The sequence below is a fragment of the Solibacillus sp. FSL R5-0449 genome (assembly GCF_037975215.1).
In the GTDB taxonomy this organism is placed as follows: domain Bacteria; phylum Bacillota; class Bacilli; order Bacillales_A; family Planococcaceae; genus Solibacillus.
The window spans coordinates 929,044-1,044,386 of record NZ_CP150239.1 but is presented as its reverse complement, the minus strand read 5'-3'; the positions used below and the strand labels follow the sequence as shown (position 1 = coordinate 1,044,386).

Annotated in this window: 113 protein-coding genes and 2 pseudogenes (2 of these 115 only partly in view); 3 read left to right on the top strand and 112 right to left on the bottom strand. The window is 40.4% G+C overall.

Annotated features, from left to right (window positions below):
* The 53 genes from truB to flgB all read right to left on the bottom strand — a co-directional run.
* Window positions 1–16 carry the 5' end (the start) of a tRNA pseudouridine(55) synthase TruB gene (gene truB / locus MKY27_RS04975; RefSeq protein ID WP_339198223.1) on the bottom strand. It extends 896 nt beyond the left edge of the window, so only the first 16 of its 912 coding nucleotides appear in the window; the start codon lies at window positions 14–16; its stop codon lies off the left edge, out of view.
* A gap of 403 nt (window positions 17–419) precedes the next feature.
* A complete protein-coding gene (gene rbfA, locus MKY27_RS04970) occupies window positions 420–764 on the bottom strand; it encodes a 30S ribosome-binding factor RbfA (RefSeq protein WP_339175597.1) in 345 nt (114 codons plus the stop codon).
* A 59-nt stretch (window positions 765–823) separates the two neighbouring features.
* Window positions 824–1,102, bottom strand: a complete 279-nt coding sequence (locus tag MKY27_RS04965) for a DUF503 domain-containing protein (RefSeq protein WP_079525294.1) — start codon at window positions 1,100–1,102, stop codon at window positions 824–826.
* Window positions 1,102–3,471, bottom strand: a complete 2,370-nt coding sequence (gene infB, locus MKY27_RS04960; protein ID WP_339198220.1) for a translation initiation factor IF-2 — start codon at window positions 3,469–3,471, stop codon at window positions 1,102–1,104. Before infB ends, MKY27_RS04965 begins: the two co-directional genes overlap by 1 nt.
* Before the next feature lie 14 nt (window positions 3,472–3,485).
* Window positions 3,486–3,794, bottom strand: coding sequence for a YlxQ family RNA-binding protein (locus MKY27_RS04955; protein WP_251689276.1), 309 nt, complete (start codon window positions 3,792–3,794; stop codon window positions 3,486–3,488).
* Complete coding sequence (locus MKY27_RS04950) at window positions 3,791–4,069, bottom strand: YlxR family protein (protein WP_339175595.1); 279 nt, start codon at window positions 4,067–4,069, stop codon at window positions 3,791–3,793. Before MKY27_RS04950 ends, MKY27_RS04955 begins: the two co-directional genes overlap by 4 nt.
* 39 nt (window positions 4,070–4,108) lie before the next feature.
* On the bottom strand, window positions 4,109–5,236 hold the full coding sequence (nusA, locus tag MKY27_RS04945) for a transcription termination factor NusA (RefSeq protein ID WP_339198217.1): 1,128 nt from the start codon (window positions 5,234–5,236) through the stop codon (window positions 4,109–4,111).
* Between the two features lie 14 nt (window positions 5,237–5,250).
* Window positions 5,251–5,736, bottom strand: coding sequence for a ribosome maturation factor RimP (gene rimP / locus MKY27_RS04940; protein WP_079525284.1), 486 nt, complete (start codon window positions 5,734–5,736; stop codon window positions 5,251–5,253).
* Window positions 5,737–6,199: 463 nt separating this feature from the next.
* Window positions 6,200–10,582, bottom strand: coding sequence for a PolC-type DNA polymerase III (locus MKY27_RS04935; protein ID WP_339198215.1), 4,383 nt, complete (start codon window positions 10,580–10,582; stop codon window positions 6,200–6,202).
* Between the two features lie 109 nt (window positions 10,583–10,691).
* Window positions 10,692–12,398 (bottom strand): proline--tRNA ligase, encoded by a 1,707-nt coding sequence (locus MKY27_RS04930; RefSeq protein ID WP_339175592.1) that lies wholly within the window; start codon window positions 12,396–12,398, stop codon window positions 10,692–10,694.
* A 209-nt stretch (window positions 12,399–12,607) separates the two neighbouring features.
* Entirely contained in the window at window positions 12,608–13,864 is a 1,257-nt protein-coding gene (gene rseP / locus MKY27_RS04925; protein WP_339175590.1) for an RIP metalloprotease RseP, read from the bottom strand.
* A 140-nt stretch (window positions 13,865–14,004) separates the two neighbouring features.
* The gene (gene dxr, locus MKY27_RS04920; protein ID WP_339175589.1) at window positions 14,005–15,150 is read right to left on the bottom strand and encodes a 1-deoxy-D-xylulose-5-phosphate reductoisomerase; all 1,146 of its coding nucleotides are present in this window, start codon (window positions 15,148–15,150) and stop codon (window positions 14,005–14,007) included.
* Window positions 15,151–15,172: 22 nt separating this feature from the next.
* A complete protein-coding gene (locus MKY27_RS04915; RefSeq protein WP_339198213.1) occupies window positions 15,173–15,970 on the bottom strand; it encodes a phosphatidate cytidylyltransferase in 798 nt (265 codons plus the stop codon).
* A complete protein-coding gene (locus MKY27_RS04910; protein ID WP_339198211.1) occupies window positions 15,967–16,761 on the bottom strand; it encodes an isoprenyl transferase in 795 nt (264 codons plus the stop codon). Before MKY27_RS04910 ends, MKY27_RS04915 begins: the two co-directional genes overlap by 4 nt.
* Before the next feature lie 571 nt (window positions 16,762–17,332).
* A complete protein-coding gene (gene frr / locus MKY27_RS04905; RefSeq protein WP_339175585.1) occupies window positions 17,333–17,890 on the bottom strand; it encodes a ribosome recycling factor in 558 nt (185 codons plus the stop codon).
* Window positions 17,890–18,615 carry a UMP kinase gene (gene pyrH / locus MKY27_RS04900; protein ID WP_339175584.1) on the bottom strand — a complete coding sequence of 242 codons (726 nt, stop codon included), beginning with the start codon at window positions 18,613–18,615 and terminating at the stop codon, window positions 17,890–17,892. The genes frr and pyrH overlap by 1 nt, the downstream gene beginning before the upstream one ends.
* Window positions 18,616–18,776: 161 nt before the next feature.
* Entirely contained in the window at window positions 18,777–19,661 is an 885-nt protein-coding gene (gene tsf / locus MKY27_RS04895) for a translation elongation factor Ts (RefSeq protein WP_339198209.1), read from the bottom strand.
* A 159-nt stretch (window positions 19,662–19,820) separates the two neighbouring features.
* The gene (rpsB, locus tag MKY27_RS04890; RefSeq protein ID WP_079525262.1) at window positions 19,821–20,543 is read right to left on the bottom strand and encodes a 30S ribosomal protein S2; all 723 of its coding nucleotides are present in this window, start codon (window positions 20,541–20,543) and stop codon (window positions 19,821–19,823) included.
* A 159-nt stretch (window positions 20,544–20,702) separates the two neighbouring features.
* Complete coding sequence (locus MKY27_RS04885) at window positions 20,703–21,254, bottom strand: hypothetical protein (protein WP_339175580.1); 552 nt, start codon at window positions 21,252–21,254, stop codon at window positions 20,703–20,705.
* 11 nt (window positions 21,255–21,265) lie between these two features.
* Window positions 21,266–21,577, bottom strand: a complete 312-nt coding sequence (locus tag MKY27_RS04880) for an RNA polymerase subunit sigma (protein WP_339198207.1) — start codon at window positions 21,575–21,577, stop codon at window positions 21,266–21,268.
* A gap of 12 nt (window positions 21,578–21,589) precedes the next feature.
* The gene (locus tag MKY27_RS04875; protein WP_339198205.1) at window positions 21,590–22,360 is read right to left on the bottom strand and encodes a FliA/WhiG family RNA polymerase sigma factor; all 771 of its coding nucleotides are present in this window, start codon (window positions 22,358–22,360) and stop codon (window positions 21,590–21,592) included.
* A 143-nt stretch (window positions 22,361–22,503) separates the two neighbouring features.
* Window positions 22,504–22,872 carry a multidrug transporter gene (locus MKY27_RS04870; protein ID WP_339198202.1) on the bottom strand — a complete coding sequence of 123 codons (369 nt, stop codon included), beginning with the start codon at window positions 22,870–22,872 and terminating at the stop codon, window positions 22,504–22,506.
* A complete protein-coding gene (locus tag MKY27_RS04865) occupies window positions 22,872–23,375 on the bottom strand; it encodes a chemotaxis protein CheD (protein WP_339175577.1) in 504 nt (167 codons plus the stop codon). Before MKY27_RS04865 ends, MKY27_RS04870 begins: the two co-directional genes overlap by 1 nt.
* Window positions 23,362–24,012 (bottom strand): chemotaxis protein CheC, encoded by a 651-nt coding sequence (locus MKY27_RS04860; protein ID WP_339198200.1) that lies wholly within the window; start codon window positions 24,010–24,012, stop codon window positions 23,362–23,364. Before MKY27_RS04860 ends, MKY27_RS04865 begins: the two co-directional genes overlap by 14 nt.
* A 64-nt stretch (window positions 24,013–24,076) precedes the next feature.
* Complete coding sequence (locus MKY27_RS04855; RefSeq protein ID WP_339198197.1) at window positions 24,077–24,523, bottom strand: chemotaxis protein CheW; 447 nt, start codon at window positions 24,521–24,523, stop codon at window positions 24,077–24,079.
* A 20-nt stretch (window positions 24,524–24,543) separates the two neighbouring features.
* Window positions 24,544–26,640 carry a chemotaxis protein CheA gene (locus tag MKY27_RS04850; protein WP_339198194.1) on the bottom strand — a complete coding sequence of 699 codons (2,097 nt, stop codon included), beginning with the start codon at window positions 26,638–26,640 and terminating at the stop codon, window positions 24,544–24,546.
* Window positions 26,641–26,657: 17 nt separating this feature from the next.
* Complete coding sequence (locus MKY27_RS04845) at window positions 26,658–27,797, bottom strand: chemotaxis response regulator protein-glutamate methylesterase (protein ID WP_339198191.1); 1,140 nt, start codon at window positions 27,795–27,797, stop codon at window positions 26,658–26,660.
* A complete protein-coding gene (locus tag MKY27_RS04840; protein ID WP_339198188.1) occupies window positions 27,798–28,676 on the bottom strand; it encodes a MinD/ParA family protein in 879 nt (292 codons plus the stop codon). It lies immediately after the preceding gene.
* Window positions 28,660–29,850, bottom strand: coding sequence for a flagellar biosynthesis protein FlhF (gene flhF / locus MKY27_RS04835; RefSeq protein WP_339198185.1), 1,191 nt, complete (start codon window positions 29,848–29,850; stop codon window positions 28,660–28,662). Before flhF ends, MKY27_RS04840 begins: the two co-directional genes overlap by 17 nt.
* Complete coding sequence (gene flhA, locus MKY27_RS04830) at window positions 29,847–31,880, bottom strand: flagellar biosynthesis protein FlhA (protein WP_339198182.1); 2,034 nt, start codon at window positions 31,878–31,880, stop codon at window positions 29,847–29,849. The genes flhF and flhA overlap by 4 nt, the downstream gene beginning before the upstream one ends.
* A gap of 23 nt (window positions 31,881–31,903) precedes the next feature.
* On the bottom strand, window positions 31,904–32,998 hold the full coding sequence (flhB, locus tag MKY27_RS04825; RefSeq protein ID WP_339198179.1) for a flagellar biosynthesis protein FlhB: 1,095 nt from the start codon (window positions 32,996–32,998) through the stop codon (window positions 31,904–31,906).
* A 1-nt stretch (window position 32,999) separates the two neighbouring features.
* Window positions 33,000–33,776, bottom strand: coding sequence for a flagellar biosynthetic protein FliR (gene fliR, locus MKY27_RS04820; RefSeq protein ID WP_339198177.1), 777 nt, complete (start codon window positions 33,774–33,776; stop codon window positions 33,000–33,002).
* Between the two features lie 4 nt (window positions 33,777–33,780).
* Window positions 33,781–34,050 (bottom strand): flagellar biosynthesis protein FliQ, encoded by a 270-nt coding sequence (gene fliQ / locus MKY27_RS04815; RefSeq protein WP_008403270.1) that lies wholly within the window; start codon window positions 34,048–34,050, stop codon window positions 33,781–33,783.
* A gap of 13 nt (window positions 34,051–34,063) precedes the next feature.
* On the bottom strand, window positions 34,064–34,729 hold the full coding sequence (gene fliP / locus MKY27_RS04810; protein WP_339198174.1) for a flagellar type III secretion system pore protein FliP: 666 nt from the start codon (window positions 34,727–34,729) through the stop codon (window positions 34,064–34,066).
* A complete protein-coding gene (locus MKY27_RS04805; protein ID WP_339198171.1) occupies window positions 34,726–35,409 on the bottom strand; it encodes a flagellar biosynthetic protein FliO in 684 nt (227 codons plus the stop codon). Before MKY27_RS04805 ends, fliP begins: the two co-directional genes overlap by 4 nt.
* Window positions 35,410–35,413: 4 nt before the next feature.
* Complete coding sequence (locus tag MKY27_RS04800) at window positions 35,414–35,776, bottom strand: response regulator (RefSeq protein ID WP_339198168.1); 363 nt, start codon at window positions 35,774–35,776, stop codon at window positions 35,414–35,416.
* 22 nt (window positions 35,777–35,798) lie between these two features.
* Entirely contained in the window at window positions 35,799–37,010 is a 1,212-nt protein-coding gene (fliY, locus tag MKY27_RS04795) for a flagellar motor switch phosphatase FliY (RefSeq protein WP_339198166.1), read from the bottom strand.
* The gene (gene fliM / locus MKY27_RS04790; protein WP_339198163.1) at window positions 37,003–37,998 is read right to left on the bottom strand and encodes a flagellar motor switch protein FliM; all 996 of its coding nucleotides are present in this window, start codon (window positions 37,996–37,998) and stop codon (window positions 37,003–37,005) included. The genes fliY and fliM overlap by 8 nt, the downstream gene beginning before the upstream one ends.
* 45 nt (window positions 37,999–38,043) lie before the next feature.
* Window positions 38,044–38,469 (bottom strand): flagellar basal body-associated protein FliL, encoded by a 426-nt coding sequence (gene fliL / locus MKY27_RS04785; protein ID WP_339175556.1) that lies wholly within the window; start codon window positions 38,467–38,469, stop codon window positions 38,044–38,046.
* Window positions 38,459–38,680, bottom strand: coding sequence for a flagellar FlbD family protein (locus tag MKY27_RS04780; protein ID WP_339198160.1), 222 nt, complete (start codon window positions 38,678–38,680; stop codon window positions 38,459–38,461). Before MKY27_RS04780 ends, fliL begins: the two co-directional genes overlap by 11 nt.
* 83 nt (window positions 38,681–38,763) lie before the next feature.
* Complete coding sequence (locus MKY27_RS04775; protein ID WP_339198158.1) at window positions 38,764–39,744, bottom strand: flagellar hook-basal body complex protein; 981 nt, start codon at window positions 39,742–39,744, stop codon at window positions 38,764–38,766.
* A 97-nt stretch (window positions 39,745–39,841) separates the two neighbouring features.
* The gene (locus MKY27_RS04770) at window positions 39,842–40,216 is read right to left on the bottom strand and encodes a TIGR02530 family flagellar biosynthesis protein (RefSeq protein ID WP_339198156.1); all 375 of its coding nucleotides are present in this window, start codon (window positions 40,214–40,216) and stop codon (window positions 39,842–39,844) included.
* 12 nt (window positions 40,217–40,228) lie between these two features.
* Window positions 40,229–40,924 (bottom strand): flagellar hook assembly protein FlgD, encoded by a 696-nt coding sequence (gene flgD, locus MKY27_RS04765; protein WP_339198155.1) that lies wholly within the window; start codon window positions 40,922–40,924, stop codon window positions 40,229–40,231.
* Window positions 40,925–42,169, bottom strand: coding sequence for a flagellar hook-length control protein FliK (locus MKY27_RS04760; RefSeq protein ID WP_339198153.1), 1,245 nt, complete (start codon window positions 42,167–42,169; stop codon window positions 40,925–40,927).
* 26 nt (window positions 42,170–42,195) lie between these two features.
* The gene (locus MKY27_RS04755; RefSeq protein WP_339198151.1) at window positions 42,196–42,810 is read right to left on the bottom strand and encodes a hypothetical protein; all 615 of its coding nucleotides are present in this window, start codon (window positions 42,808–42,810) and stop codon (window positions 42,196–42,198) included.
* Between the two features lie 4 nt (window positions 42,811–42,814).
* A complete protein-coding gene (gene fliJ, locus MKY27_RS04750; RefSeq protein WP_339198149.1) occupies window positions 42,815–43,261 on the bottom strand; it encodes a flagellar export protein FliJ in 447 nt (148 codons plus the stop codon).
* Window positions 43,262–43,263: 2 nt separating this feature from the next.
* Complete coding sequence (fliI, locus tag MKY27_RS04745) at window positions 43,264–44,589, bottom strand: flagellar protein export ATPase FliI (RefSeq protein ID WP_339198146.1); 1,326 nt, start codon at window positions 44,587–44,589, stop codon at window positions 43,264–43,266.
* Window positions 44,590–44,594: 5 nt separating this feature from the next.
* Complete coding sequence (gene fliH / locus MKY27_RS04740; RefSeq protein WP_339198143.1) at window positions 44,595–45,392, bottom strand: flagellar assembly protein FliH; 798 nt, start codon at window positions 45,390–45,392, stop codon at window positions 44,595–44,597.
* Window positions 45,385–46,398 carry a flagellar motor switch protein FliG gene (fliG, locus tag MKY27_RS04735; protein WP_339198140.1) on the bottom strand — a complete coding sequence of 338 codons (1,014 nt, stop codon included), beginning with the start codon at window positions 46,396–46,398 and terminating at the stop codon, window positions 45,385–45,387. Before fliG ends, fliH begins: the two co-directional genes overlap by 8 nt.
* A 14-nt stretch (window positions 46,399–46,412) precedes the next feature.
* Complete coding sequence (gene fliF / locus MKY27_RS04730) at window positions 46,413–48,008, bottom strand: flagellar basal-body MS-ring/collar protein FliF (protein ID WP_339198138.1); 1,596 nt, start codon at window positions 48,006–48,008, stop codon at window positions 46,413–46,415.
* A gap of 57 nt (window positions 48,009–48,065) precedes the next feature.
* Window positions 48,066–48,374 (bottom strand): flagellar hook-basal body complex protein FliE, encoded by a 309-nt coding sequence (fliE, locus tag MKY27_RS04725; RefSeq protein WP_339198136.1) that lies wholly within the window; start codon window positions 48,372–48,374, stop codon window positions 48,066–48,068.
* 7 nt (window positions 48,375–48,381) lie between these two features.
* Window positions 48,382–48,846 carry a flagellar basal body rod protein FlgC gene (gene flgC / locus MKY27_RS04720; protein WP_339198134.1) on the bottom strand — a complete coding sequence of 155 codons (465 nt, stop codon included), beginning with the start codon at window positions 48,844–48,846 and terminating at the stop codon, window positions 48,382–48,384.
* A 2-nt stretch (window positions 48,847–48,848) separates the two neighbouring features.
* Window positions 48,849–49,241: a flagellar basal body rod protein FlgB gene (gene flgB, locus MKY27_RS04715; RefSeq protein WP_339198131.1), complete on the bottom strand. Its 393-nt coding sequence runs from the start codon at window positions 49,239–49,241 to the stop codon at window positions 48,849–48,851.
* 839 nt (window positions 49,242–50,080) lie between these two features.
* Here flgB and MKY27_RS04710 point away from each other — a divergent pair.
* Window positions 50,081–51,662: pseudogene (locus MKY27_RS04710) on the top strand (IS1182 family transposase).
* A gap of 114 nt (window positions 51,663–51,776) precedes the next feature.
* On the opposite strand, the gene codY reads toward MKY27_RS04710, so the two are convergent.
* The 36 genes from codY to MKY27_RS04530 all read right to left on the bottom strand — a co-directional run bounded on the left by codY (window position 51,777) and on the right by MKY27_RS04530 (window position 89,690).
* Window positions 51,777–52,556, bottom strand: coding sequence for a GTP-sensing pleiotropic transcriptional regulator CodY (gene codY, locus MKY27_RS04705; RefSeq protein WP_339175541.1), 780 nt, complete (start codon window positions 52,554–52,556; stop codon window positions 51,777–51,779).
* 83 nt (window positions 52,557–52,639) lie between these two features.
* Window positions 52,640–54,031: an ATP-dependent protease ATPase subunit HslU gene (gene hslU, locus MKY27_RS04700; protein WP_339198127.1), complete on the bottom strand. Its 1,392-nt coding sequence runs from the start codon at window positions 54,029–54,031 to the stop codon at window positions 52,640–52,642.
* Window positions 54,031–54,573: an ATP-dependent protease subunit HslV gene (hslV, locus tag MKY27_RS04695; RefSeq protein WP_339175539.1), complete on the bottom strand. Its 543-nt coding sequence runs from the start codon at window positions 54,571–54,573 to the stop codon at window positions 54,031–54,033. Before hslV ends, hslU begins: the two co-directional genes overlap by 1 nt.
* A gap of 18 nt (window positions 54,574–54,591) precedes the next feature.
* Complete coding sequence (gene xerC, locus MKY27_RS04690) at window positions 54,592–55,491, bottom strand: tyrosine recombinase XerC (RefSeq protein ID WP_339198124.1); 900 nt, start codon at window positions 55,489–55,491, stop codon at window positions 54,592–54,594.
* 267 nt (window positions 55,492–55,758) lie between these two features.
* Window positions 55,759–57,072, bottom strand: a complete 1,314-nt coding sequence (trmFO, locus tag MKY27_RS04685; protein WP_339198121.1) for an FADH(2)-oxidizing methylenetetrahydrofolate--tRNA-(uracil(54)-C(5))-methyltransferase TrmFO — start codon at window positions 57,070–57,072, stop codon at window positions 55,759–55,761.
* 18 nt (window positions 57,073–57,090) lie between these two features.
* Window positions 57,091–59,175 carry a type I DNA topoisomerase gene (gene topA, locus MKY27_RS04680; RefSeq protein WP_339198119.1) on the bottom strand — a complete coding sequence of 695 codons (2,085 nt, stop codon included), beginning with the start codon at window positions 59,173–59,175 and terminating at the stop codon, window positions 57,091–57,093.
* A 125-nt stretch (window positions 59,176–59,300) separates the two neighbouring features.
* Window positions 59,301–60,194: a DNA-processing protein DprA gene (gene dprA, locus MKY27_RS04675; protein ID WP_339198116.1), complete on the bottom strand. Its 894-nt coding sequence runs from the start codon at window positions 60,192–60,194 to the stop codon at window positions 59,301–59,303.
* Window positions 60,195–60,366: 172 nt separating this feature from the next.
* Window positions 60,367–61,269 (bottom strand): succinate--CoA ligase subunit alpha, encoded by a 903-nt coding sequence (sucD, locus tag MKY27_RS04670; protein WP_079525181.1) that lies wholly within the window; start codon window positions 61,267–61,269, stop codon window positions 60,367–60,369.
* Window positions 61,266–62,447: an ADP-forming succinate--CoA ligase subunit beta gene (sucC, locus tag MKY27_RS04665; protein WP_339175534.1), complete on the bottom strand. Its 1,182-nt coding sequence runs from the start codon at window positions 62,445–62,447 to the stop codon at window positions 61,266–61,268. The genes sucD and sucC overlap by 4 nt, the downstream gene beginning before the upstream one ends.
* A 167-nt stretch (window positions 62,448–62,614) precedes the next feature.
* The gene (locus MKY27_RS04660) at window positions 62,615–62,917 is read right to left on the bottom strand and encodes an EscU/YscU/HrcU family type III secretion system export apparatus switch protein (protein WP_339175533.1); all 303 of its coding nucleotides are present in this window, start codon (window positions 62,915–62,917) and stop codon (window positions 62,615–62,617) included.
* On the bottom strand, window positions 62,914–64,815 hold the full coding sequence (locus MKY27_RS04655; RefSeq protein ID WP_339198113.1) for a hypothetical protein: 1,902 nt from the start codon (window positions 64,813–64,815) through the stop codon (window positions 62,914–62,916). Before MKY27_RS04655 ends, MKY27_RS04660 begins: the two co-directional genes overlap by 4 nt.
* Before the next feature lie 4 nt (window positions 64,816–64,819).
* A complete protein-coding gene (locus MKY27_RS04650) occupies window positions 64,820–65,593 on the bottom strand; it encodes a ribonuclease HII (RefSeq protein WP_339198111.1) in 774 nt (257 codons plus the stop codon).
* Window positions 65,594–66,015: 422 nt separating this feature from the next.
* Window positions 66,016–66,969, bottom strand: coding sequence for a ribosome biogenesis GTPase YlqF (gene ylqF, locus MKY27_RS04645; RefSeq protein WP_339175530.1), 954 nt, complete (start codon window positions 66,967–66,969; stop codon window positions 66,016–66,018).
* Between the two features lie 101 nt (window positions 66,970–67,070).
* Window positions 67,071–67,634, bottom strand: a complete 564-nt coding sequence (lepB, locus tag MKY27_RS04640) for a signal peptidase I (protein WP_339175529.1) — start codon at window positions 67,632–67,634, stop codon at window positions 67,071–67,073.
* Window positions 67,635–67,814: 180 nt separating this feature from the next.
* The gene (rplS, locus tag MKY27_RS04635; RefSeq protein ID WP_008403308.1) at window positions 67,815–68,159 is read right to left on the bottom strand and encodes a 50S ribosomal protein L19; all 345 of its coding nucleotides are present in this window, start codon (window positions 68,157–68,159) and stop codon (window positions 67,815–67,817) included.
* Between the two features lie 131 nt (window positions 68,160–68,290).
* Window positions 68,291–69,019, bottom strand: a complete 729-nt coding sequence (gene trmD, locus MKY27_RS04630; protein WP_339175528.1) for a tRNA (guanosine(37)-N1)-methyltransferase TrmD — start codon at window positions 69,017–69,019, stop codon at window positions 68,291–68,293.
* Window positions 69,016–69,537, bottom strand: coding sequence for a ribosome maturation factor RimM (gene rimM / locus MKY27_RS04625; RefSeq protein WP_339175527.1), 522 nt, complete (start codon window positions 69,535–69,537; stop codon window positions 69,016–69,018). The genes trmD and rimM overlap by 4 nt, the downstream gene beginning before the upstream one ends.
* Before the next feature lie 128 nt (window positions 69,538–69,665).
* On the bottom strand, window positions 69,666–69,899 hold the full coding sequence (locus tag MKY27_RS04620; protein WP_008403311.1) for a KH domain-containing protein: 234 nt from the start codon (window positions 69,897–69,899) through the stop codon (window positions 69,666–69,668).
* 27 nt (window positions 69,900–69,926) lie between these two features.
* Window positions 69,927–70,199: a 30S ribosomal protein S16 gene (gene rpsP, locus MKY27_RS04615; RefSeq protein WP_008403312.1), complete on the bottom strand. Its 273-nt coding sequence runs from the start codon at window positions 70,197–70,199 to the stop codon at window positions 69,927–69,929.
* 92 nt (window positions 70,200–70,291) lie between these two features.
* Window positions 70,292–71,650 carry a signal recognition particle protein gene (gene ffh / locus MKY27_RS04610; protein WP_339175525.1) on the bottom strand — a complete coding sequence of 453 codons (1,359 nt, stop codon included), beginning with the start codon at window positions 71,648–71,650 and terminating at the stop codon, window positions 70,292–70,294.
* Window positions 71,651–71,662: 12 nt separating this feature from the next.
* Window positions 71,663–71,998, bottom strand: coding sequence for a putative DNA-binding protein (locus tag MKY27_RS04605; RefSeq protein ID WP_339175524.1), 336 nt, complete (start codon window positions 71,996–71,998; stop codon window positions 71,663–71,665).
* 154 nt (window positions 71,999–72,152) lie between these two features.
* Window positions 72,153–73,415, bottom strand: coding sequence for a signal recognition particle-docking protein FtsY (gene ftsY / locus MKY27_RS04600; RefSeq protein ID WP_339198110.1), 1,263 nt, complete (start codon window positions 73,413–73,415; stop codon window positions 72,153–72,155).
* Window positions 73,412–76,993: a chromosome segregation protein SMC gene (gene smc / locus MKY27_RS04595; RefSeq protein WP_339198107.1), complete on the bottom strand. Its 3,582-nt coding sequence runs from the start codon at window positions 76,991–76,993 to the stop codon at window positions 73,412–73,414. The genes ftsY and smc overlap by 4 nt, the downstream gene beginning before the upstream one ends.
* Window position 76,994: 1 nt before the next feature.
* Window positions 76,995–77,756 carry a ribonuclease III gene (rnc, locus tag MKY27_RS04590; RefSeq protein ID WP_339198104.1) on the bottom strand — a complete coding sequence of 254 codons (762 nt, stop codon included), beginning with the start codon at window positions 77,754–77,756 and terminating at the stop codon, window positions 76,995–76,997.
* A gap of 204 nt (window positions 77,757–77,960) precedes the next feature.
* On the bottom strand, window positions 77,961–78,197 hold the full coding sequence (acpP, locus tag MKY27_RS04585; RefSeq protein WP_008403327.1) for an acyl carrier protein: 237 nt from the start codon (window positions 78,195–78,197) through the stop codon (window positions 77,961–77,963).
* Window positions 78,198–78,307: 110 nt separating this feature from the next.
* Window positions 78,308–79,054: a 3-oxoacyl-[acyl-carrier-protein] reductase gene (gene fabG, locus MKY27_RS04580; RefSeq protein ID WP_339198101.1), complete on the bottom strand. Its 747-nt coding sequence runs from the start codon at window positions 79,052–79,054 to the stop codon at window positions 78,308–78,310.
* Window positions 79,045–79,998 carry an ACP S-malonyltransferase gene (gene fabD / locus MKY27_RS04575; protein WP_339198099.1) on the bottom strand — a complete coding sequence of 318 codons (954 nt, stop codon included), beginning with the start codon at window positions 79,996–79,998 and terminating at the stop codon, window positions 79,045–79,047. The genes fabG and fabD overlap by 10 nt, the downstream gene beginning before the upstream one ends.
* A 25-nt stretch (window positions 79,999–80,023) precedes the next feature.
* The gene (plsX, locus tag MKY27_RS04570) at window positions 80,024–81,019 is read right to left on the bottom strand and encodes a phosphate acyltransferase PlsX (RefSeq protein WP_339175519.1); all 996 of its coding nucleotides are present in this window, start codon (window positions 81,017–81,019) and stop codon (window positions 80,024–80,026) included.
* Entirely contained in the window at window positions 81,016–81,588 is a 573-nt protein-coding gene (gene fapR, locus MKY27_RS04565; RefSeq protein WP_339175517.1) for a transcription factor FapR, read from the bottom strand. The genes plsX and fapR overlap by 4 nt, the downstream gene beginning before the upstream one ends.
* A gap of 116 nt (window positions 81,589–81,704) precedes the next feature.
* On the bottom strand, window positions 81,705–82,124 hold the full coding sequence (locus MKY27_RS04560) for a VOC family protein (RefSeq protein ID WP_339198097.1): 420 nt from the start codon (window positions 82,122–82,124) through the stop codon (window positions 81,705–81,707).
* Between the two features lie 68 nt (window positions 82,125–82,192).
* Window positions 82,193–84,232, bottom strand: a complete 2,040-nt coding sequence (gene recG, locus MKY27_RS04555; RefSeq protein WP_339198094.1) for an ATP-dependent DNA helicase RecG — start codon at window positions 84,230–84,232, stop codon at window positions 82,193–82,195.
* Between the two features lie 403 nt (window positions 84,233–84,635).
* Window positions 84,636–85,556, bottom strand: coding sequence for an L-serine ammonia-lyase, iron-sulfur-dependent, subunit alpha (sdaAA, locus tag MKY27_RS04550; protein WP_251689411.1), 921 nt, complete (start codon window positions 85,554–85,556; stop codon window positions 84,636–84,638).
* A gap of 12 nt (window positions 85,557–85,568) precedes the next feature.
* Window positions 85,569–86,231, bottom strand: a complete 663-nt coding sequence (gene sdaAB / locus MKY27_RS04545) for an L-serine ammonia-lyase, iron-sulfur-dependent subunit beta (RefSeq protein ID WP_339175514.1) — start codon at window positions 86,229–86,231, stop codon at window positions 85,569–85,571.
* Window positions 86,232–86,543: 312 nt separating this feature from the next.
* Window positions 86,544–88,190, bottom strand: a complete 1,647-nt coding sequence (locus MKY27_RS04540; protein ID WP_339199634.1) for a DAK2 domain-containing protein — start codon at window positions 88,188–88,190, stop codon at window positions 86,544–86,546.
* 18 nt (window positions 88,191–88,208) lie between these two features.
* Window positions 88,209–88,571 (bottom strand): Asp23/Gls24 family envelope stress response protein, encoded by a 363-nt coding sequence (locus tag MKY27_RS04535; protein WP_008403339.1) that lies wholly within the window; start codon window positions 88,569–88,571, stop codon window positions 88,209–88,211.
* 246 nt (window positions 88,572–88,817) lie between these two features.
* Window positions 88,818–89,690 carry a diacylglycerol kinase family protein gene (locus MKY27_RS04530; protein ID WP_339198091.1) on the bottom strand — a complete coding sequence of 291 codons (873 nt, stop codon included), beginning with the start codon at window positions 89,688–89,690 and terminating at the stop codon, window positions 88,818–88,820.
* 216 nt (window positions 89,691–89,906) lie between these two features.
* Here MKY27_RS04530 and rpmB point away from each other — a divergent pair, with 216 nt between their 5' ends.
* Complete coding sequence (rpmB, locus tag MKY27_RS04525) at window positions 89,907–90,095, top strand: 50S ribosomal protein L28 (protein ID WP_004227417.1); 189 nt, start codon at window positions 89,907–89,909, stop codon at window positions 90,093–90,095.
* Between the two features lie 350 nt (window positions 90,096–90,445).
* On the opposite strand, the gene MKY27_RS04520 is transcribed toward rpmB, so the two are convergent.
* The 14 genes and pseudogenes from MKY27_RS04520 to MKY27_RS04455 all read right to left on the bottom strand — a co-directional run bounded on the left by MKY27_RS04520 (window position 90,446) and on the right by MKY27_RS04455 (window position 104,130).
* Window positions 90,446–91,075: a thiamine diphosphokinase gene (locus MKY27_RS04520; protein WP_339198088.1), complete on the bottom strand. Its 630-nt coding sequence runs from the start codon at window positions 91,073–91,075 to the stop codon at window positions 90,446–90,448.
* Window positions 91,072–91,737: a ribulose-phosphate 3-epimerase gene (gene rpe / locus MKY27_RS04515; protein WP_339198085.1), complete on the bottom strand. Its 666-nt coding sequence runs from the start codon at window positions 91,735–91,737 to the stop codon at window positions 91,072–91,074. Before rpe ends, MKY27_RS04520 begins: the two co-directional genes overlap by 4 nt.
* A gap of 2 nt (window positions 91,738–91,739) precedes the next feature.
* Window positions 91,740–92,621, bottom strand: coding sequence for a ribosome small subunit-dependent GTPase A (gene rsgA, locus MKY27_RS04510; RefSeq protein WP_339198082.1), 882 nt, complete (start codon window positions 92,619–92,621; stop codon window positions 91,740–91,742).
* Between the two features lie 11 nt (window positions 92,622–92,632).
* Entirely contained in the window at window positions 92,633–94,606 is a 1,974-nt protein-coding gene (gene pknB / locus MKY27_RS04505) for a Stk1 family PASTA domain-containing Ser/Thr kinase (RefSeq protein WP_339198080.1), read from the bottom strand.
* A 2-nt stretch (window positions 94,607–94,608) separates the two neighbouring features.
* Entirely contained in the window at window positions 94,609–95,355 is a 747-nt protein-coding gene (locus MKY27_RS04500; protein ID WP_339175504.1) for a Stp1/IreP family PP2C-type Ser/Thr phosphatase, read from the bottom strand.
* A gap of 10 nt (window positions 95,356–95,365) precedes the next feature.
* Entirely contained in the window at window positions 95,366–96,514 is a 1,149-nt protein-coding gene (gene rlmN / locus MKY27_RS04495; RefSeq protein ID WP_339175503.1) for a 23S rRNA (adenine(2503)-C(2))-methyltransferase RlmN, read from the bottom strand.
* 3 nt (window positions 96,515–96,517) lie between these two features.
* The gene (gene rsmB, locus MKY27_RS04490; RefSeq protein WP_339198077.1) at window positions 96,518–97,879 is read right to left on the bottom strand and encodes a 16S rRNA (cytosine(967)-C(5))-methyltransferase RsmB; all 1,362 of its coding nucleotides are present in this window, start codon (window positions 97,877–97,879) and stop codon (window positions 96,518–96,520) included.
* Window positions 97,876–98,817 carry a methionyl-tRNA formyltransferase gene (fmt, locus tag MKY27_RS04485; RefSeq protein ID WP_339175501.1) on the bottom strand — a complete coding sequence of 314 codons (942 nt, stop codon included), beginning with the start codon at window positions 98,815–98,817 and terminating at the stop codon, window positions 97,876–97,878. The genes rsmB and fmt overlap by 4 nt, the downstream gene beginning before the upstream one ends.
* Before the next feature lie 3 nt (window positions 98,818–98,820).
* Window positions 98,821–99,312, bottom strand: a complete 492-nt coding sequence (gene def / locus MKY27_RS04480; protein ID WP_339175500.1) for a peptide deformylase — start codon at window positions 99,310–99,312, stop codon at window positions 98,821–98,823.
* Window positions 99,313–99,335: 23 nt separating this feature from the next.
* A complete protein-coding gene (gene priA, locus MKY27_RS04475) occupies window positions 99,336–101,744 on the bottom strand; it encodes a primosomal protein N' (RefSeq protein ID WP_339198074.1) in 2,409 nt (802 codons plus the stop codon).
* Between the two features lie 26 nt (window positions 101,745–101,770).
* Window positions 101,771–102,304 (bottom strand): annotated as a pseudogene (gene coaBC, locus MKY27_RS04470) (bifunctional phosphopantothenoylcysteine decarboxylase/phosphopantothenate--cysteine ligase CoaBC); the annotation flags it as partial.
* An 87-nt stretch (window positions 102,305–102,391) separates the two neighbouring features.
* Entirely contained in the window at window positions 102,392–102,616 is a 225-nt protein-coding gene (gene rpoZ / locus MKY27_RS04465) for a DNA-directed RNA polymerase subunit omega (RefSeq protein WP_079525096.1), read from the bottom strand.
* A gap of 4 nt (window positions 102,617–102,620) precedes the next feature.
* Entirely contained in the window at window positions 102,621–103,238 is a 618-nt protein-coding gene (gene gmk, locus MKY27_RS04460; protein ID WP_339175496.1) for a guanylate kinase, read from the bottom strand.
* A gap of 16 nt (window positions 103,239–103,254) precedes the next feature.
* Complete coding sequence (locus tag MKY27_RS04455) at window positions 103,255–104,130, bottom strand: YicC/YloC family endoribonuclease (RefSeq protein ID WP_339198071.1); 876 nt, start codon at window positions 104,128–104,130, stop codon at window positions 103,255–103,257.
* Between the two features lie 289 nt (window positions 104,131–104,419).
* Here MKY27_RS04455 and MKY27_RS04450 point away from each other — a divergent pair, with 289 nt between their 5' ends.
* Complete coding sequence (locus MKY27_RS04450) at window positions 104,420–106,102, top strand: NFACT RNA binding domain-containing protein (protein ID WP_339198068.1); 1,683 nt, start codon at window positions 104,420–104,422, stop codon at window positions 106,100–106,102.
* A gap of 51 nt (window positions 106,103–106,153) precedes the next feature.
* Here MKY27_RS04450 and opp4A read toward each other — a convergent pair whose 3' ends face one another.
* From opp4A to MKY27_RS04405, 9 genes are all read right to left on the bottom strand, one after another.
* Entirely contained in the window at window positions 106,154–107,983 is a 1,830-nt protein-coding gene (opp4A, locus tag MKY27_RS04445; RefSeq protein ID WP_339175492.1) for an oligopeptide ABC transporter substrate-binding protein, read from the bottom strand.
* Window positions 107,984–108,000: 17 nt separating this feature from the next.
* Window positions 108,001–108,915, bottom strand: coding sequence for an ABC transporter permease (locus tag MKY27_RS04440; protein ID WP_339198065.1), 915 nt, complete (start codon window positions 108,913–108,915; stop codon window positions 108,001–108,003).
* Window positions 108,916–108,951: 36 nt separating this feature from the next.
* A complete protein-coding gene (gene opp4B, locus MKY27_RS04435; protein WP_339175490.1) occupies window positions 108,952–109,914 on the bottom strand; it encodes an oligopeptide ABC transporter permease in 963 nt (320 codons plus the stop codon).
* A 1-nt stretch (window position 109,915) separates the two neighbouring features.
* Window positions 109,916–110,863, bottom strand: coding sequence for an ATP-binding cassette domain-containing protein (locus MKY27_RS04430; protein WP_339175489.1), 948 nt, complete (start codon window positions 110,861–110,863; stop codon window positions 109,916–109,918).
* Window positions 110,860–111,870, bottom strand: coding sequence for an ABC transporter ATP-binding protein (locus tag MKY27_RS04425; protein WP_339175488.1), 1,011 nt, complete (start codon window positions 111,868–111,870; stop codon window positions 110,860–110,862). The genes MKY27_RS04430 and MKY27_RS04425 overlap by 4 nt, the downstream gene beginning before the upstream one ends.
* Before the next feature lie 576 nt (window positions 111,871–112,446).
* Window positions 112,447–113,079, bottom strand: coding sequence for an orotate phosphoribosyltransferase (gene pyrE, locus MKY27_RS04420; protein ID WP_339198062.1), 633 nt, complete (start codon window positions 113,077–113,079; stop codon window positions 112,447–112,449).
* 1 nt (window position 113,080) lies between these two features.
* Window positions 113,081–113,788 (bottom strand): orotidine-5'-phosphate decarboxylase, encoded by a 708-nt coding sequence (gene pyrF / locus MKY27_RS04415; RefSeq protein ID WP_339198059.1) that lies wholly within the window; start codon window positions 113,786–113,788, stop codon window positions 113,081–113,083.
* Window position 113,789: 1 nt separating this feature from the next.
* Window positions 113,790–114,701, bottom strand: coding sequence for a dihydroorotate dehydrogenase (locus MKY27_RS04410; protein WP_339198056.1), 912 nt, complete (start codon window positions 114,699–114,701; stop codon window positions 113,790–113,792).
* On the bottom strand, window positions 114,698–115,343 hold the 3' portion of the coding sequence (locus MKY27_RS04405) for a dihydroorotate dehydrogenase electron transfer subunit (protein WP_339175481.1). The gene runs 128 nt beyond the window's last position; 646 of the gene's 774 nt are visible here — the last part of the coding sequence; its start codon lies off the right edge, out of view; the stop codon is at window positions 114,698–114,700. The genes MKY27_RS04410 and MKY27_RS04405 overlap by 4 nt, the downstream gene beginning before the upstream one ends.

Sequence of the window (115,343 nt, the reverse complement as noted above, 5' to 3'; positions counted from 1 at the left end):
GCAAAATACCGTTCATTGTTTTGCTCCTTTGTTTGAAATAGGGATTTCGATATTTAATAGATTCTTTGATATAAGCTTTAGCTATAGTTGGTACTTTTCATACAATCCGTTCTGCTTCGCTACGGGAGGCCAACAGGACGTTGGTCACGAATGCGTTGTTACACGACGTAACGGTTTTAGCATTCGTTCTAATATTCCGCGGGCACGGCTCGAGCCTGTAGTCTCTCCCTCGTGCTTTTCCCGCAGGAAGCCTGCTTGTAGCGAAAGGCGTTAGCCGTCAGCTACACTCGCCCCCCTTCGCTTCGCGTCACTCTAGCTTAGCATAAAGTATTTTTCTTAACGAAACTTAAGTATTCTACAATTCGGTTTATAAGCAAAAAAGTCTGCCTGCATAGTTATGCAGTGCAGACTTCTTAGTTTTATTTATCTTCGTGTAGGCCACGTAGTAATGCATCGATTTTGTTTCCGTATTCGATTGCTGTATCGAATTCGAATGCAAGTTCAGGCGTACGTCGTAAGCGGATACGTGAACCGACTTCCGAACGGATGAAACCGGATGCTTTTTCTAACGCTTGCAATGTTTCCGCGCGTTCGCGTTCATTGCCTAACGATGTAATATAAACAGTTGCTTGCTGTAAGTCTCCTGTTACCGCTACATCAGTAACCGTAACGAAGCCTACACGCGGATCTTTGATTTTTCGCGCAATGATTTCAGTAATTTCTTTCTTCATTTGCTCAGCAACTCGATTAGAACGTAGAGACATAAATGTCACCTCATTTAAATTGCGTAATTAATAGTACAGTTTGCCACAAAATGTGGACGTTATAAATATTCACGGTAAAAATCCAGCTGTTCCCATTGCGGATTTGACTGCAGATAATGGACAGCGCGCATTAACTCGCGTTCAGCTGCTTCTTTGGAAGAAGCAACTGCGACAAGCGCAAGCTTTGTACGCTGCCATACATCCTGATGGTCAATTTCTGCAACCGAAACATTGAATTTTTGTTTCGTACGCGTCACCATCCGTTGAAGGACGGCACGCTTTTCTTTTAATGAGTGGGCAGTCTGAATCATGAATTCAACTTCTGCGTATACAATCATTATTTACGAACGATTTCTTCCATTACGAAGGCTTCGATAATGTCGCCTTCTTTAATGTCGTTGTAGTTTTTGATCGTAATACCACACTCATACCCTTTTGCAACTTCTTTTGCATCATCTTTGAAGCGTTTTAGTGAATCAAGTTCACCTTCGAACACAACAACGTTTTCACGGATTACACGTACGCCGGCATCGCGAACGATTTTACCTTCGATAACGTATGAACCTGCGATCGTACCCACTTTAGATACTTTAATTGTTTGACGAACTTCCGCTTGACCAACGATTTTCTCTTCGAACTCTGGATCAAGCATCCCTTTCATCGCGTGTTCGATTTCTTCGATTACTTTGTAGATGATACGGTGTAGACGAATATCTACGCCTTCTTCATCTGCAGCACGTTTTGCATTTGTATCTGGACGAACGTTGAATCCGATAACGATTGCATTTGATGCAGCAGCAAGAGAGATATCCGATTCTGTAATTGCACCCGCACCAGTGTGGATGATTTTAACGTTAACGCCTTCAACATCAATTTTCATTAATGAAGAAGCCATTGCTTCCACAGTACCTTGTACGTCTGCTTTTACGATTAAGTTTAATTCTTTCATTTCGCCTTGGCTCATTTGTTCGAATAAGTTATCAAGTGTTACACGTTGTTTTTCAGAACGTGAAGCTTGGATAGCTGTCATTGAACGAGATTCACCAACTTGACGAGCTGTTTTTTCGTCTTCGAATACTACGAAACGGTCACCCGCTTGTGGTACTTCGTTTAAGCCTGTAATCTCAACCGGCATAGAAGGACCAGCTGTTTTAATACGACGGCCAAGATCGTTAACCATTGCACGTACACGACCATATGCATGACCGACTACGATCGGATCACCAACACGTAATGTACCATCTTGAACTAAAAGTGTTGCAACTGCACCACGGCCTTTATCAAGCTGTGCTTCAATTACTGTACCGATCGCTGAACGAGTCGGGTTCGCTTTTAATTCGCCTACTTCAGAAACTAATAAAATCATTTCTAGAAGCTGGTCAATACCTTCACCTTTTAGCGCTGAAATTGGTACGAAGATTGTATCTCCACCCCATGCTTCAGGAACTAATCCGTGCTCAGTTAATTCTTGTTGTACACGGTCCGGGTTGGCAGTTGGTTTATCCATTTTGTTGATTGCTACGATAATTGGTACTTCTGCAGCTTTTGCGTGGTTGATTGCTTCAACTGTTTGAGGCATTACACCGTCATCTGCTGCTACTACGATAATTGCGATATCTGTAATTGATGCACCACGCGCACGCATTGTTGTGAATGCCGCGTGACCAGGAGTATCAAGGAATGAAATTTTCTTTCCGTTTACTTCTACTTGGTATGCACCGATATGCTGAGTAATACCGCCTGCTTCACCCGCTGTAACTTTCGTTTTACGGATTGAGTCAAGCAATGAAGTTTTACCGTGGTCAACGTGTCCCATGATTGTTACAACCGGTGGGCGCTCTTCTAATGCGTTTTCGTCAACTTCCACGATAGTGTCATCGAAGTACGTATCTAAATCTGTTTTGTCGATACGGATTTCTTCTTCTACTTCTACCCCGTAGTCTGCACAGATTAACTCAATTGCATCCTTATCAAGCTCTTGGTTAATTGTTGCCATTACGCCAAGCATGAATAATTTTTTAATAATTTCCGATGGCTCACGGTGTAATTTTTTTGCAAGTTCTGCAACGGATAAACTTTCATAGAAAGTAATTTTTTCCGGTAATTCTTTTTGCACCATTGGTTGTGGTGCCGGGCGGTGCGTACGACGTTTGCCACCATTGATACCTGGTTTTCTACGTTGTTGATAGCCGCCTTTGTTTTGAGTGTTGCCACCCTTGTTCGGCGTATTTCCGCCTCTGTTTGGCGTGTTACCGCCTTTATTATTACTAGTGTTTTGAGTTGTGCCGCTTTTGCGGTTATTATTGTTATTTTGTGTCATATTTCGATTTTGGTTACCTTTTTCATTTCTTATTTTTTCGCCTTGTTGCGATTTTGGTTGCCCTTGGGCGTTTGAAGCTTTGTTCGGTTGTTGGTTATTAGAAGCAGATTGTGGACGATCCTGCTTTTGACCTTGCTGCACTTTCTTCTGCCCTTGTTCACCGCGTTTTGGTGTAACATTTACAGCTTTGGCAGGTGTCTTTGCAGGAGAATCTTTCGTTGGTTCCACTGCTTGCTTAAAGACAGAATTTAGTTTTGAGACTGCCTGCTCGTCAATTACCGCCATGTGATTTTTCACTGGCAGATTGTGTTTTGCAAGCACCTCAATAACTTCCTTACTTGTTTTATTTACCTTTTTCGCATATTCATGAACTCTTACTTTGCTCATCTGCTCACCCCCGATTAATTTTCGTTGAGTAGACTAGACATTTTTTTAGCAAATCCGCTATCTGTAATAGCAATCGCTACACGGGCTTCCTTCCCGGTAGCATGTCCTAGATCATAACGATCTCCGAAAACATAATACTCAACTTTATAAAACGTACATTTATCCTGAATCTTTTTACTCGTATTTGCCGAAGCGTCCGAGGCTAAAAAGACAAGCTTTGCATTGCCGTTACGAATTTCTTTTACGACAAGCTCTTCACCGGATATTGTTTTTCGTGCACGTGCCGCTAAACCTAATAGCTGTAGCAATGCCGGGTTTGTCATAAAATCGACTCCCGGCGGATTAGCGTTAGCAACTCTTCATACACCTCATCCGGCACTTTTGCATCAAGCTGGCGATCTAAAATATTCTTTTTACGCGCCATTTCAACAGCATCTTCCGTTTTAGAAACATATGCTCCACGACCGGATTTTTTTCCTGTAACATCAACAGTTACTTCGCCCTCTTTTGAGCGGACGACGCGAATCATTGATTTTTTCGGAAGCATCTCGCCTGTTGCAACACATTTGCGTAAAGGAATTTTTTTATTAACTGCCATATTGCTTACCCTCCTTGCAAAATCATTCCAGATGATGGCTTACTCTTCGTCATCACCATATAAATCAAATTGTACTTCTTCTGCCTCTTCACGTGGAACGAATGTGCTCGTTTCAGAAGGATAGATTCCTAATTCGCGTGCATCTGTTTCACTCTTAATGTCGATTTTCCAGCCCGTTAATTTTGCTGCTAAACGAGCATTTTGTCCGCGCTTACCAATCGCTAGTGATAATTGGTAATCCGGTACGACAACTGTTGTTGATTTTTCTTCTTCATTTACTTGAACGTCCAGAACTTTTGAAGGGCTTAATGCATTTGCAACGAATACAACCGGATCTTCTGACCATTCTACGATATCAATTTTCTCACCGTTTAATTCGTTTACAATTGTTTGCACACGTGCACCTTTAGCTCCAACACATGAACCTACAGGATCTACTTCTTCATTATGTGCATATACAGAGATTTTTGAACGGTCTCCCGCTTCACGCGCAATTGATTTGATCTCAACTGTGCCATCATAAATTTCCGGAACTTCCATCTCAAATAGACGGCGCAATAATCCAGGATGTGTACGAGATACGATTACTTGTGGACCACGTGTTGTGCGCTCAACTTTTGTAATGTAAACACGGATGCGTGATGTTGGCTTATAAACTTCACCTTGAATTTGTTCGTTCACAGGTAATGCCGCTTCCACTTTACCGATTGACACATAAATATTACGTGCATCTTGACGCTCGATGACTCCTGTTACGATGTCATCTTCACGGTCTACATACTCTTCATAGATTAAACCGCGCTCTGCTTCACGAACACGTTGCGTTACAACTTGCTTAGCAGTCTGTGCCGCGATACGTCCGAAGTTACGTGGTGTTACTTCTTCTTCTACGACGTCACCAATTTCATAAGCTGCATTAATGAATTTCGCATCTTCCAATGCGATTTCCAGACGATCGTCTTCTACTTCTTCTACTACGTCTTTACGAGAATAAACAACCATTGAACCTGTTTCTAGGTTAAGGTCCACGCGAACATTTTGCGCTTGGTTGAAGTTACGTTTGTACGCCGTTACTAAAGCCGCCTCAATCGCCTCAATTAATACATCTCTTGAAATACCTTTCTGCTCTTCAAGGGCAGTTAGGGCATCTAGTAATTCACTACTCATTTTTGTTTTCACTCCTAAATTTGCTTATCTGAAAAATCGATAGCAAGACGCGCTTGCGCAATTTTTTCTTTTTCAATTTGTACTGTAACTTTACGTGTTTTAATACGGAATTCGATTTCTAAAAATTCATCTGTATATGCGCGTAAATAACCATAGAATTCTTTTAAATCCTTAACTGGTTCATAAGTTTTTACATAAATATATTTGCCGATTGCCTTTTCAAAGTCCTGTTGTTTCTTTAACGGACGTTCCGCTCCTGGTGAAGAAACTTCTAAGTAATAGTTTTGCTCGATTGGATCATTTTCATCCAATTTCTCGCTTAAACGTTCACTCACTTGGGCACATTGTAAAATATCAATGCCGCCTTCCGGTGTGTCAACATAAATACGAAGGAACCAGTCGCGTCCTTCTTTCACGAACTCGATATCAACTAATTCCAAATCAAGCTCTTCCACGATCGGTGTCACTAGCTCTTCAATGATCGACGTAACTTTGCTCATCGTATCCTCCCTAACGTCTTTGTTTGTTTTAAATCTTCTTAGTATTGGTTAAACAAAAGACGAGTTTTCATTGAAAAATATGGAGACATTTACATCTACATGCAATTGCGTCCAGATTTCTTTTGAGGCCCACAGACGTGGGTCAGCCAGTCATTGCCGTAACATACGACGTTTTAGACAGACTTTATTTTTTCATTTTAAATTTGTGATATTCGCCAAAGGTTCAACTCCATTGAACAAATGATCTGAACACTTGCTCTTCGAAATTAAATAGTTGTGTAAACAACAGAAAAGAGCGGGAAACCCCACTCTTTTGCTGGTGAACTATCAACAAATTATTACATTCAGCATAGCACAAAGGCTATCCTAATGCAAATTTTGCCTGTTAACACATAGAATTAACAACAATTAAGAGAATATGCACCCGTAATTACAAATTCCTCTCTTTTAGCCAATCCAAACATTAGAATAATGACAGCTGGTTGGCATCCGGCATTCCTTCCAGACAGCCAAGCTCATCCATATACTCGATTAATGTCTTCGATACACGGCCGCGCTGCTGCAGATCTTCCTTCGATAAAAACTCGCCGTTTTTACGAGCTTCAACAATTTGTTTCGCTACGTTCGTACCAAGGCCTGGAATGGCATCAAATGGCGGAATCAACGAGTTTCCTTCGATGATGAATTCACTTGCCTGTGAACGGTATAAATCAACCTTTTTGAAGCTCATCCCGCGTTCACACATTTCAAGTGCCAGTTCCATAACCGTCAGTAAACTTTTCTCTTTCGGCGCTGCATCGAGCCCCTTCATGTTGATCTCATCGATTTTTTTGCGGATCATGACAGAACCTTGTGTCATTGCGATCAGATCAAAGTCCGATGCACGCACAGTGAAGTATGCTGCATAGTAAAGAATCGGATGATGTACCTTGAACCATGCGATACGCACAGCCATTAATACATAGGCAGCGGCATGGGCTTTCGGGAACATGTACTTAATTTTTTTACAAGAATCGATATACCATTCCGGCACTTTCTTCGCACGCATCTCCGCTTCCATCTCATCTGTTAACCCTTTACCTTTACGGACAGACTCCATAATTTTAAAGGCGAACGACGGGTCCAAATCCTGATAAATTAAATAAACCATAATATCGTCACGACAGCCGATTACTTCTTTTAATACACAAGTGCCGTCTTTAATCAGTTCCTGTGCATTTCCAAGCCATACGTCTGTACCATGTGACAGTCCTGAAATCTGAACAAGTTCACTGAATGTCGAGGGTTTCGTTTCTTCAAGCATTTGACGTACGAATTTTGTCCCGAACTCCGGAATTCCGAGCGTTCCTGTTTTCGTACCAATTTGCTTTTCCGTTACACCGAGCGATTCCGGCGTACTGAAAATCTTCATAACAATCGGGTCGTCTGTCGGGATTGTTTTCGGATCGATTCCGGATAAATCCTGCAGCATACGAATTACAGTCGGATCATCGTGTCCAAGAATATCGAGCTTTAAAATATTATCGTGAATCGAGTGGAAGTCGAAATGGGTTGTTTTCCATTCCGAATCCTGGGCATCCGCCGGGAACTGTACTGGCGAGAAGTCGTATATATCCATATAATCCGGTACTACGATAATGCCCCCCGGGTGTTGTCCGGTCGTACGTTTTACCCCTGTACATCCTTGCACAAGTCGGTCCACTTCCGCATTTCGGTAAGTGATGCCATTGTCGCTTCCGTATCCTTTTACATAACCGTATGCTGTCTTTTCAGCGACCGTACCGATCGTTCCTGCACGGAATACATAATCCTCACCGAACAGCACCTTCGTATAGTTATGCGCCTGAGGCTGATATTCACCGGAGAAGTTCAAATCGATATCAGGTACCTTATCGCCTTTGAACCCTAGGAACGTTTCGAACGGGATATCCTGGCCGTCTTTTTTATACGGCGCACCACATTCCGGACATTGTTTGTTCGGTAAGTCATAGCCTGAGGCAACCGAACCATCCGCGATAAACTCGGAATGCTTGCACTTAGGACAAACATAATGCGGCGGCAGCGGATTTACTTCTGTAATTTCCATAAATGTTGCAACGAGGGATGACCCTACGGAACCACGGGAACCTACCAAGTAACCATCAGCAAGCGATTTTTTTACAAGCTTGGCAGAGATCAGATAAATTACCCCGAACCCGTGCCCTAAAATAGACTTTAGTTCTTTATCAATACGGGCCTGGACAATTTCCGGTAAATTTTCGCCGTAAATGCTATGGGCCATTTCATAAGTCAGATTCGTTACTTCATCATCCGAGCCTTCGATCTTTGGCGTATATAAATCGTCCTTGATCGGTTTTACATCGCCAATCATATCTGCGACAAGCTGTGAATTGGTCACAACAATTTCCTTCGCCAAATCCGGACCTAAAAAGTCAAATTCCTTCAGCATTTCATCCGTTGTCCGGAAATGGACTTTCGGTAAAGGATTCCGGTTTAATGGATTTGCCCCGCCCATTGAGCCAACAAGAATTTGACGGAACTTCGCATCGGTTTCATGCAGATAGTGAACATTTCCTGTAGCTACAACCGGTAAGTTCAGCTTTTTGCCAAGCTTGACGATACGGCGGATAATGTCTTCCAATGCCCATTCATCATGGACCGTACCACCGTCTACTAATGGCGAATAGACCGGTTTCGGCATTACTTCCAAATAGTCATAGAATTTTGCGATACGCTCGGCTTCTTCCTGCGTTTTATTCATCATTGTTTCAAACAGCTCGCCATTCGAGCAACCTGAACCAACGATTAAACCTTGTCGTAGTTTCTGCAAATCGGAGCGTCGAATACGTGGTACACGGTAAAATGTTTCCGTATGCGAAATCGAAATTAACTTGAACAGATTTTTTAGTCCGGCGTCATCTACCGCCAAAATTGTACAGTGACTTGGGCGTGACTGTTTATATCCTTCTTCACCGCCGACATGGTCATTCATTTCAATCAGGTTTTTAATACCTAAATCGGCCGCCTGTTTCAATAGATGCAGGAATAGCTCACCCGTTGCTTCCGTATCATAGATGGCACGGTGATGCTGGGTTAGTTCGATATTGTATTTTTTCGTTAATGTTTTTAAGTTATGTGTTTTTTGCCCTGGGTTCACAAGTCGGGATAATTCGACCGTATCGATACCCGGGTGGCGAACTTCTATGCCGGCATTTTTATAGGCAACATATAGGAAGCCTAAGTCAAACGATGCATTATGCGCAACAACAACGCCATCGCCGATAAAGTCATGGAATTCGCGAATAACATCATTCAGCTCTGGTGCATTGACGAGCATATCATCGGTAATATGTGTCAGCTCGATAATCTTTGCTGTCAATTTACGATGCGGGTTTGAGAAACGTTCAAATGTATCAATAACTTGACCATTTTTTATTTTTACGGCCGCCAGCTCGATAATTGTGTCATACACATTTGAAAAGCCGGTTGTCTCTACGTCAAATACGACATACGTAGCATCTTCAAGATCCACATCAATCGGATCATAAACAATTGGCTTCCCATCATCAACCAAGTTTGCTTCCACGCCGTAAATGACTTTAATGCCATTTTTCTTACCGGCAGCATATGCTTCAGGGAATGCCTGAACAACAGCGTGGTCAGTTACCGCAATCGCAGGATGACCCCATTTGGCTGCTTGAGCGACAAGCTTATCGATAGATGTCATTGCATCCATTTGACTCATCGGTGTATGCAGGTGGAGCTCAACACGCTTTTCGCCTTCCGGAGCATGGTCTTTTTTAGGTTCACGCTTGATTTCATTGATGTCTTTTACCATCATGACTAAATCGCGGGCAAATGTATCAAGCTGAATGGATCCGCGTACACGTACCCACATTCCTTTGCTCATCTGCTTCATCTTCACGACATCCTCGTCCCCGTTTGAGAACATTTTGACCATTAGCGAATCGGTGTAGTCGGAAATTTTAAATTCAAGCAATGATCGTCCGCTTCGCAGTTCTTTAATGTCACATGCAAAAATAAACCCTTCCAGTACAATCGAACGTTCTTCTTCCAGTACTGTACGGATTTCGACTGGATCCGGATTTTTAATAAGTGAACCAATCTGGAACGGTGTATCTCCATTGGAAACAGCACCAGGATTGGCCGCCTTCTCTTTTTCACGCGACGCAAAATCGGCCATCGCCTGTTTGGACAGTCGCTCTTCCTCTTCTTGGCGTTGTTGATAAAATGCTTCTTGCTGGGCGATAAATTCATCATTTTCCTCTACAAGCTGGAATTCAAGCGGAATATGAGGGAAACCGAATGTTTTGTACGACTCGGCAATTTTATCTGTATACTTCGCTTTTAATGATAAATACTCGACTTCGAGCATCGATGTCACAATCAGCTTATGCCCTGTCCATTTCGGTGTCTGTTTCGATAAATTGGCACGCAGTAATGGCGACATTTCATCCAATTGCTCAACTACAACTTGCCAGTAATCTAAAATATGCTGCTCATTGACAACCGGATTATGTGATTCAATCGTCAGTAACACATTGGCTATAGGCGAGAATTTCTCGACCATCCGCATTCGCAGTAACTGATACACTTGGTACGGCAATATATTTTCTATTTTTATTTTAAAGTCCCAAATACGTTTCTTTTTATGAACCGTTACACGTTCGAGTGTTCCATTTTCAAAAAAGGACATATAGACATCGTCAGTCAATTCAAGCTGCTGTAACAATAGTAGGAATTTTTGTCTTCCTTCCTGTTTTGACAATTGTTTCACCCTTTCATCTTGCTGTTTCCATTGTAAGGCGAAGGGATCGATGGGCATAGAAAAATGCTCCGCTTTATTTAAAATAAGCGGTTCCTTCACTTCCAATGAAAAAGAAAAGAAAGTACAGTAAAAATTGTACTTTCCCGTTCTCTCTATCTTAATCTTACTAGTTTTGGCGGAAATATTCGTTTAAGCGATCGACTACTTCTTCTTTCGCCCATTCTGCAGATTCGCCTGTTGAACGGAATTTCACTTCCACAAGACCTTCTGAAGCTTTTTTACCTACTGTAATTCGAACCGGTAAACCGATTAAATCTGCATCCGCAAATTTTACGCCGGCACGTTCTGCACGGTCATCATATAACACTTCGTAGCGGTATGATTTCAGTACACCATAAAGCTCGTCCGCTAATTGAACTTGTGCTTCGTCTTTCGTATTAACTGGTACCAGTTGCAAATCATATGGTGCTAATTGTGCAGGCCATACAAATCCGTTTTCATCTTGGAAATGTTCTGCAACTGCAGCAAGTATACGAGAAACCCCGATACCGTAGCATCCCATAATATATGGTTGTGCTTTACCTTGCTCATCAAGGAATGTTGCATTTAGTTTTTCTGAATATGTTGTACCTAATTTGAAAATATGTCCAACTTCAATACCTTCAGCAAACTTAATGATCCCTTGACCGTCCGGTGATGGGTCACCTTGTTGGATGAAACGGATGTCTTCATAAGAGCTGATTGCGAAGTCGCGCTCCGGATTGACATTCAATAAATGGAATCCATCTTCGTTTGCACCTGCAACACCGTTACGGATTGATTTGATTGCGTTATCCGCAATAACCTTCACATTTACCGGTAATTTCACAGGACCAATTGAACCTGGTGCACAGCCTAGTAATTCTTTAATAGCTGCGTCTTCTGCCAATTCAACAGATGTAGCACCTAATGCATTTTTCAGTTTAATATCGTTAATTTCGTGGTCACCACGTGCTAAAACAACAACCAATTCACCATCAATATCAAAAACTAGTGATTTGATTACATTTGAAGGTTCCACATTTAAAAATGCCGATACTTCTTCAATTGTTTTTTGGTCTGGTGTTTCAATCTTTTCGATGTCTTTCATCGGTGTAGTCGGTGCTGTATATTCTACAACAACCTCTGCCATTTCGATATTTGCCGCATAATCCGATGTATCAGAATAAGCGATTGTATCTTCCCCGATTTCAGAAAGTACCATGAATTCATGTGTACCTTTACCGCCAATTGTCCCTGCATCGGCAATTACAGCACGGAAGTTCAGGCCAAGACGTGTGAAGATATTTGAATATGCTTGGTACATATCATCGTATGTTGCATCAAGTGATTCACGTGATGAGTGGAAAGAATACGCATCTTTCATAATGAATTCACGTCCGCGCAGCAAACCGAAGCGTGGGCGTTTTTCATCACGGAATTTACTTTGGATTTGGAAAAGTGTTAACGGTAATTTTTTGTATGATTTAATTTCATCACGCACTAAAGTTGTAATTACTTCTTCATGTGTAGCACCTAGAGCGAAGTCACGGTCATGACGGTCTCTTAAACGCATAAGCTCCGGACCGTATGCTTCCCAGCGACCTGATTCCTGCCATAGCTCTGCTGGTTGCAATGCAGGCATTAATAGCTCGATTGAATTGATCGCTTCCATTTCTTCACGAATAATTTGTTCAATTTTTGATAATACTTTGCGCGCTAATGGTAAGTATGAATATACTCCTGCTGCATTTTGACGGATAAATCCGGCACGCAATAGCATGCGATGCGATTTCACGTCTGCATCGGATGGGTTTTCCCTTAATGTAGGGATAAACGTTTTGGTCTGTTTCATAAATAGTGCCACCTTTTTTATTTAAATTGCTACTTCTATAATACTAATCAAATTTAGCTTTGAACGCTAGTATTATTCATACAAAACGCTCAAAGCTGCCATTTTAAAACGTATTTTGTTTAAAAGAGATTCTACCTCTGACATAGGGTTGATTTCCATTGAGGGTCAATCAACCTGCTCGCCACCTAGTTAAATCATCTTAATTGTTTTTAGAAGAAGAATCGCTGGATATCATTCCATGTCACGACGACCATTAAGATCATCAGGAGGAGGATTCCGACGAAGTGAACCATACCTTCTTTTTGACGGTCGATCGGTTTTCCTCTTACTGCTTCAACAGCGAAGAATAGTAAACGGCCACCATCAAGTGCTGGTAATGGTAATAAGTTCATAATTCCTAAGTTGACGCTCAGCATTGCCGCAAAGTATAGAATATTATATAAACCGAAAGTTACGACCGTTTCAGTTGTTTTATAAATTCCTACCGGTCCTGATAAAGCGTCAATTGAGAATTGGCCGGTAACCAGTTTGCCGACAAGTTTTCCGATTGTAATAATCATGTTATACGTTTCTTCCACACCATACACTACGGCTTGTAATGGATTTTTTTCAATGGAACGCATAACACCGATTTGGCCATACGGTTGGCCGCCTTCTTGTTCCACAGCTTTCGGTGTAAGTTCAATGATTTCATTGCCCGCTGGACGTTCAACTTCGAATGTCACAGTTTTGTTCGGGTTATTGAAAATTTGCGTGGATAATTGTTCCCAAGTTGAAATCGGCTGACCGTTTACTTTGACAACCTTATCCCCATCAACCAAACCGGCACTGCTCGCAACAGAGTCGTCCACAACTTCGGCAATAATCGGTTCATCGGATGGAATCCCTTGAATCAGCCCGATAATCAGGAAGATGAAAAACGCTAAAATAAAGTTGAATAATGGACCTGCAAAAATGGCCATCGCACGAGCACCAACGGATTTTGAATTGAATTGGCGATCAAGCGGTGCAATCATCTGGTCCGTACCATTTTCAACGATGCTTGCTGTACGTGATACATTGTAGCGGATGAACTGATCATCCTCATCATAACCTTCAATCCAAAGTTCGCGTTCTAAATCCGCACGCTCCACTTCTAAAAAGATGACGTTCTGGTAATGTGTTTTTTGGTTGAGTATGATTTTTTCTACAATATTTTCTTCGTTCGTTATTAAAGCTACGCGGTAACCAGGCTGCAATTCTACCGTATCGGTATCTTCTCCGGCCATTCTTACATAACCGCCAATCGGCAATAATCGTAGCGTATAGACTGTTTCACCTTTCGTCATCCCAAAAATCTTCGGTCCCATACCAATCGCAAATTCACGCACCATAATGCCCGCTTTCTTTGCAAATAAGAAGTGACCTAGCTCATGGAAAAATACGAGTGAGCCAAAAATTAAAATAAAGGCTATAACTGTTTGCATAATCTCCCACCTTCATTGGAACTGAGCCGAGTATTATTTCGCTCAATCTTTTCTAGCAATCAAGCTCTTGAAAAAGGCACCGCTTGTACAAAGAGGGGATGTCCACCTTTTCGTTTTTCACGTCCGTTTTTCATACTTTACTATTTTACCATGCTTGCGACTGTTTTTCTCGTTTCACTGTCTACATGTAAAATAGTTGCTAAATCTGGCAAAGCGATATTGTTATGACTATTCATAATACGCTCAATACATTCTTCAATTTGTAAAAAAGTAATTTTTTCCTGTAAAAACAATGCAACAGCTGCCTCATTCGCCGCGTTCATTGCCGTTAAAATTGTACCGCCCATTCGCCCTGCATCATATGCAAGTTTTAATGCGCGGAAACGGTCAAAATCCACTTCCTTAAAATGAAGCTGTCCAATTTGGGCCAAATTTAAACGTTGGCCGTTTGAAAGCGGTAAACGGTCCGGGTAGCTAAGCGCATATTGGATCGGTACACGCATATCCGGTGTTCCTAGCTGTGCGATGACACTTGTATCCTCATATTCCACCATCGAGTGAATAATGCTTTCACGGTGCAGCAATACATCGATATTGTCATAAGGCATATCAAACAGTACATGTGCCTCAATTACTTCAAGTCCTTTATTCATCATTGTTGCTGAATCAATTGTAATTTTCGCTCCCATTGACCAGTTCGGATGATTCAGTGCATCTTTAACGGTTACTCCTACCAGCTCATCCCTTGTTTTATCACGGAATGAACCACCCGATGCCGTTAAAATAATACGCTCGATACGTTTTTTATTTTCGCCGTTCATCGATTGGAAAATAGCGGAATGCTCACTGTCTACCGGTAAGATCGGGGCATTATATTTTTTTGCTTCCGCCATGACAAGATGGCCGGCTGTTACAAGTGTTTCTTTATTCGCAATGGCAATTGTTTTCCCCATACGGATTGCAGCGAGTGTCGATTCCAGTCCAACGCTGCCTAATACTGCATTGATAAGCACTGTCGAATCCGGATGTGTCGCAACTTCGACCAATCCTTTTTCGCCATATGTAAAGGAAACATGCGGGAACTCTTTTTGTAAAATGCCTGCCGCTTCCTCCGTTTGCATTGAAACTAATTCTGGTTGAAGTTTTTCTATAATTTCGCGGGACTTTTCAATATTTTGTCCGGCTGAAAATGCAACAAGCTTAAATTCGTTCGGATTTGCAAGTAAAATATCAAAAGTCTGCCATCCGATGGAACCTGTTGCACCTAATAAACTAATTTTTTTCACAATGATACGTCCCTTCTATGTCCTAGGAAAAGAAATGCAAAAAATGCAGTAATGGTACGACAAACAGTAAACTGTCAAAGCGGTCCAAAATACCGCCGTGTCCTGGAAGAATATTACCCGAATCTTTGACACCATAATGTCGTTTAATAGCCGATTCGACTAAATCGCCCATTTGACCAATAATCGATGCAATAATTGTTACAACGATTAATTGCAGCCAGCTTGATGCAAAAGGATACGTAAGCTGCATCGCAATCGCGAAAATAACTGCAATAACAATCCCGCCAATAAAACCTTCCACTGTTTTTTTCGGCGAAATTTCCGGCCATAATTTATTTTTCCCTAATTTACGTCCAACAAAATAGGCACCGGAATCTGTTGTCCATACGACTAATAGCACAAACACGACATATTCCAAACCGATAAAACGTGTTTCGATAAAATAATGGAAACCAAGGCCGACATATAATGCCCCTAGCACGATGAAACCAATTTCATCAAACGTCATTTTATTTTTTACAAGTACAATATAAATCAGCAGTAATATCGCGATTCCATATACGATCATTAATAATGAATCATATTGGAAAAATTCAACGATTTTCAGTGACCATTCATTTGGTACAACCAATACGAATAATGCAAGTGTACCAATAATACCTGGAACAGATGCAATTGAAATTCCTTTCATTTTCAGCAATTCATAGAAACCAATGGCTGCGATAATACTCATTAAAATCGCAAATGGCGTTCCTCCATAAATTACGAATGGAATAAATAAGGCTGCAGCAATTACTCCGGTAATGATGCGTTGTTTCAATTTGTTCCTTCTCCTTTCAGCCCCCCATAACGGCGGTTACGGTTTTGATACACAGAGATTGCCTCTTTTAAGCAAGCTTCGTCAAAATCCGGCCAATGCGTATCAGTGAACCAAAATTCCGTATAGGCAAGCTGCCATAGCATAAAGTTACTTATGCGCACTTCACCACTCGTGCGAATTAATAAATCGGGTTCAGGTAAATGAGCCGTCATTACATACTGGGAAATATGTTGTTCATTTAATTCGTCAATTGTAAGGTTTCCTGCTTCTACCTCTTTCAGAAGCTTTTGCATCGCCATTACAATTTCAGCACGCCCACCGTAATTCATCGCAAAGTTTAAGACTAACCCTGTATTCCCTGCAGTCGCCTCCATAGCCTTTTTTAAAGCAGATTGGGTATATTCCGGCAATGAATCCATCACACCGATCATTTCTACTTTAATATTTCGCTCCATCAGCTCTGGTAAAAAGGAATTTAAAAATTGCTCTGGTAAACGCATTAAAAATTCCACTTCTGATTTAGGACGCTTCCAGTTTTCCGTTGAAAACGCATAGAGCGTCAATACTTCTACTCCTAAATCACAAGCGCAACGTGTTATTTTTCGAACTGTTTTCATTCCTTCATGATGCCCTGCAACTCGAGGCATTGAACGTTTTTTTGCCCAACGTCCATTTCCGTCCATAATAATTGCAATATGGGTCGGGATATCCTCTCCCTTAACTAAGTCCACATTTTCACTACTGAATGATTGTTCTTTATTTGTATTTTTCCCAAAAAGTTTTTTAAACATAGTTAATACCCCCAACTGCACAGTTCGGACCGTTTCCCTTTTTATCATATCAAAAAAGGGATTACCTGTCCTTTTTATATAATGAACTTCTTTAGTATCTTAAAGAATAAATTGTTCTTCCTTTAACTTTCATATGTATTTTTTCTACAATTTATACTTTCAATTAGGGGAAATGGGTTAATGCGCTTTTTTGCTACAGCTATACTTCCCTAACAAACTTAAGATTTATCTATTATTGTAAAAAAACGTCCTCATTAGCAGGACGTTTTAATCCATGTAAAGTTCATACATCGCCAGAAAAAGATTTCGCGCTAATGTGATCCACCAGCGCGAAGAAAAATTATTAAATCTAGAATTATCTTATTAACATTCGGGTTAACATCCATTGCGGGTCAGACGCTTTCCGCGGGCAAGAATTAGAGTCAAATTTTTTTGTCTCTAATTCTTTGCGCCGAGGATGGCGGCAATTTATTGCGGCCACCGCAGAAGCAACACCTTAATGAATGAGAAGGCATAAACAACTCGCCTCCCCTTCATTCCAATCGACCCATTTCATAAAATATCCCTAAAATTAAACTGTTAAAATTTCTTTTTCTTTTTCTTTCACTAACTCTTCGATTTTAACGATTGAGTTGTCTGTTAGTTTTTGGATGTCATCGTTGAAGCCGCGTAATTCGTCTTCTGTGATTTCACCGTTCTTTTCTAATTTTTTCAGGTCGTCGTTTGCATCACGGCGCACGTTACGTACAGCAACTTTTGCGTCTTCCGCTTCTTTTTTCACCTGTTTTACTAATTCTTTACGACGCTCTTCAGTTAATGCCGGTACAGCTAAACGAATGACATTACCGTCATTTGTCGGTGTAATCCCGATATCTGAACGCATAATCGCTTTTTCGATTTCACCTAAGATTGATTTATCATAAGGCTGAATAACTAAAAGGCGTGCTTCCGGTACAGAAATACCTGCCATTTGGTTGATCGGTGTTGGAGAACCATAGTAGTCCACCATAATACGATCCAATAGTGAAGCATTTGCTACACCTGCACGAATTGAAGCTAATTCACGTGAGAAAGCATTAATTGATTTTGTCATTTTTTCTTTTGCCTGATTTAATACTTGTTGTGTCATTACGCATCTCTCCTAACAACTGTTCCAATATTTTCGCCTAATGCGGCACGTTTAATATTACCTGGTTCTGATAAGTTGAAAACGACCAGCTTGATATCATTATCCATACATAATGTCGAAGCTGTAGAATCCATTACTTGTAAACCTTGCTGAATAACGTCTAAATACGTAAGTGTGTCATACTTAACTGCTTCAGAATCTAATTTTGGATCTGCAGAATAAACGCCATCCACATTATTTTTCGCCATTAAAATTGCATCTGCATTAATTTCTGCGGCACGTAAAGCTGCTGTAGTATCTGTCGAGAAGTATGGGTTACCTGTTCCCGCAGCAAAGATTACAACACGCGCTTTTTCCAGATGGCGAACTGCTTTACGTCGAATATATGGCTCTGCAACTTGTGTCATAACGATTGATGATTGAACACGTGTAGGAACACCCAGATTTTCCAATGAATCCTGTAATGCAAGTGCATTCATCACTGTTCCCAACATCCCCATATAATCTGCATTGGCACGTTCCATACCCATTTCAGCGCCGATTTTACCGCGCCAAATGTTGCCTCCGCCGACAACTAATGCGACCTCTACACCTAAGTCGATAACTTCTTTAATTTCTGCAGCGATCGATTTAATAACATCCGGTGAGAAACCGAAGCCTAATTCTCCAGCTAATGCTTCCCCGCTAAGTTTAATAACTACTCGTTTGTACTCTGACACACCCATAGTAGACCTCCGTTACTCATTTATTTAAAAGGAAATACGACGTAATTTTTATGTATCGTACTTCACTTCATTCAAAAATAGATTTCTTTAAAAATAGGGAACACGCAAATGGTGCTCCCTACTGTTTGCTTAAATTAGTGTTAATTTAAGTTGTAATTTAATTAGTTACCTTTAACTTGGCTCATTACTTCTTCAGCGAAGTTATCTTCACGCTTTTCGATACCTTCACCAACTGCATAACGAGTGAAGCTTGTTACAGTAGCATTTAATGAGTTTACGAAGTCGCGTACTTTTTGATCTGAGTTTTTAACGAAAGCTTGGTCTAATAAACATACGTCTTCGAAGTATTTACCAAGACGGCCTTCTACCATTTTCGCTACGATGTTTTCTGGTTTACCTTCGTTTAACGCTTGCTCAGTTAATACTTTGCGCTCACGTTCTACTTCGTCAGCAGAAACTTCGTCACGAGAAATGTAAGTTGGGTTGATTGCAGCGATATGCATAGCGATATCTTTTGCAGCAGCAGCGTCAGTAGAACCTTCAAGAACTACTAATACACCAATACGTCCGCCCATGTGTAAGTAAGAACCGAATGCATCTGCATCAGTTTTTGTTTTGATTTCGAAACGACGTAATGAGATTTTTTCACCGATTGTAGCAGTAGCTGTAGAAATTTGGTCAGCGATTTTCACGCCGTCTTTTTCTAATTCTAAAGCAGCTTCTACTGATTCTGGTTTCGCAGTTAATAATTGCTCTGCTAAAGAAGAAACTAAAATTTGGAACTTGTCGTTTTTCGCAACGAAGTCTGTTTCAGCGTTTACTTCTAAAAGAATCGCTTCATTACCGTTTTCTAAAATGTAAGTTGTACCTTCAGCAGCGATACGGTCAGCTTTTTTGCCAGCAGCAGCTAAACCTTTTTCACGTAGGAAATCGATTGCAGCGTCGATGTCACCTTCTGTTGATACTAATGCTTTTTTACAGTCCATCATACCTGCGCCTGTTTTTTCGCGTAATTCTTTTACTAATTGTGCAGTAATGTTTGCCATATTGAGTTTCCTCCTAAATATAATGAAAAAATTTATTTACACTATTTCATACTTTAAGCGATAAACCGCTATTTTTCAACGATTCATACATCTTCAAATTCATTTCTCAAAAAAAGGTGATAAGGGGTTCATCCACTTATCACCTTTTCTAACAGTGAATTACTCAGCTGTAGCTTCTTCTACTGCAGGAGCTTCTTCTTCACCTTGTTTAGCTTCTAATAAAGCGTCAGCCATTTTAGCAGTTAATAATTTAACCGCGCGGATAGCATCGTCGTTTGCAGGGATTACGTAATCAATTTCATCTGGATCACAGTTAGTGTCTACGATACCAACTAGAGGGATGTTTAATTTGATTGCTTCTGCAACTGCGATACGCTCTTTACGAGGGTCTACAACGAACATTACGTCCGGAATAGCTTTCATATCACGGATACCGCCTAAGAATTTGACTAAGCGCTCGTGCTCTTTTTTAAGTTGGATTACTTCTTTTTTAGGAAGTACAGCGAAAGTGCCGTCTTCTTCCATTTTTTCGATATCTTTCATACGTTGTACACGTTTTTGAATAGTACCGAAGTTAGTTAAAGTACCACCTAACCAACGTTGGTTGATGTAGTAGTTACCTGAACGTTCAGCTTCTTCTTTGATCGCTTCTTGTGCTTGTTTTTTCGTACCTACGAATAAAACTTTACCACCGTCTTGACCAACTTGACGCATGAAATCGTATGCTTCTTCTAATTTTTTAACCGTTTTTTGTAAATCGATAATGTAAATACCGTTACGCTCTACGAAGATATATTTCTTCATTTTTGGGTTCCAACGGCGAGTTTGGTGACCGAAATGTACACCAGCTTCTAGTAATTGTTTCATTGAAATTACTGACATGAGTGTTTCCTCCTAATATGTTTGGTTTTTTTCCTCCGTATTTTTCATCTGCAACAAGCTACCCATAGACTTACGAGCACCACTTACTACATCAAAATACGTGTGTATTGTTAACACCATTTGTAAATATATCATAATAGACTTTCAAGTGCAACTACTTTACGCATGAAACTTTACGAGGAGTTCAATTTCTGTTTTCCCGCGTTCCATCATTTTTGCAATTTCTTCAATTGTTTTTCCATTGCGGTAATGATGGATGACTTCCTGCTCGAACGTCATTTTCTCTTCTTGAACATCATTTTCTTCAGAAAGCGGTTCCGCTATTACTGTTGGTTCATCGTTTTTCTCCTCAACATGCTGCTGTGTTTTCTGTTTTTGATAGGCACTAGCTGCTTGCTTGACCGGAACGAATTTGCGCGGTTCTATTTCCTGTTCTTTTACCGGCTGCTCTTTTAAAGCGAGTGAAGACTCCTCTTTACGGGATGTTGCCTTTTTCTGAGGGACATCCGTTTTTTTCAACTCGCTGATTAGCCGGTCGTTTTCTTCTTTCATTTCCATTAAATATACACTTATCGCATTGTCCATTTCATTAATCAGTTCATTTTGGCGCTTTTCCAAATTCTTAAATTTAGAAAGTTTACTATATAAAAGAACAATTGCAAAAATCGTAATCATTTGGATAAGAAACAACGTAATTATAACTGCGATCATGTTGACTGCTCCTAGCCACTATAATCAAAAAGATTCCCTTTAAACGGGTGCTGCACTTTCTGATCTAGCTGTTCCTTATTTTTCTTGTTGTCCTGCATTTGCTCTTCCTCGCTTTGGGAAGCAGTTTCCTGCTCGTCATCATTGACTGTGTTCAAATGTTCTGTTTCATTGACGGATAATAGTTTGCGTTCCAATTCCCTGTTCAGTGCTTCGTTTGCATGCATTTGCTGCAGGATCGTGTTTTGTTGACGCTGATCCGCCATTTTCCCTGCTTCAAATGTTTTCGGAATCGCAATCTGCAACTCCAGACCTTTCAAGCTCATAACGCCGCCTCCTTACGTATTGATCATTTCCGAAGACAATAATTTACGTAATTTAAACAATGCTTTTGAGTGGATTTGCGAAATTCTTGATGTCGACAGTTCCAGTATTTCACCGATTTCGGTTAATGTTAATTCTTCCGAGTAGAACAGACTGATAACAAGCTGTTCTTTTTCATTCAGCTTTTTAATATTTTCAGCCAAATCGCCCAATAGCTCTACATGAACTGTTTGCTGCTCAGGTGTTTTCGTATTGTCATCACGGATAACAAAGGACTTGCCTTCCGATTCTTCCTGGTCCAGCTGCTCATTGATGGACAGCACATTCGAGAAAAAATACTCCTGGAACGTTTGGTACACTTCTTCGACCGGCAAATTCATATGTGCTGCAACTTCTTCCGGTGTCGCATGGCGCATCAGCTTCTGCTCTAGTGATTCGATTTGCGATTCCAGCTTTTTTGCTTTTTCCCGCGCCGATCTTGGGAGCCAGTCCTCTTTACGTAAACCGTCGAGAATAGCACCGCGCACACGGAATGAGGCATACGTATCAAATTTCAAATCTCGGTTTATATCAAATTTATTCAACGCATCAAACAGCCCCATCATCCCAAGACTCATCAGGTCGTCTCTGGAAATATTCTTCGGAAGCCCTACAGCAATACGCTGTACATGATATGATACGAGTGGTTTAAACTTTTTTATTAATAAATCGCCAGCTTCGGGATCACGGTTCTTTGTCCAACGAACCCATAATGATTGTTCGTCTCTATGCCTTTGTTCTGTCAAACATACCCACCCCTTTATTTGAAAAGTAACATTATTTGTGTTCATTATATCAAAAAGCCTTTTAATATACATCTAATCCAGTATTTCGACACAGTATTTCCTTATATTTCACTAAATAAAAAAGAGTCGGATTTACGACTCTTTTACCGTGAAAGGGATTCATCGCTTTGAAGCATCGAACGAACGACTTGTGCAATTTCTTCCGTATTCTCCTCTTCAACTTCCATTGCCGTATGTCCATCTTGCGGATCGGTTTCTGTTTTTTCCGTCTCTTTCGCAACTACAGCCAGTTCCTCTTCTGTCGGTAACATAACAGGTACTTCGGGTGTATAAAATACATAGCCGATGAAATAGCGGATCAGAAACATTAAACTAAATGCAATGACAGCTGCGACAAAAGCTGCACCGATCGTCGGCAGCGGTATCGCATAAGGATTTTGAATTGCAGCGATAAAATATACAGCGAATGAAAGTAGTGCTGCCCAAAAATTATAATATATTGAACCAAACATTAAATTTCACTCACTCCTTTATTGACAGTACGAACTTGAAGCATGCTCGTTTCAGGGTTAAATTCGATTGTACGACCGCTGTTTCCGCCCGTGTCTTCAGCGACAAGCCGTATGCCCAGCTCTTTCAACTTCGCTTTTACAGCTTCCACATTTCTAGGTCCGATCCTCATGGAATCTTTATCTGACGTAAACTGGAACATTTGTGCGCCGCCCGCAATCTTTGCCTTTAACTTAAAGGGCTGCACTCCCTCTTGTTTTAAAAGATCGACTAAAGCGGCAATTCCCGTATCGGCAAATTTTGCGGCATTCATTGTGGCCGTTCGATTTAAGCTGGAATCCGGTAGCATGACATGGACCATACCGGCAACTTTTTTGGAGTCGTCGTAAATGACTGCACCGACACAGGAACCTAATCCAGACGTACGAATCGTTTTAGGAATTTTCACGATATCCATTTGTGCAATGCCTACTTTAATCACTTCGTTTGAATTAATAACTATCATATGTCGTAGGCACTCCTAATGCTTTGAAAATCGCTTCAAATGAATCGGGTTCAGGCAACAGGAAGAACTGTCCTTTTACCGCTTCATCATCAGACATCACTTCTTCATATATAGATGTGTTAATGACGATGACCGTATCACTTACTTGTGATAGTTCAATCAGTCCGATGCTAATAATCGCGCCAAACATATCAACACTTAGTCCCGGTACTGTCGGATAGATTTTAAGACCCGTAAAATCGGATAAGGCCGATAAATAAGAGCCGGATAAAATATTGCCCATTTCCTGCATCGCCGATAAGCCCATTTCCGAATACGGCGGTGTGTGAAAATCAAAAGATTCGTCATGGATGAGACTTCGAATAAATCGGTTTGCCTGCTCAATCGGCAAAATGAAAAACATGCTTCCTTGGGCATCCCCTTCTAACCGAAGATAAATACCGACGACAGCATTTTCCGAGCCGCCAGCGAGCTCCATCATTTCATTGAACGAGGCCATTTTCACGTCGGGTACACGCATATCGATTTTCTTTCCCAGTAAATTCGATAATGCCGTAGCCGCATGTGCAGCACCAATATTTCCGATTTCCTTTAAAACATCCAAATGCAGCAACGTAATTTTTTCACTAAAGTTCATTTTCAATCCCTACTTTAATAGATTCCAGGCAAGCGGGGCTCACCCGGAAAATTATTCATTGAAATTAATCGATCGGATTTAACACTTTATCTAAGTGAAGTAAAATTAACAGGCGGTTTTCCAATTTGGCAACACCTGCGATAAAATCTTCCTCTAATGAGCCGACCACTTCCGGTTGCTGTCCAATGGAAGATGCATCAATGTCCAACACATCATTTGCCGAGTCGACAATAAAACCGACTTCCATCGTTTCCAGTGTAATAATAATAATTCGGGTTGTTTCTTCGTTACCTGAAACCGGCAAGTCAAAACGTTCACGTAAATCAATGACAGGCGTTACGACACCCCGAAGATTGATGACTCCTTTTACATAACGTTCTGTTTTCGGTACACGTGTAATATGCATTAATTTTTCGATTCCCTTTACGTGCGAAACAGGAATGGCATATTCTTTATCTGCTAATTGAAAAACAATTACTTTCAAGTTTTTTTGCTCTGTTGCATTCGTCATTCTTCACACCTCTTATCCTTTTACTTCATCAGTGCGTTACAGTCTACAATTAACGCCACTTTTCCGTTTCCTAAAATCGTTGCACCCGAGATCGCAAAAATATTCGTTAAGTAGTTACCTAATGATTTCAGCACAATTTCCTGTTGGCCGATAAATGAATCGACTACTAAACCAGCTAATTTATCGCCTTTGCGGACGATTACGACTGAATGGAAGCCATCATTTTTTTGTTCGGCACGCGGTACTTCAAAAATTTCTTCCAGGAATACAAGCGGCACAACTTTACCACGGAAATCGATTACTTTTTGATTATGTGCGTTCAAAATATCTGAATGACGGATAATCGATGTTTCAATAATAGATGATAACGGAATGGCATAAATTTCTTGTTCAATTTCTACAAGCATGACTGAAATAATCGACAGTGTCAGCGGTAATTGAATAGAGAAGACCGAACCTACATTTTGAGTCGATTCAATCGAAATGTTGCCGCCTAATGATTCGATCGTTGTTTTCACAACATCCAGACCGACACCACGGCCCGACACATCCGAAATGACGTCGGCTGTTGAGAAACCGGATGCCATAATTAACTCGTTGATCTGCTTGTCTGTCATCGTCAATGATTGTTCATGTGTAACAATTCCTTTAGACAATGCTTTTGCCAATACTTTATCGCGGTTGATCCCTGCTCCGTCATCTTCAATTTCGATGAATACATAGTTCCCGCTATGATAAGCACGAAGTTCCACCGTTCCTTCTTCCGGTTTGCCTTTTGCACGGCGCACTTCCGGACTTTCAATTCCATGATCAACAGAGTTGCGGATCAAGTGAACTAACGGATCTCCAATTTCATCAATAACTGTGCGGTCAAGCTCTGTTTCTGCACCGACAATTTTAAGTTCGATTTTTTTATTCAAATCACGGGACAATTGGCGTACCATTTTCGGGAAACGGTTAAATACTGTATCTACCGGAACCATTCGCATCGTTAAAACGATATTTTGCAGATCTCCCATTGTACGGCTCATTCGTTCAACCGTTTCATTCAACTCCCCATGATTTACATCACCGGCGATCGATAAAAGGCGGCCGCGATCGATTGCAAGTTCTTCAAACAAGTTCATTAAAATATCAAGACGTTCGATATTTACACGAATCGTTTTACTCGATGCATGCCCTGATTTACTATTGTTATTTTTAGCAGAAGCTGCTTTTTTAGGCTGTTCTTCAGAGACAGCAGTTACAGTTTCCTGTATTGCAGGCTGTGGCTGTACTTCTTCAGCAGGTACTTCGATTGCGGCAGTTTTCGTAACAAATACATCACGTTCGATTTTGTTGACAACAACGCGATCAACTTCCGATACTTTCATCAGCATCTTTTGCAAGTCTTCCGCTGGCTCTTTCGAAATAAAGGCTACATGGAATACACTATCAAACTGTTCTTCTTCCAGTTTATCTACCGTCGGAGTAGATTTGATGACATCCCCGTTTTTCTCCAGTATTTCGAATACCATGAACACACGAGCTGCTTTCAATAAACAGTCTTCTCGCAAAGCTACTGTAATTTCGTATGCATTGAATTCTTGTTCAGATGATTGCAGAATGACCGTTTTTTCAAAATCATCATAGGACAATTTCAATTCGGGTGCTTCAGCCGGCTGTTCAGATTCATTTACTACCATTGCTGCTGCAACTTCCTGGCCAGGCATTGGTTCTGAAGCTGCCGTTGCCGGTTCGCCTGCTTCTATGCGCTTAAGCTTTTCCACTGTTGCCTGCACATCGTGTTTACCGTCGCCGCCATCTGCAATGTCGAATACCATTTCTTCTAAATGATCGACAGATTCGAAAACGACATCCAAAATTTCTGCGTTCACTTTAATTTTACTGTTACGGATCGCATCTAAAATATTTTCCATTTTATGTGTTAAGTCGGCTAAATCTTCAAAGCCCATGGTTGCTGCCATACCTTTTAAAGTATGTGCCGAACGGAAAATTTCTCCGACAATCGTTAAGTCTTCCGGATTTTTTTCCAGTTCCAATAAGTGTTCACTGCATGCTTGTAAATGCTCTTTACTTTCTTCAATGAACATTTCCAAATATTGATTTAATTCCATTTAGAGGGCACCCCTTTTTAAGGCATATATTTCATAATTGTTCGGGCAATATCATCAACATCCGCCACTTCATCTACAAGCTGCGTTTCCACGGCAGCTTTTGGCATTCCATATACGATACATGTTTCTGCTGACTCGGCAATAGCCGTGACATTCCCTGTTTTTTTGAGCGACACTAGACCTTTTGATCCGTCATAGCCCATTCCGGTCATAATGACGGCAATTTTATCGAAATCCGAATACTTGCTGACATCTTCAAACATGACATCTACAGACGGGCGATGGCCTGCTCTTGGCGGTTCCTGATCGTCGAGTACGACTGCAAATGACGATCCGATTTTTCTTAATTTAAGATGATAGCCACCCGGCGCAATATAGGCAGTCCCTTTTTGCAACAGGTCGCCTTGTTCTGCTTCTTTCACATGAATTTCACTCAATTGATCAAGTCTGGCTGCCAGCGATTTTGTAAAACCGGCAGGCATATGCTGCACGATTAAAATCGGTGCACCCACATTTGCGGGAATTTTAGTGATCACTTCCTGTAAAGCTCTTGGACCACCTGTAGAAGTCCCGATCAAAATGATTTTCTTCGAAGTTTTGCTCCACTCCGTCTTTTTAATCGGTACATCAATGTTGACGGGTGGCTTTGTCATATTTTTCAGTTTTGGTTCTTCATTGTTGAAAGGATGACGGGGCACTTGACTTGCAGCTGTCGATTTAAGCAATGGTTTTCTCAGTTTTGAAACCGTTACTTTAGATGCCTCTTCCACTTTTCGTACGAGCTCATCCTTAATTTTATGTAAATCCAATGAAATGGAGCCGCTTGGTTTTGCAACAAAATCTACTGCACCGTATTCCATTGCCATTAACGTATTTTCTGCTCCGCGCTTTGTCGTACTGGAAAGCATGATGACAGGCAATGGATACTTTTGCATAATCTCTTTTAACGCTTCCATCCCATTCATTTCCGGCATTTCAACATCCATCGTCACGACATCGGGCTTCAGCTGCTCGATCTTTTTAATGGCGTCTTTCCCATTACGGGCAGCCCCGATGACTTCAATATTCGGATGATCCGAAAAAAAATCGCTTATTAGCTTCCGCATAAAGGCGGAATCATCAACAACTAGCAGTTTAGTTTTCTGTAAGTTGCTCATTTACTCACGCCCTCTCGAAAAGATGTTTTTTAATTTTGCTATAAATTTTATAGATTCGTTCGTTGCATGCACTTCTTTCAATTCGGCCTGCGCTGTTAAAAATTGATCAACAATCTTTAACAACGTTTTAGAAACCGGGGCATCAGGATACACGAGTGTAAATAACGCTTGCTGACGTACTGCTTGACGCACAACAGAATCTTCCGGCAGTGAGCCTAAAATCGTTACTTCTTTCTCCAAAAAACGCTGCATCACTGTTTTTAGGCGTTGTGTCGTATCTTGCCCTTCCTCGACTGTATACGCCCGATTGCCTAAAAGATAAAATTTCTTCATCGGGTCTCTCATATGAATAAATTTCATCATAGAATAAGCATCCATAATAGACGTCGGTTCCGCGGTAGAAATAACAATAATTTCTTCAATAGATGTTAATAGATCTAAAGACCAATCAACAACACCCGCTCCCATATCGAATAAAACAAAATCGAATTCTTTCTGTAATGTTTCAAAAGCCGAGACAAGACGGGCAAAAACTTCAGGAGACCATTCCATTAAAGACGACATTCCGGACCCGCCGGAAATATAGCTTACTCCTTCATTCGTTTCGCACAGTACTTCTTCAAGCGGTACTTGGCCATCCAGGTAATCCTTTAAATTGTATTTTACAGAACTCCCTATGAGAATGTGTACATTCCCCATACCGATGTCCATATCTAAAACAACTACTTTTTTTCCTTTTTTTGATAATAGAGTTGCGAAGTTTGTCGTAAAGTTACTTTTACCTACACCGCCTTTTCCACTAACAACAGCAATTGACCGCCCTGACCTATGTTCGCTTCCAAGCATTTTCTGACGCAACTTTTCAGCTTGATCTTTCATCCGAGTTCACCTTGAAGAAAAGTTCTAGTAAATTATCACTATTTGGCTGTTCGATATCTTCTGGTACTTCTTGACCATTCGTATAATAAGCTAGTCCTTTATTATATTTAATCATTAAATTAAACATAGTGCCAATAGAATTTGTTTCATCAAGCTTCGTAAAGATAAATTTTTCAATATGCATGTTCGAAAATTGTTCAATAATTGATTCTAAGTCTTTTTGCTTAGATGTTAAAGATAAAACGAGGTAGGATTCTACTTGTTCACTAAATTGTATTAATGACTTTAAATCTTCTACATATTTCGCTTCTTTATAGTTTCTTCCGGCCGTATCTATAAAAATTAAATCCAAATGGTCAAACTTTTTAATCGCTTCTGCATAATCTGTTGCATTATAAACAACTTCCACAGGTGCCTGCAGTAACGCGGCATACGTCTTCAATTGTTCAATCGCGGCGATACGATATGTGTCCGTCGTAATAAAACCGATCTTCTTTTTCTTTTCAAGGACTGCACGTGCTGCCATTTTGGCAATCGTTGTCGTTTTCCCGACTCCTGTTGGTCCTAGCACATTAATGTATTTTTTCTCATATGAAATACCGCTGATCGGCAAGTCATACAATTCTTTTCTTAAATAGTCTTTGGCCACTTCCTGCATTTCGTTCCACGTGATTTGCTTGCCATGGCCGTTATAATACATAAAAAGCTCATCACTGATTTGTGTGATAAGCTCCTCTCCAAGTTCCTGCTCACGTAGAAAGTCGATAAATGGTAAGAGTTCATCAGGATATTGAGATTGTGTCGACATACGCTGCATCGCTTGCATCATTGATTTTAAATCGGCAATCTCTTTTGCCAGGCTTTCAGGCATGACGCCAGCATCGTCTTGCGGAACTTTTTTGTACGGTTCCATAGACGAAGCTGTTTCGGTAATCCCTTCCCCTTTCAATTGCGGTGCAAATGTTGGCATGTCTTCAAAAGACGGTAATGAAGGTTTCTTTTCCACCTGGTCATAACCTGCCACGACTTCATAGCTTTTATTTTTTACTAATCCGAAAAACTTTTTCGTCACGACGACCTTTGAATTCAGAATAACTGCATCTTCCCCTAAATCGGCGCGAATTAGTTTCATCGCCTCAGCAATGGAAGGTGCATTGTATTTTTTCATCTTCACTCTACATTCACCACCCCTACACTTTGAATTTCAACAGCTGCATCCAATTCGTTATACGAAAGAATCGGTACTTGCGGGAAATAACGTTCTGTTAATTGTCTAACATACAGGCGCACAGCTGGCGAACATAAAATAATTGGCGACTGCTCCGTATAGGAAACACGCTCCACTTCTTTTGCAATAGCTTCCAATACGAACTGCGACTGCTGTGGATCCATTGCCAAATAGTTACCGTGGTCTGTTTGCTGAATGCTGTCAGCCACGAGTTTTTCCACTTTCGCAGATACTGTAATAACTTTCAATGCTTGTTGGCCGTTAATGAATTGTGATGTTATTTGTCTAGCCAATGCCTGTCTCACATATTCCGTTAAAATATCAGGATCGCTAGTAAGCTTTGCATAATCTGCCAATGTTTCGAAAATAATCGGCAAATTCCGTATCGAAACATTTTCACGCAATAGTTTTGCCAATACTTTTTGGACTTCCCCTATCGATAATGGTGCCGGAATTAAATCGTCCACTAAAATCGCATGAGTTTCGCGTAAATGATCGATCAATTGCTTCGTCTCTTGACGTCCAAGCAGATCGTGGGCATTCGCACGGATAATTTCCGTTAAATGGGTAGAAACAACGCTTGGCGGATCGACTACTGTATAACCGAACATTTCGGCATCCTCTTTTACTGCTTCTGTAATCCATTTTGCAGGCAATCCAAATGACGGCTCGATTGTATCGATCCCATCGATTGAATTATCATCCCCCGGACTCATTGCCAAATAATGATCGAGCAGTAATTCGCCTCTTGCCATTTCATTTCCCTTTATTTTAATCCGGTACTCATTTGGCTGCAGCTGGATATTGTCACGGATACGGACAATCGGTATAACAATCCCAAGCTCGAGTGCAAGCTGACGGCGGATCATTACTACGCGGTCCAGTAAATCCCCGCCCTGCGCAGCATCCACTAACGGAATTAATCCATAGCCAAATTCGAACTCGATCGGATCGACATTTAATAGATTAATAACATTTTCCGGACTTTTCATCGTATCAGAAGCAACTTCCTCTTCGATTTCCATAATTTCTTCCGGTGTTTCTTCTTTTTTACGATCCATCAAGAAGGCACCAGCCGCTAATGCTATCGCAATCGGAATGGTAATCCAGTCCGGAATCGGTGTGAATAATCCAAGCAGAAGAATTGTACCTGCAGCGACATAAAGGAGTTTTGATTGAGCAAATAATTGTGCTGTAATATCTGAACCAAGATTTCCTTTAGAAGCGGCACGTGTTACAACAATCCCTGTTGCAGTGGAAATTAGTAATGCCGGGATTTGCGATACTAGTCCATCACCGACTGTCAGCATTGAATACTTCGATGCCGCTTCACCGAAACTCAGCTCCATCTGAACCATACCGATTATCATACCGAACAGTAAGTTAATGCCGACCATAATGATAGAGGCAATCGCATCCCCTTTAACGAATTTCGTCGCACCATCCATCGCTCCATAAAAGTCTGCTTCTCCGGATACTTTTTCACGACGTTCGCGCGCTTCCTTTTCCGAAATCATTCCGGCGTTTAAATCTGCATCGATACTCATTTGCTTACCAGGCATCGCATCCAAAGTAAAACGTGCAGCAACTTCCGCAACACGCTCCGAACCTTTTGTAATAACGATGAACTGGATAATAACTAATAATAGGAAAATAACTAAACCTACTAAAATATTACCGCCTGTTACGAAATTACCAAATGTCTCTACTACTTTACCTGCGTCACCTTCCGCTAAAATCGCACGTGTCGTAGATACAGACAATGCCAGACGGAATAACGTTAATAATAGAATGACAGTTGGGAATATCGAGAAATCGAGCGCTTCCTTCATATTCATTGAAGTTAATAACACGAGCAGCGCAAATGTAATATTTATAATAATTAAAAAACTGAGCAGCCAATGTGGAAGAGGGATAATGAGCATCGCTACAACCATGATCACTGCAGCTAAAACCCCTATGTCGCGTATTTGCATTGTTGTCCCTCCTGAAATCTATGTCAAATTTTGCGTTTAATCCGGTATACATATGCAAGAACTTCGGCAACTGCTTTGAAAAACTCTTCCGGTACAGCCTGTCCGATTTCAACCTGGTCATACATCGCACGGGCAAGCGGACGATTTTCTACCATAATGACATCATGTTCTTTTGCAATAAGTTTAATCTTCTGTGCAACAAAATCGGTGCCTTTTGCAACAACTTTTGGCGCATCCATCATATCTTCATCATATTTCAGCGCAATGGCGAAATGGGTCGGGTTTGTGATGACCACATCTGCAGCAGGTACATCCTGCATCATTCTGCGCATTGCCATTTCACGTTGACGCTGTTTAATTTTCGACTTGATCAGCGGGTCGCCCTCTGCATTTTTATGTTCATCTTTAAGATCCTGTTTTGACATCTTTAATTGCTTTTCATATTCATACCGTTCATAAATATAGTCAAACAATGCAATGAATATGAGCATAATCGATGCAGCAATTCCCATGATGGCCGACAAGTATGCTACGGTGGCCAAAATTTGCGCTGGACTATGTAAAGCAAGCGACAATACATCTTCTAAATAGACAATAATGACAACAGTTGTCACAGTCCCGATCAACGTAACTTTCAATAATGATTTAATTAAGTTGACGATTGCTCTAACAGAAATTATCTTTTTGATCCCTTTGATCGGATCCATTTTTTTTAAATCTATTTTTAATGTTTCTGTTGTAAAAAGTAAGCCAAACTGAAAAAAGTTAGCTCCAATACCTGCAATAATGGCAATGACCATAATCGGCAGAACGATAATAGCCATTTCTTTAATGGATTCAACATACATATCCATTACGGTTTCAGCGTTCAGCGTTTCAATTAACATATTGCGGTTAAGTGCTTGCAGTAAAAAACCTTTCATTCCTTCGTACATGAATGGCGCAAAGAAAAGTAAAAAGAAAAATGACAATAACAGTAATACGGCGGCAGTGACGTCCTGACTTTTTAATACTTGTCCTTTTTTTCGTGAATCCTGACGTTTTTTCGGTGTTGCTTTTTCCGTTTTTTCACCAGCAAAAAACTGTAGGTCAACGTTGATCAATAATTTTATGTCCATGTTAGCCACCACCTAAAATAACCATTAAGTCACGTAAAGAAATAATCATAAATTCAATTAGCTCCTTCATAACTCCTACTAATACAGCCATTGTCACCATCAATACAAGAAACCCTACTGCAATTTTGATTGGGAATCCGATTACAAATATATTCATTTGCGGCACCGTTTTCCCTGTAATTCCTAACGCTAACGTTACTAAAAATAATGTTGCAACTATTGGAGCTGACATTTGAAATGCAATGGCAAAAACAGAAACAAATATTTTTATAATAAACAATGCGGTCCCTTCTTCACCGAAATTCGGGAAAAACTGGTCCATCGGCATAAACTGATAACTATAAAAAATCCCATCTAAAATTAGATGATGACCGTTAATTGAAAGCAATACTAAAAGCATTAAAAAGTTTAAAAACTGACCCATTAACGGCGACTGTGCGCCTGTTTGCGGATCAATAATATTCGCCATCGCAAAACCCATCTGGAAATCGATAAATCCCCCGGCTATTTGAACAGCGGAAACGATAATCATTGCTGCCAATCCCAGCATAAGACCGATAATGGCTTCTTTTAAAACGAGCAGCAAGTAGAAAGCATTAATTTCAAACGGTTCAATATTAAACGTATAATACATCATCCATGCTAAAGCGACAGCCAAAATTATGCGCACTTGCTGTGGTATTGTACGATATGAAAATAAAGGGACGGAGACAAAAAATGCAGAAACACGTACTAAAATTAATAGCAGTATTGATAAGTTCGGTAGTAATTCCGTCATCTTCTCACCCAATATACCGAACTAGGTTATTTAAAATGTCATGAAAGTAGTCCGTCATTTTGCTGATCATGAACGGACCAAAAAAAATAATCGCCACTAATACCGCTACGATTTTAGGTACGAACGCCAATGTCTGTTCTTGAATGGAAGTTGTTGCCTGAAAAATACTGACTATTAAACCGCTGATAAGTGCGATTAATAGTAAAGGTCCCGAAACTATCAATATCGTGAATACTGCATTTTCTGCAATTGCAATGACCATTTCCTGTGTCACTTTATATCATCCCCTAAAAACTTTGAAGTAAAGATTTCATCACTAAATACCAACCATCGACGAGTACAAATAATAAGATTTTAAATGGCAGTGAAATCATTACTGGAGGCAACATCATCATCCCCATTGACATCAGTGTACTTGCGACTACCATATCAATAACTAAAAACGGAATGAATATCATAAAGCCCATTTGAAAAGCTGTTTTAATTTCACTTAACGCAAATGCGGGTACGAGCAGCGTCATCGGAATTTCCTCAATGGAATCCGGATACTCTGCCTGATTATATTCGATAAAAAGTTCTAAATCCTTTTGCCTTGTATGCTGAGACATAAATTGTTTGAACGGAATCGTCGCCCGTTCATATGCCTCTTCCAAATTAATTTCTTCATCGAAGAGTGGCTGTAATGCCTGCTCGTTTACTTGCTGTAATGTAGGAGCCATAATAAAGAATGTCAGAAACAGTGCCAACCCGATAATTACCTGGTTAGGGGGCATCTGGTTCGTGGCAAGGGCTGTCCTAGTAAATGACAGAACGATAACGATACGCGCAAATGACGTCATTAAGATTAATAGACTCGGCGCTAAAGATAGAACAGTTAACAGGAATAACAGTGTAACTGATGTGGATACATTTCCCGGATCACTTTCAGAAAACACGGAAAGAAGGTCGTTCATCGATCATCACGCTCCTGTTCCTTCCAACGATCAAGCTCTTCACTTCGTTGCTGCTTGATTTTGCCGATTTTTTCATTGAACAAATCATTGAATTTAGGACTTTCCGAAATATCCTGATTGCGTTTTTTTTGTGAAAATCTATTAATTAATTGAGCTATATATGGTGAAGTATTCACCATACTCTGTTTATTTTCAATTTGATTTAATAAATGGTCGATTTCTTCTTCGGATTCGATTTCCTTCAGAAGCTGAATGTTATCGCCGACACCAACTACATAAACTCGTTTACCAATTAGTAATAATTGTACAGACTTTTGCTGTCCTAAAGACAATCCACCGATATTTTTTATAACGGCGTTTTGTTGATAGTTAAAGTTACGCTTGTTTAAATACTTTAAAATGAACAATAATAGCCCTATGACGAAGACAAGTGCTATTAATACTTTCAGATATTCCCAAAATCCAACACTAACGGATGCCGAGTCAGTTTGTTCTGCGTCGACATCCGGAGTACTCTGATCTGAATTTTTCTCTTCTGAACATACTTCAGGGTTTTCATTACAGTTTTCGTATACGTTACTTACCATCGCAAAAGTTCCATTTGAGATTGGTGCAAATAATGCCGTCATCAATACAATTCCAACAGCGATCCAAAATCGAAATGATTTTTTTGCTTTCATCAGATCAACCTAAAGCTTTTTGAATCGCTTCGATTACGCGATCTGCTTGGAAAGGCTTTACGATAAAGTCTTTTGCACCTGCTTGAATCGCATCGATGACCATAGCTTGTTGGCCCATTGCTGAACACATAATCACTACCGCATTTGGATCCGTGCCTTTAATTTCTTTTAATGCTGCAATACCATCCATTTCAGGCATTGTAATATCCATTGTTACTAAATCCGGACGTAATTCATTGTACTTTTCAACCGCCTGAATTCCATCAGCAGCTTCTCCTACTACTTCAAAACCATTCTTTGTTAAAATGTCCTTGATCATCATGCGCATGAATGCTGCATCGTCAACAATTAAAATCCTTTTAGACATAATCTGATTCCTCCAATTAAAACTATCTTATATTGTTCAAGCGATCTGCCTGACTTAAAATATCTGTGATGCGAACACCGAAGTTCTCATCAATTACTACAACTTCGCCTTTAGCGATTAAACGACTGTTTACTAAAATATCCACAGGTTCACCTGCAAGCTTATCCAACTCAATAATCGAACCGCTTGATAGTTCAAGTATTTCTTTGACTGAACGGTTTGTACGTCCAAGCTCAACAGTTACTTGTAATGGAATGTCAAGCAACATATTTAAGTTGCGAGACTCAGCTTGTGTAATATTTGCCGATTCAAAGCTTGCGAATTGAGCTTGCTGTACATTTGCCGGTGGTGGTGTATAAGCAGGCTGTTGGTAAACCGGCTGCGGCTGCTCATATACAGATTGCTGTTGCGCTTGCTGCTGAACTGGTTGTTCAAATATTGAAGGCTGTCCTCCAGTCGGTTGTTGCATTGGCTGTTGTTGTGGCGGCTGAACTGGCGCCGGCTCAACTGTAGTTGTTGCAGCAGTAAGAGGTTCGTCAGTTTCTCCCATTAATGACTTTACTATTTTTTTACTAAACTTTAAAGGGAGTAATTGCATTAAATTTGAATCTATCAATTCTCCAATACGTAATCTAAACGAAATTTTCACTAATAATTCATCAACTGGTATATTATCTGTACCCTCATTTTGTGAAATATTTAGTAAGTCAATTGTCGGTGGTGAAATATCAACCTTTTGGTTAAACACCGTTGACATCGAAGTCGCAGCTGAACCCATCATTTGATTCATCGCTTCCTGCACAGCACTCAACTGGATTTCACTTAGTTCAGGTCTTGGATTTACACCATCGCCGCCCAGCATCAGATCTGCAATAATTGCAGCATCCGATTGTTTGATAACAAGAAGATTCATTCCTGAAAGTCCAGTTGTATACTCTACTTGAACGGCAACATATGGATGCGGGAATTCCTGTTCCAGACGATTACGATTTATCATTGTAATACTAGGTGTTGTAATATCTACTTTTTGACCTAGTAATGAAGATAATGCAGTTGCCGAACTGCCGAACGAGATATTACCTACCTCACCTAATGCATCAATTTCTATTGGAGTTAAGTGATCCTCAACTTTAATTTCTTCTTCCGGATTTACTGTATTTGCAGAAAAATCCTCCAGCGTTTCGCCCCTTAATAGAGCCTCAATTTCTTCTTGGGAGAGCATTTCATCACTCATCTTCGTCTCCTCCTTTCACAGGGTCGATAATTTGTATAGCCATTTTATTATTTAATTTCCCTGGCTGAACGGTAAATTTCGGTAAACTGCCGACTTTCATTGTTAACGGATTTTCAATTTTTTGATTTAACGGAATGACATCACCGACAGCCATCGTCAGGAAATCTTCAATTGTAATGTCGGCCGTTCCTAACTCTGCAATAACCGGCAGTTTTGCCTGTTTCACACGAGTTTCAAGCATTTTCGTTTGTTCCGGTGAAATTTCCTTCGTATTTGTCTGCATCCAGTAGCGGACAGATAAATTCGGAACGATCGGCTCCAATACGACATGCGGAATACAAATATTGATCATCCCTGTCGTTTCTCCGATAACTGTATTGAACGAAATGACAACAACCGTTTCATTTGGCGAAATCATTTGTAAAAACTGCGGATTCACTTCCAATTCCACAAGCATCGGATCGATTTCTGCAACGTTTTCCCACGCTTCACGCAAGTTATCAAAAGAACGTTCGAATAGATTCGTCATAATTTTCGTTTCGATTTCGGTTAAATTGTCAACATTACTATGACTTCCGCCTGCTCCTCCCATCAGTCGATCGAGCATCGAATAGGCAATGTTCGGGTTGATCTCCATTAAAATATTGCCATCCAAAGGCGGAACCTCAAATACATTGATCAATGTCATGTTTGGGATGGAACGAACAAATTCTTCAAACGGAATTTGGTCCACAGATGCAACTGTTATTTGGACATAGCTTCTTAACTGTGCCGAAAAGAATGTTGTTAACAGTCGCGCAAAGTTTTCATGTATACGGGTCAAACTTCGGATTTGGTCTTTTGAGAAGCGCAGAGCCCGTTTAAAGTCATATACTTTAACTTTTCGTGTCTCGTCTTCTTTTTTTATGTCTTCTGCAGACATTTCTCCGGTCGATATTGCCGATAAGAGCGCATCGATTTCGGATTGCGACATTATATCTCCTGCCATTTGCCCACCTCCATTTCAAAAATTAAAATTGTGTAGTACTGATGATTACTGAAGTACGTATGAAGTAATATACACTTGCGTAACTTCCCCTTCTTGCATTAACTCATTTAATTGAGCTTTAATTGCATCCTGGAATGTAATTTTACCTTGTTTGCCTTCTAAAGCTTTTTCTTCCATTTCAGAAAGTTCTTGAATTACGATGTTTTTCACTTGGAAATCTCGTTTAAACAATTCTTCGCCAGCTTTTTTATCCGAAGCCTGAATTTTCAAAGTAATGCGGACGAAACTTCCATCTGCCAAGTTCGTTGTAATCTCGGGAATGTCTACCGATGACTCGATAATTTCATCAATCGTTGGTCCATCCGGCTTCTCTTTGTCCATCTGTGTCAATAACACAACTACAATAACACCGAATAAAGTAATCGTCACTAATATAATTAGCATAATTGTCAATAATTTATTATTCTTCATCTTCTTCACCTCTAAGATGCGGGTTCGATAAAACTTGGACATGCTGATAGAATGTCTTCACTTTTTCCCGTACCTGTTTTTCAGTCTCTAACACAATGAATTTACGTCCAGTCGTCAGCGTAATTTGGGTGTCCGGAAATGCTTCAACTGTTTCTATGTATAAAGCATTTAAAGTAAATGCTTTACCATTAAGGCGAGTCACCTCAATCATTGAAATAGGGCCGGACCTGCAGTTGAGAGCCGGCCCGCCCCCCTTCTATAATGAATTTTCAATGAATTTCTACTATATTAAGACTATCGTTTTAAATTTACAAGCTCTTGTAATATTTCATCAGAAGTTGTAATTATTCGAGAGTTCGCCTGGAAACCACGTTGTGCAACAATCATTTCCGTGAATTCTTCCGAAAGATCTACGTTAGACATTTCCATGAAGCCGGAGTTAATTGAACCCAAGCCATCCACCGTACCAAAATGTGCATAAGCTTCACCAGAGTTTTGTGTAACTTGGAAATAGTTTGACCCAGTTTTTTCTAAGCCACTTGCATTTGGGAATTTAGATAAAATCAAAGTACCTGCATATTGTAATTTACCAGCCGCGTCTACAAATGAAATAGTTCCATCTTGAGATATACTCATAGATTGAGCAGTAGTTGGGATACGGATAGGATTTGTGCCATCTGGTAAAGCACCCGCTTCTAACAAGTTTGCACCTGCTTCAATATCTCCCACCGTATCAGCTTTTTCATCATCAAAGTTAGAAAGCCATCCTTCCGGGTCATCAATTGAATCGTATTCAGCAATATTTTCATTCGCAAATCCTACTAAATATTTCCCGTCTCCATTTACTAAATACCCATTTTTATCCATATAGAAGTTACCAGCACGTGTATAGGCAGTATTTGTCAAGCCTGTAACCTCATCAACTGCACCATCTAGTCCTTCATTCACCTCTACAGAGTCTGCCACCATAAAGAATCCATCACCTGAAATTGCTAAATCCAGTGTACGACCTGTCGTTTGCATAGAGCCTGCATTATGAATTGTATCAATCGCTGCTAACTGAGACCCTAAACCTACTTGAATTGCATTCGTACCACCGCGTGTTGCTGATGGACCTGAAGCACCTGATTGTGTTTGCGAAATTAAATCTTTAAAAATTGTTCTTTCTTTTTTGTAGCCGTACGTATTAACATTCGCAATATTATTCCCAATAACGTCTAATTTTGTCTGAAAGTTTTTTAAGCCTGAAATACCTGAATACATTGAACGTAACATAAAATGTCGTTCTCCCTTCGTTTCTCAAATCTGTTTTTTAGTTCAGTCGTATCGATCATTCAACGACTGTAGGCATCCTTACTTCTGAAGGTCCGGCCTATAAAAGGATTGTTCCATCAATATTGGTAAATAGTTGCTGTTTTGCTTCATTACGATCCAATGCCGTAATTACCGTCGCATTTTTTGCACTTACAATTAACGCCGCCTGATCTAACAGGACTAACGGCTGCTTCACACCTTTATTTTTTGCCTCAAACACTTTTTCGGAAATTTGCTGCCATTCACGATCGGATATCGAAATATTTCGTTCATTCAACCGTTCTGACGCATGCTTGCTTATTTTTAATTCATCACCGGTCGCCTGTTTTAAATGGTCCATAAAGGACTGCTTTGAAACTTGCTCAGTATTTTGCTTTATTAGCGGCTTTATCGGTGGGTGGTAAGGGATATGTTGAATATTGACTCGGTTCATCAGCCCCACCTCTTATTCTGTTACATTTTCATTTTGGGTTGTTTGAGAACTCACTGTAAATTGGTCTTTCGTTAAACGGGAACCATCATTTAAAATGTATTCGATGTTCACATTATTTGTTTTAATCGCTTCAATAATTGCCTCAATAACCTGGTCACCATTTGTATATTGAACTGTCTGTCCGATCAGCTGGCTCGCTTCCGCTAATGGATTGCCTGCTGGAACTGCCGGCTCTGTTGTACTCGTACTTCCAAGAATCGATGAAATATTGCCTGGTTTAATTTCCTTGCCGTCAGCCAGTACAAACACGGCCTCACCCTCAACAAACTTCAGTTCCTGAATCGCGCCTGTTCCTTCGTTGTAGATTGGCTTGTTGTCTGCATCCACTTCGTCTGTAATTTCATGCCATTTTACTTCTTTGCCGACAAATGTTGAATAGTTCATTAACTGTGACTGTTCCTGTGATTCAAGTAAATTTTCCATCGCCTTTGTCATATTTTGCATTTGTTCAAGCGAAGAAAATTGTGCCATCTGTGAAATAAATTCCTTATCATCCATCGGGCTAGTCGGATCCTGGTTTTGCAATTGTGTAATCAATATTTTTAGAAACGCATCTTTTCCGAGCGCCCCGTTATCTTGTTTATCCGTCACTTTGAAATTCGGATTGTTCGCCGGTAAATAATAATCATTTGAAATTGAGTTTGCCACTTATTCTACCTCCTCACTTAATAGATCTTTAAACGAAACATTTTCTTCTTCTGATGTATCTTCGTTATTGTCCCGCTCTTCTTCATCATTTTTGCGGAAGAAGTTATTAAAGAAGTTTTGATCACGCGCATTTCGATCCGCATCCTGTAAAGACTGGGCAACATCGATTCGTTCCATTTGAATATTTTGAGAGACAAAACCTGCTTTTAATTGATTAATATTATTTTCCAGTAACTCTTTCCCCATTGCTGTCGTTGCCAATAATCGTGCTGTCATGACCCCGTCTTTTTGAACTAATTCAATTCGAATTTGACCAAGGTTTTCCGGGAACAGTTTCAGGAATAATTTCATATTGCCCGGCTGTCCTGAAAGCTGGCTGCGATTGATCAAGTTTTGAATTTCTTTTAATAATGCCTCCGACTGTGCCGGCTTTTCTGCAGGTAATGTAACGGTCACTGTTTTAGTCTGTGTTACTTGCTGCTGAATATGACCCGTTGTTTGCGTATCAGTTTCAACTTTTACAGTCGTCTGTTGTGTTTGAGCAGTCTGTCCTTGCTGTACTACTTGTTGGAAAGTCGATGTTTTCGTAGTGCTCTGCTCTGTTCCCGCTAACTTTTGAGTTTCATTCGCCAATGCCAGCAATGCATCTTTTAAGCTGTTTAACTGAACTTCCTGTCGATAGACCGTATCGACTTTACTTCCAGCTAGTTGAGCTAACTTTAATAGCTGGACAAGTTGCTGTAATTCTTTTGGTTGTACATTGTTTTGCTCAGGCTTTTCAATAACTGCTAGTACTTCACTTAAAATTTGTGGCGCTTGTTCGATCAGGGACCAAATATCCGTTATATCTTGTTTTGCATCACCTAATAACTTTTGAACAATTTCGTCCAACTCCGTTTTAGTTATTCCTAATATTTCTGTAAGGTTATCCACAGTCATTAAATCATCTATTGCGATTGGCGTACTTTCTTCACCTATTAAGGCAAATAGCCCCGACTCATCCACCTCAACACCTAATTGTTCAAGTAAACTTTCCAGTGAGCTTTCCTCTAAAATCCCGGCAACACTTTCGGCTAGCGGCGTTTCTGACATTTCCGTTTGCTTAGTGGCTGGAGCAGATGATTTTGTGATCATCGAATTAAACACACTTCCAAATCCTTTAGCGTCTGGATTGGCTGTTTTCACCGTGTTCGGTTGTAAATCCTGCTTCGGCATTTTTACCGTTTGTAACATTGCTATATTCATTTACTACACCTCCCTCCATTCAAGGACTATTGCTGTGATAAAAGCTCTGTAAAGCGTGCTGCATCTGCAGGCTCCATTTTTGCGAAAATAGCTGACAATGTATCGGGTTTCATTTCCGACATAATACGCACACTTTCTGTGTCACTCATTTCAACTAATATAGGTGCCGCTTTTCTTGCAGACATTTTTTCGAAAGTAGACAAAATTTCTTTGAACTCTTTTTTCGACTCTTCCTGATCTCGCTGAAGTTTCTCAATTTCAAACATTAATCGTTCCTGCTCAATTAGAAGTTCTTCCTTTTCAGTCGCTGATGCATCGATTTGTGATTGGAGCTGTGAAATTTGCGCTTCTTTTTCTTGAATTTCCGCTTGCAGCTCCACAACTTTTTGTTCACTTAATGTGCTGTTTTCTACTACTCCCTCTTTTTCATCAGAGCTGATAAATGGAATCTTATCAATCGCCTCATCTGCCATTTTAAACACGTTATATTCCGTCATAGTTGTAATAACCAATAAAATTGCGATGAGAAACATGAACGGGATTAAAAATAGGTAGAAAAACTTTTTGAAAAAACTTGGAGATTGGCTTTCCAATTCCATTTCTTCCACTTGTTCCATCGTACTTTTTATTTTTTTTGCCACGGAATCACCTGATTTCCTTCTTGTAATACGCAATTGTTGAAAGCTCATCCAGCTGAATTGCTTCTATATGAAGTTGATCTTCTATGAATCTTTCTTGATCTCTTTCACGCATTTTTTCATATTTACGTACTTCCAAACTTTTTTCCAATAATTTTTCCTCATACCAATTCATCTTGGCCCGTGCCTGCATTACTTTTTGCTGTGCATCTTCTATTGTTTTTTCCATACTATCGATAAATTTTGAATAATGGTTGATTTCATCGATCGAAGAACCAACTTTTAAACGTTCCTGCTGATATTCGATCAAATCTTCCTTTTTCTTTAACAGGTCATAAAGCTTTGTAGCAATTTCTTCAAATACTTGCACCGATTCTTTAAAAGCAAGTTCCGATTGTGTTTTTTCTTGATCTTTAACAATAAGAATTTTTTCGAATCGATAATTGTATTTCATAGTTAACGGGCACCACCATTCGATAATGCGATAATTTCTTTGACAGTTTGATCGATCGAAACTTTATCTTTATACCCTTGCTTTAAGAATTGTGTAATAAGCGGCTCGTACATAATCGCCTCATCAATTTCCTTCGATGTCCCGCGCTTATATGCTCCAATATTAATCAAATCCTCTGATTTAGAGTAGCTGTAGTATAATTCCCGCAAGCGGCTTGCTGCCTGAACATGTTCAGGCTGTGCAATATGATTCATTAGACGACTAACGCTTTTTAATACATTAATTGCCGGATATTGTCCTTTGTTGGCAAGATTCCGGTCCAGTACAATATGACCGTCTAAAATCCCCCGTACTGCATCCGCAATTGGTTCGTTCATATCATCACCGTCTACAAGCACTGTATAAAATGCGGTAATCGTTCCATTAATATTCGTCCCTGACCGTTCCAGCAATGTTGGTAATATTGCAAAAACGGAGGGTGTGTAACCTCTTGTTGCAGGCGGTTCACCAATTGCCAGTCCAACTTCACGCTGTGCCATCGCAACACGTGTTACGGAATCCATCATTAACATCACGTTCTTGCCACGGTCCCTGAAATATTCAGCGATAGCGGTTGCGGTAAATGCCGCTTTAATCCGCATTAATGCAGGCTGGTCACTAGTAGCTGCTACGACAACCGACCGTTGTAAACCTTCCGGACCCAAATCGCGTTCGATAAACTCCCGCACTTCACGTCCACGTTCTCCTACAAGGGCAATCACATTAATATCCGCTTCCGTGTTCCGGGCAATCATCCCAAGCAATGTACTTTTTCCGACACCCGATCCTGCAAATATACCTACACGCTGACCGCTGCCGACCGTTAGCATTCCGTCAATCGCCTTTACCCCTACTTCCAGCTGGTCGTTAATCGGCGGACGGCTTAAAGGATTGGGCGGCTCTTTTTCAGTTGGGACTGTTATTAATCCTTTTGGCAATGGCTGCCCATCAAACGGGTTGCCCATCGCATCAAGCACTTTCCCGATCAGTTCCGGACCTACTTTCACTTCCAGCGGCGAACCTGTCCCCTCGACAAGACAGCCAATGGAGATTTCCTTCAATGAAGAGTACGGCATTAAAATAACAATTTCATCTTTAAATCCAACTACTTCCGCCAGCATCACCTGCGGTCCATTTTTCGATGTTTGGATATGGATTTTACAAACGTCCCCGATGGAACTTTCAGGACCTTGGGACTCAATCATCAAGCCGACAACTCTCGTCACTCTACCATACTTTTTAAATGTATTAAGATTAGGAATTTGTTCAACTAATTGAGCCATTTTCATCCTTATCATTCCTTACTTTCGATTAGTTCGTATAACTGTCTGCGGAGCTCCTGCAATTGTTCGTCAATTGATATGACGATACGTCCATGATTTGTTTCGATATAGCTTTCTGTATCCAGCAGATCTTCATTGACAAATATCATAAACGGAACATTTACCGGGAACATTTCCGCTAGTTCCTCTTGCTGTTCTGTCACAATCGGATGGTATTTCGGTGATACATATAATTTAACTTCTTTCATTTCACGGGCTTCTTTTAGACCACGTCGCACAATGGATACGAATATTTCATCGTCACGGTCAAGTGATGTATGAATAATGCGTTCTGCAGCTGTTAAAGCAAGATCCAAAAGGATGGACTCCTGTGACTCAATATACGATGCTGCATTTTTTTGCGCATTTGTCATCGTTTCATTGGCCGCATGTATTGACTGTTGCATCGTTGCATTTGCCTTTTGTATGCCATCCTCATATCCTTGCGCAAAACCGACGTCATACGCTTCCTGTTGAAGAACGAGTTTTTCCTCTTCCCATGATTGTTTTAATGCTTCAATTGCCTCAAGCTGCTCTGTTCGGTACTGTTCAAAATGAGCTTTTTGCTGCTCGATTTCATAATTGGCCTGTTCCAGCATTTGCTGACGTTCTGCTTCAATGTCAATCGAGCTTTGCTGGGACAATTCCTCTATGCGTTCATCTTCCGTTTTCCCAAAATGAATCGGCTCGAAGAAATTTTGGAGTTTAATTTCTACAACTGATGACTCTTCGGGTTGCTGTGCATTTGTTGAACGGATGATTTTAGACAATTACATCATCTCCTCCGCCACGTGCGATAATAATTTCACCTGCATCTTCCAAACGTCGGATAATTCCTACAATTCGAGACTGTGCTTCTTCTACATCACGTAAACGAACAGGGCCCATAATATCCATTTCTTCACGGAATGTTTCTGCCATACGTTGAGACATATTGCGGAAAATAATTTCTTTTACTTCTTCTGAAGATACTTTCATCGATAACAACAAGTCTTCGTTTTCACAGTCACGAATAACACGCTGAATTGAACGATTATCGAGTGTAACGATATCTTCAAATACAAACATGCGCTTTTTAATTTCTTCGGCAAGTTCAGGATCTTGAATTTCAAGTGCATCAAGAATTGTTTTCTCTGTTTGACGGTCCACACCATTCAATACTTCCACGACTGCATCTACGCCACCAGTTTCTGTATAGTCCTGTGTTACAGTAGATGATAGTTTTCGCTCTAATACCGATTCAATCTCACTTATAACTTCCGGTGACGTCGATTCCATAATGGCAATACGCTTCGCAATATCCGCTTGTACTTCCTGTGGTAATGAAGATAGAATAACCCCTGCTTGCCCTGGTTCTAAATAAGAGAGAATAAGTGCAATTGTTTGAGGATGTTCATTTTGGATAAAATTGAAAATTTGTGACGGATCTGCTTTTCTGGCAAAATCGAATGGTCTTACTTGTAATGAAGAAGTTAAACGATTTAATATCGCCTGTGCCTGTTCAGAACCCAATGCCTTTTCCAGTACGGTTTTCGCATATCCTATACCACCTTGTGTAATATAGTCCTGCGCGAGTGCTATTTGGTGAAATTCTTCAATAATTTCTTCTTTAACAGTTGACTCCACTCTTTTAACACTAGAAATTTCCAGTGTCAGACGTTCAATTTCCTCTTCACTTAAATGCTTATATACAGAAGCCGAAACTTCCGGTCCTAGAGAAATTAACAGTAAAGCAGCTTTCTGCTTTCCTGATAGGTCTTTATCTTTCTTGGACACAGCGGAACCTCCTATTAATCTTCAGCAATCCAGCTACGCAATAATTTCGCAAAATCTTCAGGCTTATCTTTCGCCATTTTCTCTAATTGCTTGCGGCGTACAGTCGCTTCAGTTTCTTTTTCTTCGGAAATATCTTCTATTTCTATTAACTGCTGCTGTTCTTCTAAAATCTCCAGTTCTTCTTCATCTTGCTTACGTCGACGTGCACGGAGCACATTAATGACAAGTAATATAATTGCAACAACTAATATACCGCCAATTACCCATACCCACCAAGGAATAACCGATTGCGGCTGATCTTCCGCCGAATCATTTCCTTGGAATTGCTGTACAGATACGACGATACGGTTTGCAATATCTTCGTCTGTCAGATTTCCTGCAGCTTCTTGATCAATTGATGTACGAACAATTGTCGATAAAATTTGTTCAATATCTGTACGAACACCTTGATCGAATCCCTCTTCTGCATTTGGAGGGTCTACCATTACTTGAATACCTAAATTACGGATTTTGTAAGGACTTTCCTGAATCTCACGGCGAATCCGATTTACATCATTGTTAATCGTCTCTTCCACTCGTTCGTAATCGCCGTCACCGTTTGTTCCTTCCACATAATCTACAAAGTTATCTGTTACACTACCAGCTTCAGTTGTACCTTCTGCCGCTCCTGCAGCACCGCCTGAATATGTTTCCGTAATACGTTGAGCACTTATTTCAATACCTTCCATATTTTCCTCATCAACAGGTCGGATTAAATTTTCTTCGCGATTTTCTTTTTTAAAGTCAATATCAGCCGAAACATTTACTACGACTTTATCCTGACCGATTAACGTACCGAGCATTTGCTGCACTTGACGCTGCAAATCACGCTCAATCGTTTTCTTTACTTCCATTTGGCCAGTAACTGAATCGATTCCGTTTCCACCGCTTTCCGCAGATGCGAGATCGTAATACTCAGAATACTGGTTCATGATTGTAATATTTTCTTTAGGTAAATTTGGAATACTCATCGATACTAAATTAAATAATCCTTTAATTTGATCGTCTGAAAATTTGTGCCCAGGTGCTGTATTTAATACAATTGCCGCCTGTGCTTCACCTTTTGCATCTTTAAGGAACACACCTTCTTCAGGTAAAGAAATCATTACACTTGCATCTTTGACACCTTCGAATTTTCGAACTAAATTCGCCAGATCCGTTTCAATCGTCGCTTGCTTAATTACGTTAAATTCATTATCCGTCATCCCAAAGCCTGCATTAGATGTAAAAAAAGACGTGTCAATTTCCCCAGAATCTGGATAACCTTGGGCTGCTAATGACACTTGTAAGTCCTGTACTTGATTTTCCGGCACTAATATTACTGTCCCGCCGTTTGTTACTTCGTACTTTACGCCTTGTGAGGCAAGTACCTCTGTAATTCTCCCTACTTCAGACTGTGACATCTCCGGAAATAACGGAGCCATTGTCGTACGCGTTGAGAAATACGTAATTACCGCTGCAATTGCAATGACAGCTACTAACGCACCGATTAATGCACCTTTTTGATTTTTGGTGCGACTTTTCCAGAAACCGGTCGAGTCGCTTTTAATTTTTGTAAGTCGTTCATTCATTATGAATCCTCCGCTTAAAGTGAATGCCCAACAATTTGTCAGTCGTTTTCCAAACCATTACACACTCATACGCATAATTTCTTGATAAGCTTCCACAGCTTTATTACGAACTTCAATTGTTGTGTTTAGAGTAACACTTGCTTTTTGTGCAGCAACCATTACTTCAAAAAGATCAACATCTCCACCGTTAATTAATTTTTGAGTCATTGTATCTGATGTCTTTTGATGTTCATTGACACTTGCAATCGCTTCTTTTAATGTATCTGCAAATTGCTGTTGGGCATTTGCAGGAGTCAGTTGATTCTGAACATTTACTTCATTCACAGATTGTGCAGGAGACATGAATGTTACAGGATTAATCGCCATTTAAATATCACCCTTTCCCGATTTCTAATGCTTTTGTTAACATGTTCTTGTTTGCATTAAAAGCAGTTATATTCGCTTCATAAGAGCGGCTCGCCGAAATGAGATCAACCATTTCCTTTAGTACGTCAACATTTGACATTTGAACATAGCCTTCTGCATTCGCATCGGGATGTGATGGATCAAAAACTAGTTTAAAAGGAGTTTCCGTATCTTCTTTAATAGAACTTACTTTAACCCCGTTCCCAACACCGTTTTTTTCCGTTTTTCCGATCGCCATATTTAAAAAGTTTGAAAATTGACCTTGCTGTTCTTTTAAAGTAACAGATTTTTTTCGGTATGGCTCCCATTCTCCATTTACCTGTTTCGCTCTCGTTGTATCAACATTGGCAATATTGGAGGAGATGACATCCATGCGTAAACGCTGTGATGTTAATGCAGAAGCCGTTGTATTCATGCTGTGAAAAATCGACATCACTATCTTCCTCCCTTAACAACATTATTCAATGTTGAAAATTTACTGCTGACACGATCTATAAGCGCATTATAATAAATTGTATTTTCAGCTAACTTTGCTTGTTCAGCATCCATATTTACCGCATTACCATTTGCTCTGCTGCGGAAGTTTTCATTCGAATACACACCGCTGCCCCCAATATTAATCTTGAAATCATAATGTCTCGCATCTGTGCGATATGCAGGAATCGTTGCTTGCTTAGCATCATTTAATACATCTTTGAAGCTTACTTCTTTTGTTTTGTAGTTCGGTGTGTCAACATTCGCTATATTTTGTGCAATTGTTTTATTTTTCAATGTTGCATAAGAAAGTCCTTTTTCAAGGCTACTTATTGTCCCGCCAAATAAATCCAAATTTCTCACCTCGTTCATAATTCGCTAAAATTTGCGCCCAAAACTCAATAATACAATTGTAATTAGATTAAATCTTAGTGTCTATCGACTTTAGTCCCTTTCGAATAGTTACATAGGACTATTTTTGTATGTAATAGGACCAGTTAATTAAAAATCAGTACAAACATTTTTCGACATTTTATTTTTTTAAAGACTACAAAGACCTACATGAGCAATTTAAACAACAAAAAGTTATTATATAAATCTGAAATTAAGATTTACAGATTTAACGAAACACTATTTATTACCTTATACATCATACATTAAATCCTTGTGTATTAGTATTCATATAACTACATTTCATAAAATTGTAACAAATCATTTGTCATATCAATTTTATCATCATTTAGGTATAAAAGATATTTAATTTTCCAGAACAATACCGACGATATACCTAATTATACATTCAAATTCTATATAATTTCTCGTTTAGGGTATTGTTATTCGACATTTTTCTGCATTTTCTTAAAAAAAGAAAAAAAAGGGGGTGGGACAAAACCCGCCTCAAAATCAAAAGCCGTTCAAATTTTACGATGAGTAAAGTTTGAACGGCTTTATTATTATGTGTCTACTATGTAGTCATTGTTCTCCGTTACGGCGGACGCTTTCCTGGGGGCACGGCTCGAGCCTGTAGTCTCTCCCACGTGCTTGTCCCCTGGGAGTCGCCGCCTTCACTCCGAACAACTAATTTTTCTTCTATATCAAGTAAATCTCTGCATAATTTCAGGCATGAAAAAAGGACATTCTCTGTTAAAATTTAAGTATCCTACAACCAAATTTCAAACGAAAGAAGTGTCCCTATGTTTAAAGATTATAACATGAATCAAATTATATTACCGCTAGATTTAGAAGTAAAGTTACATAAAAATGATATTGCCTTTTCTATCCATCATTTGGTCGAAAGCATTCCGAACGAAGCTTTCGCTCCTTTTATTCACCATACTGGTTGTCCATCATATCATCCACGTATGATGCTAAAGCTGATTTTATGCGGTTACACACAATCCACTTTTTCAGGAAGAAAAATAGAGGATCTGACAAGAGACAGTATCCGTATGATGTGGCTTGCCCAAGGATATGAACCAAGTTATCGCACTATTAACCGTTTTCGTGTACATCCCAATATGAAGGAACTCATTCGCCAATGTTTTGTACAATTTCGTTGTCAGCTAGTTGAAGAAAAACTCATCGATCAAGAAGCGATTTTTATCGATGGCACAAAGATTGAGGCAAATGCCAATAAGTTCACATTTGTTTGGAAAAAATCAGTGGAAAAAATCAGTGGAAAAACATCATACCAACCTCGTAGAAAAATCAAATAAACTTTACGATGAGTTATTGGAACATCAAATTATTCCTGAAATCAAACGTGAAAGTGATGAGCAGTTATCAATAGAAGAGTTAACTCAAGTAGCACATCACCTAGAAGAAGTAGTCGACGACTATACAAGCAAAATAGAACATTCTGAAGATGTCATTGAGCGAAAAAGATTACGTAGCGAACGAAAAACACCAAAGCAAATCCTCAAACAAGTATATGATTGGATTATAAGAAAACAGAAATATGAAAAGGATTTTGAAGTGTTTGGTACACGCAATAGTTATTCAAAGACAGATCACGAAGCAACATTCATGCGGATGAAAGATGACTATATGCAAAACGGTCAATTGAAGCCAGGTTATAATGTACAAATCGCTACTGAAGGTCAATACACACTCGCTTATGATGTATTTCCAAATCCAACAGACACGAAAACACTTATTCCATTTCTTAATCAAATTGAAGAAAATTATTTTGAGTTACCAAAACATATTGTAGCGGATGCCGGATACGGCAGTGAACAGAATTACCATGATATTCTTAACAAACGCAAACGAACTCCACTCATTACATTTAATCAATACTTGAACGAACAGAAGCGAAAATATAAAAATGACCCTTTTAAGACAAGTAATTGGGTGTATGAGAAAGAAAACGATGTCTACATTTGTCCAAATGAAAAGAGATTAAGATTCCAATACAATTCTGTTCGTACGGATAAAGTAGGTTTCCAACGAGAATTTAAAATCTATGAGTGTGAGGAATGTACAGGATGTCCTTTCCGTACAAAATGTACGAAAGCTGCGGAAGGGAAAAACCGTAGACTCATGATTAACGAGAATTGGGAACAACAAAAAGAAGAAGTAAGAGCGAAGCTTTCAGAAGAAAAAACGGCTGCCATTTATCGTCGACGTAAAATTGACGTGGAACCAGTTTTTGGATTCTTGAAGGCTAATTTGTGTTTCCGCCGATTTTCAGTTCGTGGAAAATCGAAGGTTACTAACGAAATAGGCTTGGCATTAATGGCCACAAATTTAAGGAAATATGCGGTAAGAGGATAACACCTCTTCCAATATTTTCTTTATAAAACGCAAAAAGAGAAATTGCATTGTGCAATTTCTCTTTTTGCGTGAACTGGAACTAATTCTGTCCCAGCCCCTTTACCTGTAAGTCTCTTATTTCATTTTAATTTCCGCTAATGCGTTCAGGAACTTATCGTTTAATACTTTAATATATGTTCCTTTCATACCTAAAGAACGCGATTCAATAACACCGGCAGATTCTAGTTTACGTAATGCGTTTACGATAACTGAACGTGTAATCCCTACGCGGTCAGCGATTTTAGAAGCAACTAGTAATCCTTCATTGCCATCTAACTCTTCAAAAATATGCTCGATTGCTTCAAGCTCAGAATAAGATAATGAATTGATCGCCATTTGAACTACCGCTTTAGAACGTGCTTCTTCTTCAATCTCTTCTGATTTTTCACGTAAGATTTCCATACCTACTACTGTTGCACCGTATTCAGCTAAAATTAAATCGTCATCTTCAAACTGATCGCTGATACGCGCTAACATTAATGTACCTAAACGCTCACCGCCACCGATAATCGGTACAATTGTCGTTAAACCAGATGCAAATAGATCTTTATTTTCAATTGGGAATGCAGTGTGTTCATTGTTAATATCTAAATTTGAAGAAGTTTCAGTAATATTGAATAAGTTTTGTGTATATTCTTCAGGGAATTGGCGCTGTTCAAACATTTTCTTAATACGCTCATTCTCGATTTGTTGGTGAATTGAAATACCAAGTAATTTACCTTTACGGCTTACGATAAATACATTACTTTCGATAATATCGCCTAAAGTATTTGCCATTTCTTTAAAGTTAACTGGTTTACCAGCAGATGCTTGTAACAATGCATTGATTTTTCGTGTTTTTGTTAATAAATTCATTTCTGTTTCCTCCTACGGAACGTTTTAATTCACTTAATATTCTAAAGGTTTTTACAATTTAAAGATACTAATTCAACTTATACTTAAAGAATAAATTGCGATAAATCTTTGTTTTTTACTATATTCGACAATTTTTGATCGACATAGTTTGGTGTAATGTCGATATGAGCCGGAGCGATTTCCGAAGCTTCAAAAGAAAGTTCCTCAAGCAAACGCTCTAAAATCGTGTGCAGTCGGCGTGCACCGATGTTATCTGTCTCCTGGTTTACTTCCGTCGCAATTTCCGCAATTCGTTCAATCGCTTCATCTGTAAAGTTCAGCGTAACACCTTCTGTTTCAAGCAATGCTTTATATTGCAATATTAACGATTGGTCCGGTTCTTTCAAAATACGAACAAAATCGTCTTTCGTTAATTTTTCAAGTTCAACACGAATCGGGAATCGTCCCTGCAATTCCGGAATAAGATCGCTCGGTTTTGATATATGGAAAGCTCCTGCTGCAATAAAGAGCATATAGTCCGTTTTTACAGTGCCGTATTTTGTCGTAACTGTGGACCCTTCCACAATTGGTAATATGTCACGCTGAACGCCTTCACGTGATACTTCTGCCGAAGATGAACCTTTGCTTGCAATTTTATCGATTTCATCAATAAAAATAATGCCCGCCTGTTCTGCACGCTGAATTGCTTCACTTGACAACGCATCTGTATCGATCAGCTTATTGGCTTCTTCCTGTGTTAATAAACGACGCGCATCCTTCACTTGGACTTTGCGTTTTTTTGTCTTTTTCGGCATTAAATTAGATAGCATATCCTGCATACCATTTGCATTATCCATATTCATACCAGGCATTGCATCAAATAGTGATGGCGCATTTTCTGTTACTTCGATAGTTACCCATTGTTCTTCTAACTTTCCGTCTTTTAAATCCTGGGCTATTTGCGCACGTCGTGTACGAATTTCCGGTTCATCCTGGTTTGATGTTTCTTCCTGAGATGAATCTTTTTGACCGAATAGCATTTCAAAAGGATTTTGCGTAAGCTTTTCCTTCACTTTTGAAGGTACAAGTAATTTAACGAGTACATCATTTGCATTCCGTTCCGCCTGATCCTTTACCTTTTCGAACATTTCGTCCTTCACTAGACGACGTGATGCTTCTACCAGATCGCGTACCATTGACTCGACATCACGACCAACATAGCCAACTTCCGTGAACTTTGTCGCTTCGACTTTAATAAACGGAGCATTCGTCAGTTTTGCGATTCTGCGGGCAATTTCTGTTTTACCTACCCCAGTAGGCCCAATCATTAAAATATTTTTCGGAATTACTTCTGTTTTTAATTCTTCGCTTAATAAAGAGCGGCGGTACCGGTTACGCAGCGCAACTGCAACTGCACGTTTCGCTGTTTCCTGGCCAACAATATGACGGTTTAATTGTTCCGTAATTTGTCTTGGTGTTAAATTGATCGCAGTCATTACAATACCTCCAAGATAATATTATGGTTTGTAAACACACAAATATCCGCAGCGGTCGTCAGCGCAGCCTCTGCGATTTCTTTTGCCGATAAATGATCGCCCGCATGTTTTTTTAATGCTCTTCCAGCTGACAATGCGTAATTCCCACCTGAACCTATTGCTAAAATACCATCGTCCGGTTCAATTACTTCACCTGTCCCTGAAACTAGAAGCAATGTTGATTTATCCATAACAAGCAGCATCGCTTCCAATTGACGGAGCATTTTATCACCGCGCCATTGCTTTGCTACTTCTACTGCTGCTCTTTGCAGGTTACCATTATATTCATTCAGTTTTGCCTCAAACATTTCGAATAATGTAAAAGCATCCGCAACAGACCCTGCGAAACCTGCCAATACTTTCCCATTAAACAGACGTCTGACCTTACGTGCCGTATGCTTCATTACAACTGCATTTCCCAATGTTACCTGACCATCCCCGGCCATTGCACATTCACCATTGTGGTGAACAGCGAAAATCGTTGTCGCATGAATTTGACCCATTCTTTATTTCCTCCTTAACTATGCTCGCGGATGACTATTCATATATGTCTTTCTTAAAGCTTCCTTCGTTACATGAGTATAAATTTGAGTTGAAGATAAATTAGCGTGCCCAAGAAGTTCCTGGACTGTACGCATATCTGCCCCATTATTCAATAAATGCGTAGCAAATGTGTGTCGCAACATATGTGGATAAATTTTCGTATGCATACTGGCATTGTCGATCATCTCACTTAATATATAACGCACACCACGGGCAGTAAGTTCGCCACCGCGCATATTGACAAAAACTTTCTGATGATTTTCCTTCTTCATTAAAATCGGACGTACTTGATCTATATAACGTTTAAGTGCATCATGCGCATATTGGCCAAACGGAATAATCCGCTCTTTTCGGCCTTTCCCCATTACACGGACGATATTGTAATGAAAATCGATATCCGTCAGTTCAAGACTGACACACTCGCTTACACGCATTCCAGTTGCATAAAGAAGTTCCAACAGCGCCATATTACGAATCTGAATCGGCTCATCGCCTTCATTTTTCTCGAATAGTTCCTTCAATTCTTCCTCATAAAAAAAGCTCGGTAATCGCTCTTCCTTTTTCGGATGATAAAGTGAACGAAACGGAGCATCATCAATATTCTGTTCTCGATTTAAAAACCGAAAAAAAGAACGTATCGATGAGATTTTCCTGGAGATTGAAGTTCTTGCTTTTTGTTCATCATAAAGCTTTGTTACATATAGACGTGCATGGATATATTCAACTTCTGTAATTTTTTGTATACCTTCAGCATGCAAAAATGCAAAAAATTCTTCTAAGTCAGAAGTATATTCGCGAACAGTATGTAGGGAAAAGTTTTTTTCTAGATGCACGTAGCGAATAAATTGATCTAGCTGGTTTTGCAAATTTTCATCCATCGTATATACCCCCTGTGATTACAAAAGAGAAATGATGTTGTATGAATAAATATGTTTATTTTCCTACTAAAAAAACACACATATTGACACTATACCTATTATGGATACTTTTCAAGTAAAATTTACTGGAGTTATTCAACTTCTTTGTATTATTCGACAAATTTCGCAATATGATGTCAAGTAATACTTAAATTATAGTCGAATATTATTAATTAACGCAAAATTAAAAGCCCCTAAAGTATAACAGTCTTTAAGGGCTTTTCGCAATTAAATTGCCTGATTATTAACAAAATTCTGAATCGCTTCCAATGCGCGGTTAGCGTGGCGTTCAGCCCGCTCCGGCTTAGATTTGATGCGCTCGCCAAGTTCCGGGAAAATCCCGAAGTTTACGTTCATCGGCTGGAAGTTTTTCGCATCTGTATGTGTAATGTATCGAGCCATTGCACCTAATGCTGTTTCATGCGGGAAGTAAAGCAACTCTTGGCCTAAAGCCATGCGTGCCGCATTAATCCCTGCAATCAGACCACTGCCGGCAGATTCTACATAACCTTCAACACCTGTCATTTGACCCGCGAAGAACAGGTTTGGACGTGCTTTCAACTGATATGTCTGTGTCAGCACTTTTGGTGAATTGATGAACGTATTACGGTGCATTACACCATAGCGCACAATTTCCAAGTTCTCTAAACCAGGAATCATCGAGAAGACACGCTTTTGTTCCGGCCATTTTAAATGTGTCTGGAAACCAACTAAATTATATAGTGTTCCCGCTGCATCATCTTGTCGTAACTGAACAACAGCATATGGACGTTTATCCGTTTTCGGATCTTCCAGACCAACCGGTTTCATCGGTCCAAATGTCATTGTTTTTTCTCCGCGTGCAGCCATTACTTCAATTGGCATACATCCTTCGAAATACTTTTCTTTTTCGAATTCTTTTAGCGGTGCACATTCTGCTGTAATAAGCGCTTCACGGAAAGCATCGAATTCTTCTTTCGTCATTGGACAGTTCAAGTATGCTGCTTCACCTTTATCATAGCGTGATTTCAAATATACTTTATCCATATTGATTGAATCTTTTTCGATGATCGGTGCTGCCGCATCATAGAAGTACAAATAGTCTTCTCCTGTAAGGCCCTGAATTTGCTTTGCCAAAGCTTCAGAAGTTAAAGGACCTGTTGCGATTACTGTAATGCCTTCCGGAATTTCAGTTACCTCTTCATTGATTACTTCGATTAACGGGTGGTTTTTCACTTTTTCTGTTACAATACCAGCAAATTCGTGACGGTCTACTGCCAAAGCACCACCGGCAGGTACAGAGCTGTTGTCTGCCGCTGCAATAATAACTGAGTCCAATCTACGCATTTCTTCTTTAATTACACCGACAGCATTTGTCAGTCCGTTTGCACGTAATGAGTTTGAGCATACAAGCTCTGCAAATTTATCTGTATGATGTGCCGGTGTTTGTTTTACTGGGCGCATTTCATATAAACGTACGTTCACACCGCGCTTCGCAATTTGCCAAGCTGCTTCTGAACCGGCTAATCCTGCACCAATTACATTTACTACTTGTTGTGTCATTTTTGTTACCTCTTCATTTTATTGTGACGGTGTTTCTTCATAATCACATTCACTGTTTGTACACTGAATTTGAACACCTTTTTTCAATTTCTTCTCTACTAATAATGCACTACATTTCGGACAAGGTCTACTAATTGGCTTATCCCATGATACGAAGTCACATTCCGGATATTGGTTGCATCCGTAAAAAATGCGCTTTGTTTTGGATTTACGTTCGACAATTTCCCCTGTCTCACATGAAAGACATTTAACGTCAATCGGTTTTACAATCGCTTTTGTATTTCGGCAATCCGGGAAGTTTGAACATGCCATAAATTTCCCGTATCGTCCTAGCTTGAATACCATTGGCGCACCGCACTTTTCACAGTCTTCGCCTGCAGGCTCATCTTTAATTTCGATTTTTTCCATTACTTCATCCGCATATTTCACCCGCGGCTCAAAGTCTTTGTAAAATTCATCGATGACATTTACCCATTGTGTAATGCCTTCTTCGATTTCATCAAGATTATGCTCCATCTGTGCGGTAAATTCAATGTTGATGATTTCCGGGAAAAATTCCAATGTTGCCTGATGAACGATTTCTCCAAGTTCAGTCGGCACAAAGCGCTTCGCATCAAGTTGCACATAACCGCGCTTTTGGATAGTATCCAGTGTTGGGGCATATGTCGATGGACGGCCTATACCTAGCTCTTCCAATGTCTTTACTAGACGCGCCTCTGAATAGCGTGGAGGTGGCTGAGTGAAATGCTGCTTCGGTTCGATTTCAAGCGATTTTACTTTATCGCCGATTTCCATTTCAGGTAAAAGTTTATTCGTTTCTTCTTCCTGATCGTCTGTGCCTTCAATATAAAGCTTCATAAATCCGGCAAATTTCACTTGAGACCCGTTTGCGCGGAACAGTACATCATTGTTTTGCAGATCTACTGTCACGGTATCGAGTACAGCTGGTGCCATTTGACTTGCGATAAAGCGCTCCCAAATCAGACGGTACAATCGCAGCTGATCACGGCTTAAAATGGCTTTAAGCTCTTCAGGTGTGCGCATTGCACTCGTTGGACGGATCGCTTCATGGGCATCCTGTGCATTTGCTTTTGCTTTCGCCTGTTTTTGTTCACCGGCAATGAAATCTTTGCCGTATTTCGTTTCGATATATGACTTAGCCTCTGCTTTCGCCGTATCGGAAATACGTGTTGAATCGGTACGCATATACGTGATTAATCCGACAGCGCCCTCTTTTTTGCTGAGCTCAATACCTTCATAAAGCTGCTGTGCAAGCATCATTGTTTTCTTGGCACGGAAATTTAATTTACGTGCGGCTTCCTGTTGAAGTGAAGAAGTCGTAAAGGCTGGTGAAGCATTACGCTTCCGTTCCTTTTTTACAACATTCATTACTTCAAATTCCGAGCCTTTTACACCTTTTAATATCTCTTTTACTTGCTGTTCATTTGTTAATTTAATTTTTTCTTTGCCGTTTCCATAATATAAGGCATCGAATTGTTTTTTATTTTTTTCAAAGCTTCCTTCGATTGACCAGTATTCTTCCGGCTCGAAGTTTTTAATTTCATTTTCACGGTCAATGATCAGACGCAGTGAAACGGATTGTACACGTCCTGCCGATAAGCCCTTCTTAACCTTTTTCCAAAGAATCGGACTAATATTATAGCCTACTAGACGGTCTAAAATACGACGTGCTTGCTGTGCATCGACTAAATCCATATTAATTGGCCGCGGGTGCTTGAAGCTCTCTAAAATTGCTTCTTTCGTAATCTCGTTAAATACGACACGACAATCCGAATTAATATCAATATTTAAAGCAGTGGCTAAATGCCAGGCAATTGCTTCCCCTTCGCGGTCTGGATCGGCTGCGAGATAAATCTTTTTCACTTTTTTAGCCGCTGTTTTCAGTTCCTGTAGTACAGGACCTTTACCGCGAATCGTAATATATTTTGGATCATAGTTATTTTCGGTATCGATTCCCATTTGACTACGCGGTAAATCACGTACATGTCCAATCGAAGCTTTTACTTTATATTTTTTTCCTAAATATCGTTCAATTGTTTTCGCCTTTGCAGGTGATTCAACAATTACTAAATAATCTGCCATCTGTTGTCCTCCTTATAGAGGTATAGTTATTTTTCTTATATTTACTCACATGAAGCTATCCATGTATGTCAAAGCTTTTCCTGTTGCAAAATGTATAACAGATTGGCTAATATTGCAACTTTTTTTCAACGCAATTTTGAAAACAACTGGATTTCCTCTAAGATTTGAAAGCCGTCCCACACTGGAATCGCGCCTTCTTTTATTAATTTATTTGTCCCTCGTGACTGCTCGCTAAAAATATTTCCCGGTACCGCAAAAACATCTTTTCCTTGTTCAAGCGCAAGCTCTGTTGTGATGAGTGTCCCGCTTTTCAGTGCGGCTTCTGTTACGACGAGCGCTTCGCTTAAACCGCTGATAATACGGTTTCGTGCAGGGAAATGCCATTTTTGCACACTTACATATGGTGGATATTCAGTTACGAGTAAATGTTCCTTTGCCATATATGCATTCAGCTCTTTATTTTGAGGCGGATAACTATGAAAAAGGCCATGACCTAAAACACCTATTGTCTTTCCACCATATCGGATTGTTGCTTCATGTGCAAGTCGGTCCGCACCTTTCGCAAGTCCGCTCACTATGACATAATGCTCGCGTATTAGCGGTGGTAGAAGGATATTCAACACATGCTCACTATAGCTGGTTGCCGCCCTTGAACCGATGACCGCAATCATTTTCGGTCTGTTCAGTAACTGAATATCGCCTTTTGCATAGAGAACAGCAGGTGCATCGTACAACTCTTTTAAGCGTTGTGGATATAAAGGATTCGTGTAGGGGATAGCGATAATATTATGTTGGTCATAATAAGCAGTCATCGACCTTGGTATGAGCTCTTTATATTGTTTGATGAGCTGTGAGGCTTTTTCTTCTTTTATATTTAGCTGAACGGCTAAAAATTTTGGCGAAATATGCAATATTTCGTCGAAATCATCTGTGATTTTCATTAAATTCCGGACTTTTTTCCAGGAGAGAGGTAGAATATAATGCAGTTTCATTAATTGTTCATTTGTTGGGTTGGTCATTACTACACTCCTTTTTAATAGAAGAAATTCAGATGACCGCAGTTTTATTTGTGAGGTAAGCATTGTGTAAAACATAGTATGGCCGATGAATTCGGGCTCTTATTCGTTCATCGGTCCCAACGATGGAGACATACGAAAAAGATGTAGCGAGGCGACCGCTACATCTTTCATTTTAATGTGTTTTACAAGCTTCGTACAAGCCTTTTTCTTTGATTACTTTAATCAGTGTTTCACCGATTACAGAAGGCGTCGGAGCTACTTCAATACCCGCTGCATTCATTGCTTTGATTTTCTCTGCAGCTGTTCCTTTACCGCCGGAAATAATGGCACCTGCGTGACCCATACGTTTTCCTGGAGGAGCTGTTTGACCACCGATGAAGCCTACTACCGGTTTGTTCATGTTTTCCTGAATCCATTCAGCAGCTTCTTCTTCAGCTGTACCACCAATTTCACCAATCATGACAACTGCATAAGTTTCAGGATCTTCATTGAATGCTTTTAAGCAATCGATAAAGTTTGTCCCATTTACCGGGTCCCCACCGATTCCAACCGCTGTTGTTTGACCGATTCCCGCTTGAGACAGCTGGTGTACCGCTTCATACGTTAATGTACCAGAACGTGAAACGACGCCTACATGTCCTTTTGTATGGATGTATCCTGGCATGATACCGATTTTACACTCATCAGCTGTAATAACACCTGGACAGTTTGGACCAACTAAACGCGTTTTCTTGCCTTCCATATAGCGTTTAACTTTTACCATATCAAGTACCGGAATATGTTCTGTAATACAGATTGTCATATCCAGATCCGCATCAACTGCTTCGATAATTGCATCCGCCGCAAATGGTGCCGGTACATAAATAACAGATACGTTTGCACCTGTCGCATCGACTGCTTCTTGTACTGTATTGAAAACCGGAACACCTTCGATTTCAAGACCGCCTTTACCAGGTGTTACACCTGCAACGATTTTCGTTCCGTATTCAAGCATTTGTTTTGTATGGAAAAGGGCTGTTTCCCCAGTAATCCCTTGTACGATTACTTTTGTCTCTTGATTAATGAACACACTCATGCCGTTACCCCGCCTTCAGCTTCAACTAATTTCACGATTTTTTGTGCGCCGTCTGCCATTGAGTCAGCTGCCACAATGTTTAAACCAGATTCATTTAACAACTTTTTACCTAGTTCTACGTTTGTTCCTTCTAAACGTACTACTAATGGAACTTCTAAACCGACTTCTTTTGCAGCTGTAATAACCCCTTTTGCAATGATATCGCATTTCATGATTCCACCAAAAATGTTAACGAAAATTCCTTTTACATTTTTGTCCGATAAAATGATTTTAAATGCCTCTGTTACTTTTTCGGCTGTTGCACCGCCCCCAACATCAAGGAAGTTAGCGGGTGATCCGCCGTAGTAACTAATCGTATCCATCGTTGCCATGGCAAGACCTGCACCATTTACCATACAGCCGATATTGCCGTCTAACGAAATATAACTTAAATCATATTTAGATGCTTCAATTTCTTTTGCATCTTCTTCATCAAAATCGCGTAATTCTACGATATCTTTATGACGATATAAAGCGTTTGCATCAAAGTTGAATTTTGCATCAAGTGCCACTACCTGGTCATCCCCAGTTACAACTAGCGGGTTGATTTCTACTGTTGATGCATCTTTATCGATAAATGCTTTGTAAATACCAAGCATTAACCCTACTGCTTTATTTACTAGCTTAGCAGGAATATTCATATTGAATGCCATACGACGTGCCTGGAAAGCATTTAATCCCGTAACCGGATCAATAATTTCTTTGAAGATTTTTTCCGGATTTGTCTCCGCTACCTCTTCAATATCCATTCCGCCTTCTTCAGAACCCATCATTACTACTCTAGAAGTTGCACGATCTAATACTAAACTTAAGTAATACTCTTTTTTAATGTCCGAACCTTCTTCTATATAAAGACGTTTTACTTCTTTACCGTCTGGACCTGTTTGGTGAGTTACTAAAATTTTGCCTAATAATTCTTTAGAGAAAGAGCGAACTTCATCAAGGTTTTTGGCAATCTTAACGCCCCCTGCTTTACCGCGACCCCCTGCATGAATTTGTGCTTTTACTACTGTTACGTTTGAACCTAGCTCTTTTGCTGCTTTTACTGCTTCTTCTGGTGAAAACGCTACACTTCCTCTTGGAACTGCTACACCGTATTGTCTTAATATCTCTTTCCCTTGATACTCATGGATATTCATGATACATCCTCCCATCGGACATTTGGAAATTATTCTACTAACATAATCTATTTTAAACAATTATTCAGATAATGTCTATATTTGTCACACAAGCATTTTTTAGTTTACTTTATGTCAAAATATTCTTTGTATAGATATTTTCTAATTTTCCGAAAGATATTCTCTACTTAAATACTGGATTTATTTTTATAAGTTAACTTTTGCTTTTCATCCAAATGATAAATAAAGGCAAATACCTCGGCAACCGCTTGGTATAATTCTTCCGGGATCGACGTGTTCAAATCAAGCTGGCCTAACAGCTCCACCAGGTTCGGGTCTTCATAAACAGGTACTTCATGCATCGCTGCTTTTTCTAAAATATTTTCCGCAATTTTTCCTTTACCTTTTGCAACGACTGTCGGACCATTGCTTTTTTGAGGATCATAGGAAAGGGCAATCGCTTCTTTTCGGACATATTTTTTTTCGGTCATACGCGGATATCCACCCCTCCTTGCTCATCTTCCTGCTGATTTGACAATTTTGTGACAGTTTTTCCTGCTTGATCTCCAAAAGGCTTGATAAACAATCCGGATAAGGTATATTCCTTTTCCAGCAATCCTGTCTTTAGTGTTCCTTTCAATGAAGTCGCCAATGATTCCAAATTCGGCATATCATTATAGATATTAATTGTGACAACACGGTTCTGTACTTGCATATCAATTACTGTCTGCTGCAATGTTTCCATATTTAAATAGAATAGAATGCGCGCAAAATTGGCATCGATTTTGCCATCTTCTTTCATGCGGCCGTTCCATTGCAATGTCGCATCCATTCTCTTGCCGAAAAAATCCAGCGGCACTTGCATGACAAGCTGATGCTGATGCCCGTTTTCCCCTGACGTGAGCTGCATTCCATTTAGTCTGGACATCACCGTCTCAGCAGCATCTCTTATAGCAACCGGTGTTTGGTTATCCTGAAGAAGCGCTAATAATTGCGGCTTTATCTGCTGGGCAATTGCCTGTATATCCCCTGCCTTATTTGCCAATGCCGCCTCATAGCTGACGCCCAGCCCTTTTAACACCGTCTTTATCGCCTGTTCCATTGCACGGCTATCAACCGCAGCCTGTACTTGACCTTCTGCTTGAGTGAGGGTACTTTGCATCAATGGTTGTGGACTATCGGCCGTCACTTTTACTAAATTGCGCAACAGCTGATCGGCATTCGGTAAATTCGCATCCGGCTTCAGTAATGTAAGCAATTGATCCTTCGCGGCCTGTCCTTGATCATTTTGCATAAATAATCGCGTACTCACATTTTCACTGTATGCGTTTGTCAGTTGCTGCCGCAGTTGATTTACCAATGCTTCCACTGCTGGCTTTGAAGCGGGAATTTGTTCAAAACGTGATAATAATTGCTCTAATTGCTGTTTTTGAGTTGTAGATAGTAAGCTTTCATTACTAATCCATGCTTTTACTTGTTCTAACATCGGCTTTATTTGTTCAGGACTTGTTTGTCCGAGCTGTTGCAGCAGTTGTCCTGCCGAAGCCTGTACCGGGTTCACAGACTGCTGGTTTCCTTGCTGATTAACCGTTTGCCAATTTTGCAAAGTGGCATTTTGCGGTAAAATTCCAGCTTCTTTTAATACCGTCAGCGATTGAAGTTTCGATGCAACAGGTGAATTGTTATCCAGTAAATTTTGGGTTGCCCGTGCAAGTAGGATTCCGCCTGTTTCGTTGTTCAACGGCTTTGCCAGCTGGTCAATTTGCTGTAGCAGCGATGATTTGATCGCTTCATTTCCTCCAGACTGGGTTGCCAAGAGCTGCGCTAAATTGGCTAAATTCGCTGACATCCCATCTGTTTTTACTCCTTGTGTCAATGCTTGAAATACGGTATTTGTAAAAGGCATTTTCAGCTCCACCATACGCTGCAGTGCGTGAAGTGCATTATTCTTATCTACTCCTGCAGGCAAGTTTTTCATCCAGCCTTCTGCGGCTAAGAGCTGTTCTTTTGCAAGGGGTAGCTGGGCTTTCATAAAATGTGATAGCACTTGCTGCATTTCATTCGATTTCGGTAAATGCATTGTTTCCATCAACTGTGACATTTGCTGGCCGGCTGTCATGGATTGCGACATCGGTCCTGTCACAACTTTTAATTCCGTTTGCGGATTTGTTGAAGTTACCTGGAAAAAATGCGCATCGCCTACCTTTAAAGGTACTTCCAGCTTTGCCATGAGCTTTTGATTGCCGACTTGGACTTCTGCCATCTGATTCGGGTAGAGCTGCTTGATTGACCCGTGAAATACTTGATCCTGCTTTAACGATAATGGCTGGTTTGCTGTAACTTGCTGTGAAGTATTCGATTGGATTGCATTAAACGATGAGAAGTTCATGCCGTTACTCCCTTCTTTGAAGCATTGATTTAATCGGTTCAAATGTTTTTCGATGATGATCTGTCGGTCCGTATTGGGCGATTGCCTCCAGATGCTGTTTTGTTCCGTAGCCGGCATGCTGCGCAAAACCGTATTGCGGATATTCAAGGTCCAGTTTTTCCATATAGTCATCACGTGCCGTTTTCGCTAAAATGGACGCTGCTGCAATTGCCAGGCTGCGAGCATCTCCCTTTATGATGGATGCTTGCGGAATCGATGTCGAAAGCGTCATCGCATCGGCCAATATGAAATTTGGTGTGACGCCGAGTGTTTCGATACTTTTTAACATCGACTGTCGTGTTGCTTCATAAATATTGAGGCGGTCAATTTCTTCGGCACTTTGAAAATGAACTGAATAATAAAGTGCATATTTTTTGATCCGTTCAGCAAACTGATTGCGTTTTTCTTTTGATAATTGTTTGGAATCGTTTACGCCAAGCAGTTCCTGACAATAATTCGGCAATATAACGGCCGCTGTTACGACTGGTCCTGCAAGTGGTCCTCTTCCCGCTTCATCTGTGCCTGCGATATAGGCATTTTCATATGGTAAATAGCTTGCGTCAAATTGCAGTTTTTCATTATGCGCTTGTTGGAGTGCTTCTATCTTTTCCAGACGCTTTTGAAATTGCATCCATGCTTTTTGAACACCTGCCCGTTCATCCTTTACGATATCATCCATCCATGGCTCGATTTGTGCTGCTGTTTTTAATGCTTCTGTAATCTCTTTAATTGTTTTCATATAAAGTCCTCAAATCTATTACTTCCGTTTCTTAATCTAGAGTTGATTTCCATTCCGGGGCGGACGCTTTCCGCGGGCACGGCTCGAGCCTGTAGTCTCTCCCTCGGTGCTCCTGTCGCTTCGCTTTCGTCGCAAAATAAATTTTGCTGTTCCCGCAGGAAGCTTGCTTGTGACTGTCGCTAACGCTTTCGTCACAGAGAAAATCTTGTAGCGAAAGGCGCTAGCCGTCAGCTAGTGTTTTAACAGTGCGAAAGGTGAAACCGTCAGCACGAACACTCGCCCCCTCCATTCCAATCAACTTGGCTTTTTATCTAATTTTACTTTCTCTCAATCTTACTGTTATATCGTCTACTTTTCTTATTATAAAAGAAAAAACCTTTCTCAAATAAATGAAAAAGGTTTTGACTATCTGTTATTCCACTTTATTCGTTGCTTTCTTGCTTTTTCTGGCGATTTAGCGCAGCTGTTTTCTTACGGCGCTCTTCGTTTTCCAGGGCAATCGCTTCTTCCAATTGCTCTTTTTCAAGTTGCTCGGAAACAAAATCAAATGTGAGTTTTCCAAGATTCTGTTCACGAATGTCGCGTACAACTAATACCGACACTTGATCGTAGTCAATCTCTCCGCCTTGTCCAAACACTCGGCGCAGCTTTCCGATTGCATCAAATGTCTCAACCAGTTCTTCGGATACGGATGAAATTTTATAACGTTCATCCATGCGCGTTGGATAGTGTTTTTCTAAAAAACGCAGGCCATATACAGCCAGGTCTTCCATATTCGTAATGGTATCTTTGATCGCACCAGTTAATGCAAGCTTGTAGCCGACTTCCTGGTCTTCAAACTTCGGCCATAAAATACCTGGCGTATCAAGAAGTTCAATTTCCTTGCCGACTTTAATCCATTGCTGTGCTTTTGTCACACCTGGCATATTTCCCGTTTTCGCAAGGTTTTTCTTCGCTAAACGGTTGATTAGCGTTGATTTTCCGACGTTCGGAATACCTACAATCATCGCGCGAATGGCACGCGGCTTCATTCCTTTTGATTTCATGCGTTCCCATTTCTCCGCCAAAATCTCCTGAGCAGCCTTTGTAACCGCCTGCAAGCCTTTCCCTTCCAACGAGTTGATTGCTACTGCTTTAAAGCCTCTGTCGGCGAAATATTGAATCCAGCGGCGTGTTTCCTGCTCGTCAGCCATATCTTGTTTATTTAAAATGAGCAGGCGCGGTTTTTGATGGATAACTTCATCGATCATCGGATTACGTGAAGATAATGGTAAACGCGCATCAACCAGTTCAAAAACGATATCGACAAGCTTTAAACTTTCCGATACTTGGCGGCGTGCCTTTGCCATATGTCCTGGAAACCATTGAATTGTCATAATTGTATAACCTCCTGTAAATTACGTACTTCTATTCTCAACAAAAAAATGAGGAGTTTAAACTGCCCCCTCATTTTAGACAATATTTATGATAATAAATATTACTTTACAATCTCAATTTCGTTTAACGGCCAGAAAATGATGCTTGTATTGCCGATAATTTCTTTCTGGTCGACGATTCCGATATGGCGGCTGTCTTTACTGAAGCGACGATTATCGCCCATTACGAATACATAGCCTTCCGGAATAACATCCAGTGACGGATCGATATCTTTCAGCGAGAAGTCGCCTGTTAAGTTGCCTTCGCTGATTTCGGCTTTATATGCGTCCAAATACGGCTCGTCGATCGGTTCACCATTAATGTATAATTGGTCATCCTTATATTCTACAAAGTCTCCTGGAACACCAATGACACGTTTAATATAGTCCTTCTGTTCAGGTGCGTGGAATACGACGATATCAAAACGGTTGGGTTCGCCGATTTTATAGCTGAATTTGTTGACGATCATGCGATCACCATTTTCAAGGGTAGGCATCATTGAATCCCCGTCTACTACAATCGGTGTAAATAAAAAGTAACGAATAAATGCGGCAATCGCAAACGCAATCAGTAGAGCTTTCGTCCATTCCCAAAGCTCATTTTTTTCTTTTTCAGTTTTTTCCACGTAGCTATCCCCCTTGCTCATCACATTTATTGTATACGAAATATGTATATCAAGCAAAAATCTAATCTAAATTATTACGTCATATTATCTATAGTTTATTGTCAAATTCACATGTTAATACACATTTTTATTTAAAGAAAGAAAGGGACTTGTATATACAAGCCCCCTCCTAAAAAGTTCTTATCGAATTTCTTTAATACGAGCAGCTTTACCACGTAAGTTACGTAGGTAGTAAAGTTTAGCACGACGTACTTTACCTTTACGTACTACTTCTAACTTAGCGATTTTTGGAGTGTGTACTGGGAAAGTACGCTCTACACCAACACCGTAAGAAATTTTACGTACTGTGAAAGTTTCGCTAATTCCGCCACCACGACGTTTAATAACTACACCTTCGAATAATTGGATACGCTCACGAGTACCCTCAACGATTTTAACGTGTACCTTAACTGTGTCACCTGGTTTGAATGTAGGTAAGTCTGAACGTAATTGATCTTTAGTGATCTCTGTAATAATGTTTGACATTGTTTTCTCTCCTTAGACAGATGCTCATGCACGCTAATTTAAGCCACAGCGGAACACCGTAATTCAGTGCTTACATTGAAGCACAAAATGAATCTTACCATAATTATTATAGGCTTGCAAGTAGTTTTGCTTTACATTTCATTCTTAATTTTTTCGATTATTTTCTTTTGCTTGTCCGTTAATTCAAGGGCATCCAATAAATCCGGTCTGCGCTCCAATGTACGCTTGAATGACTGTTCTTCACGCCACGCATCGATTTTCGCATGATTCCCAGATAACAGTATATCCGGCACTTTCATCCCTCTAAAATCAGCTGGACGTGTATAATGGGGATGCTCTAATAAACCTGTCGAAAATGAATCCTGAATATGTGAATCCTCTTGACCCAATACACCCGGCAATAAACGTACTACCGCATCGATTACCGTCATCGCAGGCAGCTCTCCGCCTGTTAAAACAAAGTCGCCGATTGAAATCTCATCCGTGACAAGATGTTCGCGGATTCGCTCATCATAGCCTTCATAATGGCCGCAAAGAAATACTAAATCTTCTTCTTTTGCAAGCTCCTCTGCCTTCTTCTGCGTAAAGCGCTCGCCTTGCGGGCACATGAGGATGACACGTGGCTTGCGGCCTTCAGTAATGGCTTCTACAGCATTGAACATCGGTTCCGGCTTTAATACCATTCCCGCTCCCCCGCCATATGGGTAATCGTCCACTTGTTTGTGCTTGTTTTCACTGTATTCCCGGATATCGGTTACTGCCAGTTCAACAGCACCTTTTTCCTGAGCTTTTTTTAAAATAGATGAACCGAACACACCTGTGAACATATCAGGAAATAAACTTAATACGTGAATCTTCATTCCAACAAACCTTCCATTACGTGAATCACGATTTTCTTTTCATCGACATCAATATCTTTTACGATATCTTCAATGAAAGGAATGTAATGCTTTTTACCGTTTTGCGCTTTAATTTCCCATACATCATTTGCGCCTGTTTCTAAAATATCGGTAACAACGCCGATCAGTTCTCCTTCTTCAGAAAACACTTCACAATCTTTAATTTCAAAGTGGTAGTATTCATTATCTTCAAGCTCATCTTCCGCCAATTGGTCCATTGATACTTTTAATAGACCTTCTTTAAATGGTTCCACTAAATTAATGTTTTCCATACCTTCAAACGTCACCAAAATAAAGTTTTTATGGCGTCTTGATGAACTGATCGTTACCCAAGTCGGCTTTTTGTCATCTTTTTTGAATGCCGCCAGTTTCGAGCCTACCGCAAAACGTTCTTCTTCAAAGTCCGTTGTCGATAAAATTCGCAGCTCTCCGCGAATACCATGTGTATTTACAATACGACCTACATTAAACCATTCCATGTATATTCCACCTCTAATATCCCGTTGATTTCCATTCCAATCAACTAGTCGTTTTATTTAATAAAATACCGCTGATTGAATTATCATAACAAAAAAAGAAGGGTTAGCAAAATGCCACCCTTCTTTTACTAATCCAATATATCGACATACGTCTTTTTCTTCTGGTGGCCGCCCGCTGCTGAGTACACAATCGTACGAATTGCCTTCGCAACACGTCCTTGCTTGCCTATTACTTTCCCTCGATCCTCTGGATGAACAAAAAGCTTATAAACAACTCGATTGGAAGTTTCGTCCGTCTCAATACGAACGTCTTCCGGATAATCGACTAACGGTTTCACAATTGCTTCAATCAGCTGCTGCATAATGCCACCTCCGAATTAATCATTGAATTATTTGCTGTATTTAGCGTTATGGAATTTTTCCATGATACCTTGTTCTGAGAACAGGTTACGTACAGTATCAGATGGTTTTGCACCATCAGTTAACCATTTAAGAGCTTTCTCTTCATCGATTTGTACTGTAGCTGGAACTGTAAGCGGGTTGTAAGTACCTACTGTTTCGATTTGACGACCGTCACGTGGTGAACGAGCGTCTGCAACTACGATACGATAGAAAGGAGATTTTTTAGCTCCCATACGTTTTAAGCGAATTTTAACTGCCATTTTAATAGCACCTCCGAATAAGTTTCACACAAGATATTATATTAGCAATGTCTTGATGGTTTGTAAAGTGTTTTTTCTTAACACCTTATTTTTTATTTAAATAATGAATCAAAACCAGGCATTTTCATCTTCTTTTTACCTTTGCCTTGCGCCATACCTGTCATTTGTTTCATCATTTTTTTCATTTCTTCAAACTGCTTCAGCAAGCGGTTTACTTCCTGAATTGACGTCCCTGAACCTGTAGCAATACGCTTTTTGCGGCTCGCCGAAATGATTTCCGGGTTTGTCTTTTCAGTTGGTGTCATCGAATAGATAATCGCTTCGATGCGTCCCATCTGCTTTTCATCGACTTTGACATTGTCAAGGCCTTTCATTTTGTTTGCACCTGGAATCATTTTCAATAATTCATCAAGTGGTCCCATTTTCTTCACGGCTTGAAGTTGTTCGATAAAGTCATCAAACGTAAAGCTCTGTGTCATGAACTTTTCTTCCAGCTCTTTTGCCTTTTCCATATCTACGTTGGCCTGTGCTTTTTCGATCAGTGACAGTACATCACCCATCCCTAAAATACGTGAAGCCATACGCTCTGGATGGAATGGTTCCAGCGCATCCATCTTTTCACCCATACCGACAAATTTAATCGGTTTCTCTGTAACAGAGCGGATTGACAGCGCCGCACCACCACGAGTATCGCCGTCCAGTTTTGTTAAGACAACGCCCGTAATGCCGACTGCTTCATTAAAGCTTTGCGCCACATTTACAGCATCTTGACCTGTCATCGCATCAACTACTAAGAATACTTCGTCCGGCTCTTTTAAACCGCGAATGTCTTTCAGTTCCTGCATCAGCTCTTCATCAATATGAAGACGACCGGCTGTATCGATCAATACAACGTCCAAATGCTCTTCTTTTGCATGCTCGATTGCCTGACGTGCAATTTCAACAGGTGAAACATCCGTACCTAGTGAGAATACCGGCAGAGATAACTGTTTCCCTAGTGTCTGTAATTGCTGAACAGCGGCTGGACGGTAAATATCTGCTGCTACTAGCAATGGTTTTTTATTATATTTTTTACGTAATACATTCGCCAACTTACCTGTAGTCGTCGTCTTACCTGCACCTTGTAAACCAACCATCATAATGACAGTCGGAGGACGGTTGCTGAATTTAATCGGGCTTTGTTCGCCACCCATTAAATTCTTCAATTCATCCTGTACAATTTTAATGACTTGCTGACCAGGTGTTAATGATTTCATGACGTCGACACCGACTGCACGCTCACTAACTTTTTTAACGAATTCTTTAACTACCTTTAAGTTTACGTCCGCTTCGATTAAGGCAAATCGGACTTCACGCATCATTTCTTTAACGTCTTGTTCCGTAACTTTCCCTTTACCTTTAATCTTTTGGATCGTACCTTGGAGTCGCTCTGCTAAACCTTCAAAAGCCAACTCGTTCGCCCCCTAATCCGATTCCTTCAGTTGTTCAACTAATGCAAGTTTCGCTTCTTTCGTAGAAGCCTCATCCTCAATCGCATCCGCCAATTGTTTTAACACAATTTGACGTTGTTGAAACTTTTCGAATAAATTTAGTTTTTCTTCATATTCTTCAAGCATCGCCTCAGTACGGCGAATATTATCGTAAACAGCCTGACGCGAAATGTTATAACTTTCGGCAATTTCTCCTAACGAGTGATCGTCCAAGTAATACAGTTCCATATAGCTACGCTGTTTATCAGTTAATAACGCTTGATAAAAGTCGAAGAGAAAGTTCATGCGTGTTGTTTTTTCAAGTAGCATTTTTATCTCTCCAATCATAATTTGTCTATCTTATCATAATCTTGTGAGCAGTTACTGTCAAGGCAATCCCCTTGTCCGTAGGGATAACCTTTTTCTTTCAATATAAAAAAAGCAATTCGTAAAAATTATACGAATTGCTTTTGGAATATAATTGTTATTCTTCTGCTTTTTCCAGTTCTTTTTCCAGTCCTTCGGCAAATAAACCATAGACATAACGTTCTGCATCAAACGGCTGCAGGTCGTCCATTTTTTCACCAAGTCCTACAAATTTAACAGGGATGTGCAGTTTGTTGCGGATCGCCAATACGATACCGCCTTTTGCAGTACCATCCAGTTTTGTTAAAACGATACCTGTTACATTCGTTACCTCTTTGAACATTTGAGCCTGAACAAGCGCATTTTGGCCTGTTGTCGCATCCAATGCAAGGAGTACTTCATGCGGTGCATCCGGAATTTCACGCGAAATTACACGATGCACTTTTTCAAGTTCGTTCATTAAGTTAACTTTATTTTGCAGACGGCCGGCAGTATCGCAGATTAAAATATCGACACCACGTTTTTTTGCTGCACGAATCGCATCATACATTACCGCTGCAGGGTCGGAACCTTCTGACTGTGCGATAACTTCTACACCGACACGGTCGCCCCATACTTGCAGCTGCTCAATGGCACCGGCACGGAATGTGTCTCCCGCTGCCAGCATCACAGATTTCCCTTCTGATTTTAAACGGTGTGCCAATTTACCGATTGTCGTAGTCTTTCCGACACCATTAACACCAACGAATAAAATAACCGTTAAATCACCGCTCTGCTGAATATTTAACTCTGTTAAATTTTCTTCACCAGATTCATAAATTTCAACAAGCTTTTCGGAAATGATCGCCTGAATTCCGTTCGTATCTTTAATGTTTTGGCGCTGTACTTCAAAACGTAATTTATCCATTAATTCCATTACTGTTTCAAAGCCGACATCCGCTTGCAGCAGAACATCTTCCAGCTCTTCAAAGAAATCTTCATCTACTTTACGATAACGTGCAACTAAATCGTTTACTTTAGAAGTGAAAGAATTACGTGTTTTTTCCAATCCCGCTTTAAACTTCTGAGTGATCGACCAGGCAGACTGCTTTTGAGGTTGCTCCTCTACTTCTGTGTCCGATTGATTTGCAGTCTCTTCTTCAACAGGCTCCACTTCAGCAATTTCCGGCTGTTCAATTATTTCGTCTTGCTCTTTTTCGGCAATTTGTTCAGTTTTGGATTTTTCTTCCTCTACCGTTTCAATTAATTGATTTTCTTCTTGTACTTCTTGTTCTTGTTCATCAAGCGGTAACAGATCCGCCTGTTGCTCTTGTTGCTCTTGCAGTTCTTTTTGTTCACTGTTACCTGCCAGTTTTTCTTTCAGTCGCTTAAAAAAACTCATCTTCCGCCACTCCCTTGCGCTACTAATTCAGCATGTTCTTCCAGTTTTACCGATACAAGTTTCGATACACCCGACTCTTGCATTGTAATACCGTACAGAACATCTGCCCCTTCCATCGTGCCTTTACGGTGCGTAATGACGATGAATTGAGTATGCTCACTAAATTTACGTAAATATTCACTATAACGCACAACATTCGATTCATCCAATGCTGCCTCAACCTCATCCAAAATACAGAATGGAACAGGTCGTGTATTTAAAATCGCAAACAATAAAGCAATAGCTGTTAATGCACGTTCACCGCCCGAAAGCAGGCTTAAGCTTTGCAGTTTTTTCCCTGGCGGCTGGGCAATAATTTCAATGCCTGTCTCTAACATATTAGTAGGATCCAACAGCACCAGGTCAGCCGTACCGCCGCCAAACAGCTCTCTGAATGAAATGACGAACTGTTTACGAATCTGCTTAAATGTTTCACTGAATCGCTCTGTCATTTCTTCATCCATCTCGCCGATTGCTTTGTGCAGCGTATCTTTTGCAGCGACCAAATCTTCCCGTTGTTCACTTAAGAATGTATAGCGCTCCTGAACACGCTCATATTCCTCAATCGAAGTCAAATTGACCGGACCAAGTTCTTCAATCGATTGCTTCAGCAGCTTCACTTTCCGACGGACTTGTTCTTCGTCTTCAATGCTGATTGCTTCTTCTTGGGCAGATAGAACATCAAGTTCATACTGCTCGAGTAATTGCTCTTGCAAACTATTCATTTCAAATTCGATTCTGCTGCATTTCAGCTCCAGTGCACGCAATGCATCAACATAGCTTTTGTGTACTCGCTGTATTTCCTGCAGGTGAATTTCATTTTCCGTAACTTGATCATGCAAAGTTGAACGCATTGTACGGTTCTTTTGAATAATCTCTGTCAGTGCGTCTTTTTTCTCCGTCCATTCGACAATTGTTTGGGCTAATTCTTCTGCTGAAGGTCCATTTAAGCCATCTTCAGATTCTACCCAGTCGATTTCCCGGGAAATTTTTTCGACATTTCCCTGTGCTTTAGACAAATTAAGTTCTATTCCTGCAATCGATGCCTGTACTTGCGTTAATTGTTCTTGAGCAACAGCGAGTTCAGATCTCTTTTGTGCTAACTGTTCACGCAACACATCTTTTTGCGTTTCACTCTGAGCCTTAGCAAGTGTCAGTTCATCAACCGTTTGCTGTATTTCCTGTAATTCTTTACTTAACTCAGTCAATCGCGATTGTGCAGCTGACTGCTGTTCATTTAAAGACTCTTTACGTGTCGATAATGAAGTTTGCTCCGATTGCGTAATCGTTACCGTCGTCTGTAAGTTCTTCACGATCATATCGAGTTCCATAAGCTTCGAACGGTGAATTTGCTCTTGCTCACGCAATGATTCACCTTGCAGCTTCAACTCTTCCAATGAATGTCGCAATGTTGCAATCTGTTCTTTTTTCGTCGCTACCGTTTGCTCAGCAGATTGGATTGTTGATTCCATATCGGCCAATGTCGTAACGAGCTTATCAAGTTCCGCTTTACGCGAGAACAATGAACTTTGCTGCTTTACGGCACCACCTGTTAAGGAACCGCCAGCATTTACGATATCCCCTTCAAGTGTAACAACGCGGTACTTAAAGCCGCATAAACGGGCAATTTGACTCGCGCCTTCCAAAGAAGATGCAACTAATACATTGCCTAAAAGGTTTTCTATAATTGTCGTATTTTCCTGTGCATAATTCACTAGTTCATAAGCCAGCGCAACATAGGCAGGATGTGATTGAATATCGCTCAGTTGCTGTGCATGGATTTTTCGTGAACGCATAACTGTTTTCGGTAAAAATGTTGCACGACCTGCACGTTTTTGCTTCAACCAGCCAATCGCTTTTTGGGCATGCTGTTCATTTTCTGTCACAATATGCTGTGAAGCTGCACCTAATGCTGTTTCAATTGCCTGAGAGTATTTCGCCTCAACTTGAATCAGCTCGGCTACCGCACCTTCTATCCCTTGCAGTTCTTTACGGTCCCGCGCTAAAAGAACTTCCTTAACACCATGGAAGAAGCCTGAAAAATCAGCTTCAAGTTCAGCCAATGTTTCTTTACGTGCCTTTAATTGCTGATGATGCTGATAAGCTTTATACAATAACGCTTGTTTTTCATCCAAATCGGCAGTTGCCGATTTCAACTGAACCTGCATAACATCAAAATGACTAAGCTGTTCTTTTACCGACAGTTCTGCCTGTTCAAGCGCACGTTCTGTCACTTCTTTTGCAATGAGTGCTTCAGTCAGTTCTTTTTGGATTTCAGAAGAACGACCTGACATTCGCTCTACAGATGCCTGTTCCTGCGAAAGTTGCTGATCAATATGCTTTAATTCATTTTTTACTGTCGCTTCTTCGTTAAGTAAGTTAATGTACGTATTTTTCGCATCTTCAATTTCCTGCTCGATTTCTGAAGCAGAACGTGTTAAAGCTTGCTCAACCTGTTTTAATGCCGAACGGATTTCGGTAACGATTTTTTGCTTTTCTGTAAACTGACCGCGTTTTTCACGCTCAGCCTCCAGCAATTCTTTTACCATATTGGAAGCTTCCGTTAAGCTTTCACGCAGTTGCTGAATTTGTTTTTCGGCATTTGAACGCTTTTCGTTAAAGAGTGCTTTTCGGCCTTCCCAGCGTTCTACTTCCGCACTTGCCTCAACAAGCTGTTCTTGAGAACTGTCCAGCACTTCGTCGATAGCTTTTAACTCTGTACGCATTTTGCGCAATTGTTGTTCAACTGTCGCAATTTCAGCTGCATGTTCTTTTTCGGTTGCTGTTAATTTCCGCTGCTCTTCAGTATAGCCTTGCAATACTTTCCCGTTCGCACGGATATCATGAACCATTAATGCTATATCAAAATCTTTCAGTTCTTCCGTCATTCGCACATAATCTTTCGCGCTCGACGCCTGAATTTTCAATGGTTCCAGACGCTGATCGATTTCATGCAAAATATCGAGAACCCGATTTAGGTTTTCATCTGTTTCTACAAGTTTGTGCTCTGCTTTTTTCTTGCGCTGCTTATATTTTAAAACACCTGCAGCCTCTTCAAAAATACTGCGGCGGTCATCTGGACGGCTGTTTAGAATTTCATCAACCCGTCCTTGTGAAATAATGGAAAAGGCTTCTTTCCCAAGACCCGAATCCATAAACAAGTCTGTAATATCTTTTAGACGGCATTGCTGGTTATTCAGTAAATATTCACTTTCACCTGAGCGATAAACCCGTCTTGTCACACTTACCTCTGTATAAGGTATTGCTACTTGCTCATCTGTATTATCTAAAACGAGTGTAACTTCCGCAAAGTTCAGTGCTCTTCTCGATTCACTTCCTGCAAAAATAACGTCTTCCATTTTGGCTCCGCGCAGACTTTTGGCAGACTGCTCTCCTAAAACCCACCGAATTGCATCTGTTACATTACTTTTCCCACTACCATTTGGTCCTACTACTGCAGTAACACCAGGTACAAAATCAATCCCGATACGTTCGGCAAATGATTTAAAGCCTACTACTTCGAGTCTTTTAAGGAACATGTTATTCCTCCTCTTGCTTTGACTGCTTAAGCATCAGCATGGCACTTTGTGCTGCTTGCTGCTCAGCCTCTTTCTTTGATTTTCCACGGCCAACACCTAACTCCTGGCTGTTTAACAATACGCGTGAAACGAATGTACGATTATGCGCTGGTCCTTTTTCATCAACAATCTCATAATGTAAAAGGCCGTTGTTTGTTTGTTGAATAATTTCTTGTAATTGACTTTTAAAATCCATCACATGCGAAAAAGCACCGACTTCAACTTTAGGGAATACGACACGTTCTAAAAATGCGACAACTACTTCCAGACCTTGATCTAAATAAAGAGCTCCGACAAATGATTCAAATACGTCAGCAAGCAATGCCGGACGTTCACGACCACCTGTTAATTCTTCACCTTTACCTAATAAAACAAATTGCCCGAAGTTCAGTTCATTCGCAAAAACAACTAGTGATGGCTCACAAACGATTGATGCACGTAATTTCGTAAGTTCCCCTTCGCTCATATGCGGAAATTTTTCAAATAAATATTTTGATACAGATAACTCTAAAACTGCGTCCCCTAAAAATTCTAATCGCTCGTTGTCCGTAAATAATTTGCGGCGATGCTCATTCACATAAGATGAATGTGTAAATGCTTGATATAATAAATCTTTATTCTGGAAATGAATGTTCATTTCGTTTTCTAAAACTTCAAATTGTGATTTTACTTTTTCAGGGAGTACACCGGGTTTCTGGTTGTTCCCTTTTTTTCTATAGGTCATGTACTTTCTGCCTTCCTTCTAGTTTCTATCGTTTAGTTTACCTTGTTCTATAGCAATGTGCAAAGGGTATCAGTCAAATTCCTATCAAATTTCGTTTTATTTGTTCACTCCGCTAGAAACTCCTATTTAACGCAATTTTCAGACGTAAAAAAGGCTGTACAAAAGTCGTTTTGACCTCGTACAGCCTTATGTTTTATAAATGAATTAGCTAATTTTGCTTTCGATGTATGAAATTGCATTACCAACTGTTGCAATTTTTTCTGCATCTTCATCAGAAATTTCCATATCGAACTCATCTTCAAGTTCCATTACTAACTCAACAACATCTAATGAATCTGCACCTAAATCCTCACGGAATGATGCTTCTAATTTCACTTCGCTTTCGTCAACGCCTAAACGGTCAACGACTACTTTTGAAACACGCTCAAATACTGTAGACAAATCAGTCACCTCCCCTCAAGAATTCTAACCCTGTTAATTTCCGTTACGGGCACGTCTGTATGACTCGGCCCTTCACTCCAATCAACTAGAGTTTTTATATTTCAATCATATTAAGCCATTACCATGCCGCCGTCTATTTGCAGTGTTTGGCCTGTAATGTAATTAGAACTGTCTGATGCGAAAAATACGACAGCTTTGGCGATATCTTCCGGTTGACCCAATTTAGCCAACGGAATTTGTTTAAGCATACCTTCTTTCAAATCTTCCGGTAAGCCTTCTGTCATTTCCGTTGTAATAAAGCCTGGAGCAAGAGCGTTGACTAAAATATTACGTGAAGCAAGCTCCTGCGCAGTTGTCTTCGTTAAACCGATGACACCCGCTTTTGCCGCTACATAGTTTGCCTGTCCGGCATTACCTGCAACTCCGACGATCGAAGAAATATTAATGATGCGACCTGCACGCTGCTTCATCATTTGTCGCGTTACAGCTTTTGTACAAAGGAACACGCCTTTTAAATTCGTATTGATGACATCATCCCATTCGTCATCTTTCATACGCATTAACAAATTGTCGCGCGTGATGCCCGCATTGTTCACTAAAATATCAATCGAACCGTACGTATCAAGTGCCGATTTCATTAAATTCTGTACAGAATCCGCGTCTGCTACATTCGCCTGAACAGCAATCGCTTCGCCGCCATTTGCTTTAATTTCTTCTACTACTTCCTGTGCCTTTTGCTCGCTCCCGCTGTAATTGACAACGACTTTTGCACCTTCACTTGCCAATTGTAATGCGATTGCGCGACCAATGCCACGAGATGCCCCTGTTACAACTGCACATTTCCCTGTTAAACCCATTGTTTCCACTCCTTTGATGCCTCAACAACTTGTGTTAAACTCGCCTCATCATATACACAGTAAGTTTGTACATTGCGGTCGATTTTTTTCACTAAGCCTGATAATACTTTTCCAGGTCCGCATTCGATAAAGACTGTTACCCCTTCAGCAATAAGCTTTTCAATGTTTTGCTGCCATTGTACAGAGCTTGTTACTTGGGCAACCATTTCTTCTTTAATTGCTTCCACCGTTGTTAAAAGCTCTGAAGTTACATTGCTCACTACCGGAATTTTTGGTTCCTGCAATGGTAAATTTTCTACTGTATCTTTTAAATTATGTGCCGCTTTCTGCATTAATGAACTATGGAAAGGACCGCTCACGACTAATGGTAAAGCTCGTTTTGCTCCCGCTTCCTTCGCTCTTATACATGCCTCGTCAACACCTAGTTTCGTCCCTGAAATCACAATTTGGCCCGGACAGTTGAAGTTCGCCACTTGAACGACTTCTCCTTCAGCGGATACTTGTTGGCAAATGGCGTCCAGCTTTTCTCCATCTAACGCCAATATAGCTGCCATTGCTCCTTGACCTGCAGGTACTGCCTCGTCCATAAATACACCCCGTCTATGAACTGTTTGAACTGCATCTTCAAAATCAATTACTCCTGAAATGACAAATGCACTGTATTCTCCTAATGAATGTCCCGCAGTATATTGCGGTGCAATACCGGCTTCAATCAGCTTGTTTGCGATCATCACCCCTGATGTCAATAAAGCTGGCTGAGCATGGTATGTCAGTGTTAATGTTTCTTGCGGACCGTTCAGCATATAGTCCGACAGTGGAAGGTTCAACACTTCGTTTGCTCGTTCATAATACTGTTTGCTTACTTCATCATTCGCAACAAACTCCGCACCCATCCCTACAGTTTGTGAACCTTGTCCTGGAAAAATAAAAGCAACTTTTGTCATTTGATAATCCCCTTTGTGAAAAAGCTTATTCTGGCTTTGGCAATTGCTCAATTTTTTTAGTAATTGTTTCGCATACTTTATGCTCTACCATAATTGTCGCTTGACGAATTGCACTGTAAATCGCACGTGCATTCGAAGAGCCATGCGCCTTAATAACAGGTGCTTTCAGGCCGAATAAAGCCGCACCACCGTATTCTGTATAATCCATTTTATCTTTTAACTGCTTCAAGTCGTTTTTCACTAATGCAGCAGCAATCTTTGTTTTTGTTGTAGCAAATAATGCATCCTTCAACATTTTGAAAACCGTGCCTGCTGTACCTTCGATTGTTTTCAGCACCATATTGCCTGTAAACCCATCCGTTACGACAACATCTGCGACCCCATTCAGTAATTCGCGTGCTTCCACATTACCTTCAAAGTTGAAATCCGCTTCTTTCATTAATGTGAATGCCGATTTAGTTAACTCATTACCTTTTTTATCTTCCGTTCCGATATTTAATAGTCCAATACGTGGTGATTTTTGACCGCGTACTTGCTTCACATAAATATCACCCATGATTGCGTACTGTAATAAGTTTTCAGGTTTTGCATCTGCATTCGCCCCTAAATCAAGCATTAGGAAGCCGTCACCATTCATCGTAGGTAATGTTGTTGCTAATGCAGGACGTGCGACCCCATCAATACGTCCTACTTTGAAAAGTCCGCCTGCCATTAAAGCACCTGTATTCCCAGCCGATAAACAAGCGTCCGCTTTTCCTTCAGCAACTGCATCCAGCATACGTGCCATTGAAGAATCTTTTTTACGGCGTACTGCGCGTGCCGGATCATCTTCTCCCTCTACAACTTCACTGCAATGAACAACCGTCAGGCGATCATGGTTCTTTAAGTAAGGCGCCATTTTCTGTTCATCGCCATACAGATCAATTGTTAATTTCGGAAAATCTTCAAGCGCCATGAAGACACCTTCCACGATTGCTTTTGGTGCGTTATCTCCGCCCATACCATCTACTGCTATTTTCATGTTGTTTCTTCACCTTTCATCCGATACATTTCAAACTCTCCTTTGAAAACTAGTTCATTATCAACAGAAGAAGTTACTTCGATAAATGTACGGTTTTTATCAGGGTTTTTCCCTTTTACAACGGCCTTCGTTACGACACGATTACCTGCTCGAACCGGTTTCACGAAAGCTACATTTGATTTTACAGTAAGGGCAAGCTCATCATCAATTACTGCAACCGCCAAAGAATTGGCCTGTGCAAATAGATGGTGACCGCGCGCTATGCCATTGCGCTGGAAAACATGCTCTTCTCCAACATCAAATATTGAAATTGCCCGGTTATCCAGCTCTATATCAATAATTTCACCGATGACTTCATCGAGTGGCAACGATTTTACTTCATCATATTTTTTAGCAGCAACATCTTTAATACGTTCACGCAATTCCGGAATAGCGAGTTCCATGCGATCCAATCGGATTGTTTGAACGCTCACATTAAATTCAGCTGCTAATTGTTCATCTGTCACGAAAGGATTGTCTGCGATCTGCTCAGTCAATAACGACTGTCGCTCTTTTTTGGAACGCTTCATCGTATTTGTTACCTACCTTTAATTTTCTAAAAGATTAGTATTAGCACTTGGTACTAATATCAATATACATGTATAAAAAAAAGAACGCAACAACTTTTTGTCGCGTTCTTGAAATCTTATGCTTCAAGGCTTAGCTGCCACAGCACCCCGAACTTGTCTTTCACCTGACCGTAGCACTTGCTCCAAAAGGTCTCCTGTAACTCCATTACGACCTTTCCGCCTTCTTTTAAACCATCGAAGATATATCGGATTTCCTGCTCATCTTTTGACGTATAGGCAATGCTAATATTGTCCCCTACCGTCACTTGCGGAGAACCCGGATACGTATCAGAAAACATCATTTGACCTTCCTGCAATTCAATTTGCGCATTCATGACCAGATCTTTTGCTTCTGGTGGAATAGGGTTCTCGGGGTTTGGCGGTAATTCTCCGAATGTTGAAATCGTTACACTTTTGGCATTAAACAGTTCTGCATATAACACCACTGCTTCTTTTGCTTGTCCATTTAGTACGAAATACGGATACATATTTCCCATCTTATAACCTCTTTTCAGCATTTTTAAATAGCTTAATTAGTTTTCCACCAATTCCAGGTTCTAATCGTTTAATCGATTCGTTCTCCTTGCAGAACGCCGGAAGCCGTTAAATCCTCCCGTAAAAATTCATATTCCGGATCTTGCCAAAATGCTTCATCATAGAGCATTTTTTCGGCATCCTGTCTTGCTGTTTCAAGTGCCCGGTAATCATGGACAAGGTCGGCCAATTTAAATTCCGGCAACCCGCTTTGTCGCTTGCCGAAGAAGTCCCCTGAGCCGCGCAATTCCAAATCTTTTTCAGCCAGGCGGAAACCGTCATTCGTCTCGGTCATACTCATCATACGTTCTTTTCCTTCATCTGTTTTCGGGTCGGCAATCAGTACACAATAAGATTGATGTTCTCCCCGGCCAACACGTCCGCGCAGCTGGTGAAGCTGAGCTAAACCAAAACGCTCGGCATCATAAATTGTCATAAACGTTGCGTTCGGTACGTTTACCCCAACCTCGACAACAGTTGTCGATACAAGTACATGAATTTCCCCATCACTGAATGCCCGCATAACCGCATCTTTTTCGTCCGAATGCAATCGACCGTGCATCAGGCCGATTTCAAAACGGTTGCCGAAATATGCCTTTAATTGTTCATAAGCTTCCACTGCATTTTGTACATCGAGTTTATCGGACTCTTCGATTAACGGAGCAATGACATAGGCTTGGCGGCCTGCTTCAAGTTCTTGGGTCATGCGCATCAGCACACTGTTCAGCTGCTCTTTTTTCAGCCAATGCGTTTCAATTTCTTTCCTTCCTGCAGGCAATTCATCAATAATCGAAACATCCATCTCACCAAAGGCTGTAATGGCTAATGTACGAGGAATAGGTGTCGCCGTCATGAACAGTACATCCGGATTTTCACCTTTTTCACGCAGTACACGACGCTGTTCTACACCAAACCGGTGTTGCTCATCCGTAATGACAAAGCCTAACTTCTTGAATTCGACATCTGGCTGGATAAGTGCATGTGTCCCAATGAGAATATCGATTTCCCCTGCTACAAGCTGTGCTAACAATTCGCGACGTGCCTTTGTTTTTGTGGAGCCCGACAATAAAGCGATCTTAACTCCGATCGGATCAAACCACATATGCAAGTTTTCAGCATGCTGCTCGGCTAAAATTTCTGTCGGAGCCATTAAAGCCCCTTGATAACCAGCCGTAACAGCGGCATATAGACCGATTGCCGCAACAACAGTCTTCCCTGATCCAACATCCCCTTGAAGTAGACGATTCATACGTTGCGGCAGCAGTAAATCTTTGCATATTTCATTGACAACCCGCTTTTGGGCCCCTGTTAATTCATACGGCAGAGTTGCAATAAATTCCTTTAATTTTTCCAGGTCAAAGCGGACGGAAATCCCTTTTTCATTTTCCTTATTCGCTTTTCTCAATGCTTGAATACGCAGCTGGAACTGCAGTAATTCCTCATAAACGAAGCGGCGGCGCGCCTGTTTTGCATGGTCTGCACTTTGCGGGAAATGTACCCCTTCGAGCGCTTCTTGAATATTGACCAACTGGTAGTTTTCACGCAGATAGTGCGGCAATGTTTCAGGTAATTGATCCTTCACGGTATCCAATGCTTGGCGCATATATTTACGGAAGCGCTTTTGCTGAATATTCCCTTTTAAGCTGTAGACAGGCTCAAAATCAACTTGTTCTGTTTTCGGTCCGAACGTCACGGACGAACCGACAATCACTTGGCGACCGCGATCCCATTTCCCGGTAACCGTAATGATGCCGCCAGTTGAAATTTTTTGCCGTAAATAATTTTGATTGAAAAACACAACTTTAATTAAATGTCTTCCTGCAAGAGCCGTAAATTGCAGTCGTGACTTGTTTTTCCCTAAAAACAATACGGTCGGTTCACTTTCGACACGTGCTTCAATCGTCACACGCTCATTATGCGGTGTTTCAGTCAAATCTTTTAATCGAAAATCTTCATGGCGGTATGGAAATGTCCAAATCAAGTCATGGATTGTCTCGATGCCAATTTTCATTAAATTTTCGGCTGTTTCTTTTCCGATTCCCTTTAATTGTGAAACTGGCTCATGAATCATTGTTGACACTTCCTTCCTTTACGAGTTTTAATAATTTAACAATATCATAAAATGGGTGCATACGTTCCCTCGTAAACTAAAAAAAGCCAAGGCAAACCCAAAAATAACATTTTTCTCTATGAGAAAAATGTTATTTTTTCGCTGTGCGTAAAAATTGATTTCCATTCCGGGGACGCTTTCCGGGAGCGTGAGGCCAACACGATGTTGGTCACAAAAGCGTTGCCACAGGACGTGGCGTTCTTAGCTTTTGTTCCTAGTCTCAGGCGTCACGCTATTCCCCCAGGAGTCGCCCCTCCATTCCAATCAATTTTATAAATTATCCGTTTCTTAATACGGATTTTCACCTTGTTCTATGAAATTTCTACTTCTGCCCGCCCGATTTTTGAATATCTCATTAGATTAATTAGTTACTGCCTACACGTGATTTTAGCAGGCTTTTCAGGTCTCCGCCTTCAAAGATTGCATGGGTAATGGCTTTGCCCGTTGGTGTTGCAGCCAAACCGCCACGTGCTGTTTCTTTCAAGTTCGGGCTCATTGCCTGACCGATTCGGTACATTGCGCCGATTACCTCATCACATGGAATACGGCTTGTCACACCTGCTAAAGCCATATCCGCTGCGACTAATGAATTGGATGCACCCATTGCATTCCGTTTAACACAAGGTACTTCAACTAAGCCTGCAACAGGGTCACATACTAATCCGAGCATATTTTTCAGCGTGATGGCAAATGCTTCCGAACTTTGCTGTGCTGTTCCGCCAGCCATTTCCACAATCGCAGCAGCGGCCATTGCCGATGCACTGCCGACTTCCGCCTGGCAGCCGCCTTCAGCACCTGAAATAGAAGCATTGTTCGCCACGATAAATCCGAATGCTCCGGACGTGAATAAATAGCGAATCATTTGTTCACGTGTCGGATTTAATTTATTTTGAACGGCAAACAATGTCCCCGGAACTACTCCTGCTGAACCAGCAGTTGGTGTCGCACAAATTGTACCCATTGCCGCATTCACTTCGTTTGTTGCAACCGCCTTGCTGACAGCATCAAGTAAAAGGTCTCCGGCTAATGTGTTGCCTTTTTTAATATAATTTTGAATAAGTACAGCATCGCCACCCGTTAAGCCTGTTACGGATTGTACACCTTTTAAGCCGCGCTCGACCGCTTCTTCCATAATCGTTAAGTTACGGTCCATCTGTGTAAAAATTTCTTCACGCGAGCGACCTGTAATTAACATTTCCTGCTCAATCATCAATTCGGAAATCAGCTTTCCTTCTCTTTCAGCTAACTCCACCAGTTCACGAACACTGCGGAATAAAACATCCATATTTGCCACCCCTTAGTTATTAATTTTCGATACTTTCGTAATATGCGGAATGTATGAAATTTGCTCTAACAGACGCTGATCAATGTTTTGATCGACTTCAATTACCATTAAAGCGGTTAAACCACGTTCAATACGCGATACTTCCATATGTCCAATATTAACATCATGCATGGCTAAACAATTCGCCACGTTTGCAATACAGCCTGCACGGTCATCATGCACAACTAAAATTGCAGGCATACCGCCTGTCAGACGCAGCTTGAATCCGTTCACTTCACTAATTTCAATTTTACCGCCGCCGATTGAAATACCTTCAACGCTCATTTCCGATTCGTCATCGCCCATCAATATCCGCGCAGTATTTGGATGTTCTTTATTAGCTGTTTCCGGAATGAATTCAAATTGCAAGCCTGCTTTTTCTGCTTCGGCAAAAGAAGTTTTAATACGTTCATCATCTGTATCGTAATCTAGTAAGCCACCGATAATTGCCACATCTGTTCCATGGCCGCGGTATGTTTCGGCAAAAGAACCGTATAAATAAATTTTCGCCCATTTTGGCTGGCGTCCAAACAAGTCGCGTGCAACACGTCCAATTCGTGCTGCCCCTGCTGTATGTGAAGAGGATGGACCAATCATAACAGGTCCAATAATATCAAAAACCGATGTAAACTTCATAAAGTTGTCCCCCCATATTCTTTCATACTTTCATTTACTCCTAGTGTACTCATTTTCTCTGCAATTAACAAACTTCTTGTTGTAAAAACAGAATAATAACCAAATTGAGGATGATCCTCCATAACTTTACGCAGACGTGTAAGTAGTAAGAGGATAAAGTAATGGAAATATTCCCCCTGAACTAACTTTATACAGGAAAACCGACTGAATACAAGGGAAATATACAGCCTTCCGATTCAACCTTTTTCACTCTATTCAAACGTAATGAAAGCAGTGCATACATGAATGTACACACTGCTTTCACTATTGATTTTATTCTACAGATAAAATGAACGGATACAGGGATTGCTTACCTTCAACAATTTCCACTTCAGCATCCGGGTAATTTTCTTCGATAAAGTTTTGTAATTCATCGGCTTGTTCTTCTGTCGCATCTTCACCATAAATGATTGTGATGATTTCTGAATCTTCATCCATTAACCCATCAAGCACTTTTTTCGCTGCATCCATCATTTCAGGAGTCGATAAAATAATTTTACCTTCAGCCAATGCCATATAATCATCTTTGCGAATTTCAACACCGTCGATCGATGTATCACGTACTGCAAATGTTACTTGACCAGTCTTCACATGTTCAAAGCCTTGTGTCATGTTTGCTTTATTCGTTTCAACCGATTCAGCAGGATTGAATGCTAAAATAGCTGCCATTCCTTGAGGGATCGTTTTTGTCGGCACAACCGCTGCTTCAATTTCCAGAAGTTCAGCCGCTTGCTCTGCAGCCATAATGATATTTTTATTGTTCGGTAAAATCAGTACTCGCTCTGCACCAATTTCTTTAACCGCTTTTACGATATCTTCTGTAGAAGGGTTCATCGTCTGTCCGCCTTCAATTACATAAGAAGCACCGATTGAGCGTAGCAGATTGGATACACCTTCACCCATTGCAATCGTTACAATCGCATAAGGCACTTTTGCTTTTTGCTGTTTTGCAGGTGCTTGTGGTGTATCGTTAACAATCGCAGAATGCTGTTCACGCATATTGTCTACTTTAATTTTAATTAAGCTACCATATTTTTGACCCGCTGCAAGTACGGCACCTGGAGTTTCCGAGTGTATATGTACTTTTGCAATTTCATCGTCCGAGATAACTAATAATGAGTCACCCATCGGATTCAGTTCTTGGCGGAACTGCTCTTCGTCAAATGGTGATTTATCTTCCTCGAAGCGCACCATGATTTCGGTACAGTAACCAAATTCAATGTCAGATGTGTCCATGAAGTCTTGTACACGGTGATGTTCTGCATTAATTAAATCATCCAGTGAAGATTCATTTTTTTCCGGTAGTGGCTCGCCTTTCATAGAAGCAAGGAATCCTTCGTATACGAACAGCAATCCTTGGCCGCCGCTATCAACAACACCCACTTCTTTTAATACAGGTAAAAGATCCGGCGTACGGTTTAATGATTGTTTTGCTTCCTCGATGAATGCTTCCATAAGAACGATCATATCTTCTTCTGTTTCAGCAACTTCCACACCTTTTGCTGCGGCTTCACGAGCAACCGTTAGGATTGTCCCTTCCACTGGTTTCATAACGGCTTTATAGGCAGTATCTACACCAGCCTGGAATGCATTCGCTAAGCCTTTCGCATCGATTTCAGCTTCTTTTTCAATCGCTTTACCGAACCCGCGGAATAACTGTGATAAAATTACACCTGAATTTCCGCGTGCACCCATTAGTAAGCCTTTTGATAACGCCTGAGCTGTTTTACCGATATGTGCACTTACATTGGCTTCTGTTTCATCTGCACCAGATGTCATTGATAAATTCATATTTGTCCCCGTATCACCATCCGGCACAGGGAATACATTTAGCGAATCTACATAAGCTGCATTTTGGTATAGGTGATGTGCACCCATTTGTACCATTTCAGCAAATTTAATTCCGTCTAAAGACTTCATTCGATTCATTTCCTCCTCTTACACATTCGCAACACGAACGCCTTGAACAAAAATATTAACTGATTTAACGCTCATACCTAATGTTTTATTTACTGTATATTTTACTTTGGATTGTACTTGATAAGCGATTTCAGAAATTTTCGTACCATAGCTTACAATAATGTACATATCAATATGTAAGTCATCACCTTCTTGGCGAATGAGCACACCTTTTGCGAAATTCTCTTTTCGTAAAATATCTGTTAAACCATCACGAATTTGATGTTTTGATGCCATGCCTACAATGCCATAGCATTCAATCGCTGCTCCACCAGCAATTTGAGCAATAACATCATTGGATATATCAATATGACCGAATTCGTTATTTAATTCTACTGACATAGTGAATGCCCCCTTGGCTCTATTTGACTAATTTATATTGTACTACACAAAAGTCGATTATAAAAGAAAACGTTCATCTACGTCTAGCCTGAAGTCGTTTTTTAAAATTTCTCTTAATTAAACTGCTCTTTATTTTTAATCAGAACAACATCATACTATAATAATTTTTTAGTACAATCTAATTAGAGTATTTGACTATTTCCGGTTGTTATACAAAGAAGCATTCATGAGATGAATCACGGTGTTTTATTTCGTAAAAAATTCGATATGATTATGCAAAATCGAGATTTTCGCCGGAAGTTGGCTCATTAAATCACCGTCAACATTCAGCGGAAGTGCTTCATTCGCGTTAATATGCATTTCATGTGCATTGAATTTAATAATATTGTCATCGTCCTTATAATTGCCTGTCAGCAGGTTTTTAGCTGTGCCTACCACTTGCAGCGTGTTCGTACTTTTAATAATAAATCCGTGCAGGAGACCGTCAGATTTATCGGCTTCTTCATTCATGTGACGGAAGCTTCCGACTGAATCGGTCAAAACACATATGAAGAGCATCATATCTTCTTTATACGTTTTTCCGTCTGCTTTTACTTCCATTTCATAAGTGTCATTTTGTATAGCCGCTTTTACACCTTCAAATAGGTAAGCGAGCGAACCAAGCGACGTTTTTTGTTCCATCGTCACATCGCCGACCGCTTCTGCCAATAATCCGATTGCAATGACATTCGTGAAGTAATAATCATTCACTTTCCCGATATCTGCTTTTGTTGTTTTCCCGCCGAGTAACGCAATCGCCTCATCCGGATCAAGCGAAATATCCAACGCACGGGCAAAATCATTGACCGTCCCCAATGGAATGATCCCTACAACAGGGCGGTGGGGCTGTTCTGCGATGCCGTTGATCCCTTCATTTACCGTACCGTCTCCCCCGACTAAAATAACCGCATCATATTTCTCGTCGCATGCCATTTTAGCAAAACGGGTTGCATCCTTTTCACCTGTAGTTTCTTTTACGACAACTTCATAATTATGTAATTGTGCGATAATTTTCTTTTCGTAGTCACTTGCCTTTTCTTTTCCTGAAGTAGGATTGATGATGACCATACATTTTTTCATAATTGCTTCCTCCTAAGTAATTCGTTTATAGTGTACATTACCTTTTCCAGGAAGTTTTTAATCCCGAATAAGCAAAATGGGGTGTAAAGGTTTTTTTCTTGAAAGGTTATGCAAAATGTCTTGCACTCATTGCCTCTGTATGTTAAATTATTATGGTATGTGAAATAACGAACTGAAATAAAGATTTCAGATTCAGCTGTAAGGAGGAATTTTACAATGCCAAAACAATGCGTAATTACTGGCCGTAAAGCTCGTACAGGCAACAACCGTTCACACGCTATGAACGCTAACAAACGTACTTGGGGTGCTAACCTTCAAAAAGTTCGTATCTTAGTTGACGGTAAGCCAAAACGTGTATGGGTTTCTGCTCGTGCTTTAAAATCAGGTAAAATCGAGCGCGTATAATCGCGTATAGAGTATCAGCAATTGCTGATACTCTATTTTTTTTTGCAAATAATAAAAAATGCACTAAAGCGCCCGGTCAAGGTTCCCCACTTTTGCACGGAGGGACTGAAATGTCCAAGGAGCTGGCGCTTTAGCCTGGACGCGAACAAATACTTATTTCCAATTTATCCATATGCAATTGGATATACTTTCCTGAATAACAAAAAAATACAGCCCATAATCGCTATGAGCTGTAGCCAGGATCTTTATTTTTCTTTTTTATCTCTACGAAACAACTTCACGCAGCCTCTTGCCACACCGCTTAACCACTTAGGCATTTGGAATGTATATACTTTCAGCGTTGTTCCTCCTTAATCTTTACTCTTTATCATTAAACATATGCCTTCCTCAAATGAAATAGACCCTGTACCTATTATTTCATTGCTTGTGAAACGCGTTGTTCCCTGCTCAATCACTTCATCTGTCGTTTCATATTTAACCCCTCGCAATGTTACGTTCTGAAGCGTCTTTCCATAGGCAAAAAACGAAACATAGGTATGATGATCTTCTGTCAGCATATGTGTACCCGGCAGTAAAAATTGAATGATATTATGAGAATTCATGATTTTAAAAGTAATTTTAGGATACTGCTGCTGCATAAGGAAAACAGACCTTAACGAAGCTTCGTAATGATCTAAGCGTCCGCCTGTAACACCGGTCAAATAGACTTCCTGCGGTTCATATGTAAGTGCCTTCAGCAAGGCTAGGTCTGTATCCGTCTCGTCTTTTTCAGCCTGAAACTGTTCCACATGGTCTACTGCTTCGGAAATCCGCGCAAATTCCTCCGCTGTAATAGAATCAAAATCGCCGACAATGCTATGTGGCCGTATCCCTTTGTCCACTAAATACAATGCACCCCGGTCGACTCCAATCCATAAATCAGGTGTTAAAGAAAAGGCGACCTCATGTACGGGGCCGCCTGAGCAGATTGCAACAATCATTGAATTGCCGCTAATCCTGCTTGTTTAATTTCCTGTAAAGCCTGGGCGCGATTTTCTTTACTGTAAATAGCTGAACCCGCAACAAACACCGTTGCCCCCGCTTTTGCACAAGGTACGATTGTTTCAGCGTTAATACCGCCATCAATTTCGATTTCGATATTCAGGCCACGTTCTTTAATGATTTTCGATAGTGCTTCTACTTTCGGCACAACGGATTCAATGAACTTTTGTCCGCCAAAGCCTGGGTTAACCGTCATAAACAGCACCATATCAACATCTTCCAAAACATGCTGAATCGTTTCAATCGGCGTATGCGGATTTAATACAACACCCGGTTTAACACCAAATGAACGGATCAGCTGGATTGTACGATGCAAATGTCGGCATGCTTCAACATGTACCGTAATGTAGTCTGCTCCCGCTTTCGCAAATTGTTCAATATACTGATCAGGATTTTCAATCATTAAATGTACGTCCATCGGTAATGTAGAAAGGGGACGAATTGCTTCTAATGCAATCGCACCAAATGAAATATTCGGAACGAAATGGCCGTCCATTACGTCGATATGGATCAATTCTGCTCCTGCTGCTTCTACTTCTTTTACCTCTTGTCCCAGCTTTGCAAAGTCTGCTGCTAAAATTGATGGTGCAATTTTAATCATGTCTAATACCTCGGCTTTCGGTCAATAATTTCTTGTAAAATTTGTTCATAGTGCTCATAGCGGTACGAACGGATTTCACCTGTTTCCACCGCTTGTTTTACCGCACATTTCGGTTCCTTTATATGCAGGCAGCCACGGAACTTACAATTCTCGCTAATTCGCTCGAACTCTGGTAAACAAGATGTCAGCTCTTCCTTTTCAATCATTTCAAAATCGAAAGAACTGAAGCCTGGCGTATCTGCCAATAGCCCACCACATACTTCAATAAGCTCTACATGACGTGTCGTATGTTTTCCTCGTCCTAAACTTTTTGAAATAATCCCTGTTTTTAAATCCAGTTCAGGAAGCAATGTATTTAACAAAGTAGACTTTCCGACACCTGACTGTCCGGCAAGCACCGATGTTTTTTCCTGCAAATAAGGTTCAATCTTTTCCAGCAATGTTGGATCATCAATATAAGTTTCAATAATGTCATAGCCGATTGCCTTATAATCGTCAATATAGTTTTGTAAATGTGCCCGTTCAGCATCATTCAATAGATCCATTTTCGTTAAAATAATGATCGGCTGTACATGGAACGACTCAAGCACGACTAAAAAACGGTCGAGCAGGACTGTATTAAAATCCGGTTCTTTTGCGGAAAACACTAGTAAGGCCTGATCCACATTCGCAATAGGAGGCCGAACGAGTTCATTTTGGCGTTCCAGAATTTTATCGATTGAACCATCTGATTCACCGTCATACGAATATTCCACAAAATCGCCGACAAGTGGAGATTCTCCGCGATTACGGAAAATCCCACGAGCGCGACATTGAATTAAATCGCCGTCTTTTTCAACATAATAATAGCCGCTTAATGCTTTTCGAATTTGGGCTTGCGCCATCCAATTCCTCCTTATTCCGCCAATTCTTCATAAGTAATTGTTTTATTTTCGATTACGTTGTTATCCCGTACAATCTGGTAGGCTGCTTTATCCCCTTCAACAATAACCAACTTAATTGTATATAAAGTATCTTCAGTAATTGTGATTGTTTCTACTGGCTCTGCCATCGTACGTGTTTTGTCCTGAATGTAAATCGATACCTCTTGTTCCATTCCTTCTTCAAAAGGCTCATACGGAATTTCAATTGTGTTTGTATAGAACTTTTCCTGCTTAGCTTTCGGTCCTTTTGAGATGACAACGTTGATTGTGCCACCTTTTTCGAGCTTTGTACCTGCTTTTGGTGTTTGACTGATAACTTCACCGGCCGGTTTTTCCGAATATTCCTCACCTGTCACATTCACTTTAAATCCTGAGCTTTTTTCATATTCTGAACGGTTTGCTTCGTTAAAAGCCATTAAGTCACGTACCGTTACTTGCTCCTGACCTCTGCTGACTGTTAACACAACATCCGTTTCATTGACGTGAATTTCCTCTCCGGCTTCAGGTGTTTGAGCGATAATTTCGCCTGCTGGATGCTCTGTAGAATATTCTTCTTTGAAATCATAGTCGTTAAATTCTTCTAAAGCATCCATTACCTCATCACGCTGCTTACCGACGAAATCTTCCATCTTCGTCATTTCCCTACCGATGCTGACAATTAAATCAACTGTCGTGCCTTTTTCACGTTCCCGACCTGCCTGCGGGTTCGTTTCGATGACATTTCCGGATTCAATCTCTTCATTGTTGCGTTCTTCCTGTTCTCCTATCACGAAGCCCTGCTCTCCCAAAATTCGAATCGCTTCTTCAACCGTCATATCTGTCACATCTTCTACAACGACTCTATTTGGAGTCAGGAGGACAGCTGCTACTACAGCACCAATTGTTAAAAGAACTAAAAGCCCAACAATTAGCGGCCATTTCTTCTTTTTCTTTTTCTTTTTTGGTTTTGACGGCTTCGGTTCTTCTTCGACCGGCGGATTTGAATCGATCCGGACTGTTTGTTCTGTTAGATTGGTAGACGGCTCCTTCACTGGGATAGGAACAGGCTTTGGATCTTTTATAATCGGAATCAGTTTTGTCGCTCCGTCATCTACCGGCGGCATAAATTTAGGCTCATTCACCCGCTGTAATGATAAACATGTATTTAAATCTTCTTCCATCTCTTCTGCATTGCTGTAGCGGTGGTTTTGGTCTTTTGATGTAGCCTTTAATACGATATTTTCCACACTTTGCGGAATGCTTGCATCGAGTTCACGTACTGAAGGTGTTTCCGCCTGCAGATGCTTTAACGCAATAGATACAGCAGATTCCCCTGAAAATGGTAATTCTCCTGTTAATAGCTCATAAAAGACAATCCCAAGTGCATATATATCAGACTTCATTGTTGCTAAACCGCCGCGCGCCTGCTCCGGCGATAAATAATGAACAGTTCCGATGACTGAGTTCGTTTGCGTGAAGCTCGTTGCTCCAAGCGATGTCGCAATCCCGAAATCAGTAATTTTTACGTTGCCTTCTTCGTCCATCAATATATTTTGTGGCTTAATATCTCGATGAATGATGCCGTTTTCATGTGCATGGGCAATCGCCGATGTTAGCTGCTTCATAATATGGACGCTACGTGCTGCAGATAAAGGTGAAAACTCTTGTATGTATTGTTTTAATGTTTTCCCTTTAATATATTCCATGACAATATAGTGCATATCCTCATCTTCGCCAACATCATAGATGCTTACGATATTAGGATTAGTCAGACTTGTTGCAGACAATGCTTCACGCTGGAAACGACGGTGCAATTCTTCTTCATTTGATAAATCATAACGCAATATTTTAATTGCGACGTCACGACTTAAAATAATGTCGTGTGCCAAATATACATTTGACATCCCGCCTCCGCCAATTAACTTTAAAATTTTATATCGGCCACCTATATGTTTTCCTACTAGCATTGTTACACCTCCTGCACCGTTGTCATTAAGATAAGGGAAATATTATCTTCTCCACCACGATCATTTGCAATTTGAACTAATTTTTTTCCTTTTTCCTGAATGGTAACCGGCATAGTAATAATTTGGCCCATTTCCTCTGTAGAAAGTTTATTACTTAACCCGTCAGAACAAATGAGTAAAAAGGCCTCATTTGATAAAGTCATTTCATAAAAATCAGGTTCAATTGAAATTTCTGTACCGAGTGCTTTTAATATAAAGTTCCGTTGAGGATGATTTTGTGCCTCTTCTTCACTAATTTCTCCATTTTCCAATAAAATATTTACATAAGAATGATCTCTCGTTACTAACTTTACTGTTTCGTTTGTAATATGGTATACACGACTATCGCCGACATGGCTTATCGTGCAATCATTCCTGTCAAGCAACACCGCAATCATTGTCGTTCCCATACCTTGACAATTTTCATGTGTTAATGAGTAATGATATATTTTCTGATTAATATGTGACACCGCATTACGCAACCATTCCAGCTTTAACTGTTTTGTTGCAAAACTTTCTGCATTTTCCTGTTTAAAGAGTTCATGCATTTCGGTAATAACCATTTCACTCGCTACATCACCAGCATTATGACCACCCATACCATCTGCTAAAATCGCAAGCTTAAAATGATCGGGGCGCTCAAAAAACGCGGCCCGATCTTCATTTATTTTTCGCTTTAACCCAATATCACTTTCCACTGTAAAGTTCACTATAGTCCACCTACTTTGTTTCGTGTGATCGTTCCTGTGCACGTAACTGGCCACATGCAGCTGCAATATCTGCACCTTGCTCACGACGGATTGTTACGTTAATCCCCTGCTCTTTAAGCGTTCTTTCAAAAGCAAAAATTTTACTGCGTGATGTACGAATATAATCACGCTCCGGCACGTAGTTAATCGGAATTAAGTTAACATGACACTTCACATTTTTAATCAGCTTTGCCAGTTCCAATGCTACTTCTTCTGTATCATTTTGCCCTGACATTAAACCGTATTCAAATGTGACACGACGTCCTGTTTTCTTTGTATAGTATTTTACTGCTTCCATCAATTCTTCTAATTTATATGCTTTTGCAATCGGCATTAATTTCTGACGCGCCTCTTGGTTTGGTGCATGTAGAGAAACCGCAAAGTTAATTTGCATACCTTCATCTGCGAATTCGTAAATTTTTGGTACAATCCCTGAAGTCGAAACCGTAATATGACGGGCACCGATATTTAATCCTTTGTCATCATTCATGATTTTAAGGAAGTTCATCATTGCATCATAATTATCAAACGGCTCGCCGATTCCCATAATTACGATTGATGATACACGCTCGTCTGTTTCATCAAGCTGTTGCTGTACTTTTACGACTTGCTCGACAATTTCTCCTGCCATTAAATGACGTTTCAAGCCACCTAAAGTAGATGCACAGAATGTACAGCCGATACGGCAACCTACTTGTGTTGTTACACAAATTGAATTTCCGTAATCATGACGCATCAACACTGTTTCAATTGAATAGCCGTCCTGCAGCTGGAATAAAAACTTGATCGTACCGTCTTTTGATTCCTGTTTAATAATTGTTGAAAGTGTTGTTAAAGCAAACTCCGCTTCCAGTTTTTCGCGTAATGCTTTCGGTAAGTTGGACATTTCTTCAAACGTTTGAACACGTTTTTCATAAAGCCATTCATAAATCTGTGCAGCACGGAAAGCCTTTTCTCCATTTGCTGTCAGCCATTCCTTCATTTCATCCAGACGTAATGAATAGATCGAAGGTTTTAACTGAGGTTTTTCTTTTTTCGCACGACGTACTGGCTTATCTGCTGTTTCTTCCACTAAATCCTGAATTCGTTCATCAAATTGTTTTAATTGTTCTTGCTCCATTAGTTAATTGGACGCTCCTTTTTTTACGAATGCAGCTACGAAAAATCCGTCACTGCCTATATCTTGCGGGAATACTTGCAGCATCCCGTCCTGTTGCTTCGCTTCTAGTTGTGTCGGTAAATTTTCAATTGGCACCAAGTTCATTTCAGGGTGCTCTTTTAAGAAGGCTTGTACCGTACCTTCATTTTCACTGCGGTCTACTGTGCATGTTGAATACACTAGTCGTCCGTCTTGTTTCAATAGCTGGACTGCATTATCTAAAATCGAAAGCTGAATTGTTTGCAGGCTCTCTAAATCTTCTTCGCGCTTCGTATATTTAATATCCGGCTTGCGTCGCATTACGCCCAAGCCTGAGCATGGTGCATCGACCAAAATCGCATCATAGCCTTCTTTTTGTAAAAAGCTTGCGGCTTTTCTTCCGTCAAGAGGGGCTGTTTCGATAATATCCAATCCTAGACGCGCAACGTTTTCCTCGATTAAATCCAATTTTTTAGGATGTAGATCGGTCGCTAAAATCGAGCCTTCATTTTTCATCACTTCGGCAAGATGTGTTGTTTTTCCGCCTGGTGCTGCACACATATCGAGTACTTTCATGCCAGGCTGCGGATTCAGCACTTTTGCCGGCAGCATCGAGCTTTCATCCTGAATTGTAATAAGCCCATTGCGGAACGCTCCTGTACGTGCCGCCTGCCCGCTTTCAAGATGCAGACATTCGGGTATAAATTCACTGCGGCGCGCTTTTACACCTTCACGTTCAAGCGTCGTCAAAACTTGCTCGACAGTCGCTTTTGTCGTATTGACACGAACTGTCTGCAGTGGTGCAATATTATTCTCAAGAAGCATTTCACGTGTTTTCTCATAGCCGTAGCTTTCCACCCAGCGGTCAACCAACCACTGCGGATGACTCGTTTCGACTGCCAGACGCTCATTTGCATCTTCTATTAAATCGGTCGAACGAACACCTTCACGTAAAATCGAACGTAAAATCCCGTTTACCATTGAGGCAATCCCTTTATGGCCGCGGCGCTTTGCGATTTCCACTGCTTCATTTACTGCAGCATGTGCAGGAATACGTGTTAAATACTGCATTTGATAGAGTGACATACGCAACAGCCAGCGCACCCAAATATCCACCTTCCCGCGGATAAATGGCTCCAAATAATAATCCAGTGTCAGTTTATGCTGCAATGTTCCATATGTGAGCTCTGTTAAAAGGCCACGGTCTTTCGCATCGATTTTATATTTCTCAATTGTTTGGTGTAATAATAAATTGCTGTATGCCTGGCTTTTGTCGACTGTCAATAAAATCGTTAAAGCGGCATCCCGAACATTACCGTCCCAAATCACTTGTTTCTTTTTACTCATTCAAAACGGTCCCCAATCTGTAATTTCGAGCCCGTACCACGTAAAAACTCTTCTGCTGTCATGCGCTTTTTACCTGCTGGTTGTACATCATACAGCGCTAATGTACCACCATCTCCTGTCGCTACTTCAAAGTGATCTTTTTCGATTTTCACGACTTCTCCTGGTGCAGCTTTTGTTGAAGTTTCTCCAACTTTTGCCGCCCAGACTTTAAAGTTAGCCCCTTCAAATGTCGTATAGGCGACAGGCCAAGGGTGCAATCCACGCACTTGATTATACAATGCACGTGCTTCATTATTCCAATCAATCAACTCCTGTTCACGGCTAATATTGCGCGCGAATGTTACGAGTGATTCATCTTGTGGAATGCGGGCATTTGTCCCATTAATAATCGATGGCATTGTTTCCTTTAATAATTCACGGCCAACCGCACTTAATTTCTCAAACATTGTGCCTGTATTGTCCGTATCCTCAATAGCAATTTCCTTTTGTGAAATAATATCACCAGCATCCAGTTTTTCCGCCATATACATAATTGTTACACCTGTTGTTGCCTGGCCATCAATAATTGCCTGATGAATCGGTGCACCGCCTCGGTATGCGGGCAATAATGATGCATGGACATTAATACAGCCTAATCGTGGAGCATCAAGCAGTTCTTTCGGCAAAATTTGTCCAAATGCCGCTGTTACAACAAGGTCTGCATTTAACGCTAAAATTTCTTCCAGCTCCTGTGAACCGCGCAGCTTTTCAGGCTGAATAACCGGTAAACCTAGTTGTAATGCTTCTTCTTTCACAGGTGGTGGCGTTAATACTTTTTTACGACCAACTGGACGGTCCGGCTGAGTTACAACCGCTGCGATGTCATAGCCTTCTTCATGAAGCATGCGCAAAATCGGTGCTGAAAAGGCAGGTGTTCCCATAAATACGATTTTAGTCATCGATTACTCCTCCTCAGCGTCCGCGTATAGCTCTTCTATTTCTTCCTCTGTTAATACACGCGTCATTTTAGAATCAAATAAAACACCTTCTAAATGATCGATTTCATGCAAAATACAACGTGCTTCAAAGTCTTCAGCTTCAAGTTCATAAACACGGCCTTCACGGTCGGATGCTTCAATTTTTACGTAAGTTGGACGCTTGACCATTCCGAACAGGTCCGGAAAACTTAAACAGCCTTCCACATCTTCTTCTTCACCACGTGTTTCAATAACGATCGGGTTGATCATTTCTAAAATATCTTCGCCTAATTCTACGATTGCTACACGTAAATCAACATTAATCTGCGGTGCAGCGATTCCTACACCGTCATTTTCTACCATCGTGTCATATAAATCATCTAAAAGTTGAATGATATTTTCATCGATTACTTCAACTTCTCTCGTTTTTTGTGATAATACTTTTGCTGGGTTTTTCACTACTTCTTTAATTGCCATTTTAATACCTCTTTCTATATGCATTAGATCATTGTCGGATCTAAATCAACTGTTAGCACAATGCCTTTTTTTATCCATTCCGATCGATACAGTTTTATAAGCTGTAAAAGAACGGGAATCAAATTTGGCTCTACTTTATATTTTATCAAACATTGATAACGATATCTATTTTGGAGGCGGGCGATACTGGCTGTTGTCGGTCCAATAACAGATACATTGAATGATAAATTGGAACGCAAATACTCCGCGACCCGCCCTGCATATTCTGCAGCAAACATGACATCTTCATGTGTTACTTGAACTAGCGCAATATAATAATAGGGCGGATATCCGGCAAGATGTCTTGCATGCATTTCCCGTTCATAAAATGGTGTATAATGCTGATCCTTTGAAAGCTGGATTGCATAATGCTCAGGAGTATACGTCTGTATATATACTTCACCAAGCTTATTATGGCGTCCTGCCCGTCCGCTCACTTGCGTCATAAGCTGGAATGTTTTTTCCGCAGCCCGGTAATCCGGTAAATGAAGCGAAGTATCGGCACTTAACACGCCGACTAGTGTAATATTCGGAAAATCAAGCCCTTTAGCGATCATTTGTGTACCGAGCAGAATATCTGCTTCGCCCCTACCGAACGCATCGAGCATTTTTTCATGTGCCCCTTTTTGTTTGGTCGTGTCGACATCCATCCGCATGACACGCGCCTCAGGAAACAGCTTGTAAATTTCTTCTTCTACCTTTTGCGTACCGGTACCGAAATAACGGATGTTTTCACTTAGACATTCAGGACATGTTTCCGGAATGTATTCATCATGACCGCAATAATGGCATTTCAGCTTTTCCTGATAGCGGTGATATGTCAACGAAATATCACAGTTCGGACATTGCACCGTTGTCCCGCAATCCCGGCATAATACAAACGATGAATAGCCGCGGCGATTTAAAAACAGGACGGTCTGCTCTTTTTTTTCGAGACGGTCACGTAACGCTTCCATAAGCGGTTCCGAAAACATCGAGCGGTTTCCAGCCTGAAGCTGTTCACGCATATCGATAATCTGAACAGACGGCAATGCCTGATTTTTGGCCCGTTGTGACAACGTGAGCAATGTGTATACACCTTTTTTTGCACGCGCAAACGATTCTAATGCAGGTGTCGCACTCCCTAAAATAACAGGGCAGTTATAATAATTCCCACGCCAGATTGCGACATCCCGGGCATGGTAGCGCGGTGAATCTTCCTGTTTGTATGTTGACTCATGTTCTTCATCCAATATAAGCAGACCGAGATTTTTAAACGGTGCAAAAATTGCTGATCGGGCGCCTACAACTACTTTAACTTTCCCTTGCTGTACTTTCCGCCACTCATCATATTTTTCACCGACTGACAAGCCGCTATGCATAACTGCTACTTCATTGCCGAAACGTGATTTGAAACGCTCGGTCATCTGTGGTGTCAATGAGATTTCAGGCACGAGCACAATTGCTTCTTTGCCGTCTGCGATTGTACGCTGAATCGCCTGTAAATACACTTCTGTTTTCCCGCTGCCTGTAATGCCGTGGAGAAGAAATGTTTCTTGACGCTTATCATCTATCGCTTCCGTAATTTTTTTCAGTGCCACATCTTGCTCATCTGTTAATTGTAAAAAGTCCGTTCTTACAACTTCCTTCGTAAACGGATCACGGTAAACTTCTTCTTGTATATACGCTGCTGCCCCTTTTTCAATGACACTGTTTAGTACACTGCTTGTCACTTGAACGGCTTCGTATATTTGTTCCGGTAAAACGACGGCTCCTGCATGTTCCTTCATCCATTCCAATATTGCCCGCTGCTTCGGTGCACGTTTCCCCATTTGTTCGATTATATCTTCTATTTGTTCGCGTGAATAAATTTGTACTTTACGCACTTGTTTTACTTGGCCCTTTTGTTTCACTACATTTTCTATAATGAGCAGACCGTCTTTTACGGCACGTTTTACCGGTCTCAATAAATTGGCCTTTTCAAATTGGGCTAGATTCACTTTTTCAGTTTTCTCGAAAAAGGGCTGCAGCATTTGCGGTAATTGCGATACTTCGCCTTGCAAAACCGCATACTTTTCATACTTTGCCCGCAATGCACCCGGCAGCATTACTTGTAATGCATCAATTTCGTAGCAGATTGTTTGGCGCTTCAGCCATTTTGCCAAGCTCAGCATTTCCTCAGTTAAAATAGATTCCAAATCGAGTATTTCCGAAATCGGCTTTATTTTTTCTGCCGGTACGTCTGATTCAGCTGTAATGCCGACGACAAACCCAAGCACATTACGCGGTCCGAATGGGACTTTGACGCGACTGCCAATGTCAATCAGCTCTTCCCAATCTTCAGGTATTAAATAATCGAAAGGACGGTCAACTGGATATGCGGAAACATCAACGATTACTTGTGCAAATCTCATTGTCCATCGCTTCCAGTTAGTTCACGAAAATACTTTTCTACAATGGCCGTAATTTTTTCCGGCTCTTCCAGACGTCCTTTTCCTACATAGCCGCATGCCAAAAATCCTTCAGACGGTTCGATAAAGCGGATGCCATCTTCATGAAGTTGTGCAATATTCCGTAAAACGGCCGGATGCTCATACATATGTACATTCATCGCCGGTGCCACCCATACAGGTGCAATTGTTGCAAGTAAAGTCGTTGTCACCATATCATCCGCCATACCATGTGCCATTTTCGCAATTATATTGGCAGTGGCAGGAGCGACGATTACTAAATCCGCCCAATCCGCCAAATCAATATGCGCAATAACATTGGAATCTTTTTCATCGAAAGTATCAAAAAATACGTCGTTTTTAGACATCACCTGGAAGCTTAAAGGAGTAACGAACTTCTGTGCAGAAGCTGTCATGATTACTTTTACATTAAAGCCTGCCTGAGAAAGTTTGCTCACTAACGCAACCGCTTTATATACGGCAATCCCGCCCGAAACACACAATAGTATATTGTTTTTTTTCATTATTTTACCGTCCTTTCAAAGGATAAGCTCCCAAAGAAAAATTCTTAGGGAGCTTCTACTCAGGGAGTATTCTTTTTACATTACCAACTAGATTTCGTCTTCGTAAACAGTTGAAGCGTCTTGTTGAACTTTGCGAAGCTTTCCGGCAGCTACTTCTTCCAATGCTTTTCCTACTGGCTTGTAAGAAATGTATGAGTTTAAGTGCTCGCCGCCCTCTTCTTGCATTTGGCGCGCGCGTTTTGATGCTAAGCTCACTAAAGAATACTTAGAATCGATTTGTTTTTTCAAATTATCTACTGATGGGTATAACATGGTTTCATTCTCCTCTCAACATTGACAAATAGCGTTTTTCAACACGTTCACGACGGCAGTGTTCTGCTATTATGATAGCATTTATTTTATCACATGCATTTTGAACTTGGTCATTTTCTACAACGTAATCATACAAACTCATCATTTCAACTTCTTCACGAGCAGTAGCGATACGACGGGCGATTACGTCTTCTGTTTCCGTACCACGACCAACCAAACGTTGTTCCAGTTCGGAAATGCTTGGTGGTGCTAAAAAGATAAACAACGCATCTGGTGCTTTTTCACGAATTTGTGCTGCTCCTTGGACTTCAATTTCCAAAAATACATCGCGTCCTGCTTCTAGCGTTTCCTGTACATATGCAAGTGGTGTACCGTAATAATTGCCGACAAATTCTGCATGTTCCAGTAAACCTCCCTGCTCGATTAACGCTTCGAATTCCTCACGTGTTCTAAAGAAATAGTCTACACCATCTTCTTCCCCTTCGCGAGGATTACGTGTTGTCATTGAAATCGAATATTCGTAATTCGTATCCGGTTGTGAAAAGAGCTCTTTTCGTACTGTCCCTTTACCCACACCTGATGGACCAGATAAAACAATTAATAATCCACGTTGTTTTTTCATAAGTAACTCCTTTATATCATTCAATATTTTGAACTTGTTCACGCATTTTTTCTAAAATCGTCTTCGCCTGCACTACTGCAGCTGAGCATTGTGTAGACTGATTTTTTGAACCGATTGTATTAATTTCACGGTTCATTTCCTGCATAATGAAATCAAGTTTACGTCCAATCGCAATGTTTTCAGTTAAAGTTTCGGATAACTGATTAAAATGACTCTCTAAACGGTCGAGCTCTTCTGTAATATCAATACGCTCTGCAAAAATCGCAACTTCTGTAAGTAGTCGATCGTCCAATGATTGACCGCTTATCACTTCTTCTAAACGATTCATTAAACGTTCTCGGTATTTTTCAACTGCGAGCGGAGCATATCGCCGAATTTCAGCTATTTGCGCTTCCAGGTCCGCTTTGTACTGCAGCATCACTTGCTGCAATCCTTGCCCTTCACGAGTACGCATTGCAATAAGGTTCTCGATTGCTTCTGCCAAAGCATTTTTAACAGCATCGATAATTTGATCCTGCATAAACTCAATTTTTTCAACTTGCAACACTTGGTCCAAACTTACAATTTCCTGCATTGTCCACTTTTCCTCCATCGGAACTGTTTGGGACAATTCCTTTTTTGCCTGGAGAAAAGCATTGAGCAGTGACCAATTAATTTGAATCGTCTGTTCAGTGTCATGAAGCTCCTTCAGAAAAATGATAACATCTATTTTCCCACGAGAAACTGCATCCGACAACATTTTTTTTGCTATTACTTCAGATTCCATCCATTCTTTTGGAAACTTAGTATTAATTTCTAAAAAACGATGATTCACAGCACGAATTTCAACAGTGAGTTGAAAGTGTTTCGTTGTTGTGACCCCCCTGCCGAATCCGGTCATACTACGTACCAAGGTTCGTCACATCCTTCTTTACTTAATTGTTTCAATTATAGCATATGTGTGATCGATTTTGCGTTAACGTCTATTATCCAAATATATATTTTATCATAGATAGGAGGTAATAAAATACTTTTTATTTTATGTAAGTAGGAAAGAATTGGCCCCCTTTATCGAGAGCAGTTATCTTTCATATAAAAAATATTTCATTAATAGATAGTCATTTGCGATAACTACAGGTTTGTACGAAAAAATGATATGATTAAACAATCTAAAAGACTTATTTAATGAAAGAGGCATAAAGATGGCATTTGACGGACTATTTACACGTTCGATGAGCAAGGAGCTACAAAGCCTTACATCCGGACGTATCACCAAAATTTATCAGCCGAATGCACTTGAAGTTGTATTGCAAATTCGTGCAGCAGGCCAAAACAGTAAACTATTATTTTCGATCCACCCTTCTTATTCTCGCGTTCACATAACAGATCAATCGATTGAAAATCCGGCTGACCCGCCAATGTTTTGTATGCTGTTACGCAAACATATTGAAGGTGGCTTTATTTCATCTGTTGTTCAGGACGGCTTTGAACGGGTGATCACTTTTGAAATCGACAGTAAAAATGAAATCGGCGATGCGGTAAAGCGTAAGCTCGTCATCGAAATTATGGGGCGTCATAGTAATCTGCTATTAATCGATGCTCAAAATGATATCATTATTGATAGTATCAAACATCTGCCGCCATCGATGAACAGCTACCGTACCGTTTTGCCGGGGCAGCAATATATTGCGCCGCCACAACAACAGAAAATTGCACTGACAAGTTTATCCGATGTAGAGTTGAAAGAAGTATTTTCAAAACAACCTACTACTAAAGATATTGTCGATCAGTTTGCCGGTTTCTCCCCATTGCATGCAAATGAGTTGCTGCACCGTATCACAACAAATGATGCTGTAACAGCTTGCAGACAGCTGATGAACGAAATCGCAACGAGCGCAAATCCGACCTATGTTGAGCAGGAAGGGAAAATCTATTTCTCGCCAACAGCATTAACACATTTGTCAGGAGCAGTTACGAATTATAAGACTCTTGGCGAGCTGCTTGACCGTGTATTTTTTGCCCGTGCAAAACGTGATCGAGTGAAACAGCAAGCCGGTGATCTTGAACGCTGGCTGCAAAATGAACTGAATAAATTAAAGCTGAAACAAAAAAAGCTTCAAAAAGATTATGAACGTGCTCAAAACCTGGAGCAGTTCCAACTTTACGGTGAGCTTTTAATGGCGAATCTTTATAATTTCGAAAAAGGCGCTGAATACGTAGACGTTGAAAACTATTACAGCGAAAATGCCGAAACAGTAAGGATACCGATTAGCCCAAGAAAAACACCGATCGAAAATGCGCAAAGCTATTACACAAAGTACAATAAAGCAAAAACAGCGTTAGTTATGATTGAAGAACAACAGCAAAAAACAACGGAAGACATCAACTATTTGGAAATGCTTACACAGCAAGTGCAGCAAGCGTCCACTAAAGATATCGAGGAAATCCGTGAAGAGCTGGCAGAACAAGGTTTACTTCGAATCCGCCAGGCAAAACGAAAAAAGAAACCGGCAAAACCGGAACCGGAAAAATTCGTTTCATCTTCCGGTATTTCAATTTCGGTCGGTAAAAACAATAAACAAAATGACTATTTGACATTCAAAATCGGAAAACGGAACGAAGTATGGCTACATACGAAAGATATTCCGGGATCACATGTTGTCATCCATTCGGAAAACCCTGATGAGCAAACTTTGACCGAAGCCGCTGTGTTAAGCGCTTATTTTTCAAAAGCACGTGACTCTTCTTCGGTTCCGGTAGACTATACGGAAATTCGACATGTGAAAAAACCGAATGGCGCAAAACCAGGATTTGTGATTTATTTTGAACAAAAAACACTTTATGTTACACCAGACGAAGCAGTTGTTATGCAGCTGAAAAAGTAAACAACGAAAAACCGCTTAGAAATTTTCTAAGCGGCTTTTTGTTGTTACTGATTATTTAATTGGTGCATCAGCAGTTAATTCAATTTCATGTAATTCAGTTGGGTTACCATAGTCAACATTGTAGTTTTTCACACGTTTGTTAACTGGAATGATTTCTGTACGGAAGTATGTTGGAATTGTTGTTGCTTGTTCGAACATGTACTCTTCCCACTTACGGAATGCATCCGCACGGTAATCTGCGTCAACCGCTTCTTTAGAGTCGATATCAGCTAATAATTTTTGTAATTCAGGTGTTACGAAACGGCTGTAGTTGAATGAAGCACCTTCACCGTATAAGCCAAGTGGAGATGGGTTTGTACCAGTACCCCATGCAGCCATGAACATATCGATTTCAGGATCATCAGCTTGTACTTTATCATAGAAGCTGTTGAACTCGATTAAACGGCCAGTTGTTAACTGTACATCTAAACCAACATCTTTCCAGTTTTGACGGAAGTATTCAACGATTGCTTCATCAGTGTCAGAACCTGACATACCTGCCATACGGATTTCGAATTTTTCACCGTTTTTATCTTCACGGATACCATCGCCATCAACGTCTTTGTATCCAGCTTCATCTAATAATGCTTTCGCTTTTTCAGGATCATAGTTGAATCCTTCTAAAGAGTTGTCATGGAATGAAGCGAATGCTGGCGGAATTAATGATGTTGCACGTGAACGTAAACCTTGGTAGAAACGCTCTGTTACTTGCTCGATATCCATTGCGTAAGCAACAGCTTTACGTAAGTCAGCATCATTCATTTTTGCATTTTCATCTGTAACGTTTACACTTGCAGTTGCATCCCATTTACCAAGCTTGAAACCAAGGTAAGAGTATGCTAACTCAGGACGAGCTAATACTGTTAAGTTTTCAAGATCTTTTACGCCGTCATATTGGTTTGTAGGGTATGAAGACGCCATGTCATATTTACCTGTACGTAATGCTTCACCGATAGAAGATGAAGGAACTACTTGTAATACTACTTTGTCAAGTTTTGGTTTACCTTTCCAGTAGTTCTCGTTCGCTACGAACTGAACAGATTCACCGTCAACTAATTTATCTAATTTAAATGGTCCTAAAGTTACAGGAGATTTACGTACTGCATCAGAAGAGATTAAGTCCTTAACAGGAATATCCTTCAATACGTGCTTAGGTACTGCATAACCCCATAAACCGTCACCTAAAGAGTAGATAGCTGGAGAAACTTTAGTCATTGAAATTTCAATTGTTTTGTCATCAATCTTTTTAATACCAGAGATTGAATCCGCTGTACCTGCTTTATATTCAGCAGCACCGATGATGTTTTTGAAGTCATCATCATAACGGATACCTGTATAATCAGGGTGACCGATAATTTCGTAAGCATAAATGATATCGTCAGCAGTCATTGGCTGACCATCAGACCATTTTACTTCGTCAGGCTGGATAGTGATTGTTACTTTGTTGTTATCTGCGTCAACATCTAACTTCGCAATCCCTTCATCCGTTACAAGGAAGTCACCGTCTGTATCGAAAATAGAGTTTGTCATGAAGTCTAAAATATCTGCATCATAACCATCTTCATATAATTCATATGAGAATACACCTTGGAAAGGAGAATCTGTTACTAAAGCGAATTGTAAAGTACCGCCTTCGATTGCATCTCCATCATTTGTAACTTCTGATGGTAATGTTGGAGATTCCGCAGTAGTAGAACCACCGTCATTTGTATTTTCTTCTGTTTGATTACCATCTTTTTCAGCTGGTTTTTCAGTAGACGTTTCGTCATCTCCTCCACAAGCTGCTAATACTAATGCCGTAGCAAATACTGATGACAGCATTAAACCTTTCTTTTTCTTCATCTGTTTTTCCTCCCTTATTATCCTAAACGTTGTTTTGCGTCAGCAGAGCGTCGTAGCGCTTGACCAACGTAATTTATACCAAGCATCATTACTAAGATTAATATTGATGCAGGCAACCATACCCACCATTTACTCGATAAAATTATCGGGTTCATAGCATAACTTACTAAAGTTCCTAAACTTGGTGTTGACGGTGGTAAACCGAAACCTAAGAATGAAAGACCTGTTTCGATCCCAACATTCCCTGCAAAGCTTAATGTCACTTCGACAATAAGCAGTGAGCTTAAGTTTGGCAATAAACCTTTAAACATGATCGCGAAATCACTTGTACCCATTGTTTTAGAGGCACTAATGTAATCGCGTCGTGCTTCAGATAGCGCTTTGGAACGCACAAGTCTGGCCGTCGACATCCATTGAAATGCTGCAATAATTAAGATTAAATCTACTATTCCGTATGATGGAATGATTGTTACGACTACGATGATAATCATTGTAGTTGGTAGAGTGATAAAGAAATCAATAATACGCATGAAGAAATTATCGATGAAACCACCGTAATATCCCATAATAATACCAAGAGCGATACCGACTACGTTTGCGATAATTGTGATCGCAATGGCAATCAGTATAGAGTTTTTCGCGCCAATGATTAGCTGGCCGAACATATCACGTCCGGCTTCATCGGCCCCAAGGATATATCCTCGGACACCTGGTTCAGTGAAACGCTCCAATAATTGGATTTTCATTACTTCCGTTTGATCAATAGTGAAGAATGCCATAATCATAATCGCGATCATTAGCAGGATACTTCCTATTAATGAGAACATTGCTAATTTATCTTTTTTAAACTCTCGCCATATTACTTGAATACCAGTTGGTGGAGAGCTTTGAGATTCTAATTTTTCTACTGTCTGTTCATTTTTGTTTTCCATGATTAAAATCACCTCTCCTTAGTCATTATTAATTGATTAGTCTATGCGAATTCGCGGATCCACTATACTTAAGATAATATCGGATAATAGACTACCTAATAATGCTAAGAAGCCATATAACATTACTAATGCCGTTATTACACTGTAGTCACGACTTGAAATGGATTCGACAAATAATTTACCCATTCCAGGATAAGCGAATACAGTTTCAATGAAAATTGATCCACCAAGTAAACCAGTAATTGTGAATCCTAAGAACGCTGCAATCGGTAACAGAGAGTTACGGAAGATATGACGGGAATACACTTTCTTCATCGGTATCCCTTTACTGCGTGCTGTTTTAACATAATCCATTGTTTTTGCATCAATAATTTCCGAACGTAAATATTGAATAACACCTGTCGTACCTAGCAGTGCATAGCTGGCTGCCGGTAACAGTAAATGGTAGAATTTACTCCAATAATAACTCCAGGTTCCCGGATCCATTCCTATTTCCACCGTACCACTTGTCGGGAACCACATAAGCCGGTAACCAAACACGAATACAAAAATTAAATACAGTACGAATGCAGGAATTGCATATGAGATAAAGCTGTAAAGTACAATCGATTTATCCAAGAATGAATCGTGGTAACGTCCAGCCAAAACCCCTAGAGGAATTGCCAGCACATAAAGGAAGAATACACTCAGCAATGAAAGTAATAATGTATTCATTGCACGGTCACCAATAATATCTGCAACCGGCTTTTTAAATGTATAACTCTGACCGAAGTCACCTTGTGCTGCATTTGCAATCCAGTTGTAGTATTGTACATACCATGGATCATAGAAGCCTGATTTAACACGTAATTCTTCAATTACACTCGGATCTGTTTCCGGTGTAATTAAACCTGTAAATGGATCACCAGGCATTTGTTTCGCTAATATGAAAATTAGGAGACTTAAAATAAATAGCTGCGGAATCATTATTAATACACGGCGAACTATCGTTTTCCACATACTATACACGCTCCTTTTCATCTTCAGACATTGCTACTCGATGTGAGTCTGAAATCGATTTTAAAGGATATACTTTTCCATCCTTGTCGTAATATTTATGTTGTTCCTGACGGTATGCTGCTTCAACTTTTTGACGCTCAACCTTACGTTCAATTCGCGTTTCAGGCTCGATATCAGGAATTGCAGAAAGCAGGCGATTTGTATAAATATGCTGCGGATTTGTGTAAATATCTTCTCGCTTACCTGTTTCTACGAATCTGCCTTTATACATGATAGAGATATGATCACACATATGGCGAACAACACCTAAATCGTGAGAGATGAATAAATAACTAATTCCATATTGTTCCTGAATATCCTTCATAAAGTTTAAAACTTGTGCCTGAACGGATAAATCAAGTGCCGAAACCGGCTCATCCGCGATAATCATTTTTGGGTTACATGCAACTGCACGGGCAATCCCTAGACGTTGCTTTTGACCACCAGAGAATTCATGCGGATATTTAAGAAGTACGTCCTCTGACATCCCTACAATTGCGAGTAGCTCATTGATACGTTTGCGCTCTTCTTGCGGAGATAACTTCAAAAAATTACGAATTGGCTCTGCTAAAATATCCAATACACGTTTACGCGGGTTCATACTTGAATGTGAATCCTGGAAAATCATCTGGATATCACGGTTATATGCTGAATCACGTTTACGGCGTGAATTTGTTACATCTTCACCTTCGTAAAGAATACGGCCTGATGTAATTTTCTCCAGTCCGATAATTGCTTTACCGGTTGTCGATTTACCTGAGCCTGATTCACCTACAAGACCGTAAGTTTTTCCGCGCTCAAATTCCATCGTTACACCATCTACTGCATAAACATGATCAACTATTGTGTTAAAAAATCCACCTCGGATCGGATAGTGAACTTTTAAATCTTCTACTTGCATGAAACTCATTGATTTACGCTCCCTTCCTCATCCTCAAAATGGAATTCTTTCCAGCAAGTACAGCGTACAAGATGGCCAGGAGCAACTTCATGAAGCTGTGGGTTTTCTTCATGTGCTGATTGCGGAATCCAAGGAATACGTGATGAGAAACGGCAGCCTTGGCGAGGTAACTTCATTAAAGAAGGAACCATTCCTTGAATTATTTCTAATTTTTCTTCCTCACTGTTTGTTTGAGGAATTGATTTTAATAATGATCTTGTGTATGGATGCTTCGGATTTCTGAATAGCTCTACAACCGGAGCTTCCTCTATTACTTCACCGGCATACATTACAGCTACACGGTCTGCTACTTCAGCAACAACACCTAAGTCATGCGTAATTAAAATAATGCCTGATTGAATTTCGTCTTGCAGTGACTTTAATAAGTCTAAAATTTGTGCTTGGATTGTTACATCAAGTGCTGTTGTCGGTTCGTCCGCAATAATGATTGCAGGCTTTCCTGATAATGCGATCGCGATCATAACACGCTGACGCATACCACCCGATAACTGATGCGGGAATTGTTGTGCAACACGCTGCATATTCGGAATCCCTACTTGATCCAGTAACTCAATAACTCGTTTTTGACGTTGTTCTTTAGTTAATTTCGTATGATAAATTAACCCTTCCTCAATTTGCTCACCGATACGCATTAATGGGTTTAATGCAGAAAGTGGATCTTGGAAAATGAACCCGATGTCATTTCCTCTTAACTTATTAAACTGATCATCTGTCAATTTAACTAAGTTTTGATTGTTGTAAAGAATTTCCCCTTCAACTTTTGTAGTAACAGAATTGTGCAAACCGACTACTGATGTTGCCAAAGTACTTTTCCCGCAACCTGATTCACCAACAATTGCTAAAATCTCATTTTTGCGAAGCGTTAACGAAACATTGTCTACAGCTGGGTAGTATGTATCTTTAATTCGGAAACTCGTACGTAAATTTCGGATTTCTAATAATTCATTCGTAGACATTAAATAACCGCTCCTTTCTTCTTAAACATACAATCGACTCTGCTAAACTCGCTCTATATTAAATTTTTCCAAATAGATTAAAATACCCTTATCGAAAAAATTTAAACCTTGCTAATACTCAGTCTTTTTAAAATATTAACGTTTTGTTAATTTTTTGTACTACTTCGTAAATTATCCATAAAATATATTTGCATGTCAATTATTAAACTTTCTAACTATTCTAATTTAACATTTTAAATTTATCAATAGCAAACTATTCTTTTAAATTTAAATTTTCCGATAATTAAATTCAAAAATTAACGCTTAGTGATTATAATTAAGTCTTTTCAACATAAAAACATCTAGAAATACTTTTTTATGTAGTTTAATAAAATTCACTCTCATTAAACTTCAATATTAAAAAAACTGATAATTTGCATATTGGAATTATATAACTATAACAAAAACGTGTAAAGTATATTTTTGATAACTTCACACGTTTTTGAATATTTTTAATATTTTTTTATTTTATAAAAGCCCGAATGACGCGACTAAAAACCCGTGAAAGCCGATTCTCCCACGGATTAAAGTTTTACTTTATTTTAAATTTCCCGCTTTTAAGTCTTGATGCCAATTTTTCAGGAAAGGAATATCCTGTTCCTGAATTGCAGATGCTTCTTTTGCTGCGTCGATTAAGTAGTCGAAATTTGTCAATGAAACAAATTTAACGCCAGCTTCATTAAACACCTGATCCGCTTTAGGCAAATTATATGTATATACACATACGACACCTAACACTTCGCATCCTGCATTGCGTAATGCTTCAACGGCTGTAATGGACGAACCTCCTGTTGAGATAATATCCTCAATGACAACGACCTTTTGACCTTTTGCATATTTACCTTCAATCTGGTTTCCACGCCCGTGCTCTTTCGCTTTTGAACGCACATATACCATCGGCAACTGCATAATATCCGCAACCCATGCAGCATGGGGAATTCCAGCTGTAGCTGTTCCTGCCACTACTTCACAGTCTGAAAAATGCTCCTTGATTAATGATGACAGTCCATTGGCAAGCTGTTTTCGAATAACTGGATCCGAAATTGTTAAACGTGTATCACAATAAATCGGTGACTTAATTCCTGAAGCCCATGTAAATAAATCGGTTGGATTTAATTCCACCGCTCCTACTTTCAGCATTGCATGGGCAATTTCATTTTGTAATGTCATTTTAGTTAGCCTCCCATAAGTTACAAACTTCTTGATATGCTTTTACCGGATTGACGGCACCTGTAATGGCACGGCCTACAACAATCAGTGATGAGCCGTCCTTTTTCGCTCCATCAGGGGTTGCGATACGCTGCTGATCATGCGCTTCCCCACCAAGCATACGAATACCCGGTGTCACCCGTAAAAAGTCATCTCCGCATGCTTCACGGATTGCCTTTGCCTCATGAACAGAGCAGACTACGCCCTGGAGGCCCGCTTGATTTGTCAGCTGTGCATAGTGTAAAACGGATTCTTTTAAAGATAGGGCAATTTTCTGCTCATCTTGCATTTGCTGTTCTGTCGTCGACGTCAGTTGTGTGACAGCAATTAATGCAGCTCTTTTAGCTCCGGCTGGTGTACCGGCCTCCAAACCTTCCAATGCACCTTCCATCATCTTAAGGCCACCTGCTGCATGCACATTCACTAAATCCACACCAAGCCCTGCTAAACCCTTCATCGCCGATTTCACCGTGTTCGGGATGTCATGAAGCTTTAAATCTAAAAATATATCATGTCCTTGATCTTTTACTTTACGTACAATACTAGGGCCTTCCTGCATATACAGTTCCATTCCGATTTTAACGAAAAGTTTCTCTTCGAATTGCCCTAAAAAGCCCATAACTTCTTTTTCACCGGGGAAATCTAATGCAATAATAGGTTTTGTATTCATATTAACGGTGGCTCCTTCCGATAAGTTCAGATATATGGTTCACATTTAACGTGTCCAGCAAGTCCGGTAATTCTTCAATAATGGTCGGGCATACGAAATGATCTACAAAGTTTGCTGTCCCGACTGCTACAGCCGATGCACCGGCAGACATGAAGTCGATTACATCCTGTGCACACGTAACCCCGCCCATACCGATAATGGGAATGTTCACCGCTTTATACACGTCATACACCATACGTATAGCTACCGGTTTAATGGCTGGACCTGATAAGCCACCTGTCCCGTTTGCAATGACAGGTTTTCCAGTACGCTCGTCCAAACGCATTCCCACAAGAGTATTAATCATTGTGATGCCGTCCGCTCCACCTGCTTCAACCGCTTTGGCAATGTCTACAATATTTGTCACGTTCGGAGAGAGTTTCACATAGACAGGGACACTTGAAACCGCCTTTACAGCCGCAGTCAACTGTCCAGCTGTTTCCGGATCTGTCCCGAATTGAATTCCGCCGCACTTTACATTCGGACAAGAAATATTCAATTCTAACGCTTTCACATTAGTGGCCTTTGAAATACGCTCTGCCACTTCCACATAATCCGCAACTTCCGTGCCGGCAACATTGGCAATAACCGGAACATCATAGCCTTCCAAAAACTTCAGCTCTTCTGCCATTACCTTTTCAATCCCCGGATTTTGCAGGCCGATCGCATTTAGCATTCCGGCCGATGTTTCGGCAACACGCGGTGTCGGATTTCCTTTACGCGTTTCCACCGTTGTTGCTTTGATCATGATGGCCCCAAGCTTTGATAAGTCATAAAGCTGGGCGTATTCGCGTCCAAAGCCAAAGCAGCCTGACGCGGGCATAATCGGGTTTTTCAATTCCAAACCTGGCAATTGCAAGTTTAAACGGCTCATAGTGCCACAACTCCTTTCGGGAAAACTGGCCCGTCCGAGCACACTTTCACATAATCTTTTCCGTATCCTTCAGTCGTATCGCATACACACGCAAAGCATGCTCCGATACCACAGCCCATCCGTTCCTCAAAAGATAAGTACCCTTCTTTTTCCGGGTAATAGCCTTCCAAAGCACGAAGCATCGGCAATGGCCCACATGAATAAAACAGATCGAATTCAGGCTTCACTTCATCAAATACTGTTGTAACAAACCCTTTCGTTCCTTTCGACCCGTCAACTGTTGCATAATACGTATCGCCCAGAGCATTGAACTGTTCCTCGTAGAAGCATACATCCTCTGATTGGAAACCTAGAACATGAATTGTTTTCACGCCGCGCGCATTCAGTTGTTTCGCTAATTCATGAAGTGGCGGTACACCAATTCCTCCTCCAACTAAAAGCGCTGTCTGGCCTGGTTTTGCCGCTTCAACAGGAAACCCGTTCCCTAACGGACCTAAAACATCCACGATTTCATTTTCACGGTTTGTTGCCAGAAATTTTGTACCACGACCTTCAGCACGGTAAATCATCGTAAATTCATTTTTTTCCTTATCTACATTGGCAATACTGATTGGTCGACGCAACAACGGTTCGAATGTATTA

Coding starts and splice junctions, on each gene's coding strand:
- rpmB (WP_004227417.1), top strand. CDS start 89,907: ATGCCAAAACAATGCGTAATTACTGGCCGTAAAGCTCGTACAGGCAAC.
- trmD (WP_339175528.1), bottom strand. CDS start 69,019: ATGAAGATTCACGTATTAAGTTTATTTCCTGATATGTTCACAGGTGTG.
- rbfA (WP_339175597.1), bottom strand. CDS start 764: ATGTCTCTACGTTCTAATCGAGTTGCTGAGCAAATGAAGAAAGAAATT.
- MKY27_RS04650 (WP_339198111.1), bottom strand. CDS start 65,593: ATGAAAACAATTAAAGAGATTACAGAAGCATTAAAAACAGCAGCACAA.
- priA (WP_339198074.1), bottom strand. CDS start 101,744: ATGAGATTTGCACAAGTAATCGTTGATGTTTCCGCATATCCAGTTGAC.
- MKY27_RS04910 (WP_339198211.1), bottom strand. CDS start 16,761: ATGTTTAAAAAACTTTTTGGGAAAAATACAAATAAAGAACAATCATTC.
- fabG (WP_339198101.1), bottom strand. CDS start 79,054: ATGGGTTTAACAGGGAAATGTGCAGTTGTAACAGGGGCATCTCGTGGC.
- MKY27_RS04770 (WP_339198156.1), bottom strand. CDS start 40,216: ATGAACCGAGTCAATATTCAACATATCCCTTACCACCCACCGATAAAG.
- rpe (WP_339198085.1), bottom strand. CDS start 91,737: ATGATTAAAATTGCACCATCAATTTTAGCAGCAGACTTTGCAAAGCTG.
- MKY27_RS04860 (WP_339198200.1), bottom strand. CDS start 24,012: ATGAACTTTAGTGAAAAAATTACGTTGCTGCATTTGGATGTTTTAAAG.
- MKY27_RS04800 (WP_339198168.1), bottom strand. CDS start 35,776: ATGTCTAAAAGGATTTTAATTGTTGACGATGCAGCATTCATGCGCATG.
- recG (WP_339198094.1), bottom strand. CDS start 84,232: ATGATTCATGAGCCAGTTTCACAATTAAAGGGAATCGGAAAAGAAACA.
- MKY27_RS04775 (WP_339198158.1), bottom strand. CDS start 39,744: ATGTTACGTTCAATGTATTCAGGTATTTCAGGCTTAAAAAACTTTCAG.
- MKY27_RS04865 (WP_339175577.1), bottom strand. CDS start 23,375: ATGATAGTTATTAATTCAAACGAAGTGATTAAAGTAGGCATTGCACAA.
- MKY27_RS04955 (WP_251689276.1), bottom strand. CDS start 3,794: ATGACAAACCCGGCATTGCTACAGCTATTAGGTTTAGCGGCACGTGCA.
- dprA (WP_339198116.1), bottom strand. CDS start 60,194: ATGACCAACCCAACAAATGAACAATTAATGAAACTGCATTATATTCTA.
- MKY27_RS04560 (WP_339198097.1), bottom strand. CDS start 82,124: ATGGGAAATATGTATCCGTATTTCGTACTAAATGGACAAGCAAAAGAA.
- MKY27_RS04660 (WP_339175533.1), bottom strand. CDS start 62,917: ATGACCGAAAAAAAATATGTCCGAAAAGAAGCGATTGCCCTTTCCTAT.
- MKY27_RS04430 (WP_339175489.1), bottom strand. CDS start 110,863: ATGAGTTTCATGCAAGTAGAAGATTTAAAAGTTCACTATCCGATCCGA.
- MKY27_RS04540 (WP_339199634.1), bottom strand. CDS start 88,190: ATGAAGTCTTTAGACGGAATTAAATTTGCTGAAATGGTACAAATGGGT.
- MKY27_RS04855 (WP_339198197.1), bottom strand. CDS start 24,523: ATGACGAATGCAACAGAGCAAAAAAACTTGAAAGTAATTGTTTTTCAA.
- sdaAB (WP_339175514.1), bottom strand. CDS start 86,231: ATGAAGTTTACATCGGTTTTTGATATTATTGGACCTGTTATGATTGGT.
- MKY27_RS04780 (WP_339198160.1), bottom strand. CDS start 38,680: ATGATTGAGGTGACTCGCCTTAATGGTAAAGCATTTACTTTAAATGCT.
- MKY27_RS04845 (WP_339198191.1), bottom strand. CDS start 27,797: ATGAGCAACTTACAGAAAACTAAACTGCTAGTTGTTGATGATTCCGCC.
- topA (WP_339198119.1), bottom strand. CDS start 59,175: ATGGCAGATTATTTAGTAATTGTTGAATCACCTGCAAAGGCGAAAACA.
- def (WP_339175500.1), bottom strand. CDS start 99,312: ATGGCAATTAAAGAAGTAGTGAAAAACCCAGCAAAAGTATTATCACAA.
- pyrH (WP_339175584.1), bottom strand. CDS start 18,615: ATGGGTGTGTCAGAGTACAAACGAGTAGTTATTAAACTTAGCGGGGAA.
- MKY27_RS04965 (WP_079525294.1), bottom strand. CDS start 1,102: ATGATTGTATACGCAGAAGTTGAATTCATGATTCAGACTGCCCACTCA.
- hslU (WP_339198127.1), bottom strand. CDS start 54,031: ATGACTGCGATCAATTTAACACCAAGACAAATTACGGAACAATTAAAC.
- MKY27_RS04535 (WP_008403339.1), bottom strand. CDS start 88,571: ATGTCAGTAGAATTAAATAACGAATTCGGTCATATTGATATATCCAAT.
- fliJ (WP_339198149.1), bottom strand. CDS start 43,261: ATGAAATACAATTATCGATTCGAAAAAATTCTTATTGTTAAAGATCAA.
- fliL (WP_339175556.1), bottom strand. CDS start 38,469: ATGAAGAATAATAAATTATTGACAATTATGCTAATTATATTAGTGACG.
- gmk (WP_339175496.1), bottom strand. CDS start 103,238: ATGAAAAAACAACGTGGATTATTAATTGTTTTATCTGGTCCATCAGGT.
- MKY27_RS04410 (WP_339198056.1), bottom strand. CDS start 114,701: ATGAGCCGTTTAAACTTGCAATTGCCAGGTTTGGAATTGAAAAACCCG.
- rseP (WP_339175590.1), bottom strand. CDS start 13,864: ATGCAAACAGTTATAGCCTTTATTTTAATTTTTGGCTCACTCGTATTT.
- codY (WP_339175541.1), bottom strand. CDS start 52,556: ATGAATTTATTAACAAAAACACGAAAAATCAATGCATTGTTACAAGCA.
- MKY27_RS04885 (WP_339175580.1), bottom strand. CDS start 21,254: ATGATCGCAGTTATAATTACGTTGTTTCTTATCCAAATGATTACGATT.
- xerC (WP_339198124.1), bottom strand. CDS start 55,491: ATGGATGAAAATTTGCAAAACCAGCTAGATCAATTTATTCGCTACGTG.
- MKY27_RS04950 (WP_339175595.1), bottom strand. CDS start 4,069: ATGGCAGTTAATAAAAAAATTCCTTTACGCAAATGTGTTGCAACAGGC.
- fliI (WP_339198146.1), bottom strand. CDS start 44,589: ATGAAAATGGCTCAATTAGTTGAACAAATTCCTAATCTTAATACATTT.
- smc (WP_339198107.1), bottom strand. CDS start 76,993: ATGTTCCTTAAAAGACTCGAAGTAGTAGGCTTTAAATCATTTGCCGAA.
- rpoZ (WP_079525096.1), bottom strand. CDS start 102,616: ATGTTATACCCATCAGTAGATAATTTGAAAAAACAAATCGATTCTAAG.
- MKY27_RS04530 (WP_339198091.1), bottom strand. CDS start 89,690: ATGAAAAAATGTATGGTCATCATCAATCCTACTTCAGGAAAAGAAAAG.
- sdaAA (WP_251689411.1), bottom strand. CDS start 85,556: ATGGATGTTTTATTCCGCAGTGTTCGTGAACTGGTGGAGTTAGCTGAA.
- fabD (WP_339198099.1), bottom strand. CDS start 79,998: ATGACAAAAGTTGCTTTTATTTTTCCAGGACAAGGTTCACAAACTGTA.
- rsgA (WP_339198082.1), bottom strand. CDS start 92,621: ATGGCGCAAGCCCAAATTCGAAAAGCATTAAGCGGCTATTATTATGTT.
- fapR (WP_339175517.1), bottom strand. CDS start 81,588: ATGAAGCGTTCCAAAAAAGAGCGACAGTCGTTATTGACTGAGCAGATC.
- MKY27_RS04870 (WP_339198202.1), bottom strand. CDS start 22,872: ATGTTTGGTTCAATATATTATAATTTTTGGGCAGCACTACTTTCATTC.
- opp4A (WP_339175492.1), bottom strand. CDS start 107,983: ATGAAGAAAAAGAAAGGTTTAATGCTGTCATCAGTATTTGCTACGGCA.
- MKY27_RS04850 (WP_339198194.1), bottom strand. CDS start 26,640: ATGGAATTAAATCAATATTTGGAAATGTTCATTGAAGAAAGTAAAGAG.
- MKY27_RS04935 (WP_339198215.1), bottom strand. CDS start 10,582: ATGCCCATCGATCCCTTCGCCTTACAATGGAAACAGCAAGATGAAAGG.
- flhB (WP_339198179.1), bottom strand. CDS start 32,998: ATGGACATAAAATTATTGATCAACGTTGACCTACAGTTTTTTGCTGGT.
- rplS (WP_008403308.1), bottom strand. CDS start 68,159: ATGTCAAACATTATTACAGAGATCACTAAAGATCAATTACGTTCAGAC.
- frr (WP_339175585.1), bottom strand. CDS start 17,890: ATGACACAACAAGTATTAAATCAGGCAAAAGAAAAAATGACAAAATCA.
- sucD (WP_079525181.1), bottom strand. CDS start 61,269: ATGAGTGTGTTCATTAATCAAGAGACAAAAGTAATCGTACAAGGGATT.
- fliY (WP_339198166.1), bottom strand. CDS start 37,010: ATGAGTGATGAAATGCTCTCCCAAGAAGAAATTGAGGCTCTATTAAGG.
- MKY27_RS04620 (WP_008403311.1), bottom strand. CDS start 69,899: ATGCAGCAGCTGATTGAAGCAATTGTGAAACCGTTAGTCGATTATCCG.
- MKY27_RS04655 (WP_339198113.1), bottom strand. CDS start 64,815: ATGAACTTCTCATCGTTTAATGCAATCCAATCGAATACTTCACAGCAA.
- hslV (WP_339175539.1), bottom strand. CDS start 54,573: ATGGGTCAAATTCATGCGACAACGATTTTCGCTGTTCACCACAATGGT.
- fliF (WP_339198138.1), bottom strand. CDS start 48,008: ATGAATGAACGACTTACAAAAATTAAAAGCGACTCGACCGGTTTCTGG.
- MKY27_RS04520 (WP_339198088.1), bottom strand. CDS start 91,075: ATGATTGTTGCAATCTGCTCAGGCGGCCCCGTACATGAGGTCGCCTTT.
- flhA (WP_339198182.1), bottom strand. CDS start 31,880: ATGCAAATACGCGACATAGGGGTTTTAGCTGCAGTGATCATGGTTGTA.
- fliP (WP_339198174.1), bottom strand. CDS start 34,729: ATGAACGACCTTCTTTCCGTGTTTTCTGAAAGTGATCCGGGAAATGTA.
- plsX (WP_339175519.1), bottom strand. CDS start 81,019: ATGAAAATAGCAGTAGATGGTATGGGCGGAGATAACGCACCAAAAGCA.
- tsf (WP_339198209.1), bottom strand. CDS start 19,661: ATGGCAAACATTACTGCACAATTAGTAAAAGAATTACGCGAAAAAACA.
- rsmB (WP_339198077.1), bottom strand. CDS start 97,879: ATGAGTAAAAAGAAACAAGTGATTTGGGACGGTAATGTTCGGGATGCC.
- rpsP (WP_008403312.1), bottom strand. CDS start 70,199: ATGGCAGTTAAAATTCGCTTAAAACGTATGGGAGCTAAAAAATCTCCT.
- rimP (WP_079525284.1), bottom strand. CDS start 5,736: ATGAGCAAAGTTACGTCGATCATTGAAGAGCTAGTGACACCGATCGTG.
- rnc (WP_339198104.1), bottom strand. CDS start 77,756: ATGACCTATAGAAAAAAAGGGAACAACCAGAAACCCGGTGTACTCCCT.
- rpsB (WP_079525262.1), bottom strand. CDS start 20,543: ATGTCAGTAATTTCAATGAAACAATTACTAGAAGCTGGTGTACATTTC.
- rimM (WP_339175527.1), bottom strand. CDS start 69,537: ATGGAATGGTTTAATGTAGGTCGTATTGTAAATACACATGGTATTCGC.
- flgC (WP_339198134.1), bottom strand. CDS start 48,846: ATGTCGATTTTTCACAGCATGAATACAACGGCTTCTGCATTAACATCA.
- fliE (WP_339198136.1), bottom strand. CDS start 48,374: ATGGCGATTAATCCTGTAACATTCATGTCTCCTGCACAATCTGTGAAT.
- fmt (WP_339175501.1), bottom strand. CDS start 98,817: ATGACTAAAATCGTATTTATGGGAACACCTGCCTTTTCAGCACCGATT.
- MKY27_RS04605 (WP_339175524.1), bottom strand. CDS start 71,998: ATGCTACTTGAAAAAACAACACGCATGAACTTTCTCTTCGACTTTTAT.
- MKY27_RS04840 (WP_339198188.1), bottom strand. CDS start 28,676: ATGAAAGATCAAGCTGAAAAGTTGCGTCAGAAAATGCTTGGAAGCGAA.
- MKY27_RS04450 (WP_339198068.1), top strand. CDS start 104,420: ATGGCATTTGACGGACTATTTACACGTTCGATGAGCAAGGAGCTACAA.
- trmFO (WP_339198121.1), bottom strand. CDS start 57,072: ATGACACAACAAGTAGTAAATGTAATTGGTGCAGGATTAGCCGGTTCA.
- fliM (WP_339198163.1), bottom strand. CDS start 37,998: ATGGCAGGAGATATAATGTCGCAATCCGAAATCGATGCGCTCTTATCG.
- nusA (WP_339198217.1), bottom strand. CDS start 5,236: ATGAGTAGTGAATTACTAGATGCCCTAACTGCCCTTGAAGAGCAGAAA.
- pknB (WP_339198080.1), bottom strand. CDS start 94,606: ATGCTAGTAGGAAAACATATAGGTGGCCGATATAAAATTTTAAAGTTA.
- pyrF (WP_339198059.1), bottom strand. CDS start 113,788: ATGAATACAAAACCTATTATTGCATTAGATTTCCCCGGTGAAAAAGAA.
- ylqF (WP_339175530.1), bottom strand. CDS start 66,969: ATGACAATTCAATGGTTTCCAGGACATATGGCAAAGGCACGCCGCCAA.
- pyrE (WP_339198062.1), bottom strand. CDS start 113,079: ATGACATTACAAAATGAAATTGCCCATGCAATGCTGAAAGTAGGAGCG.
- opp4B (WP_339175490.1), bottom strand. CDS start 109,914: ATGTGGAAAACGATAGTTCGCCGTGTATTAATAATGATTCCGCAGCTA.
- sucC (WP_339175534.1), bottom strand. CDS start 62,447: ATGAATATCCATGAGTATCAAGGGAAAGAGATATTAAGACAATACGGT.
- MKY27_RS04930 (WP_339175592.1), bottom strand. CDS start 12,398: ATGAAACAGACCAAAACGTTTATCCCTACATTAAGGGAAAACCCATCC.
- MKY27_RS04425 (WP_339175488.1), bottom strand. CDS start 111,870: ATGTCTACGAATGAATTATTAGAAATCCGAAATTTACGTACGAGTTTC.
- rlmN (WP_339175503.1), bottom strand. CDS start 96,514: ATGGAGCAAGAACAATTAAAACAATTTGATGAACGAATTCAGGATTTA.
- fliR (WP_339198177.1), bottom strand. CDS start 33,776: ATGACGGAATTACTACCGAACTTATCAATACTGCTATTAATTTTAGTA.
- MKY27_RS04805 (WP_339198171.1), bottom strand. CDS start 35,409: ATGAAAGCAAAAAAATCATTTCGATTTTGGATCGCTGTTGGAATTGTA.
- infB (WP_339198220.1), bottom strand. CDS start 3,471: ATGAGCAAAGTAAGAGTTCATGAATATGCGAAAAAGGTAAATAAAACA.
- MKY27_RS04880 (WP_339198207.1), bottom strand. CDS start 21,577: ATGAGCTTGAAAGGTCTGGAGTTGCAGATTGCGATTCCGAAAACATTT.
- MKY27_RS04440 (WP_339198065.1), bottom strand. CDS start 108,915: ATGGAAAACAAAAATGAACAGACAGTAGAAAAATTAGAATCTCAAAGC.
- MKY27_RS04760 (WP_339198153.1), bottom strand. CDS start 42,169: ATGAATATAGCAATGTTACAAACGGTAAAAATGCCGAAGCAGGATTTA.
- ftsY (WP_339198110.1), bottom strand. CDS start 73,415: ATGAGTTTTTTTAAGCGACTGAAAGAAAAACTGGCAGGTAACAGTGAA.